Source organism: Candidatus Methylacidiphilales bacterium (assembly GCA_033875315.1).
Lineage (GTDB): Bacteria > Verrucomicrobiota > Verrucomicrobiia > Methylacidiphilales > CAZTYG01 > JANRJG01.
The window spans coordinates 57,672-172,161 of the sequence record JANRJG010000026.1; the positions used below are offsets into that span (position 1 = coordinate 57,672).

General features: G+C 59.5%; 114 protein-coding genes (2 of these 114 only partly in view). 43 read left to right on the plus strand and 71 right to left on the minus strand.

Features of this window, described 5'->3' with window-relative positions; all coding sequences use genetic code 11:
* On the plus strand, positions 1-82 hold the 3' portion of the coding sequence (locus tag SFU85_08080) for a GatB/YqeY domain-containing protein (GenBank protein ID MDX6766734.1). Its footprint begins 374 nt before the window's first position; 82 of the gene's 456 nt are visible here — the last part of the coding sequence; its start codon lies beyond the left edge, outside the window; its stop codon occupies positions 80-82.
* A 19-nt stretch (positions 83-101) separates the two neighbouring features.
* Here SFU85_08080 and SFU85_08085 read toward each other — a convergent pair whose 3' ends face one another.
* The 4 genes from SFU85_08085 to SFU85_08100 all read right to left on the minus strand — a co-directional run bounded on the left by SFU85_08085 (position 102) and on the right by SFU85_08100 (position 3,495).
* Positions 102-488, minus strand: a complete 387-nt coding sequence (locus SFU85_08085; GenBank protein MDX6766735.1) for a type II toxin-antitoxin system VapC family toxin — start codon at positions 486-488, stop codon at positions 102-104.
* The gene (locus tag SFU85_08090) at positions 485-715 is read right to left on the minus strand and encodes a type II toxin-antitoxin system prevent-host-death family antitoxin (protein MDX6766736.1); all 231 of its coding nucleotides are present in this window, start codon (positions 713-715) and stop codon (positions 485-487) included. Before SFU85_08090 ends, SFU85_08085 begins: the two co-directional genes overlap by 4 nt.
* A 62-nt stretch (positions 716-777) precedes the next feature.
* Entirely contained in the window at positions 778-1,236 is a 459-nt protein-coding gene (locus tag SFU85_08095) for a YhcH/YjgK/YiaL family protein (protein MDX6766737.1), read from the minus strand.
* Positions 1,237-1,305: 69 nt separating this feature from the next.
* The gene (locus SFU85_08100) at positions 1,306-3,495 is read right to left on the minus strand and encodes a bifunctional rhamnulose-1-phosphate aldolase/short-chain dehydrogenase (protein MDX6766738.1); all 2,190 of its coding nucleotides are present in this window, start codon (positions 3,493-3,495) and stop codon (positions 1,306-1,308) included.
* A gap of 142 nt (positions 3,496-3,637) precedes the next feature.
* Here SFU85_08100 and SFU85_08105 point away from each other — a divergent pair, with 142 nt between their 5' ends.
* On the plus strand, positions 3,638-4,429 hold the full coding sequence (locus SFU85_08105) for a DeoR/GlpR family DNA-binding transcription regulator (GenBank protein MDX6766739.1): 792 nt from the start codon (positions 3,638-3,640) through the stop codon (positions 4,427-4,429).
* Positions 4,426-5,184 (plus strand): class II aldolase/adducin family protein, encoded by a 759-nt coding sequence (locus SFU85_08110; GenBank protein MDX6766740.1) that lies wholly within the window; start codon positions 4,426-4,428, stop codon positions 5,182-5,184. Before SFU85_08105 ends, SFU85_08110 begins: the two co-directional genes overlap by 4 nt.
* Positions 5,185-5,196: 12 nt before the next feature.
* Here SFU85_08110 and SFU85_08115 read toward each other — a convergent pair whose 3' ends face one another.
* Positions 5,197-6,852, minus strand: coding sequence for a putative manganese-dependent inorganic diphosphatase (locus SFU85_08115; protein MDX6766741.1), 1,656 nt, complete (start codon positions 6,850-6,852; stop codon positions 5,197-5,199).
* Between the two features lie 160 nt (positions 6,853-7,012).
* Between SFU85_08115 and SFU85_08120 the strand changes: the two genes are divergently transcribed.
* Together SFU85_08120 and SFU85_08125 are read left to right on the plus strand one after the other, a co-directional pair.
* Complete coding sequence (locus tag SFU85_08120; protein MDX6766742.1) at positions 7,013-7,255, plus strand: hypothetical protein; 243 nt, start codon at positions 7,013-7,015, stop codon at positions 7,253-7,255.
* Positions 7,233-7,664, plus strand: a complete 432-nt coding sequence (locus SFU85_08125; protein ID MDX6766743.1) for a hypothetical protein — start codon at positions 7,233-7,235, stop codon at positions 7,662-7,664. Before SFU85_08120 ends, SFU85_08125 begins: the two co-directional genes overlap by 23 nt.
* 31 nt (positions 7,665-7,695) lie before the next feature.
* On the opposite strand, the gene SFU85_08130 is transcribed toward SFU85_08125, so the two are convergent.
* Positions 7,696-8,220, minus strand: a complete 525-nt coding sequence (locus SFU85_08130) for a rhodanese-like domain-containing protein (GenBank protein MDX6766744.1) — start codon at positions 8,218-8,220, stop codon at positions 7,696-7,698.
* 111 nt (positions 8,221-8,331) lie between these two features.
* Here SFU85_08130 and SFU85_08135 point away from each other — a divergent pair, with 111 nt between their 5' ends.
* Positions 8,332-8,694 carry a hypothetical protein gene (locus tag SFU85_08135; GenBank protein MDX6766745.1) on the plus strand — a complete coding sequence of 121 codons (363 nt, stop codon included), beginning with the start codon at positions 8,332-8,334 and terminating at the stop codon, positions 8,692-8,694.
* A gap of 166 nt (positions 8,695-8,860) precedes the next feature.
* Positions 8,861-9,778 carry an endonuclease/exonuclease/phosphatase family protein gene (locus SFU85_08140; GenBank protein ID MDX6766746.1) on the plus strand — a complete coding sequence of 306 codons (918 nt, stop codon included), beginning with the start codon at positions 8,861-8,863 and terminating at the stop codon, positions 9,776-9,778.
* Positions 9,779-9,793: 15 nt separating this feature from the next.
* Here SFU85_08140 and fmt read toward each other — a convergent pair whose 3' ends face one another.
* A complete protein-coding gene (fmt, locus tag SFU85_08145) occupies positions 9,794-10,735 on the minus strand; it encodes a methionyl-tRNA formyltransferase (GenBank protein MDX6766747.1) in 942 nt (313 codons plus the stop codon).
* Between the two features lie 248 nt (positions 10,736-10,983).
* Between fmt and cimA the strand changes: the two genes are divergently transcribed.
* Positions 10,984-12,555 carry a citramalate synthase gene (gene cimA, locus SFU85_08150; protein ID MDX6766748.1) on the plus strand — a complete coding sequence of 524 codons (1,572 nt, stop codon included), beginning with the start codon at positions 10,984-10,986 and terminating at the stop codon, positions 12,553-12,555.
* A gap of 124 nt (positions 12,556-12,679) precedes the next feature.
* Here cimA and SFU85_08155 read toward each other — a convergent pair whose 3' ends face one another.
* From SFU85_08155 to SFU85_08195, 9 genes are all read right to left on the minus strand, one after another.
* Positions 12,680-12,961: a hypothetical protein gene (locus SFU85_08155; protein MDX6766749.1), complete on the minus strand. Its 282-nt coding sequence runs from the start codon at positions 12,959-12,961 to the stop codon at positions 12,680-12,682.
* 57 nt (positions 12,962-13,018) lie between these two features.
* Positions 13,019-13,906 carry a 2-C-methyl-D-erythritol 4-phosphate cytidylyltransferase gene (gene ispD / locus SFU85_08160; protein MDX6766750.1) on the minus strand — a complete coding sequence of 296 codons (888 nt, stop codon included), beginning with the start codon at positions 13,904-13,906 and terminating at the stop codon, positions 13,019-13,021.
* Positions 13,903-14,667, minus strand: coding sequence for an MlaD family protein (locus SFU85_08165; protein ID MDX6766751.1), 765 nt, complete (start codon positions 14,665-14,667; stop codon positions 13,903-13,905). The genes ispD and SFU85_08165 overlap by 4 nt, the downstream gene beginning before the upstream one ends.
* Before the next feature lie 45 nt (positions 14,668-14,712).
* Positions 14,713-15,459 carry an ATP-binding cassette domain-containing protein gene (locus SFU85_08170; protein ID MDX6766752.1) on the minus strand — a complete coding sequence of 249 codons (747 nt, stop codon included), beginning with the start codon at positions 15,457-15,459 and terminating at the stop codon, positions 14,713-14,715.
* Position 15,460: 1 nt separating this feature from the next.
* Complete coding sequence (locus tag SFU85_08175) at positions 15,461-16,261, minus strand: ABC transporter permease (GenBank protein ID MDX6766753.1); 801 nt, start codon at positions 16,259-16,261, stop codon at positions 15,461-15,463.
* A gap of 31 nt (positions 16,262-16,292) precedes the next feature.
* Positions 16,293-17,225 (minus strand): ROK family protein, encoded by a 933-nt coding sequence (locus tag SFU85_08180; GenBank protein ID MDX6766754.1) that lies wholly within the window; start codon positions 17,223-17,225, stop codon positions 16,293-16,295.
* 74 nt (positions 17,226-17,299) lie between these two features.
* Positions 17,300-18,673 (minus strand): alkaline phosphatase D family protein, encoded by a 1,374-nt coding sequence (locus SFU85_08185; GenBank protein MDX6766755.1) that lies wholly within the window; start codon positions 18,671-18,673, stop codon positions 17,300-17,302.
* Positions 18,674-18,711: 38 nt separating this feature from the next.
* Positions 18,712-20,355, minus strand: coding sequence for a cisplatin damage response ATP-dependent DNA ligase (locus tag SFU85_08190; protein MDX6766756.1), 1,644 nt, complete (start codon positions 20,353-20,355; stop codon positions 18,712-18,714).
* A gap of 3 nt (positions 20,356-20,358) precedes the next feature.
* Positions 20,359-21,363, minus strand: coding sequence for a ligase-associated DNA damage response exonuclease (locus SFU85_08195; GenBank protein ID MDX6766757.1), 1,005 nt, complete (start codon positions 21,361-21,363; stop codon positions 20,359-20,361).
* Between the two features lie 80 nt (positions 21,364-21,443).
* On the opposite strand from SFU85_08195, the gene SFU85_08200 reads away from it, so the two are divergent.
* A complete protein-coding gene (locus SFU85_08200) occupies positions 21,444-21,662 on the plus strand; it encodes a 4-oxalocrotonate tautomerase family protein (GenBank protein ID MDX6766758.1) in 219 nt (72 codons plus the stop codon).
* A gap of 38 nt (positions 21,663-21,700) precedes the next feature.
* Here SFU85_08200 and SFU85_08205 read toward each other — a convergent pair whose 3' ends face one another.
* The 9 genes from SFU85_08205 to SFU85_08245 all read right to left on the minus strand — a co-directional run bounded on the left by SFU85_08205 (position 21,701) and on the right by SFU85_08245 (position 30,371).
* A complete protein-coding gene (locus SFU85_08205) occupies positions 21,701-22,231 on the minus strand; it encodes a hypothetical protein (GenBank protein MDX6766759.1) in 531 nt (176 codons plus the stop codon).
* Between the two features lie 70 nt (positions 22,232-22,301).
* Positions 22,302-23,333, minus strand: a complete 1,032-nt coding sequence (fbaA, locus tag SFU85_08210) for a class II fructose-bisphosphate aldolase (protein MDX6766760.1) — start codon at positions 23,331-23,333, stop codon at positions 22,302-22,304.
* A 101-nt stretch (positions 23,334-23,434) separates the two neighbouring features.
* On the minus strand, positions 23,435-25,150 hold the full coding sequence (locus SFU85_08215; protein MDX6766761.1) for a hypothetical protein: 1,716 nt from the start codon (positions 25,148-25,150) through the stop codon (positions 23,435-23,437).
* Entirely contained in the window at positions 25,147-25,920 is a 774-nt protein-coding gene (locus SFU85_08220; protein ID MDX6766762.1) for a hypothetical protein, read from the minus strand. The genes SFU85_08215 and SFU85_08220 overlap by 4 nt, the downstream gene beginning before the upstream one ends.
* A 122-nt stretch (positions 25,921-26,042) precedes the next feature.
* Positions 26,043-26,852, minus strand: coding sequence for a PEP-CTERM sorting domain-containing protein (locus SFU85_08225; GenBank protein MDX6766763.1), 810 nt, complete (start codon positions 26,850-26,852; stop codon positions 26,043-26,045).
* 160 nt (positions 26,853-27,012) lie between these two features.
* Positions 27,013-28,185, minus strand: a complete 1,173-nt coding sequence (locus SFU85_08230; protein MDX6766764.1) for a S1C family serine protease — start codon at positions 28,183-28,185, stop codon at positions 27,013-27,015.
* Positions 28,186-28,192: 7 nt separating this feature from the next.
* Entirely contained in the window at positions 28,193-28,678 is a 486-nt protein-coding gene (locus SFU85_08235; protein MDX6766765.1) for a hypothetical protein, read from the minus strand.
* Between the two features lie 12 nt (positions 28,679-28,690).
* Positions 28,691-29,293, minus strand: a complete 603-nt coding sequence (locus SFU85_08240) for a sigma-70 family RNA polymerase sigma factor (protein ID MDX6766766.1) — start codon at positions 29,291-29,293, stop codon at positions 28,691-28,693.
* A 58-nt stretch (positions 29,294-29,351) separates the two neighbouring features.
* Positions 29,352-30,371: a polyprenyl synthetase family protein gene (locus tag SFU85_08245; GenBank protein MDX6766767.1), complete on the minus strand. Its 1,020-nt coding sequence runs from the start codon at positions 30,369-30,371 to the stop codon at positions 29,352-29,354.
* A gap of 163 nt (positions 30,372-30,534) precedes the next feature.
* Between SFU85_08245 and SFU85_08250 the strand changes: the two genes are divergently transcribed.
* Entirely contained in the window at positions 30,535-31,557 is a 1,023-nt protein-coding gene (locus SFU85_08250) for a HEAT repeat domain-containing protein (protein MDX6766768.1), read from the plus strand.
* 44 nt (positions 31,558-31,601) lie between these two features.
* On the opposite strand, the gene SFU85_08255 is transcribed toward SFU85_08250, so the two are convergent.
* The 5 genes from SFU85_08255 to ispE form a co-directional block, all read right to left on the minus strand.
* Positions 31,602-31,829, minus strand: a complete 228-nt coding sequence (locus tag SFU85_08255) for a PUR family DNA/RNA-binding protein (protein MDX6766769.1) — start codon at positions 31,827-31,829, stop codon at positions 31,602-31,604.
* A 69-nt stretch (positions 31,830-31,898) separates the two neighbouring features.
* Entirely contained in the window at positions 31,899-32,525 is a 627-nt protein-coding gene (locus SFU85_08260; GenBank protein ID MDX6766770.1) for a hypothetical protein, read from the minus strand.
* A 43-nt stretch (positions 32,526-32,568) separates the two neighbouring features.
* Positions 32,569-33,279: a hypothetical protein gene (locus SFU85_08265; protein ID MDX6766771.1), complete on the minus strand. Its 711-nt coding sequence runs from the start codon at positions 33,277-33,279 to the stop codon at positions 32,569-32,571.
* Complete coding sequence (locus tag SFU85_08270) at positions 33,276-33,974, minus strand: hypothetical protein (protein MDX6766772.1); 699 nt, start codon at positions 33,972-33,974, stop codon at positions 33,276-33,278. The genes SFU85_08265 and SFU85_08270 overlap by 4 nt, the downstream gene beginning before the upstream one ends.
* A gap of 14 nt (positions 33,975-33,988) precedes the next feature.
* Positions 33,989-34,843 carry a 4-(cytidine 5'-diphospho)-2-C-methyl-D-erythritol kinase gene (gene ispE, locus SFU85_08275; GenBank protein ID MDX6766773.1) on the minus strand — a complete coding sequence of 285 codons (855 nt, stop codon included), beginning with the start codon at positions 34,841-34,843 and terminating at the stop codon, positions 33,989-33,991.
* A 61-nt stretch (positions 34,844-34,904) separates the two neighbouring features.
* Between ispE and pyrF the strand changes: the two genes are divergently transcribed.
* The 5 genes from pyrF (at position 34,905) to SFU85_08300 (ending at position 37,983) form a co-directional block, all read left to right on the plus strand.
* A complete protein-coding gene (gene pyrF, locus SFU85_08280) occupies positions 34,905-35,594 on the plus strand; it encodes an orotidine-5'-phosphate decarboxylase (protein ID MDX6766774.1) in 690 nt (229 codons plus the stop codon).
* A 60-nt stretch (positions 35,595-35,654) separates the two neighbouring features.
* Positions 35,655-35,999, plus strand: a complete 345-nt coding sequence (locus SFU85_08285; protein MDX6766775.1) for a DMT family protein — start codon at positions 35,655-35,657, stop codon at positions 35,997-35,999.
* 110 nt (positions 36,000-36,109) lie between these two features.
* Positions 36,110-36,553 (plus strand): CopG family ribbon-helix-helix protein, encoded by a 444-nt coding sequence (locus SFU85_08290; protein ID MDX6766776.1) that lies wholly within the window; start codon positions 36,110-36,112, stop codon positions 36,551-36,553.
* The gene (locus SFU85_08295; GenBank protein ID MDX6766777.1) at positions 36,550-37,296 is read left to right on the plus strand and encodes an urea carboxylase-associated family protein; all 747 of its coding nucleotides are present in this window, start codon (positions 36,550-36,552) and stop codon (positions 37,294-37,296) included. The genes SFU85_08290 and SFU85_08295 overlap by 4 nt, the downstream gene beginning before the upstream one ends.
* A gap of 36 nt (positions 37,297-37,332) precedes the next feature.
* The gene (locus tag SFU85_08300) at positions 37,333-37,983 is read left to right on the plus strand and encodes an urea carboxylase-associated family protein (GenBank protein ID MDX6766778.1); all 651 of its coding nucleotides are present in this window, start codon (positions 37,333-37,335) and stop codon (positions 37,981-37,983) included.
* A gap of 7 nt (positions 37,984-37,990) precedes the next feature.
* On the opposite strand, the gene SFU85_08305 is transcribed toward SFU85_08300, so the two are convergent.
* The gene (locus tag SFU85_08305; GenBank protein MDX6766779.1) at positions 37,991-38,374 is read right to left on the minus strand and encodes a four helix bundle protein; all 384 of its coding nucleotides are present in this window, start codon (positions 38,372-38,374) and stop codon (positions 37,991-37,993) included.
* A 17-nt stretch (positions 38,375-38,391) separates the two neighbouring features.
* On the opposite strand from SFU85_08305, the gene uca reads away from it, so the two are divergent.
* From uca to SFU85_08360, 11 genes are all read left to right on the plus strand, one after another.
* Positions 38,392-42,045 carry an urea carboxylase gene (gene uca / locus SFU85_08310; GenBank protein MDX6766780.1) on the plus strand — a complete coding sequence of 1,218 codons (3,654 nt, stop codon included), beginning with the start codon at positions 38,392-38,394 and terminating at the stop codon, positions 42,043-42,045.
* A gap of 83 nt (positions 42,046-42,128) precedes the next feature.
* Positions 42,129-43,046: an amidase family protein gene (locus tag SFU85_08315; GenBank protein MDX6766781.1), complete on the plus strand. Its 918-nt coding sequence runs from the start codon at positions 42,129-42,131 to the stop codon at positions 43,044-43,046.
* Positions 42,971-43,840, plus strand: a complete 870-nt coding sequence (locus SFU85_08320) for an amidase family protein (GenBank protein MDX6766782.1) — start codon at positions 42,971-42,973, stop codon at positions 43,838-43,840. Before SFU85_08315 ends, SFU85_08320 begins: the two co-directional genes overlap by 76 nt.
* Positions 43,841-43,979: 139 nt before the next feature.
* On the plus strand, positions 43,980-44,768 hold the full coding sequence (locus tag SFU85_08325; protein MDX6766783.1) for a creatininase family protein: 789 nt from the start codon (positions 43,980-43,982) through the stop codon (positions 44,766-44,768).
* Between the two features lie 2 nt (positions 44,769-44,770).
* Positions 44,771-46,120 carry a type III glutamate--ammonia ligase gene (glnT, locus tag SFU85_08330; protein ID MDX6766784.1) on the plus strand — a complete coding sequence of 450 codons (1,350 nt, stop codon included), beginning with the start codon at positions 44,771-44,773 and terminating at the stop codon, positions 46,118-46,120.
* An 18-nt stretch (positions 46,121-46,138) separates the two neighbouring features.
* A complete protein-coding gene (locus SFU85_08335) occupies positions 46,139-46,504 on the plus strand; it encodes a nuclear transport factor 2 family protein (GenBank protein ID MDX6766785.1) in 366 nt (121 codons plus the stop codon).
* Between the two features lie 52 nt (positions 46,505-46,556).
* Positions 46,557-47,543, plus strand: a complete 987-nt coding sequence (locus SFU85_08340) for an ABC transporter substrate-binding protein (GenBank protein ID MDX6766786.1) — start codon at positions 46,557-46,559, stop codon at positions 47,541-47,543.
* Positions 47,544-47,677: 134 nt separating this feature from the next.
* On the plus strand, positions 47,678-48,697 hold the full coding sequence (locus SFU85_08345; GenBank protein ID MDX6766787.1) for an ABC transporter permease subunit: 1,020 nt from the start codon (positions 47,678-47,680) through the stop codon (positions 48,695-48,697).
* A 111-nt stretch (positions 48,698-48,808) separates the two neighbouring features.
* Positions 48,809-49,708 carry an ABC transporter ATP-binding protein gene (locus SFU85_08350; protein MDX6766788.1) on the plus strand — a complete coding sequence of 300 codons (900 nt, stop codon included), beginning with the start codon at positions 48,809-48,811 and terminating at the stop codon, positions 49,706-49,708.
* A 66-nt stretch (positions 49,709-49,774) separates the two neighbouring features.
* Positions 49,775-50,719: a sodium-dependent bicarbonate transport family permease gene (locus tag SFU85_08355; GenBank protein ID MDX6766789.1), complete on the plus strand. Its 945-nt coding sequence runs from the start codon at positions 49,775-49,777 to the stop codon at positions 50,717-50,719.
* 111 nt (positions 50,720-50,830) lie between these two features.
* Entirely contained in the window at positions 50,831-51,973 is a 1,143-nt protein-coding gene (locus SFU85_08360; GenBank protein MDX6766790.1) for a permease, read from the plus strand.
* A 59-nt stretch (positions 51,974-52,032) separates the two neighbouring features.
* On the opposite strand, the gene chrA is transcribed toward SFU85_08360, so the two are convergent.
* Complete coding sequence (chrA, locus tag SFU85_08365; GenBank protein ID MDX6766791.1) at positions 52,033-53,337, minus strand: chromate efflux transporter; 1,305 nt, start codon at positions 53,335-53,337, stop codon at positions 52,033-52,035.
* Between the two features lie 161 nt (positions 53,338-53,498).
* Between chrA and SFU85_08370 the strand changes: the two genes are divergently transcribed.
* From SFU85_08370 to SFU85_08380, 3 genes are all read left to right on the plus strand, one after another.
* Positions 53,499-54,392: an ABC transporter ATP-binding protein gene (locus SFU85_08370; protein MDX6766792.1), complete on the plus strand. Its 894-nt coding sequence runs from the start codon at positions 53,499-53,501 to the stop codon at positions 54,390-54,392.
* On the plus strand, positions 54,389-55,210 hold the full coding sequence (locus SFU85_08375) for a hypothetical protein (protein ID MDX6766793.1): 822 nt from the start codon (positions 54,389-54,391) through the stop codon (positions 55,208-55,210). The genes SFU85_08370 and SFU85_08375 overlap by 4 nt, the downstream gene beginning before the upstream one ends.
* Before the next feature lie 67 nt (positions 55,211-55,277).
* Positions 55,278-55,424, plus strand: coding sequence for a hypothetical protein (locus tag SFU85_08380; GenBank protein ID MDX6766794.1), 147 nt, complete (start codon positions 55,278-55,280; stop codon positions 55,422-55,424).
* 78 nt (positions 55,425-55,502) lie between these two features.
* On the opposite strand, the gene tsaD is transcribed toward SFU85_08380, so the two are convergent.
* From tsaD to tal, 7 genes are all read right to left on the minus strand, one after another.
* Positions 55,503-56,510: a tRNA (adenosine(37)-N6)-threonylcarbamoyltransferase complex transferase subunit TsaD gene (tsaD, locus tag SFU85_08385; protein MDX6766795.1), complete on the minus strand. Its 1,008-nt coding sequence runs from the start codon at positions 56,508-56,510 to the stop codon at positions 55,503-55,505.
* An 83-nt stretch (positions 56,511-56,593) separates the two neighbouring features.
* Entirely contained in the window at positions 56,594-57,934 is a 1,341-nt protein-coding gene (locus tag SFU85_08390) for a S41 family peptidase (GenBank protein MDX6766796.1), read from the minus strand.
* Complete coding sequence (locus SFU85_08395) at positions 57,934-58,872, minus strand: UDP-glucuronic acid decarboxylase family protein (protein MDX6766797.1); 939 nt, start codon at positions 58,870-58,872, stop codon at positions 57,934-57,936. The genes SFU85_08390 and SFU85_08395 overlap by 1 nt, the downstream gene beginning before the upstream one ends.
* Before the next feature lie 87 nt (positions 58,873-58,959).
* Positions 58,960-59,979 carry an alpha-E domain-containing protein gene (locus SFU85_08400; protein MDX6766798.1) on the minus strand — a complete coding sequence of 340 codons (1,020 nt, stop codon included), beginning with the start codon at positions 59,977-59,979 and terminating at the stop codon, positions 58,960-58,962.
* Between the two features lies 1 nt (position 59,980).
* Entirely contained in the window at positions 59,981-61,420 is a 1,440-nt protein-coding gene (locus SFU85_08405; GenBank protein ID MDX6766799.1) for a circularly permuted type 2 ATP-grasp protein, read from the minus strand.
* 92 nt (positions 61,421-61,512) lie between these two features.
* Complete coding sequence (locus SFU85_08410) at positions 61,513-62,289, minus strand: TIM barrel protein (protein ID MDX6766800.1); 777 nt, start codon at positions 62,287-62,289, stop codon at positions 61,513-61,515.
* 3 nt (positions 62,290-62,292) lie between these two features.
* A complete protein-coding gene (gene tal / locus SFU85_08415; GenBank protein MDX6766801.1) occupies positions 62,293-63,231 on the minus strand; it encodes a transaldolase in 939 nt (312 codons plus the stop codon).
* A 161-nt stretch (positions 63,232-63,392) separates the two neighbouring features.
* On the opposite strand from tal, the gene SFU85_08420 reads away from it, so the two are divergent.
* The 6 genes from SFU85_08420 to SFU85_08445 all read left to right on the plus strand — a co-directional run bounded on the left by SFU85_08420 (position 63,393) and on the right by SFU85_08445 (position 68,337).
* Positions 63,393-63,632 carry a hypothetical protein gene (locus SFU85_08420; protein MDX6766802.1) on the plus strand — a complete coding sequence of 80 codons (240 nt, stop codon included), beginning with the start codon at positions 63,393-63,395 and terminating at the stop codon, positions 63,630-63,632.
* 1,294 nt (positions 63,633-64,926) lie between these two features.
* On the plus strand, positions 64,927-65,580 hold the full coding sequence (locus SFU85_08425; protein MDX6766803.1) for a MotA/TolQ/ExbB proton channel family protein: 654 nt from the start codon (positions 64,927-64,929) through the stop codon (positions 65,578-65,580).
* Between the two features lie 4 nt (positions 65,581-65,584).
* The gene (locus tag SFU85_08430) at positions 65,585-66,004 is read left to right on the plus strand and encodes a biopolymer transporter ExbD (protein ID MDX6766804.1); all 420 of its coding nucleotides are present in this window, start codon (positions 65,585-65,587) and stop codon (positions 66,002-66,004) included.
* 37 nt (positions 66,005-66,041) lie between these two features.
* Entirely contained in the window at positions 66,042-66,446 is a 405-nt protein-coding gene (locus SFU85_08435; protein ID MDX6766805.1) for a GxxExxY protein, read from the plus strand.
* A 35-nt stretch (positions 66,447-66,481) separates the two neighbouring features.
* Positions 66,482-67,036 carry a peptide deformylase gene (gene def / locus SFU85_08440; protein ID MDX6766806.1) on the plus strand — a complete coding sequence of 185 codons (555 nt, stop codon included), beginning with the start codon at positions 66,482-66,484 and terminating at the stop codon, positions 67,034-67,036.
* Between the two features lie 95 nt (positions 67,037-67,131).
* Positions 67,132-68,337, plus strand: a complete 1,206-nt coding sequence (locus SFU85_08445; protein MDX6766807.1) for an amidohydrolase family protein — start codon at positions 67,132-67,134, stop codon at positions 68,335-68,337.
* A 32-nt stretch (positions 68,338-68,369) separates the two neighbouring features.
* Here SFU85_08445 and SFU85_08450 read toward each other — a convergent pair whose 3' ends face one another.
* Positions 68,370-70,127 carry an ABC transporter ATP-binding protein gene (locus tag SFU85_08450; GenBank protein ID MDX6766808.1) on the minus strand — a complete coding sequence of 586 codons (1,758 nt, stop codon included), beginning with the start codon at positions 70,125-70,127 and terminating at the stop codon, positions 68,370-68,372.
* Complete coding sequence (locus SFU85_08455) at positions 70,124-72,643, minus strand: glycosyltransferase (protein ID MDX6766809.1); 2,520 nt, start codon at positions 72,641-72,643, stop codon at positions 70,124-70,126. Before SFU85_08455 ends, SFU85_08450 begins: the two co-directional genes overlap by 4 nt.
* Before the next feature lie 265 nt (positions 72,644-72,908).
* Between SFU85_08455 and SFU85_08460 the strand changes: the two genes are divergently transcribed.
* Positions 72,909-73,634 (plus strand): hypothetical protein, encoded by a 726-nt coding sequence (locus tag SFU85_08460; GenBank protein ID MDX6766810.1) that lies wholly within the window; start codon positions 72,909-72,911, stop codon positions 73,632-73,634.
* A gap of 160 nt (positions 73,635-73,794) precedes the next feature.
* A complete protein-coding gene (locus tag SFU85_08465) occupies positions 73,795-74,160 on the plus strand; it encodes a hypothetical protein (protein MDX6766811.1) in 366 nt (121 codons plus the stop codon).
* A gap of 41 nt (positions 74,161-74,201) precedes the next feature.
* Here SFU85_08465 and SFU85_08470 read toward each other — a convergent pair whose 3' ends face one another.
* From SFU85_08470 to SFU85_08515, 10 genes are all read right to left on the minus strand, one after another.
* Complete coding sequence (locus SFU85_08470) at positions 74,202-74,993, minus strand: TonB family protein (protein ID MDX6766812.1); 792 nt, start codon at positions 74,991-74,993, stop codon at positions 74,202-74,204.
* Between the two features lie 128 nt (positions 74,994-75,121).
* Positions 75,122-76,483: a tetratricopeptide repeat protein gene (locus tag SFU85_08475; GenBank protein MDX6766813.1), complete on the minus strand. Its 1,362-nt coding sequence runs from the start codon at positions 76,481-76,483 to the stop codon at positions 75,122-75,124.
* Positions 76,480-77,169, minus strand: a complete 690-nt coding sequence (locus tag SFU85_08480) for an energy transducer TonB (protein MDX6766814.1) — start codon at positions 77,167-77,169, stop codon at positions 76,480-76,482. The genes SFU85_08475 and SFU85_08480 overlap by 4 nt, the downstream gene beginning before the upstream one ends.
* Positions 77,166-77,591 (minus strand): biopolymer transporter ExbD, encoded by a 426-nt coding sequence (locus tag SFU85_08485; GenBank protein ID MDX6766815.1) that lies wholly within the window; start codon positions 77,589-77,591, stop codon positions 77,166-77,168. Before SFU85_08485 ends, SFU85_08480 begins: the two co-directional genes overlap by 4 nt.
* 8 nt (positions 77,592-77,599) lie before the next feature.
* Positions 77,600-79,090 carry a MotA/TolQ/ExbB proton channel family protein gene (locus SFU85_08490; protein ID MDX6766816.1) on the minus strand — a complete coding sequence of 497 codons (1,491 nt, stop codon included), beginning with the start codon at positions 79,088-79,090 and terminating at the stop codon, positions 77,600-77,602.
* Positions 79,087-79,953, minus strand: coding sequence for a DUF3450 family protein (locus SFU85_08495; protein MDX6766817.1), 867 nt, complete (start codon positions 79,951-79,953; stop codon positions 79,087-79,089). The genes SFU85_08490 and SFU85_08495 overlap by 4 nt, the downstream gene beginning before the upstream one ends.
* A 338-nt stretch (positions 79,954-80,291) precedes the next feature.
* Positions 80,292-82,046: a tetratricopeptide repeat protein gene (locus SFU85_08500; protein MDX6766818.1), complete on the minus strand. Its 1,755-nt coding sequence runs from the start codon at positions 82,044-82,046 to the stop codon at positions 80,292-80,294.
* Between the two features lie 25 nt (positions 82,047-82,071).
* Complete coding sequence (locus tag SFU85_08505) at positions 82,072-84,132, minus strand: tetratricopeptide repeat protein (GenBank protein MDX6766819.1); 2,061 nt, start codon at positions 84,130-84,132, stop codon at positions 82,072-82,074.
* A 107-nt stretch (positions 84,133-84,239) separates the two neighbouring features.
* Positions 84,240-86,543 carry a YfhO family protein gene (locus SFU85_08510; protein ID MDX6766820.1) on the minus strand — a complete coding sequence of 768 codons (2,304 nt, stop codon included), beginning with the start codon at positions 86,541-86,543 and terminating at the stop codon, positions 84,240-84,242.
* A gap of 91 nt (positions 86,544-86,634) precedes the next feature.
* Positions 86,635-87,885, minus strand: coding sequence for a glycosyltransferase family 9 protein (locus SFU85_08515; protein ID MDX6766821.1), 1,251 nt, complete (start codon positions 87,883-87,885; stop codon positions 86,635-86,637).
* A 340-nt stretch (positions 87,886-88,225) separates the two neighbouring features.
* On the opposite strand from SFU85_08515, the gene SFU85_08520 reads away from it, so the two are divergent.
* Positions 88,226-88,969, plus strand: a complete 744-nt coding sequence (locus SFU85_08520; protein MDX6766822.1) for an outer membrane beta-barrel protein — start codon at positions 88,226-88,228, stop codon at positions 88,967-88,969.
* A gap of 115 nt (positions 88,970-89,084) precedes the next feature.
* Here SFU85_08520 and SFU85_08525 read toward each other — a convergent pair whose 3' ends face one another.
* From SFU85_08525 to SFU85_08550, 6 genes are all read right to left on the minus strand, one after another.
* Positions 89,085-91,079 (minus strand): hypothetical protein, encoded by a 1,995-nt coding sequence (locus tag SFU85_08525; GenBank protein ID MDX6766823.1) that lies wholly within the window; start codon positions 91,077-91,079, stop codon positions 89,085-89,087.
* Positions 91,080-91,181: 102 nt separating this feature from the next.
* Complete coding sequence (locus SFU85_08530; GenBank protein ID MDX6766824.1) at positions 91,182-94,169, minus strand: TonB-dependent receptor; 2,988 nt, start codon at positions 94,167-94,169, stop codon at positions 91,182-91,184.
* Between the two features lie 132 nt (positions 94,170-94,301).
* On the minus strand, positions 94,302-95,561 hold the full coding sequence (locus SFU85_08535) for a hypothetical protein (GenBank protein ID MDX6766825.1): 1,260 nt from the start codon (positions 95,559-95,561) through the stop codon (positions 94,302-94,304).
* Between the two features lie 533 nt (positions 95,562-96,094).
* Positions 96,095-98,002, minus strand: coding sequence for a hypothetical protein (locus SFU85_08540; GenBank protein ID MDX6766826.1), 1,908 nt, complete (start codon positions 98,000-98,002; stop codon positions 96,095-96,097).
* A 123-nt stretch (positions 98,003-98,125) separates the two neighbouring features.
* Positions 98,126-98,695, minus strand: a complete 570-nt coding sequence (locus SFU85_08545; protein MDX6766827.1) for a PEP-CTERM sorting domain-containing protein — start codon at positions 98,693-98,695, stop codon at positions 98,126-98,128.
* A gap of 42 nt (positions 98,696-98,737) precedes the next feature.
* Positions 98,738-99,739: a hypothetical protein gene (locus SFU85_08550; GenBank protein ID MDX6766828.1), complete on the minus strand. Its 1,002-nt coding sequence runs from the start codon at positions 99,737-99,739 to the stop codon at positions 98,738-98,740.
* 621 nt (positions 99,740-100,360) lie between these two features.
* On the opposite strand from SFU85_08550, the gene SFU85_08555 reads away from it, so the two are divergent.
* Positions 100,361-100,597 carry a hypothetical protein gene (locus tag SFU85_08555; protein MDX6766829.1) on the plus strand — a complete coding sequence of 79 codons (237 nt, stop codon included), beginning with the start codon at positions 100,361-100,363 and terminating at the stop codon, positions 100,595-100,597.
* A complete protein-coding gene (locus SFU85_08560; GenBank protein MDX6766830.1) occupies positions 100,597-101,043 on the plus strand; it encodes a TA system VapC family ribonuclease toxin in 447 nt (148 codons plus the stop codon). The genes SFU85_08555 and SFU85_08560 overlap by 1 nt, the downstream gene beginning before the upstream one ends.
* A 274-nt stretch (positions 101,044-101,317) precedes the next feature.
* Here SFU85_08560 and SFU85_08565 read toward each other — a convergent pair whose 3' ends face one another.
* On the minus strand, positions 101,318-102,196 hold the full coding sequence (locus SFU85_08565; protein ID MDX6766831.1) for a tetratricopeptide repeat protein: 879 nt from the start codon (positions 102,194-102,196) through the stop codon (positions 101,318-101,320).
* 402 nt (positions 102,197-102,598) lie between these two features.
* Between SFU85_08565 and SFU85_08570 the strand changes: the two genes are divergently transcribed.
* The 3 genes from SFU85_08570 to SFU85_08580 all read left to right on the plus strand — a co-directional run bounded on the left by SFU85_08570 (position 102,599) and on the right by SFU85_08580 (position 104,622).
* Positions 102,599-103,234, plus strand: coding sequence for a DUF2490 domain-containing protein (locus SFU85_08570; protein MDX6766832.1), 636 nt, complete (start codon positions 102,599-102,601; stop codon positions 103,232-103,234).
* A 399-nt stretch (positions 103,235-103,633) separates the two neighbouring features.
* Positions 103,634-104,116, plus strand: coding sequence for a hypothetical protein (locus SFU85_08575; protein MDX6766833.1), 483 nt, complete (start codon positions 103,634-103,636; stop codon positions 104,114-104,116).
* Positions 104,117-104,403: 287 nt separating this feature from the next.
* Positions 104,404-104,622, plus strand: a complete 219-nt coding sequence (locus tag SFU85_08580; GenBank protein MDX6766834.1) for a DUF4339 domain-containing protein — start codon at positions 104,404-104,406, stop codon at positions 104,620-104,622.
* Positions 104,623-104,859: 237 nt separating this feature from the next.
* Here the strand turns inward: SFU85_08580 and SFU85_08585 are convergent, their stop codons facing one another.
* The 13 genes from SFU85_08585 to SFU85_08645 all read right to left on the minus strand — a co-directional run.
* On the minus strand, positions 104,860-105,990 hold the full coding sequence (locus tag SFU85_08585; protein ID MDX6766835.1) for a COX15/CtaA family protein: 1,131 nt from the start codon (positions 105,988-105,990) through the stop codon (positions 104,860-104,862).
* Between the two features lie 309 nt (positions 105,991-106,299).
* A complete protein-coding gene (locus SFU85_08590; protein MDX6766836.1) occupies positions 106,300-107,106 on the minus strand; it encodes a cytochrome c oxidase subunit II in 807 nt (268 codons plus the stop codon).
* Between the two features lie 23 nt (positions 107,107-107,129).
* Positions 107,130-107,384 carry a hypothetical protein gene (locus SFU85_08595; GenBank protein ID MDX6766837.1) on the minus strand — a complete coding sequence of 85 codons (255 nt, stop codon included), beginning with the start codon at positions 107,382-107,384 and terminating at the stop codon, positions 107,130-107,132.
* Positions 107,381-107,572, minus strand: coding sequence for a hypothetical protein (locus SFU85_08600; GenBank protein ID MDX6766838.1), 192 nt, complete (start codon positions 107,570-107,572; stop codon positions 107,381-107,383). Before SFU85_08600 ends, SFU85_08595 begins: the two co-directional genes overlap by 4 nt.
* Before the next feature lie 49 nt (positions 107,573-107,621).
* Positions 107,622-107,972 (minus strand): cytochrome C oxidase subunit IV family protein, encoded by a 351-nt coding sequence (locus SFU85_08605; GenBank protein ID MDX6766839.1) that lies wholly within the window; start codon positions 107,970-107,972, stop codon positions 107,622-107,624.
* Between the two features lie 9 nt (positions 107,973-107,981).
* Positions 107,982-108,857, minus strand: a complete 876-nt coding sequence (locus tag SFU85_08610) for a cytochrome c oxidase subunit 3 (protein ID MDX6766840.1) — start codon at positions 108,855-108,857, stop codon at positions 107,982-107,984.
* Between the two features lie 68 nt (positions 108,858-108,925).
* Entirely contained in the window at positions 108,926-110,815 is a 1,890-nt protein-coding gene (locus SFU85_08615; GenBank protein MDX6766841.1) for a cbb3-type cytochrome c oxidase subunit I, read from the minus strand.
* A 68-nt stretch (positions 110,816-110,883) separates the two neighbouring features.
* A complete protein-coding gene (locus SFU85_08620; GenBank protein ID MDX6766842.1) occupies positions 110,884-111,612 on the minus strand; it encodes a cytochrome c in 729 nt (242 codons plus the stop codon).
* Entirely contained in the window at positions 111,612-112,229 is a 618-nt protein-coding gene (locus SFU85_08625; protein ID MDX6766843.1) for a cbb3-type cytochrome c oxidase subunit II, read from the minus strand. Before SFU85_08625 ends, SFU85_08620 begins: the two co-directional genes overlap by 1 nt.
* Before the next feature lie 16 nt (positions 112,230-112,245).
* Positions 112,246-113,754 carry a cbb3-type cytochrome c oxidase subunit I gene (locus SFU85_08630; protein ID MDX6766844.1) on the minus strand — a complete coding sequence of 503 codons (1,509 nt, stop codon included), beginning with the start codon at positions 113,752-113,754 and terminating at the stop codon, positions 112,246-112,248.
* Positions 113,751-113,996 (minus strand): cbb3-type cytochrome oxidase assembly protein, encoded by a 246-nt coding sequence (locus tag SFU85_08635; protein MDX6766845.1) that lies wholly within the window; start codon positions 113,994-113,996, stop codon positions 113,751-113,753. The genes SFU85_08630 and SFU85_08635 overlap by 4 nt, the downstream gene beginning before the upstream one ends.
* 1 nt (position 113,997) lies before the next feature.
* Positions 113,998-114,435 (minus strand): hypothetical protein, encoded by a 438-nt coding sequence (locus tag SFU85_08640; protein ID MDX6766846.1) that lies wholly within the window; start codon positions 114,433-114,435, stop codon positions 113,998-114,000.
* A gap of 10 nt (positions 114,436-114,445) precedes the next feature.
* Positions 114,446-114,490 carry the 3' end of a hypothetical protein gene (locus SFU85_08645; GenBank protein ID MDX6766847.1) on the minus strand. Its footprint extends 1,179 nt past the window's final position, so only the last 45 of its 1,224 coding nucleotides appear in the window; its start codon lies off the right edge, out of view; the stop codon is at positions 114,446-114,448.

A 114,490-nucleotide genomic window follows, 5' to 3' on the forward strand; every position in this document is an offset into this window, starting at 1 on the left:
CATGAAAGCCGCGTCCGCCAAGGCCGCCGGCCGGGCCGACGGAAAAACGCTGAGCGGAATCGTCCAGCGCCTGCTAGCCTGAGCCTTGTTCTCTCTACATCTCACCAGACCCGCGACAGCCCGTAGCGATCAAAGACCGGGTCACGGCTGATGACATCCCAACCACGACGACGCGCCTGCACCACCTGGATGCGATCGAAGGGATCCCCATGCAAAGGCTCCAACTGCCGCACCGCCGTCGCATCCTCGATGTCGATCCCAACCACGACGAATCCATTTTCTTCCAAGATGCGGGGCAGATCGGACTTCAAGTCATAGGGTAGCTTCAACTTCCCCAAGCCTACTTTGATCGCGGCCTCCCAAATGCTGGCGATGCTGATGAAACAAGATTGAGATGATCCCAACATCACCTGCTTGGCCCGGGCACCAAAATCATCACGCCCATCCAAAAAGCCAATCCATCCATTGGTGTCGACGAGATGGCTCACATGTAATCCTTGAATTCCTCCAAGGGAGCGTCGAAATCCGGGGCCATGTAAAATCCCGGTCCCTTGGCGCAACCGAACTTGGCCTTCTTCTTCGGCGCCACCGGCGACAACTCCGCAATCCGTTTCCCATGGCGGGTGATGTAGATCCTTCCCCCTTGCTCCACCTCATCCAAAAGCTGGGACAGATGGGTCTTGGCCTCAAAGGCCCCGACTTCTTTGACCGTCATCCATTTAAACTAGTTCAACCAGTTGGAATGTCAAGGGAGCTACCAGCTATCGGCACCAAGCGTCAGGGAGAAGCAACGGCAATCTTGAACACCACTTTTCTGACTTCTTGAGTGGTCCGGAAGGTGCAACCCGGCTTGTGGCCGTCGTGGGGGTAGAGGATGGAAAAATCCCCCGGGCGCATGACCAGGGCCTGGTCATCATCGCCCTCATATTTGGCCACGTCTTTTTCCTCGATGTAGGGGATGACCTCCCGCAACAAGGCCAGGGGCCGGTGGTAAATGACCTCTTCTCCGCTGATCAGGTATTGCAAGTCAATGTACTTGAGATGGGCCTCGTATTTCTTGTCCGTTGCCGGCTGGGTCTCATAGGTCTGGATCAAGGCAAAGCAACGGTCCCCATCCAGATCCACCCGTCCGTCCAGCGTCGCCGGTTCAAAACCCAGGAGATAATCAAACGCGGCGGCAAAGCCGGGGTGGAGATGCCGGTAAAGGCCCTGCCGGGGGAGTTGGTCATAGATCATGCGTGGTGCCAATTTGTTGGGTCATCCGCACTTTGTCCACTCGACTTTCACCCCACGGCAGAGGCATGACTAACGCAGGAAGGCCTCGTGCAGCCCGCCATCCACCGTGATGACCTGGCCGGTGGTTTTGCTCAGACGCTTGGTCACGAGCAAAAAGTAGGCCTCGGCCTGGTCAGCGGGGGTGATCGGCGACTTGGTCAACGTCCGGTCGGCGTAGAACTGCGCCAGTTTGGTCACCAAGGAATCCGTGGCCTCGTCTTCGGTGTAGGGAATGTTGTATTTCGCCAGCGACCCAATGACGCGGTCCCGGGGGAACATCGCGCTCCCTTGGACCACGGTGGCGGGAGCAACCCCGTTGACGCGGACCAGCGGGCTCAACTCGATGGCGAGTTCGCGCACCAAGTGGTTGGCCGCCGCTTTGCTGGTGTCGTAAGCCACGGAACCCTTCTTGGCCACCGCCGCGTTCGCGCTGGTGGTGAGGACCAGATTGCCGGTCAGGCCCTGCTCCTTCCACGTCTTGTAGGCTTCATCGGCCACGAAGTAGCTGCCGGATACATTGATGCCGAATGTGAGCGCCCACTTGTCATCGGGAATGTGGCCTGTCGTGTCACTGGGAACAAAGATCCCGGCGGTGACACAGATGGAATCAAATCCGCCGTAGGCCAGGGCCACCTGGTCCAGCATGGCGCGGATGGAAGCGCGGTCGGTGATGTTGGCCGCGAGGCCCACCGCCGGACCACAACCGCTGATGCCGGTGCCTGCGACGCCGATGCCCAAACCGTATTTGTCGGTGATTTCTTTGGCCGTGGCCTGGGCGGCTTCGGCATTCAGGTCCACGCAGACGAGGTGTGCCCCTTCCTTGACCAAACGGTGGGCGGTTTCCTTGCCGATGCCCGATCCGGCGCCGACCACGATCACCACTTGGCGGGCCAGTTCTTTTTCTGCCGGCATGCGTTGAAGCTTCGCCTCTTCCAACAGCCAGTATTCGATGTCGAAGGCTTCCTGCTGCGGCAGGGCGATGTATTCGTCGATGGCCTCGGCCCCGCGCATGACTTCCACCGCGCAGTTGTAGAATTCGGCCGTGACGCGCGACTCCGACTTGTCCTTGCCCCAGGCGATCATGCCGAGACCGGGAATGAGGACGACGGTCGGATTCGGATCCCGCATGGCCGGGGAGTTGGCGTGCTTGCAGGCGTTGTAGTAAGCGGCGTAATCCTTGCGGTATTGTTCCAAGCCGGACTGGAGCAGGGCCTTGAGTTTGGCCACATCGTCCTTCTGGGGGTTCCAAGCCACATAGAGCGGCTTGATTTTGGTGCGGAGGAAGTGGTCGGGGCAGGATGTGCCCAGCTCCGCCAGGCGGGGGGCGTCGGCGGAATTGACGAAGCGCAGGATCTTTTCATCGTCCTGCACCGTGCCAATGAAACGCTTCTGCTGGCTGACCTGTCCGCGCAGCCAGGGGAGGATGGCCGCCAGGGTGCGGTTCCGCTCCTCCTGTGGGAGGGACTGGTATTTGGCGCCACCAAAGGCCTTGGCGTCCCCGCCTTTTTCGGCGTATTTCTTCTCGATGTAGGCCGCGGCTTTCTCAATGAAGCCGAGGGTCAGTTCGTAGCAGGCCTTGTCGTCGTTGTCCCAAGAGATGAAGCCGTGCTGCCCCATCATGATGGCTTGGGTCTTCGGATTCTTGCGGGCGATTTCCTGCATCGCCAGCCCGAGTTCGAAGCCGGGACGCATCCAGGGAACGTATTCCATTTCCCCACCGAAGATCTCCTTGGTCAGCTTGATGCAGTTCTTGCTCGCCGCGATGGCGATGATGGCGTTCGGGTGCATGTGGTCGACGTGCTTCCCCGGAAGGAAACTGTGCAGCGGCGTGTCAATCGACGAGGCCCGCGGGTTCAGGTTGAAGGTCGCGTGGGTATACATGCCAACCATGTCATCCTCGGCCGCCGACTTGAGCCCTTTGTCGCTGCGGGAGGCATACAGCTTCTGCAACGCCACCAGCTTGTCCTGATACAACGAGGAAAAATTTTCTTTCTTGGAGGTCCGCAGATCGCCGCCGGAACCCTTCACCCAGAGCACCTCGACCTTTTCGCCGGTCAGGGGATCGGTTTCCATGATCTTCGAGGAGGTGTTCCCCCCGCCGGTGTTGGTGATCCGTTGATCCGACCCCAACGCATTCGAGCGGTAAACCAGTCGCTCCGCAGGAGAGAGCTTCGCGGCCGCTTGATCGTTCCAAACATGATTCACATACTGATATTTCATAGGAGTGGGGTTCTTTGTTTTTCTTTTATATTCTGCGTTTGTGTTTGGATAATCGCTTGACCTCGCCCAAAAAGCAAGTAAAACAAAACATATCAAAGGTTTTTTGAGCTAAATCCCTCACTTCCCTCCCCTTATTCATTCCATGCTGGCCCTCGAACGACATCGCCGAATCCTCGACTGGGTCAATACCCAGGGAAGCGCACGCACTGCGGAAATCGCCCAAACTCTGGCCGTGACCGAAGAGACCGTCCGCCGGGATTTCGAGAAACTGGAGCGCGACGGCCAGTTGCTCCGCTACCACGGAGGGGCCGTCCGGCTCGAAGCCGCCCGCCGCGACCCCAGCCACAGCAGCCGGGAATCCGCCCATGTGGCCGCCAAGCAAGCCATGGCCGCGGTGGCCCTGCAACAGATTGAAACCGGCGACACCCTTCTCTTCGACGCCAGTTCCTCCGCCCTCCAACTGGCCCGCCTCCTCCCCGACATGAACCTCACCGTGCTGACCAGCGCCATCAAGGTTGCCGCGGAACTTTCCGAGCGACCGTCCATCCGCGTGGTCATGACCGGCGGCGTGCTGCGTCCGCATTCCATGTCCTGTACCGGCCCCTTGGTCGAGCAATCGCTGGAGTGTTACCACATCCAGAAAGCCTTCCTCTCCTGCCTTGGGGTGGATGCGACCCGGGGCTTGAGCGAAGCCAACGACGAACAGGCCGCCCTCAAACGGAAGATGATCGACCTCTCCGACCGGACCTACCTCCTGGCCGACCACAGCAAGCTCGGCCTCCAGTCCTCTTTCTTCTTCGCCAAGCTCGGCGACATCCACACGCTCATCACGGATCGCGAACCCGATGCCGCCTTCCGCGACCACCTCGGCCAGTCCGGGGCCCAACTCCTTCTGGCCAACGAAGCCGTTCCCAAAACCCCCGCCTCCCCATGAATGACATCCTAGAAAAACTAACCCAACTCTCCCACGAACTCGGTCGCGAAGAGCGCCATCTGGCCATCCTCGGCGAAGGCAACACCAGCGCCGATCTCGGCGACGGCACCTTCCTCGTCAAGGGCTCGGGCAGTTCCCTCGCCACCATGCGCCCGGAACAGTTTTCGCGGGTGAAGAAAAAGGAAGTCCTCGATTTCATCGACCAGCCGGCCACCGAACAGGAAGTGCAGGACTTCCTCCAATCGTGCCGCGTCGACGCCTCCGCTCCCCATCCTTCGGTTGAAACTTTCCTCCACGCCCTCTGTCAAGAAATCGGCGGCGCCAAATGGGTGGGCCACACCCACACCGAATCGATGATCTCCATCCTGGCCAGCCAGGCCGGGGCGCAGCCTTTCCTCCGCCACATCTATCCCGACGTCATTGTGGTCTGTGGCCGTCACATCGCCGTCGTTCCCTACGTCGACCCCGGCCTGGAACTGGCCCGGGTGGTGCGGGAGGAGTTGGTGCGTTTCAAAGCAAAGCACGGCAAGGGCCCCAAACTCGTCCTCATGGTCAACCACGGGCCGGTCGCCCTCGGCCAGACGGAAAAGGAAGTCTTCAACATCCTCCTCATGGCCGACAAGTGGGCCCGCGCCCTCAACGGCATGGCCGCCTGGGGCGGACCCAAGTATCTGGAGGAATCCGACTCCGACCGGATCGACAACCGCCTCGACGAGCACTTCCGCCGGAAACAAATCCTCCAGCAGAAGTCCTGATCACCCGACTACCTATCGCGTCATTCCCTGCAACAACCCGATCAGGTGCGGCAGGAGCTGTTTCTTGCGCGACACCACGCCCTGCAATTCGAAGACGCCACCCTCCAGCTTGGGATAGTCGATCGCCTCGATGACGCGGGGCTCGCCCGCGGCCAGCATCACGCTCACGTGCTGGCTGATGTCGGTGATGAACAGGCAGGCGAAATCGAGTTTTCTTTCACCCACCAATGCCTCCAGGGCCTGTTGCAGCTCGGCCTTCCGCGCCCAGAAACGCTCCAGCCCCAGTTCTTCCACCTGGGCCACGGCAAATTTCCATCCACCCTCGCTGAAATCCTTGCAGTCGCCGCGCACCACTTCGGCCGCCGTCTTCACCTGCAGGACGGAACCCTCGGCAAAAAACCGCTCAGCATAGGCCTTGAGATCCCGTCCCGCTACCTCACCCAGCCAGGCCAGCAATTCCCGGTCCTCTTGGGTCGTGGTGGGCGAGGTCAGGTAGAGCGTGTCGGAGATCACCCCCGTGGCGAGGCAGAGCGCGATGTCAGGCCCGGGGGTCAGCCCGCGTTGGCGGAACTGCTTGGCCACCAGCGACGAGGTCGATCCGAGGGGCTCGTTGATGAAGCGGATCGGCTCACGCGTGACGAGGTTTCCGCCCAGCCGGTGGTGGTCCAACACCTCAAGAATTTCCGCCTGCTCCACCCCGTTGACTGCCTGGCCGAATTCGTTGTGGTCGACCAGGATCAACTTGGTCAGCGGCGGATTGACCAGATCGGACTTGGAAAAGACACCCACCAGTTGGTCGGATTCATCAACCACGGGGAAGAGGGTCACCGCGGTGGTGGCGGCCAGCGCCCGGATCTTCTCGATCGGGTCCCCCGGAGCGAAACGCACAAAATCCTTCTGCAACGCATGCGTGACCCGCTTGGAACATTTGATCAGGATCGTTGTTGTCGCGGTGTCGTGAGGGGAAATCAGCACGGCCACTCCCTTGGCTTTGGCATGCGCGAGAATGTTCGGCTCAATCTCATACCCACTGGTGACGATCAAGGCCCGAACGCCGAAGTCGATCGCCGGCTTCTGGATGGTGGGGCGGTTCCCGGTCACGAGGATGGTGCGCTCGAGGGGGAATTCGCCGAGGCGTTCCCCGAAGGCCGCGGCCCGCTGGGCCCCCACCACCAGGATGAAGGGGATCTCGTCATCGAGACCCACCTCGTTCTGGAACCGGCCCCCCAGAGCCTTGGCGATGCGTCGCAGGCTGGTATCGACCACCCGGGCATCGGTCGGGGCCTTGGAACTGTTGGGCAGGAGGAGGTCGACCATCTTCTGGAGGGAAAGCATCCCAAGCACGTGTCCCTCCGCATCGAGCACGGGCAGCGTGCGGAGCCCGGGGCCCCGCATGCGGTCGAAGGCTTCACCAAAGGATTCATCCACCCCCGCACTGATGACTTCGCGCCGGGCAATCTGACCGGCGGTCGGGCGGACATCCATGACCAGCCTCGGTGCGTGAACCCCGGCCTGCTCGAGGGCAAAGGCGGTCCGGGCGTTGATCTCCCCACAGCGGGCGGCCTCCACGCCCGGCATCCCGGTGCGGCGGAGCAGGTCGGCGTAACCGATCGCCGAACAGATGGCGTCGGTGTCGGGGTTCTTGTGTCCGATGACGTAGGTGGGCATGAGCGGGTTCCGCAGGGCGGAACCCGGAGTTTTAAGTGTTAAGTCTTAAGTTTCAAGTGGTAACCCTGAAATCCAGCGAATAGTAACCGGCCTCACCTACAGTAGTCAATTTTCCCGCTTGTTTCTTGACTAATTACTCTTTTCCTTAAATACTTCTCTTATGAAGACCAGTTTGGAAATTCCGGATGAATTGGTCCGCGAGATCAAGATGTTGGCCGCCCGTGAAGGACGCAAGCTCAAGGATGTCGTGGCTGATTCCCTGCGCCAAACCCTCGCCCAGCGCCCTTCTGACCCGCGTCCGAGCTTGCGCGACTTGAAGCCCTTTTCGGTCGGACAAGTCCACCCTATCCTCATCGACGACCGGATGGATGACCTGCTCCATGAACGTGGCCATCGATACTGATTTTTTGGTCCGCCTGAACATTGCCGAACACCCCGGGCGTCCCGGGGCCGTGCTGATTCGTGACCAAAATCTGGATGCGGGAAACCGCTTCGGTCTCACCCCCCAAGTGCTGGCCGAATTCATTCACATCGTGACTGATCCCCGTCGCTTTGAACGTCCCCTGGCCATGGATACCGCCCTGAACCGGGCCGAAAAATGGTGGAACGCGGCGGAAGTCGTTCACCTTCTCCCGACCTCGGAAGCGGTCAGTCGGTTTCTGGCGCAAATGCGCACCAGCCAACTCGGGCGCAAGCGCATCTTGGACACTTTGCTGGCCTCCACCTGCCTGGCCTCGGGAGTCACACACCTGATCACGGGCAATGCCGCCGACTACCAGATTTTCCCGGGTCTGACGTTGATCGAGATTTGATCCGCTATCGAATCCATCAATCACCCTGCAATCACCGGTTCCAAGGCATCCGGGCCAGCAGCAGGCCCATGCCACACCAATCGGTGAGGCCGGCAAAGACCAAGCCGCCCCCGACAAAAGCCGAGATACCGATCCAGCCCGGATGGACAAAATAACCCAGCACCGCCCCCGTGAACACGAGGGCTCCGGCCACAATCCGCACCTGCCGCTCCAAAGAAATCGTTTTCTTCCCATGGACCAGGGGCAACCCGGCTTTTTCCCAGGCGGACACCCCCCCTTGCAACACCCGGACCTTGGTGATTCCGGCCGTGGCCAGCTTTCCCGCCGCCTGTCCGGCCCTCCCGCCCGATTGGCAGACCACCACGATCCCCTCCTTATCACGGGCCAGTTGCGACACCGCACCGGGATCGAGATCGGAAAGCGGGTGGAGCACCGATCCCTCGATGTGGGCACCGGCAAATTCCGCAGGTGTCCGGACATCCAACAAAAGCGCACGGGATGTGATCGTAGAAAGATCCGTGGAGGAAATCTGGTCGATGATCGTGGCCGATGACATATCATAACAAATTGGAGGATTTCTCCCATGCAGGCAAATGAAATGCTTGAAGAAAACCGGCTCCATGCGGTCCGTTTGACCGGAATCACCTCCCATGCTTTAATGGCGAACATGCTTCGCGATGCACCCATCCGCCCCGTGGCGAACGACCTGCCACGCAAGTGGCTGATGGATGATTATCTCGAATTGGTGGTTTGGTATGCCCCGGAAGGGAATGCAGCGGGGTTTGAGTTGATCTACGACCGCATGAACCGACCGCGCAGCATCCGGTGGCTTCCGGGACAGGAGGCCAGACATTACGCCGTGGACGGTGGCGAGGACAACCCGGGGAAAAACCGTTCCCCCATGCTCCTGGCCGATGGAGCTCCGGACCTGCCCCGGATTCGCGAGGAGTTCAGCCTCCGCTCCCGGGACCTGCCCCAATACCTGCAGGAATTCGTCTCCCTGCGCCTGGCTTCGCTGTCATTTCCCTGAACGGGCGGACCGTTCAACCACAACCACTTCCCCCTTCCCGGAAAACAAACCACCGCTAAACAAAAGAATGCGTTGTAACCGATGGGTTGTGCTGTTCGTCCTGCTTGCCCCCCCTTGGGCTGGAGCCGAACCATGGACGGAAAAACCCGCCAACGAAGTAGTCCCCTTGCCCGGAACCACCATCCGGGAGCGATCGTTTTTTCGTGTGGCATCCTGGAACATCGAATGGTATCCGGCCGGACAGCGCGGGGGGCAAGAACAGGCCACAAACTGGCAAACCGCCGCGGTGGCCCACTTGATCAACCAGATCAAACCGGATGTCCTGGCCACCCAGGAAATCCGCAACATCGGGGCCCTCCAGCGCCTCAACCGCAACATCGGCCTGTGGCCCTTCTCCCATCTGGCGGCATCCATTTTTTACCAAAAAAACGACACCGCCCGCGACCTCGACCGCATCCAGCAACAGTGCGGCTTCATGGCCCGCCACCCGTGGGATGATCTCTGGGAAGTGGACTTCACCCCGATCGCAGGAGCCGACCGTCCCGTGCGCGGATGGCTGGCCGCACGTTGGAAAGTCGGACCGCTCACCTTCACCATCTACAACGGCCACCTCAAAAGTGATTCCGGGGCCGGACGCCCCGAGGAACGCGCCGCCAATTACCGGAATCGACGGGCCGCCATTGCCGAGCTGAAGGCCGACCTCGACCGTCATGACCTCGACCCCTACCGGGACAAAATCCTCGTTCTGGGCAATTTCAATACCGACTATTTCCTCGCCGATGCCGAGGGGGCGAAGATATTCACCGATCTCGACCGCCTGGGTTTCCATATGGCCCAGCCCCCGGTGAAACGTGAAGAAGCCATCACCCTGCCCGCGCGCAAGGGCGTGGAGGAGATCCCCGACCAGGTGGTTGACTACATCTTCCTGTCCTCGGGCTGGCGCGGCATCGAGCCGGAATTGAAAATCCTCGCCCAGGGGGCCTCGAAGAAAAAAGACGTCTTCGGCGGCGATGCGCCCGGACTGGCCAGCGACCATTACCCGGTTTACATCGATATTCCGCTGGGCCCGGAAAATCCGCGGTGACCAGATCCTAACATTCTAATCGAAAATCATCCCCGGCATGAGTTTTTGTCCGCGGGCAAAATCGGCGGCGGGCATCCGGGCCCGGCCCTCCATTTGCACCTCGCGCAACAAAATGCCTCCATCGCCGGCTCCGACCCATACACCCTCTTTTCCGACCCGGAGGATTTCCCCCGGCCTGCCCCGCACTTTGCGGCAAAGGATGATGCGGAAAACTTTCAACAAACGCCGCTGCCCGTGGTCCTCGAAATAGGTATAGGCCGAGGGCCATGGGCTCATGGCCCGGACCCGGCGGTCGATCTCGCACAGTGGGCGGCTCCAATCCAGGCGGCCGTCCGCCTTGCTCAGCTTGGGGGCGTAAGTCGCCAGGCCTGCGTCCTGGGGAAGGCGCGGCGCCCGGCCTTCCCTAACCAGAGAGAGGGCGCGCAACAACAACCCGGGGGCCTGGGCGGCCAAACGGTCGTGCAATGCCCCGGCCGTGGCCCGGCGCCCCATCGGGAAAGCTTCCTGCAAGAGGATGTCGCCCGTGTCCAAGCCCGCATCCATCCACATCACGGTCATGCCGGTGCGGGCGTCGCCGGCCAGGATCGCCGCCTGGATGCAACTGGCGCCCCGGTGGCGGGGAAGGAGGGAGGCATGGAGATTGAGGCAGCCCATTCGCGGCAATTCAAGGACCGCGGGCTTGAGGATCTGGCCGTAGGCACACACCACCAGGACATCGGGCACCAGGGCCCGCAGTTCTTCGATCACCTCGGGACGGTTGATTTTTTCCGGCTGCAGCAGGACCACCCCGGAGCCGGCGACGGCCCGTTTGACCGGGGAAGGCGTCGGTTCCAGCTTCCTTCCCGCTGGCCGGTCCGGCTGGGTCACCACCCCCACCAGATGGATTCCGGGGGCGGAAACCAACGCCCGGTAGGAGGGCACTCCGATTTCGCCCGTTCCCACAAAGACGACACGCATGGCCATGGGATAGCCCACCGACCGGGGACAATCCAGCAAATCTCCTTGCCCGGCCACCCATGGCGCGCTAGCTCATAGGAATGCTTTGTTCCGCAGCCACCGCCCTTGCTGCCCGGCCCCGCTTCTGTGTCGGCCTTTCGATTATCATTACCGCCTGACCTCCTGCAACCGGCAGTGAAGGTCCCCACCTCCCCCCGCCAGCCGGGAAACCACCCTTTGATCCAACCCCCACCTCCATTCCCACTTCCATGAAAATCCCCACCGTCCTCTACGACACCACCCTGCGCGACGGAGCCCAGGCCGAAGGCATCAACCTGTCTGCCTCCGACAAGCTCCGCATCGCCGAACGTTTGGCCGCCTTCGGGGTGCATTACATCGAGGGCGGATTCCCGGGCTCCAACGAGAAGGACATCGCCTTTTTCCGCGAGGCCGCCAAACGAAACTGGGGATCCACCCGCATCGCCGCCTTCGGCAGCACCCGCAAACCGGAAATGAAGGTCACTGACGACCCGCAAATGGACCTGCTCCTGCGCGCGGAGACGCCAGTGGTCACTTTCGTGGGCAAATCTTCCCGTTTCCAGGTCACTGAAGTCCTCCGGACCACGACCGATGAAAACCTCCGCATGTTGGCCGACACCACCGCGCACCTGCAGCGTCATGGTCGCGAGGTCATGTATGATGCCGAACATTTCTTCGACGGCTACTTGCTCGACCCTGATTACGCCCTGGCCTGCCTGCGCGCCGCTTCCGATGCCGGGGCTTCGTATGTCGTCCTCTGCGACACCAACGGCGGCCGACTCCCACATGAGATCGCCGCAGCCACTGCCGCGGCCTGCGCGGCCGTTTCCTGCCGCGTGGCCATCCACACCCACAACGATTGCGGGCTGGGAGTGGCGAATGCCGTCGCCGCCCTCCAAGCCGGAGCCTCCCAGGTGCAGGGGACGATCAACGGCTATGGTGAACGCACCGGCAATTGCAACCTCACCACGGTCATCCCGATCCTCGAACTGAAGCTCGCCCGTCCGGTGCTGCCCCCGGGCATGCTGGCCCGACTGACCGAGATCTCCCAATTCGTCGACGAGGTGGCCAACCAAAACCACGACATCCGCGCCCCGTTCGTCGGCCAGGCCTCGTTCGCCCACAAGGGCGGCATGCACGCCAATGCCGTGACCAAATCCGGCTCCAGTTACGAACACATCGACCCGGCCCAAGTCGGCAACCAGCGCAGAATCCTCGTCGGCGAATTGTCCAGCCGCAGCAACATCATGCTCAAGGCCCGGGAATTTGGCGTCGATCTTCCGGACAAATCAACCGAGGCCCGCCTCGTTCTGGACCGGGTCAAGCAGATGGAAAATGAGGGCTATGAATTCGAAGCGGCCGATGCCTCCTTCGAGTTGTTGGTGCGCCGCGCCCTCGACCCCGGCCTGTCTTTTTTCAAAGCGCGCGAATACCACGTTTCCATGCGCAAGGACGCCGCCAGCGATTCCTCCGACTGCGAAGCCACAGTGAGGCTCGAAATCGCGGGTGAGGAGTTCCACACCGTGGCCAAAGGTGACGGTCCGGTCAACGCCCTCGACAACAGCCTCCGCCGGGCCCTGGCGCAAAAGTATCCGGAAATCGCCGGCCTGCACCTGATCGATTACAAGGTCCGGATCGTCAATTCTTCCGCCGGCACCGCCGCCCGCATCCGCGTGCTGGTGGAATCCAGCCACGAAGGCCGGGAATGGGGTACCGTCGGGGTTTCAGACAATGTGATTGAGGCCAGTTGGCTGGCCTTGACCGACAGCTTCGAGTACCTGCTCCTGCGGCGGGGCAAGTAGAATCAAGCTATTGGAGCGGAAAACCCTTCTCCTGATCCTGCCCTGAGAACCTGACGGAACATGAACCTTGTCGCGCGGATAGACGCGAGGCGCGGCATGGACAAGGGCCGTTAGGATTATTGGATTATTCTTCGGATTCGTCGATCTCTTTGAGCGCGCGCTTGGCCGCCATCAGACGGGAGAGTCCCATCGCAAAAGAAACCAGACCGACAGGGAGAAGACAGACGCAGATGACAAAGGCCCAGCCCAGCGAAGCGAGGGCTTGCAGGATGGCGCCATCATCGGTGATGAGGATATTGACGATGGCCAAACCAAGGGGGACCACGGTCAGGAGCACCCCGATGCCCATGATCATATTGGCGCGGCGGAGGGATTCTTGGGGGGACAATTTGGCTGGTTCGCTCATGGCGATCATGATGCCGTTGCCTAGCATCCTGTCAATTCGCTTTGTCGGATGGATTGGCTAATTGCCCTTACCCGATTCGAACGACCGGATCATCTCTTGCAGGACTCTCAGTTGCTCCTCGATTTGCTCGGAGGCTTTCAGGCATTTTTCCCAATAATCGATGAACTTGGGTTCGGTGCTGCCATACTTTTGCAAGAGGGGCAGATAACCGAGCAGGGGGCTGGCTTGATTGGCCAGCGCGTGTACGGCGGCGCGCAACGAGGAACCGGTGCGGATGGAGAGCCAAAGTTCCAACATCTGCCAATCGGCCGGCCGGGTGATCTTCAGGTTGAAGGCCCCGGCGGTCACAATCCGCACCGGCAGCCCGAGCCGCTCCACGGCGGAAGCATCGTCGGTCACATTCACCTTCTGCTCCTGAACTTCCCGGTAGGCCCGCTCGATCCAATCCCGGCGGAAAACCTGCGGCGTCTCGACTTGCCAGTATTTGGAACGGTCCACCGTCGATTCGATCCAACCCGAAGAGTCGGCCAATTTCAGTGTATCGGTGGCCGGACGCCCGCAGATCACCGCTCCGGACTCCCGCGTCGCCGCCACCAAGTCCGCCACCATCCCGGGGGTCAACAATGGCCGGGCGGCATCATGGATGAGGACCATCGCCGTCGCGGAGGTCGCCTGAATGCCGTTCCAGACGGAATCCTGGCGTTCCACGCCGCCGGTCACCACCCGCCAGGGTTTGGCCAGACCAGCCCCCCCGGCCAGTCGGGTGATGGCCTCCCGAGTGTCCTCCCTCGCCACCAGGACGATCTCGGATACCGAGGGCGAATGGTCGAGGGCCTCCAGCGAGTAGGCCAACACCGGTTTCCCGGCCAAGGGACTCAGAATCTTGTCAAATCCCAGCCGGCGGCTCGCCCCTCCCGCCAGCAGAACGGCGCTGCAATCATTCACTTTTTCTTTTCCTTGGCCCGCGCCTCTTCCTCGGCTTTCTTGGTGGAGACATCGCTGTAGAAAAGCACCCCTTTGACGCGCAGATTGTAGGAAAGCAGGCGCAATTCCTTGAGGGTTTCCTTCAGGTCCGCGGCCGCGGACGGGTCCTTCATGACCGTATAGAGGATGCCCTTTCCACCCTGGGCATCGGCCAGAAGGGAATCGACCCGCTGCATGGTGCTGTTGGCATTCTTGATCGTGGCGTTGAGATTGCTGGCGAACGCTGGGGTGAAGATTTCCGTTTCCAGCTTGCTGGCAATGGCGTCCAACCGCTGGATGACCGGTTCGGCCTTGGCGGCCAGGTCGTTGATCCCGGTCGAGGGCATGCCGACCACCTCCGCCCCGGGAGACAGGAACTCCCCCGACTCCTGCGTTGGCGGGAGGATGTTGACGAAACGGTCGCCAAGCAAACCGTAGGAACCGACCTGGAAACTGGCGTTGGCCGGGATCTTGACCGCACTGTGGATTTCCAGGGGCAGGGCCACGTATTTGCCCCCGGCCTGGATGCGTGGCTTGTCCGATACCGTTCCCACCTTGGCCCCCCGGTAAAGAACCTGGGAATTTTTGATCACCCCGCTGGCGTTGTCGAACTGCACCACGATGGGGTAGGTGGGATTGAGCCAGCTGCCCACCCGTCCGAAAGCCACCACCAGGATGCCCAGCACCAGGAGGCCGACGAGCACGAAGGCCCCGACCTGTGTTTCCATCTTTTTTTCGTCCATAGTATTTTCCAATGAGTTAGCTATTGTGACCGGTCAGATTGAAAATCACAGCACCGCATCCTCATCCTTGGAGATGCCGTTGACGAACCGTTGCAATTCGTCGTCCGCAGAAGCCTTGACCTGCTCCACGGTGCCCTGGAACCGGATGGCTCCCTCGTAGAGGAAACAGACCCGGTCGGCGATCATGAAGGCGCTGGTCATGTCGTGGGTCACCACGATGGAGGCCATCTTGAGCTGTTGCCCGAGGCGGAGGATGAGCTTGTTGATGCTGTTGGCCACGATGGGGTCCAGTCCGGTGGTGGGTTCGTCGTAGAGCATCAGTTCCGGCCGGCCGATGACGGCGCGGGCCAGGGCCACCCGCTTGCGCATGCCACCGCTCAGTTCGGCGGGAAGCTTTTTGTTCTGACGGGGAAGGTCGACAATCTCCAGGGCCTCGTCCACCCTCCGCCGTACCTCGCCCGGGGTGAATCCACCCCGCTCCCGCAGGGGGAAAGAAAGGTTTTCCTCCACCGAAAGCGAATCAAACAGGGCTCCGTTCTGGAAAAGCATCCCGATCTCCCGCCGGTGCGGGTTCAGATCTTCCTCCGACAAGGTGGAAAGGTTGACCCCCTTGTAACACACCTCCCCGGAATCCGGCTGAAGCAGGCCGATTAGGTGGCGGAGGAGGACGCTTTTGCCCCCGCCACTGCGACCGATGATGACGACCTGTTCCCCGGGGGCCACATCCAGGTCGACCCCTTTGAGGACGGGCACACGATTGAGTGCTTTCTTGAGTTGTCGCACCGAGAGCATGTCAGTTGCCGAGAAAGAGGTTGTTGAGGATGAAGGTGAAAAAGAAATTGGAGACCAGGAGTGAGAGCGAGGACATGACCACAGCCTCGGTGGTCGTCTGGCCGACCCCGGCGGTACCCAGGCGAGGATTGAGCCCCTTGTAACAGGAAACGATGGCGATGATCATCCCGAAGAGAAAACCCTTGGAAACACCGATGGCCACATCGGTGAACTCGGTGAACTTGACCGTATTGTCCCAGTAGTAGGCCCCGTCAACTCCGAGGATGGGCACGGCCACGATGTAGGCGCAGCCGATACCAACCGCGATGGCCACTGCGGTCAGGATCGGGGTGGAAATCATCATGGCCAGGAATCGTGGCACCACGAGGTACTCCGTGGGATAGACCCCCATGGAGCGCAGGGCATCCAACTGTTCGGTGATTTTCATCGAGGCGATCTCGGCCGCCATGGAGGCGCCGACCCGGCCCGCCAGCAAAAGACAACAAAGAACCGAACCCAATTCCCGGCACATGGCCACTGAGACCGTGGGCCCGACCGCCGACTCCATCCCCAGCCGGACGAATTGGAAGTGGACCTGTGCGGCGAAGACCGCGCCGGTGAAAGCTCCGGTGGTCAGGATGACAAAGGTAGAACGGACGCCGACGAAATAGATCTGTTCGACCAGCAGATTCCAGCGCAGGCGGTAGCGGAAGAGGCATCGGAATATGTCCAATGTCAAAAGAGCCATAGCCCCGGCGATGCGGGTGCCGCGGATCAACCACGCGCCAAGTCTGGCCGGGATGACTAAAAGCGCGTTGCTCACGCAATGGGTCTAAGTGCCCCTCTGTCAGGGCTCAAGACCGAATTTTCCCCATCTGGGCAAGGTCGCCGTGCAAAGCTTCCCAGGCCGCACCGTAAGTTCCGGCCCAATCCCCCAGTTTTGCCCGCAAGATCCGCACCCGCTGTCCCCGGGGTCTCCACTCCACCCGGTCGAGCACCGCCTCCAGGGGAACCCAAAGCGCCTCGCGGGCCTCGGCGATTCCACCCCCAAGGATCACGGCTTCGGGATCGACCGCGTTGATGAGTGAAGCAATGCCGCAACCGAGGGCCTCGATGGAATCCAACCAGATCCGGCTGGCCTCGGCATCGCCCGCGAGGTGGGCCTGGACCAGAGCCTTGGTGCTGGCAAAGCGGTCGCCCGAGCGACGACGCAGGGTGGCATTACCGATAAAGCTTTCCAAGTCCCCCCGCATGCCGGCATTGCCGGGCTCACCCCGGTAATCCACCGTGGTGTGCCCAAACTCCCCCGCGCGGCCCAGATGGCCCCGGACCAGTCTTCCTCCGGAAAGAATCGCCCCACCGACACCCGTGCCCAGGGTCAACATGACCACGTCCTCCATGCCGCTGGCCGCACCCTGCCAAGCCTCCCCCAGCAAGGCCGCGTGGGCATCATTGAGAACGGGCACCGGGGTTTTGCGCCCGAGCCATTCCGTCCAGTCAAAGCCTTCGAGGCCGTGGAGGCGGTTGGGCAGGGAAACGATGTGCCGCTTGTCCCTGGCGGCCATGCCCGGACAGGTCATCCCGATGCCGGAGGCGGGACCTCCCGCATGGGTTTCCATTTCAGCGACCAATTTTTTCACCCGCACCGCCCAGGCCGGGTGATCCCCCATCCGCTCCCCGTCCCCGGTCGGGGTGGAAAGCTGGGCCAGCATGCGGCCCGCGGGATCGAAGGAGGCCACCTTGATCATTGTGCCCCCCATGTCGACACCTACGACGTATGATTCCATGGATTGAACCTAGCAGGACCCTTTTGTCTTGGCATCTCCCGAAATTGGAAAAAGCCGGACGGACAAAAGGACGATCAGGGATGCCGCAAGGCCCGGGCCGGGATGTCTTTTTTCCAGCGCTCGGTGCCGTTCTTGTCCATGCAACTGAGGGTGAGCGTGCGTTCTTCCCGCCCCTCTCCCCGAACGTCGATGCGGCAGAAATTCTGCAAATCCACCAAAGTCCCCTCCACCCGCATCGGGTTGACCGCTTCCAGCTTGAGCGCATTGGCCGCGACGCCCGAGCCGATGGGCGAGCTGGTTAGGTCATACAAAGGATAGGCCCCCTTGATCTCCATCCGGTTCAGTTCGCTGAAATGACGGTCACCGCTCAGAAACATCACCCCGTCGATTTTTTCCTTTCGGATGAAGTCCAGAATCCTCCGACGGTCGGCGGGAAAATCAGCATAGGACTCAAAGGTGTGGTCCTTGAGGAACTGCCCGCCCTGGACGACAAACTTGAAAGTGGCCTCACGGTTTTGCAGCAGGGTCTGCTCCAGCCATTCGATTTGCCGGGCGCCCAGCATCGTCTTGCCGGGATGATCCGCCAGTTCCAACTCGTTGGCATCCCGGTTGGAACGGTCATCCAGCATGACAAATAGACAGTCGCTCCAAACAAAGCTGAACATGATCCCCTCCGGCTCCGGCAGGCCGGACGGCGGATTGGCCCAGAAATCCCGGAAGGTCTTCCGGGAAACATCGCGTAGCGGAAAGGTCTTGGAGGAATCGTTGGGCCCGAAATCGTGGTCGTCCCAGATGGCAAAGTGGTGCATCGACCTCAATAAATCCTGCAAGGAAGGGTCGCTGCGGTCGTGGGTGTAGCGATAGCGGATACCGGCGGGCGAAGTCCAGTCGGCTGGACGCAGGTAGAGATTGTCCCCGAGCCAGAGCATGAAATCCGCCCGGCTGCGGGCCATCAACCCGAGGATCCCCTCCCCCTGCCCGTAGGGTTTTCCCGGGCGGTCGTAGGGGGCGTCATTCATGTAAAGGCACGAGCCGAAGACGAAGGAAAAATCCGGTGCGGGTTTTTTGTAAGCCCAATCGGCCTGGGTTTGGAACTCCGTCCCGTTTGGATAACCGGGCAAATCCAGGGTGTAAACGTAACGGGTTCCGGGATCAAGGAGTGAGGGATGGTAACGCAGGATGGTCTTGCCGTCATCGCCGGCCTGAACTTCGGGAAGTGCGATTTTCACGGCCGAATCCGGGGCATCCGCGCGACGGTAACTCATGGCTGGTCGTCCGTTGCCCTCCACCATGGCCCAGATTTCCACCTCCCGGTGGCCACTCCATCCCGGCATCGGCCCCGCCAGCAGACGGACACCCGGTTCGGCAGCGCGCGGCGAACAGGAGACAAGGGCCAGGATCGGAACAATCCATACATTCAAGAACAGGACGGAAGGAATGGGCTTCATGGGCGTGGAGAAATGGCTTACACCGACTCCGTGGCAAATCAGAGACTTTTTTCGTTGGGTCTAGGGATCATGGCCAGCAGGGTTTCCAGCCGGTCCGCCTCCTCCGCCGCTTTGTCCCAGCGGATGCGTTGGATGCGGGGAAAGCGCATCGCCACCCCGGATTTGTGGCGGGTCGACCGCTGCACGGCATCGAATTCCACCTCGAAGACCAACCCCGGGGCGACCGCCCTGACCGAACCATAACGTTCCAAGGTGTGCTCCCGCACCCATTTGTCCAGGCGTGCCAATTCTTCATCCGTGAACCCGGAATAGGCCTTGCCGACCGGAACCAACTCCCGCTTCCCTCCCTCCCCCATGCGCCAAAGGCCGAAGGTGTAATCGGAGTAGAACGAGGAACGCCGGCCGTGGCCGCGCTGGGCGTACATGAGGACGGCATCGACATTGAGGGTATTCCGTTTCCACTTGAACCAGACACCCTTGGGCCTTCCCGGCAGATAGGCACTGTTCTTCCGTTTCAGCATCAGGCCCTCCATGTCATATTCACGGGTGCGTTCGCGCAGGGACCGCAATTCCGCCCAGGTATGGAAGGGCAAGGTCGTGGATAGACGAAAAGCCCGTGCATCCCAACCCGAGCGGGCGGCCAGTGACTCCAACGCGCTCCGCCGTTCGACCCAGGGGAGGTCGCGCATATCCCGTCCCTGCAAAAAAAGGAGATCATACAGACAAAGCACGACGGGAAACTCCGCCTGCAGTCGTGCAGTGACGCGCTTCCGGTTGAGGCGTTGTTGCAGCCTCGAAAACGGGGCCAGGTCCCCGAAAGCCCCCGGCAATTCGACCGAACGCGGCACATCGGCCAGCACCAACAATTCGCCGTCCAGCACGGCATCAAAATCCGCCCGCTCCAATACTTCCGGGAAGGCGGCGGAAATCTCATCGCCCGAGCGCGAAAAGAGGCGGCGCCGATCTTTGCCGTTGGAGGCCAGTTGGACGCGGATGCCGTCCCATTTCCATTCCGCTACATAATCCGCCGGGTCCATGGCCGCCAAGTCCGCCTCATCGAGTGGATGGGCCAACAAAGGGGGGTGGAAGTAGACTTGATGGTCCAAAACAGGGGCACCGCCGCCCTCCAGCCAGGCAAACAATCCCGCATAGGGGGGCTGGAAAGCGCTCCAGATTTTTTCCAGGTCGTCGGGTTCCCGGCCCCATGCACGGGCCAGGGCGGTCTTGGCCAGACGCGCCGAGACCCCGATGCGTAGATTCGCACCGGTGACCAGTTTGAGAAGGGCCCAACGCCCGACCGGGTCGAGGACGTCCAGAAAGGCCGCCACCCGCTCCGAGGCCACGGCCTGATCGCTCCCCTGCTGCAATGCGTCCACCATTTCGGAAAGCTTTCCACCACCATCCCCTCCGGATCCCGGCCAGAGCAGGGCAATGGTCTCGGCCTGGTCGCCAACGAAATCATAGGAAAGGTCGAACAAAACAGGGTCCACCCGGGAGCGGACGAGGTCACGCATTGTGCTTGGTTTGACGGCCGGAATTTCCAAGGTCCCCGTGAGCAGAGCCAAAGCCAGCCCAGCCTCGTCCGGCGGCGTCTCGCGGAAATAGCGCTCCAGCAGCGACAACTTGGCGTTGCGCGAAGGCGTGAAGGCGAGGCGGTCGAGCAGGCGGGCAAAGGTATTCACAGATCAATCCTCCCCGTCTGCTTCCCGCACCAAAGTCAGGGGACGGGCGGTGAGGCCCCCGAGGCGGCACTGATGCACCAACGCATCCTCCTGCCCATGGGTGACCCAGATTTCACGCGCCCCCGTTTCACGAATGGTGCGCAACAAATCAGGCCAGTCGGCGTGGTCGGAGATGACCAACGGAAGTTCGGCATTTTGTTGCCGGGCCCGCTGGCGGATGCCCATCCACCCGGAGGCAAAGCCCACCACAGGGTCGTGGAGCCGGCGGGCCCAGGGTTCCCGCACCGCCGAGGGCGGGGCCAGGACCAGTGCCTGACGGAGTTCCTCCCGCGCCGCCACCGTGGCCGGACGGAGTTCGCCCAGTGCAATCCCCTCGCCGGCGTAATAATCGCAGAGGGCTTGCAGGGCCCCATGAATGTATACCGGGCGGTCCTCCCCCGCCTCCCTCAACAAGCACAGGAGACGCTGCGCTTTTCCGAGGGAATACACCCCGATGACATGGGATCTTTCCGGAAAAAGTGCCATGGAACGGCGAAGTTTTTCCACTTCTCCCCCGATCAATGGATGCCGGAAGACCGGCAGGCCGAAGGTGGCTTCGGTGATGAAGACATCACACGGAACCACCGTGAAAGGGGCACAGGTCGGATCCGGAACCCGCTTGTAATCACCGGAATAAACGACGCGTGTGCCACGGTATTCCAGGACGACCTGGGCACTGCCGAGAACATGTCCGGCCGGGGCCAGCGAGATCCGCACCCCACCCCATTCCCAAGCCTCTCCATAACCAACCGGTTGCGGCATTTGGGGTGCGGCCCCGCGGTAGCGAACCCGCATGATGCCAAGCGTCGCCGCCGTTGCCCGCACCTCCATCAGCCCCGGTCGGGCGTGGTCGCTGTGGGCATGGCTGACCACGGCGCGCGGGACCGGCCGGGACGGATCGATGAAAAAATCCCCCGGAGCGACGTAGAGTCCCTCGGGTCGGGGGTAGATCCAGGAGGCAGTGTCCACCCGGTCATTCTACCCCAGTGTTTCCCGGCGCAAGTCCGCCCTGCTTGCCCCCTTGGGGGGCGGATGTTAAGCTCAACCCCATGCCCTACGTCAATGTCAAGATCACCCGCGATGGTGTCACCGTCGGACAAAAGAAGCAACTGGTCGAGGACATCACGGGATCCCTGGTGCGCGTGCTGGGGAAAAGACCCGAACACATCCACATCGTCATCGACGAAGTTGATCCAGAGAACTGGGGTTACGCCGGGATGCTGACCACCGATTATCGGCAATCGCCATCAGGGAAGACCAAAGATTAAGCCTTGATGCAGGAGGGGTGCGACGATCCGGTCGGTGGTCAGCGATCCTTTTTGGATTCCGCCTTCAAGTGGGCCTGCACCGCTTTCTTGACCGCACTGCCGCCCTTCGATTCGGTGAAGAGCACCTTGCCGTCCAGGCTGAATTCCGCGAGGTACCCGGTCAAAAGATATCCGGAACGCCAGAGCGTGTTGCCTTTGGCTGAATGGGTGCTGGTCAGGACAACGTTGCCAACGTCCGCCTTGATCGTGCTTTGGGCGGGAACCGCGATTTGCGAGGCCTCCAGAACCTTGAAGACTTTCAACTCGGAATTCCTGTCCCAATCATTCGGCTCCGCCACGACATATACTTTGGCTTGGAAACCGCTGTAGGCCTCGTTCTGGAGATTCTCCAGAGAAAAACTGAAATCATAGCGGGCCTCCAATTTGTCCCCTTGGCCCATCTTGTCATCAGCCATCTCGTTCTTGTCGCGGTCTTTCTCCATCGAAAAAGAGACTTTGACCGATTCCGGCCCGGCCGACAAAGGCAGACATCCCACGCCCATGAGGACAGCAACCAGAAACGGCTTCATGGGACGATGTTTTCTCATCTTTCGCTGGATTGAAGTCCTTAACAAGCCAAGGCGAGAAAAACAAGGATCCTCAAACCGACCCGAAGAGCGTCTTGCCATCGGAACGCAGGTCCCGGATGGCCTGGATCATGCGGGCCGTGACACCCTCTTCGGCTTTTTTGAGATAGTTGCGCGGATCGTAGGCTTTTTTGTCCCCGACCTCCCCGTCGATCTTGAGAACTCCATCGTAATTTTTCATCACATGGTCGACAATCGGGCGGGTGAAGGCGTACTGGGTGTCGGTGTCGATGTTCATCTTGATGACCCCGTAATTGAGCGTCTCGCGGATTTCTTCCAGCGGAGTGCCCGAACCCCCGTGGAAAACGAGGTCAAATTCGGCGCCTTTCCCGTGTTTGCCCATGACCGCATCCTGGCCCTTCTTGAGGATATCGGGGCGGAGCTTGACCGCTCCGGGCTTGTATGTGCCGTGGACGTTGCCGAAAGTAGCGGCAAACATGTAGCGACCGACGCCTTTGAGGTGCTCGTAGACCGCCACCATGTCTTCCGGGGTGGTGTAGAGCTTGTCATTGGGCAGGCCGGAATTGTCATGGCCGTCCTCCTCGCCGCCAACCACACCGGCCTCGATTTCAAGGACGATCTCGTGTTTGGCGCATTCGGCGAGCAATTCTTTGGAGAGTTTCAGGTTTTCTTCCAAGGGAAGCTCGGAGGCATCGAGCATGTGTGAGTTGAAAAGGTTGCCCAGGCCGGCGGCCCGGCGCTTGGCCGTTTCCGCAATGAGCGGCTTGAGGAATTTGTCCACCTTCTTGGGCTGGCAGTGGTCGGTGTGGAGCCCCACCAGGATGTTGTACTTTTCAGCCAAACGATGGGTGGCTTCGGCCAGCACGATGGCTCCGTAGGCCATGTCCTTGACCGCAATCCCGGAAGCAAACTCCCCCCCGCCGGTCGAGACCTGGATGATGCCGTCTGATTTGGCATCGGCAAAAGCCTTCAGCGAAGCGCTGACAGTGCTGAGAGAGGTGACATTGATGGCCGCATAGGCGTAATCGCCCTTCTGGGCGGCATCGAGCATGGCGGCGAACTGTTTGGGGGTGGCGACGGGCATGCGGGCAAAATAAGCGGCCAGAAGGCCTTGAAAAGAGCAAAAGACTCCCCGGGCGAAGTATTAGGATATTTACGCCGCTTAGTCCTGGCCGACCATCCGCTTTAATGGGACGGATCCGGCGACCCACCTGCTTCCTTCAAGGCCCTTTGCAGCAGCACGGTTTCCTCGGGGAGCGCCTCACGGTGTTGCCGGGCCAAATCGAAGTAACGGAGAGCCTCGGAGGATTTCCCGGCTTTTTGCAGGATCAACCCCGCGTAGAGCGCGCTGGACGGACGGGAAAGATCTTCTTGGGAAAGGGTCCGGACCAAGGCCAGGGCTTCATCCGTCCGACCCGCACAGAAGCGACTGTAGGCCAGGGTCATCCGCGCCTCCTTCAAATCCGGGAGGTCGCGGACCAGCGCCTCGGCCAGCGCGGTGGAACGCCCAACCTCACGCTCGAGCAACAACCCGTAAAAAGCGACATTGTTGCGGGCTACGGGGTTGTCCGGTTCCAGGGCCAGGATACGCCCGCCCAGGTGGAACAGGGCCAGTGTGTCGCGCCGCTGTTGCGCTTCCTTGATCAGGGCCATCAGCATCGGTCTGTCATCCGGGAACTGCGAGGCAAATCCGGCAAGGATTTCCTCTCGGCGTGTGGCGGACCAATTCCAATGCCGCAGAAGATCGTCCAGGCGGAAAAAATCGGTGGGGCGGCGGAGAAGCGAAGAGACGATCAAACGTTCTGCCGGCGATCTTTCTTCACGGACCAGGGTCTCGCGTCCCAGACTCCGGGCCTGGACCAGAAAGGCAAAACGGAAGTGCTCCAATGGCTGCCAATTCTGGCCTTCCAACTCGTCCGCCAGCCGGTCCCATTGGCCCAAGTCGGTCAAAACCTCCGCCCGTCCGACCAGAACCAAGGGAAGATCACGAGAGGCGGGCGGCAATCCACCCCACCAATCCAAGGCGACGGTCTGGCGCCCCGTCTTTCGGAACCAATCCAGGGCGCGGTAGATGTCGAGGTCACTGCGGCATTTCCGGGTCAGGTTTTGGAACCACTCCGGGGGTATGCCACCGGGGGTCCGGCCCAGGGCCTCTCCGGCCAGAAGCAAATCGGACCATTGGGCAGCAGGATCCTTTTGCAAACAGTCCAACCAAGGGCCGGTCTGGTCGACGACCTTGTCCCTCAGGGCCATGGCCACCAGACTGCGACTGACCTCCAACGGCATTTTCTTCTCCAACCACAACTGGCGCAGGAGACTTTCCCCCTCGGCCCGTTCCTTCTCCAGCGGGGAAATCGAAAGGATATTGGCCAGATTGTAAGTCATCAACGCCTGACCGGGTCGCGTGGCCAGCAGATTCCGGTAGATACGGACCGCAGCCGGGAAATCGTGCAGGGCGATGGCCCGGTTGGCCCGCAGCTGCTCCAGACGTTCTTTGTCCACCCCTGGCCTGCCTGCCGCAAGGTCTAGTACCTTCCCAGCCGGCCCGGGCTGGCCGGCCGCAAGGAGCGACTGGGCAAAATCCAACAACACGGCCGGCTGGCCGGGGTGGAATTCCGCGCGGCGTCCATACCATTCCACAGCCTGGACCGGGTAGCCGTTCCGTTGGGCCAGTTCTCCCATCAGCCGAAGAGCTTCGTCATCCTTGGGCGAGGCTTGCAGCACGAGACGGGCGAAGAAGGCGGCTTGGGTGTAATCTCCTTTTCGGGTGTGATCGACGGCAATTTGACGATGGTGCCAGAGACGTATCGCCTGGTAGGTTTGTTTACCCCCCCAGATAAGAATGCCCGACACGGCCGCCAGGATGACGAGCCGGATAGTCCAACGGCGGACGAACATCATCCGCAAGTCGTGGGTTTGATGCCTGGACGGAGGCGCCCTTTGACCGCCCGGAAGGCGACAAAGGCCGTCAACAACCCTCCCGCCACCCAAGTGGAGGGTTCGGGCACCGGGGTGTACGTGATGTTGTGAATGGCAATCCACTGATAACCGCGTGCCGCATCCTGGTTGGTCCAGCGGAAGCTGATGCTGTTCATGGTGGCATCGTTGAACACCACCGCGACATTGGCGTTGCCGCTGGTCGGACCAACATCCGCCGTCCCGTTCACCGAAGCCGAGGCCGTTCCACTGTTGGCGACGTTGTTGCCCACAGAACCCGTCAGGTCGGCAAATGAGGTGGTGGTGTTGGCAGAGTTGTAGCCACGAAAGGTGTCCAGCCGGTCCTCCCATTCACCTGCTCGGTCATCCACGTCAAAAACGGTGAAAGTCACGTTCTGAACACCGAAGGTGTAGAGAAAATCAATCGTGACCGTGATCTGGTCATTGGCTGCCCCGTTGTTGTTGTCCGCATAACGTATCTGGATGTAGAGCGATTCGCCATCGGCAGCCGGGGTGATGCCACCGGTGGAGAATGTCGTGTCGTCGGGGGATGGCCCGGTGGTCGATCCAGCGAACACGTCGTCGTTGTTGGAGGCCGTGTCGCCGGAAAACGTGATGCGGATGTCGTTGCCGGGGTTGGAGGCATCGATGTCAAAGGCTTGGGTAAATGCATTGGTCGTCCAGTCGACATTCCCCCAGTCGAGCGTGACGGCTCGCAGCCCGGAAGTGCCCAAAAGACACAACAGCAGAGCCGCGCAAAGGCAGGGGAATCTCGTCTGTGTTGTAAGATTGACCAGAGAGGGCACGACTCATCGTAGAATGCCGTGTCGGGCCGTCAAGCCCGGGAAGAACGGCCCTAGGACCGGACGGTGGAAGCACCGCGGAAGCCCATGCGACGTCGGATCTCATACCCGAGCACCAGGACGATCAGCAACACCAAGCCCACCCAGGTCGAAGGCTCCGGAACGACGGTGTAATCCAAATTGGAAATGGCAATCCACTGCTGGAAGGGATTGGTGGGAGCCCCCGGGCCCGAACCCCAAGTGAACGAGGCACTGGTGATGCCTTGGCTGCCGAAGGAAATCCCGCCGTTACCATCACCACCTGCCGAGCCATCGACATTGGTGGCAATACCGGTGATGGTGGCATTGGCCAGGCCCGAGTTGGCCGCCTGATTGGCGGTGCTGGCTGTTACCGTGGCGTTATAAGTTGAGGTTCCAAACGATGCACTGATGTTGCGGATCTGATCCTGGAACGGGCTTCCTGATGCACTGTAATCCACATCGTAAATGGTGAATGCCAGGTTGGCAATTTGACGGCTGAAGGTGAAGGTCACGGTGAGGCTTTGGGTCGTGTTGGTGTAGTCCGCCGCCAAATGAAGTGAAGGCGAACCTGTCCCGGGAGTGAGGTTATTTGCTTCCCGGGGTGTGGGGCCGCCGAATTGATTGATGATCTGTCCGGTGTTTCCAGAAACCGTGATGGTGATGGTGGTGCCGTTGACCGTGAAACTCTGGGTAAGATTTCCTGCGGTCCAAGCGATTCCGGCTGCCCCCCAGTTCAAGGTGTCGGCCTTGCAAGGAATCAGATACATCAGGCATGCCGCCGTCATCCCGACTCGAAGGACACGGGCAAGCATGGATACCCGGCCCAAGGCTTTGGGGATCATCGTTTTCGGAAATTGTCGTGCCGTTGTCGTCATCAGATAAGCCGATTTTAAGCTATTTTACCTGCCCACAAAATAGGCAGGAGGTCCAGAAAGGCAAAATAATCTTCTTCAAGCGCCCAAGGAGCAGCCACTGACCAGTCCTGGACCCGAGCGAAGAATCTCAGGGCTGGGTGCTGTGGACGCGTTGGGGGCCCCGACCTTGGGGTGTTACAAAGGGGGCAATGAAATTGTCCTGCGGCTCCATGACCAAACCGGCGGAAACGGGGGAACGGCGTTCAGCCACGGTGATGGTGAAGGTTTTTTGTTCGTTGTTGCGCAGGACCAACACCGGCAACTTCTGGCCCACACTGGAAAAGAAGGAAGCATCCAGCACATCCCGCGGTGTCAGGATGTTTCGGTTGCCGATCTTCAGGACCACATCGCCGGGCATGATCCCGCTGGTGGCGGCCGGTGTTTCAGGGAAGAGATTGGAAACCACCACGGGTTTGGTGCCTTCGGTCAGAGGTTGTCCTTCCACCACGGCCACCCCGACCCAGCCATGGCGGACTTTGCCGTTTTTGTGCATGTCGGCGGCGATACGAACCACCGAATTGACCGGAAGGATGTAGCACTCCTTGCCTTCCTGGATGGCCATGGCGAGAAGACCCACGACCTGGCCCCGGCTGTTGAGGATCGGGCCGCCGATCTGGCCCGGGCTGATCGGGATGTTGGCCCGGATGTGGGTGGTGGAGAAGAAGCGGTTGAGGTAACGGACATCAAAACCAGTGACAAAGCCAAAGGACGGGGCGATGGGAAGGTTCAGGGGGTAGGCCACACTGATCAGGCCACTGGCCATGCGAAGATCGTCCGAGTTGCCAAAAGGGAGATAAGGGGTGTTTTTCCGGTCCACCCGGAGAAGGGCCACCCCACTGCGGGCATCGCGTCCGAGGACGGAGGCTTCCAGTTTTTGGCCGTTGAATTCAATCCATACACGGTCGGACTCGCGGACCACAGCATAAGCCGTCAGCAACGTGCCATCCTTGTCGATGAAGAATCCGGTTCCGGCAAGAGGCGTGGCCCCGCTGAGTGACCGGATCTTCACCACCGCAGGGACAGAACGGTCAAAAACCAGCTGCACTTCCTCGGTGATCGCATCGAAGACATTCGAACCGGTCCTCCCCTTGCGGGAAGAGTCGGCGGGCAACTGGAGATAGGCCGGCTGGTCGTCACCTGTGGAGGACCAGAGGTTGGTGATTTCTTCCTGCACCCGGCGTTGGTTGGAAAAATGCAGCGTGGCCCACAGGCCCAAGCCAAGCAACAGGACCGCCGCGAGAGCGGCGCCCGAAATCCACAAAGGTTTATTAGAAGGCCAGGGCCGAATCATACTCACCGACTGCCTGCCCGGTCACATAACGGGCGCTGCCGAAATCCTTGTCAAAGGAAGATACGCTGGCCAAATCGAATTCCTCAGGCTGGGCAATGAGACGGGCCGGAGCAGCCGGGGCCGTGACAAAACCTTGAGAATAACCACCACCCACGGTGGTCTCTGCCACGGACGTGGGGGAGTGCGAGAGGCCAGAGAAAACGACGACGCAGGCTGCGGCCAAAACAGCGCATGCAGCCCCGTAAGGCGCCAAGACAGCAGCCGGGCGGGCCACCAGTCCTTGAACCAAATTGTCCACCCAACCGCTGAAGGCTTCAAACCAGGATGCTTGGCTCGCGGGTTGGAGGGGCTGGAGGGCTTGGTAGCGATGGAATTCCGGGAGGAATGCCTCAAAATAGGCCTCCCCGGGAGATTCATGCCTCTTCAACTGGAGCAGCTGCCGTAGTTTCTGGTCTTGGTTCATCTGGTTCATTGATTACCTTAAGTAGCTTTCCAACATTTTTTGGAGCTTCTGGTGCGCGTAGTGGAGTCTAGAGCGCACCGTGCCCTCCGAGCAACCCATGATTTTGGCGATATCCGCATGACTTTGGCCATCGATATCGAACAGCACCACGACTGCCCTGTGTTCATCAGACAGTCGCTGAAGGGATTCGTTCAATTTTTTTTGCAATTCGGATAGTTCCGCAGACCGATCCCCACCCACTACTTTGACATCCGCAAATTGCTTTTCGAGCTGATCGTCCATTTCTATATCGTTCAAGGAAAAGGTATTTCGGGTTTTTTTGCGCTTATTGAGGTGGTTCAATGCCCTGTTGACGCCGATGCGATAGATCCACGTGTAGAAGGAAGCGTTCTTTTGGTAGGTCGAGAGACTTCGGAAAGCCTTGTCAAAGGTCTCCATGAGGAGGTCGTTGGTGTCCTCATGATTGGAGGTCATGTTATAAAGGACCCCATAAAGCCGCTCCTTGTAACGCAGGACCAGCCAATCGTAGGAAGATACAGAACCGGAAAGGACCTGGTCGACCAATTGCTCGTCGGTCAGGTCGGGCTCACCAGGTCGCCGGGCATCCTCCCCCATGAGGGCGGAGCCTAGGGCACAAAACCCGGATAAGGGAAGATCATTCCCGCCCGGATCATCATTTCAAGCCGTCCAATTCCTTGTGGAAAGCCCGGGCAAAGGTGCGCATCCGCGCGGAATAGTCGTTGATCGGCAGTACTTCGAGCGATTTCTCGGCCTTTTCCAGCAATTCCTGGGCCTTGCGGACGCTGTAGCGGTGCCCTCCCATTTCCACCACCCGGCGTTGGAGGGCTGCCCGGTCGGCTTCGTTCCCGTGAAGCAGGGCCTCGGAAACCCGGTCACGTTCCGCACCACCGATCTGTTGCAGGGTGTGCAGGACGGGAAGCGTCAATTTGCCCTTCTTCAGATCCGTCCCCAGGGTCTTGCCGGAGCCGGATTCGGTCCCAAAAAGGTCCAGGCAATCATCATAAATTTGATAGGCCGTGCCCATCGACTCCCCGTAAATCCGCAGGGCGTCGACCATGCTTTCCGGCGCTCGGTTGAGCCTTCCGGCCAGTTCGGTGGATATGCGGAAGAGCGCCGCCGTCTTCATGCCGATGATGCGCAGGTAATCCGAAACGGACAGATTGAGGTCGTAACGCCGCTGTGTCTGGAGGATTTCGCCGGTGCAAACCTCGTTCGCCGCATCGGCCACCGCACGGGAAATGGCCGCGTCTTCGAAACGTGTACAAAGCTTGAGCGCGTGGGCAAAGAGGCAGTCGCCCAACAAGACGGAGAGTTCCACCCCCCACTTGGCATTCATCGTCGGACGCGCACGGCGGATCTCGGCATTGTCCAACACATCATCGTGGATCAAACTGGCCAGATGGATCAATTCAATGACCACAGCCAGGTCGATCTGTTCTTCCCCCGCCCGGCCGGTGGCGTGGGCCGCCATCAGAACAAGGGCCGGACGCAGCCGCTTGCCACTGCTTTCGGCGGCATACTCGACGTAACCGGAGATCCCCGGGTCAAAGGCATCGGACTGGGCGCGGATCCGTGCATCGACTCGTTCCAGGTCGGGACGCACCAGTTCTAGGTAGGATTTGATGGCCAGTTGCTTCTGCAATTGGGGCATCATTAGGGGGGCTTTGCTCATGAAATTCGCACGCGTGTGATACGCCACGTTAAAAGTCCTCACCGCAATGTCAAACGGGCTGTCCCTAATCCACGTAAAAGTCCGCCTAATGCCGCACCCCCGCATCCACCGTCCGGCGGGAATATGCTTGCCTGCGCAACACCCCTAAAGCATAAGCATAGAAATGGAACGCGCAGTTTTGGTCATCACGGCATTATTGGCCCTGGCATTGGCCGGATGCGGCGGCAAAGATGGCGCCGCTGTCAAAGAGGTCGAAAAGCTCATCACCGAGAAAAAATACGACGACGCCATGGGCGTCCTCCAAAAAGCCCTCCGCGACAACCCGAAAAGCAAGGTCCTTCTCCGCGAGCAGGTCAACCTCTTCCTCAAAACCGAACAGGTCAGCTACGCCATCGCCGCCTACCGCAAACTGATCGAAAACAGCCCGGATGATCGTATCCTTTACCAAGCCTTCAAAAATCCCGACCCGGTCGTCCGGGTCACCGCGGCCAAAGCCCTCGGTCTGATGAAGGATGCCCGCTCGGTCGACCTTCTCATCGAGCACGCCAAAGACAAGGAACGCTCAGTCCGACAGGCCATTGTGCTGGCCTTGGGTGACCTCAAAGACAAAAAAGCCCTTTCCGTGCTGGTGGCCGCACTCAAGGACGAGGACTGGTTCGTCCGCGCCGAAGCCGCCCTTGCACTGGGCAAGGTGGGCGATGCCCAGGCCGCCGCCAAACTCTTTGAATTGCTCAACGACTCCGACACGTACGTCAAACAAAACACCCGCAAGGCCCTGCAAGAACTCGCCACGGAGGAAAACAAACCCGCCTACGTCGCCGCCCTCAAGAATGCCGATCCGGCCATCCGTTCCATGGCCGCGATCGCCTTGGCCACCGTCGGTGACTCCCAAGGCATCGATGTTCTGATTGAACAGCTCGGACGTGGCGATTCCAAGGACACCGCCGACCTGATCCGGGCCGGGGTGAAATTGCGCGATCCCAAGATCATTCCCGCCCTGCGCCAGGCAGTCGGCCATCCGGTGCCGAACATCAAAGCCCTGGCCATCCTGGCCTTGGGTGAACTCGGGGACCAGGATTCACTCGGACAGATCAAAGCCATCTCCACCGATAAAAATCAACCCGGCAACGTGCGCACAGCCGCCATGCTGGCGTTGAACCGGTTGAACCTCAAAGCCCCGCGCTGATCCCCCTTCCGACCGCTGAACCTGGGGGAAACCTTCCCAGGTTTTCAGTAATTCCCCGAGCCCTGGGGGGGACCCTGTTCGCAATCCTCAGCCAACGACTGCAAAACCTCGATGAATTCCGCCACGCCGGGGGCTGGCAGGATGATGGTGTCACGGCGTCCATTGACGTCCTCGGTGATGCGGAGGAAGCGTCCGCGCTGGTTCTCTTTCAGGTCAAAGAAAAAGATTTTGCGTTCGACTTGGATCTGTTCGCTGCGGATCGTTTCTTCCATATTTTCCCCTTGTGAATTGAAAAGTTAATCCGACCGCGCCCGCTGTCAAATACCCGGATGGAGTAGAAATCAACGGTCCTTGGGGTATTCCACGTTGTTCTGGAGCCGTTTCTGATCCTCGGCGGGCAGCCACACCTCCCGGTAGGGCTTTTTCTGGTTGTAGAGCTCAAGCCGGCTGCGCGCCTCGGCCAATCGCGGCGATTCCGGGAATTTTTTCATCCCCGCCATCAGCACTTGGCGGGCCTGTTGGAAGTTCGACATCTCCGCGTAGGCCGCTGCCAGGATATCGTAGTTCTCCAGCGATTCGGCCTCCTTCAACGCCTTTTGTCCGTAGGCCACCGCGCGGGTCCCGTCACGCACGTGCTTGACCGGGGACGTCGCCAGCAACCAGGCCAGCGTGGTGTAATCCGTCAGGCTGACCGGCTGCAACAGGCAGGCTTCCCTCAAATCATAAGCCGAGCGCTCCAGTTGCCCCGTCTTGGCGGCACAGTAGGCCCGGCGCACATAAGCCGTGGGCGAATCTTCGCGCAGCTTGATCGCCGCCGAATAATCCTCGAAAGCCTCCTGGTAGTGGCCTTTCTTTTCATGCTCGAAACCGCTCAGTATCAAGGAGGAAAAGTCCGCCGCCTGTTCCGCGCCCCGCAGCCCGGAAAGCATCATCCCAGTAACCAACAAGATCAGGCCCGTTTGTTTCATCGTATCCTCATGCTATCCAATACGCCTGCCGCCATGCGGGCATTCACCGTCCCTGCCCCGCCGCAGGCGCCGGCATCTGCCGTTCCACCCGGTCCACCAAGTCGCCCGCCGCTTCCAGAAAAAACTTGCGCCGTTCCACGCTGGAGATCCGCGACCCCGCCATATCGGCCAAACGCAGCATCTCTGCCCGGCTGTCGAAAGTCACTCCGATCTCCACCTCGCGCAACACCGTCCCCACCACCTCGTGTGCACTGGGGCCTACGAAAAGTTCCATCAGTGTGCCCAATTGCTCGATGTAAGCCTGGTCATGCGAACCACGGTCCTGCCGGACCAGTTCCATTTCCGCCCGGTGCGCCATCGCGGCGAGCGACTCGGCCGACTCTGGTTGCTTTTTGTCCGAACCTCCGAGGAGGGCGCGCTCCAAATTGACCACGGTCAGGTTGATCGGCTGTCGGAGGTTGGCCACCGAAGCCTTGGGCTGGATGAAAACCACCAGAGTGTGCTCCTGGCCGAACACTTTGACCCACAGGGTGAACCCCTGGAACTGGAACCGGAGTTCACGCAGGCGGATTTTCGCCCGGTCCACCAGATCGGTGATGCGGCGCAGGTGGCCGATCAACTGCTCGAGGATCTGCACCGTGTAGTTTTTGGGAACCGCGGCCGCCAAAACACGCCCATCCCGGCTGTAAACAAACGCGGCCGCCACTTCTTCCAATGCCTGCAACCGATCCAATGCGGGAATGTTCGGGATCATCCGTCCACCCCCACCACCTGCCAGAAGGCTTCCTCAAATTCGTCCGGCAGCACCTCCAGGCTGGCAAAAACGATGATGTAACGCTCGTGGATATGGAAGCGCCAGACCCGGCAAAGCTCGGTCTCCAGATACCACTCCTCGGCCTCGCCCGCCCCGAGCGACTGGCCCAATACGGCCACCTTTTCGGAAAATTGACGGAACCAGTCGGGGGAAAGAACCTGGTCGGGGACTTTGCCAATCAGCGGGATGATGTTCTCCCCGTCGTCCTTCATCGCACAAATGAATCCCGACAGCGTCTCCAGTTTGTCGACAAACCAAAGAAAGGGGTCCTGCATGGCCAGGGGCAGCACCGGCATAGGCCCCGAAGACGGCCCCCCGGTGGCGAAATCCCCGATCGCGTCCTTGAGACCATGGGCCGCTTCGGCCCCCACCAAATCTTCGATCACCCGGTCCAACGGCTCCCAGATCGTCCGCTTGATCCCGCGCGGCAGCTCTCCCAAAGTGTAGCTACTCAATTGCCATCCCAACATCAGCTTGAGTGCATCGTTGGCCCACAACTTGCCGGAATTGACCTCGATCAATTGCGCATCCTTGAAGTAAAGGAATCCGCTCTCCCCGGCATCCTCGAAAACCGAAAGCATGCAGTTCCTTCGGGGCAGGCACTCGGTCTTGATGATTTCAATGAGGTTGATCATGCGGTCGTCTCACCTCAGGGTAACAGGCAAGGGGTTTGAATCCAGCAATTTGGTCCGAAATGATCCCGGGCCGCCTCCGCCACCCGCGAGGCCGCCTCCGCATCCGGCAAAAGGGCAAACACGGTCGCCCCACTCCCGCTCATCATCGCATCCACCACCCCCGGTTGTCCCAACAGCCACGCCTTGGCCTCGGCTATCCAGAAATACTTCGTAAAAACCGCCGGCTCGAGATCGTTCCGCAACCGCACCCGCTCCCGCCCCGGAATCCCCCGGACAGCCAGTTCCAGGCGACCAAGTTCCCCCGCCTGCGGTTCGGCGGCGTAGGTGCGGTAGGCCCAAGGGGTCGGCACCCCAAAACCCGGATTCAACAACAACACATGCCCCCGCCAGTCCAATTCCACCGGCCGGGTGATCTCCCCCCGCCCCGTGCACCACGATGCCCCGCCATCCAGGAAAAACGCGATGTCACTGCCCAACCGCCCCGCCAGATCCTTGAGTTGCGCGCGGCTCAAACCACATCCCCAAAGATCATTCACCGCATGCAAGACCGCCGCCGCGTTTCCACTACCCCCGGCCAAACCGCCGCCCATCGGAATCACCTTGCGCAACACCATCCGCACCCCCTTGCGACAACCTGTCACCTCTTGCACCAGCGCCGCCGCCCTCCATACCAAATTCGTCGGATCCGCGGGCAGGTCAGCCCCCTCCACCCGAAGCGTGATCCCCTCCCCGGATTCCTCAATCTCCAATTCGTCATACAAACCGACCGGGCACATCAGGGTCTCCAATTCATGGAAACCATCCGGCCGCTTACCGGTGATTTCCAGGGTCAGGTTGATCTTGGCCGGGCTCCGTACTTTCAACAACATCGGGCCATTGAAAAGGGATACCCGGACTTGAAAAGCAATTTCCACCCCCGATGATCCCTCCATGGCCATTTCCCCCAACCAGATCATCCTCGCCCTTGACCTCGACTCCCCCGACGAGGCAATCCGCTGGGCCGAACGCTTCGGCCCCCGCATCGGTTGCTACAAAGTCGGCCTCCAGCTCTTCTCCCGCTCCGGACCCGATCTCGTGCGCGAACTCCGCCGCCGCCAGGCCGAGGTCTTCCTCGACCTCAAGCTCCACGACATACCCAACACAGTCGCCAAGGCCGTCGAAGCCCTCCTTCCCCTCGACCTCAAGTTCCTCACCCTTCACACCCTGGGTGGGCCGACCATGATCGAGGCCGCTGTGAAAGCCGCCGCCACCGCCCCTCAAACCACCCTCCTCGGCGTCACCATCCTGACCAGCCTCGGCGACGACGAAATCAACCAGCTTGGCTTCGACCACACCGCCTCCGGCCAGGCCGTCCACCTCGCCCGACTCGCCGTCAACGCCGGCCTCCGCGGCCTCGTATGCTCCCCCTTGGAAGCCCCCCTTCTCCGCGGCCAGCTCGGCCCGGACATCACCCTCGTCACCCCCGGCGTCCGGCCTCTCGGGTCCGGGGTCGACGATCAGTCCCGCATCGCCACCCCGCGCCAAGCCCTCGAGGACGGTGCCTCCTACATCGTCATCGGCCGCCCCATACTCGCCGCCTCGGACCCCGAGGCCGCCCTCTCCGCCATCCTCGCCGAATAAGCAATCCTCGTTCCCAATTCCCCATTTCGCATTTCACATTTCACATTTCAAAGGCAGCCCGTGCCTCCGCTCATTTCCACCATAGCCTTGCTAATCCTGTCGAATGTCTTCATGACCTTTGCCTGGTATGGCCATCTCAAACACCTCAACTCCAAACCTTGGGTCATCGCCGCCCTCATCAGCTGGGGCATCGCGCTCTTCGAATACCTCCTCCAGGTCCCGGCCAACCGCATCGGCTTCCAGTCCGGAATCTCCCTCGCCCAGCTGAAAATCCTCCAGGAAGTCATCACCCTTTCGGTCTTCGTCCCGTTTGCCGTCCTCTACATGGGCCAACCCCTCAAATTGGATTATCTCTGGGCCACCCTCTGCCTCGTCGGTGCCGTCTACTTCATCTTCCGCAGCTGAAAAATCCCTTCATCTCCCGGTCCGGTCTACGCGGCCCGTGATCATCCATCCGCGTTTCTGGCACGCTTCCCGCTTGCAATAGTATGAAGAATTTATAATTTCTTCATACCATGTCCACTGCCCTCGTCCGCTTCACCGTCAGCATGCCCGCCCCGACCGTCCGCGGTCTCGACCGCGTGGCCAAGGGCCGCGGCTTCCCCAACCGCTCGCAGGCCCTGGCGGCCCTCATCCGAGAAGGTGTTGCGGACTACGATGCCCGCCTCGACACCACCGTCATGATGGGCGTGCTCACTTTCACCTACGAACACCGCCGCCGGAACCTCCAGAACCGCATCACCGACCTCCAACACCGCCACCTCAAGGAAATCGTCACCATCCAGCTCGTTCACCTGGAAAAACACCAAAGCTTGCAAATCCTCGTCGTCCAAGGACCGGCACAAATCCTGCGTCAACTCAAGGATGTCTTCGCTTCGCTCAAGGGCGTTCAACACGCCTCCCTCCAACTCAACAGCACCGTCCTCCCCCCCCTCCACGACAAACCCGCCCGCCGATGAAAACCGCTGACATCACCCTTCCCGGCATCCCCGAATCCAAGATCCGTTTCCGCGAAATCGTCCCCGGCGGCGGCAACTGGTCCCATGTCCTCAAGCGCGGCACCACCCTCCGCCTCATGAACCCCCGCGGCGGCCTCAATGCCGCGGCGATCTTTTTCAACTTCGAACTCCCCTCCGAACGCTTCAATCTGCCGGACACACTCAAGGCCCAACACACGGCCAAACTCACCACCGGCCACTGCCTCTATTCCGACATGGGCCGCATCCTCGTCTCCATACCCCGCGACACCGCCGGATGGCACGATCCCCTCACTGGCCCCTCCACCCCGGAAACCATCCACGCCGCATTCGGCCCCAAATCTTTCCAGGAAGCGCGCAACCATTTCCACCGCAATGCCCGCGACAACTTTCTGGTCGAGCTTGGCAAATACAACCTCGGCCGCCGTGACCTCGTCATGAATGTCAATTTCTTCAGCAAGGTCGCGGTCGACAACGAAGGCCAGCTCAACTTCCACCCGGGGCACGCCCAACCCGGTTCGTTCATCGACCTCCGCGCTGAGATGAACACCCTCGTCATCCTCAACACCTGCCCCCACCCCCTCTCCCCCGCCGGTCCCTACGACCCCGCCCCCCTCCACCTCGCTGTTTTCACCTCTGATCCCGTGGCCGATGACGACCCTTGCCGCATCTCCTGCCCCGAAAACCAACGCGGCTTCGAACTCACCGAACGGTATTTCCTGTGATTGCTTAAAACTTAATACTTAAAACATAAAACTAGCATGCTCACCGAATCCCCCCTCAAACCCACCGCGGCCGTATTGGATCAGATTATCCCCGCCGGAGACGGCTGGATGCACGAAATCAAGGCAGGCCAAACCTTCCGCATCGTCGACCTGGAAGGCAACCAGGCCGTCGACACGATTTTTTACAACGCCCTCGACCCCGCCGACCGCTACAGCGCCCAGGAAACGATCCGCGCCCAGGGCAAAATCTACCTCACCACAGGCAGCCGCCTTCTCTCACTCGAAGGCCACACACTGCTCACCATCACCGCCGATACCTGCGGCCGCCATGACACCCTCGGCGGGGCCTGTGCCGCCGAAAGCAACATGGTCCGCTACGCCCTCGAAAAGCGCTCCATGCACAACTGCCGCGACACCTTCCTGCTCCAGATTGCGGAATACGGACGCGGCTACTCCAAGGGCGATGTCGGCGCCAACATCAACTTCTTCATGAATGTTCCCGTCACCCCCGAAGGCGGCCTCACCTTCGAGGACGGCGTCTCCGCCCCCGGTAAATATGTCGAAATGCGGGCCGAAATGGACGTCGTCTGCCTCATCTCCAACTGCCCCCAGCTCAACAATCCGTGCAATGCCTACAATCCCACACCCGTGAGGGTGCTGATTTGGGACGTGGACGGCCGTCCTTAGTCCTTGGTCATTCGTCCTTGGAGGAATCTTGAACCCGACCGACCGACTTCAGATAGGCATTCAAGGTCTTGGGAAGCGCATCAACCAGGACTTTAAGCCGTTTGATCTGACCAGTGGTCAGCAGCTTGCGCTTGTGGGCACGCCTCAGAAAATGACGGGTCTCATTGAGCGATCCACGTGCGATTTTAATGAACCGCTTGTTGTCCAGAAAGCTTCCCCTGCCTGCACCCTCGGCGATGTTCGCTCCCACCGAGTCCACCGCACGCACAAGCTGTTTGCCCACGGTGTCTTTAGCAAACACATCCCAACAGACGACAATATCCCAAACCGCATCCGCCAATTCTTCTGCCATCCGATACACCCTCAAATTCTCAAAAGATTCATGCGCCACAGCAAAACCCTATCGCCTTGCCCCATGAAACCAAGGACAAAGGACCAATGACCAAGGACTTCAAGGTTCTGATCGCCAACCGAGCCACCATCGCCTGCCGCATCATCCGGACGCTGCGCAAATTGGACCTCCCCTCCGTCGCCGTCTATTCCGACGCCGACCACGGGTCGCTCCACGTCGGCCAGGCCGACGAATCCGTCTGCCTCGGCGCCGCCCCGGCCAAGGAAAGCTACCTCGACGTCGATAAAATCATCGCCGCCTGCAAATCGACTGGCGCCAACGCGGTCCATCCCGGCTACGGTTTCCTCAGCGAGAATGCCGCCTTTGCGGAACGACTCGAGCGCGAAGGCATCACCTTCATCGGTCCCACTCCGGAACAACTCCGCTCCTTCGGCCTCAAACACCGCTCCAAGGAACTCGCCGCCGCCGCCGGGGTCCCCCTCCTCCCCGGCTCCGGCCTGTTGCGCGATGCCGTCCACGCCGCCGCCGAGGCCGATCGCATCGGCTATCCGGTCATGCTCAAAAGCACCGGCGGGGGCGGCGGCATCGGCATCCGCGTCTGCCACGACCCCGTCGAACTCCACGCCCAATTCGAGGCCGTCAGCCGCATGGCCGCTGACAACTTCAACGACCCCGGTGTCTTCCTTGAGAAATTTGTCGCCCGCGCCCGCCATATCGAGGTCCAACTCTTCGGCGACGGCCAGGGGAACGTCATCGCCCTCGGCGAACGCGATTGTTCCGTCCAACGCCGCAACCAAAAGGTCATCGAGGAAACCCCCGCCCCCGGCCTCACTGATTCGGTGCGCAGCGAACTCCACGCTTCCGCCATCCGCCTCGGCCAATCCGTCCACTACCGCTCCGCCGGCACGGTCGAGTATGTCTTCGATGCCGACACCGGCGCCTTCTACTTCCTCGAGGTCAACACCCGCCTCCAGGTCGAACACGGCGTCACTGAGGAAGTCTTCGGCCTCGACCTCGTCGAATGGATGGTCCGCCTCGCCATGGGCGATAACCCGATCCATGAATACTTGTCTTCCACCAAGAACCTAGAACTAGGAACCAAGAACCGCTTGCACTCCGTCCAAGCCCGCCTCTACGCCGAGGACCCCCACAAAAACTTCCAACCCAGTTCCGGCCTGCTCATTGAGGCTGCATTTCCCCCCAATGTCCGCGTCGAAACCTGGGTCGAGCGCGGCACCGTCGTCCCCCCATACTACGACCCCATGATCGCCAAGATCATCGCCACGGGCCCCGACCGCGCCTCCGCCATCGCCCGGCTCCAAGAAGCCCTCTCTCACACCACCCTGTCCGGGATCGAAACCAACACCGCCTACCTTGGCGAAATCCTCCAACACCCGGACTTCGTCGCCGGTCGCCCCACCACACGCATGCTGGCCGACTTTTCCTACCACGCCCACTCCATCGATGTCCTCGATGGCGGAGCCATGACCACCGTGCAGGACTACCCTGGACGACTCGGCTACTGGGCCGTCGGTGTTCCCCCTTCCGGACCGATGGACGATGCCTCGTTCCGCCTGGCCAACCGACTCGTCGGCAACCCCGAGGGTGCACCCGCCCTCGAAATCACCCTCACCGGCCCCACCCTCAAGTTCAACTCCGACACCGTCATTGCCCTGACAGGAGCCCGCATCGAAAGCGACCTCCCGATGGACCAAGCCGTCCACGTGAAGGCAGGAACCGTCGTCAAACTCAAGCGCATCGCCGGCACCGGATGCCGTACCACCCTGGCCATTTCCGGCGGCATCCGTTCCTCGGAATACCTCGGCAGCCAATCCACCTTCACTCTGGGCGGCTTCGGCGGCCCCGCCGGGCGCGCCCTCCGTGCCGGCGACGTCCTGCATCTTTCCCCCAACCAGAAACAAGAAACCGGAAACTGGAAACTGCTTGATACTCCTGACTGGTCGCATCATTGGCCCATCCGCGTGATGGCTGGTCCGCATGGCGCCCCCGACTTCTTCACGGACGAGGACATCCGGATGTTTTTCACCACCGATTGGAAAGTCCATTACAACTCCAACCCCACCGGCATCCGCCTCATCGGCCCCAAACCGCAGTGGGCCCGTCCCGACGGCGGCGAAGCCGGCCTCCACCCCTCCAACATCCACGACAACGCCTACGCCATTGGAACCGTCGATTTCACCGGCGACATGCCCATCATCCTCGGCCCCGACGGCCCCAGCCTTGGCGGCTTCGTCTGTCCGGCGACCATCATCCGTGCGGACCGCTGGATCATGGGCCAACTCCGCCCCGGCGACACCCTCCGCTTCCTCCCCGTCACCCTCGAAGAAGCCGAATCCGCCGAACAAGAAATGGAATCCTCCATCGCTTCAGGTCACTACCCCGCTTTGTCTTCATTCAAGGACCATCGACCAAGGACCAAGGACGAATCCTGCATCATCCACCACATTCCCGCCCGCGGGCCCATACCCGCGGTCAATTACCGCCCCAGTGGCGACAAGTATCTCCTGATCGAATACGGTCCCATCGTCCTCGACTTCGATCTCCGCCTCCGCGCCCACGCCCTCATGCAATGGGTGGAGAAACATCAACTCCCCGGGGTCATCGACCTCACCCCCGGCATCCGCTCCCTCCAGATCCATTACGACAATCGCGTTCTCCCACGCCACAAACTCCTGGCCCTCCTGGAAAAAGCCGAAGACGAACTCGGCGACCCCAATGACTTCGAAGTCACCTCGCGCATCGTCCACCTGCCACTCTCCTGGGACGACCCCGCCACCCGGCTGGCCATCGAGAAATACACCCAATCCGTCCGCCCCGACGCCCCCTGGTGCCCGAGTAACATCGAATTCATCCGCCGTATCAACGGCCTGGAATCCATCGATGAAGTGAAGCAAATCGTCTTCAACGCCAGTTACCTCGTCCTCGGCCTGGGTGACGTCTACCTCGGGGCCCCCGTGGCCACCCCGCTCGACCCCCGCCACCGCCTCGTCACCACCAAATACAATCCCGCCCGCACCTGGACGGCGGAAAACTCCGTCGGCATAGGCGGCGCCTACCTGTGCATCTACGGCATGGAAGGGCCCGGGGGTTACCAGTTTGTCGGCAGAACCCTGCAAGTCTGGAACACCTTCCGCCAGACCGCCGACTTCAAGGACGGCAAACCCTGGCTCCTACGCTTCTTCGACCAGATCCGCTTCTACCCCGTCGAGGCCGACGAACTCCTGGAAATGCGGAAAAACTTCCTCCTTGGCCGCCACAAACTGAAGATTGAAGAAGAACCCTTCCGTCTCCGTGACTACCACCGATTCCTCGAATCCAACGCCGCATCCATCGCCACTTTCCGCGCCACACAAAGAAAAGCCTTCGCTGAAGAGCGCGAGCGTTGGAAAAGCCTCCCCCCCATCCCGGACGCGGAAGACACCGCCTTCGGCACCACCGACGAGGCCGCCATTCCCGAGGGCTGCGAAGCCGTTCCTTCGCCCCTCAGTGGCAACCTGTGGAAGATGCTCGTCCAACCCGGCCAGAAAGTGGCCGAAGGCGAAACCCTCGCCATCGTCGAAGCCATGAAAATGGAAACTGTCGTTCATGCACCCTGCAGTGGCCAGGTTGTGGAAACACGGGCTACCGAGGGCAAACCGGTCACCGCAGGACAAACCCTCGCCGTCGTCAAAGCGACGGCGAATGGATGATTGCTGATTTCTGATTGCGGATTGTTCGAACAGAATTCAGATAAACCCATAACCAATCAGCATTCATCAATCAAAAATCAGAAATGACCTCCAAGTCCAAACTCCAGGCGCATTACGAAAAGATCGCCGCCGATGGTCGGTTCAACGCCTGGATCACCCTCGTGCCTTTGGAGGAAAACTTGCGCCGCCTGGAATCCCTCTCCCCTTCCCTACCCCTCTACGGTAAGACTTTCGCCGTGAAGGACAACATCGATGTCGCCGGCCTGCCGACGACTGCCGCCTGCCCTGGCTACGCCTATACGCCGAACACCTCGAATCCCGTGGTCCAAGCCCTCCTTAATGCCGGGGCCCTCTGCCTGGGAAAGACGAACATGGACCAGTTCGCCACCGGCCTCGTCGGCACCCGCTCCCCGCACGGTGCCGTGAAGAATGCCTTGGCGGAGGAATTCATCTCCGGAGGCTCGAGTTCCGGTTCGGCCGTCGCGGTCGCCCGTGGTCACGTCGACTTCGCCCTTGGCACCGACACCGCAGGTTCGGGCCGCGTCCCGGCCGCCTTCAACGGACTGGTCGGCACCAAGCCCACGCGCGGCCTCCTCAGCACCCGCGGCGTCGTGCCCGCCTGCCGCTCCCTCGACTGCGTCACTTTTTTCACCAAGGACATCGCCCAGGCCCGCACCCTCCTCGGACTCACCGCCGCGTTTGATCCCCTCGATCCCTGGTCCCGCCAAGCAAAACCCACACCTGCCGCCGACGCTCCCTGGCGCATCGGCGTTCCGCGTGAGGATCAATGGTTCTTCGACAACGACGAGACGGCCCGCTCCGCCTACATCTCCGCCATCGCTCAATGGAAAGCCCTCGGTCACACCGTGGTGGAGATCGACCTGGCCCCCTTCCTCGAAACCGCCCGCCTTCTCTACGGCGGCCCTTGGGTCGCCGAGCGATACACGGCGGTTGGCGAATTCCTTCATCAAATCAGAAATCAGAAATCAGAAATTCCCTAGACCCCACAGTCACAAAAATTATTTTAAATGGTCAAAACCCCACCGCCGCCGACTGCTTCCACGCCCTCCATCGGCTCCAAGAACTGAAACGGGCCACCGAACCCGTCTGGGAATCCATCGACTTCCTCCTCCTCCCCACCACCCCGACCTGCTACCGCATCGACGAAGTCCAAGCCAACCCGGTCGAGCTGAACAGCCGCCTCGGCACCTACACCAACTTTGTCAACCTGCTCGACCTCTGCGCCGTGACCGTGCCCCACGGGTCACAAGTCGGCGGCGTCCCCACCGGCCCCACCCTACTCGCCCCCGCCTTCCATGACGATTTTCTATTGCAGGCAGCAGCGGTATTTCTTGGCGATAAGCTGCATTCCCTAAAATCAGAAATCAAAGATCAGAAATCAGAAATTGAATTGGCCGTCGTCGGCGCCCACTTGAAGGGCCTGCCATTACACCATCAATTGGTCAAACTCGGGGCGCGTTTTCTAAAGCTCACCCGCACCGCTCCCACCTACAAACTTTACGTCCTGCCCGACAGCACCCCGCCCAAACCCGGCATGGTTCGGGTCAATGCCGGTGGTGCCTCCATCGAAGTGGAAACCTATGCCCTGTCTCCCGAAGCCTTCGGCCAGTTCGTCGCCCAAATCCCTTCCCCCCTCGGCATCGGCACGATCACCTTGGAAGAGGGCGAAACCGTCAAAGGATTCCTCTGCGAGCCCGCCGCCCTGGAATCCGCCCCCGAAATCACCGCATACGGGGGATGGCGGGGTTACCTGACCTACCGGGAATCCAACTGACTGTTTTCAGGGTTTTTCCCCAAGACTTGGCCCGTTGCCTGCTTCATGAAATGAAATCTGTTTTTTCCATGCCTTTTTGCCCACCCGACTGCACACGAATTTTGACTTTCTTCATACTTTTTTAACCCCACTTCTCCCCATGTCCCTCCCCGCCCCCCTCTTCTGGTCCGAACGCACCTGGCCGGAGATCGCCAGCCTCCGCGATTCCGGCATGCACCTGGCCGTACTTCCGGTGGGGGCCACGGAACAACACGGCCCCCACCTCGCCTGCGGCATGGACACGATTTCGGCCCAATGGGTGGCGGAGCAGGTCTCGGCCCGCACCGGGGTTCCTGTCCTTCCCGCCCTCCCCTACGGTTGCTCGCTCGGTCACAGCCACCGCTGGCCCGGGACCCTCTCCCTGACCCCGCACATCCTCACGGATACCGTCGTCTCCCTCTACGAATGGCTGCACCGAGCGGGATTTCAGCGTCTTCTCATTCTGAACGGCCACGTCACCAACCATGCCCCGCTGCGGTGCTCCCTCGAAATCATCCGCTCCCGCTGGGACGACGCCTGCATCGGCCTCCATTCCATCGCCACCCTCAGCCCCCGCATCCAAACCCGCTTTGCCGCGGATGCCGCCGACTGGCACGCCAATGAGGCCGAAACCTCGCTCATGCTCCACCTCGCCCCGGAAAAAGTTCGCTCTGAACTCCTCGACACTTCGGACGACCCCGACCGCACAGAAGGCCTGCCCTTTGCCTTCCCGGTCAACCGGACAAGCAGCAATGGCGTGACCGGCTACCCCAGCCGGGCCACCCCCGCCGCCGGAGCAGAACTGGCCCGCATGTTGCTGGAAGACTGGGAAGCCCTCGTCCGCACTGCCCTCACCGCCCAACCCCCATTGAACCACTCCTACGGAACGCCGATCACACAGGACCAATAACCATGGACTTATCCGCCTTCAAAGAAACCCTCATCGCCCAGGGGGTCAAATACTGCATCGGTGCCTACGTCGACATCCACGGCGTGCCCAAGGGCAAAGTCGTCCCCATTTCCCACTTCGAGGACTTCGCCCAAGGCTCGGAACTTTACACCGGTTACGCGCTCGACGGCCTGGGCCAGGGACCGAACGACGACGAGATCGCGTCGGTGCCCGACCTCGACCGAATGGTCATTCTCCCTTGGAATACGGAAGTGGCCTGGTTCCCGGCCGACAACACCTTCCACGGCCAGCCCTACCCCATCAACACACGGGTCGCCTTCAAAAAAGTCCTCCAACAGGCCGCCGACCTGGGCTTCCAGTTCAACCTCGGCATCGAGTGCGAAGTCTACTTCGTCGGCCAGGACGAGAACGGCGCCCTCTTCGTCCCCAACGGCGACGACAACCTCATCAAGTCCTGCTACGACGTCAAACGCTTCCTCGACCAGTATCCCCTGCTCGACCAGATGGCCTCGACCCTCAACGCCCTCGGTTGGGACGTCTACTCCTTCGACCACGAGGACGGCAACTCGCAGTTTGAATTCGACTTCAAACACAGCGACGGCCTGACCATGGCCGACCGCTACATCTTCTTCCGGTATCTGGCCAAGAAGATCGCCGCCGACCACGGCCTGCTGGCCACCTTCATGCCCAAACCCTTTGCCGACAAAACCGGCAACGGGGCCCACTTCAACATGTCCCTCTCCGACCCGGCCACGGGCAGGAACCTCTTTGCCTGTCCAAAGGAGGAGGACCCGCGGGGCCTAGGCCTCACTCCGCTCGGTTACCAATTCATCGCCGGCATCCTCCGCCACGGCCGGGCCATCTGCGCGGCCTTCGCCCCCACGGTCAATTCCTACAAGCGCCTGATCCGCCGCGGCGCCATGAGCTATTACACCTGGGCCCCGGTCTTCAATTCCTTCGGTACCAACAACCGCACCAATTCCATCCGCGTGCCCATGTCCGGAGGCCGCTGCGAATCCCGCAACGCCGATTCTTCCTGCAACCCCTATCTCGCCGGTGCCCTGGTTCTCGCCGCCGGGCTCGAAGGCATCCGGGAAAACCTCGACCCCGGCAATCCCCAAACGGAAAACCTCTACGAATTCACCGACGCCCAGCTGAAAGAACGGGGCGTCCAACCCCTGCCCAAGACTCTCGGCGAAGCCGTGGAGGCCTTCGCATCCGACCCCTGGATCGAAAGTGTCCTCGGCCCGGAACTGCGGCAGGAATTCATCACCTACAAGCAGGCCGAGTGGGAGGAATACCACCAGACCGTCAGCGATTGGGAAATCAAGCGCTACGCCCGGCTTTTCTGAACGACCCCCAACCACGCCATGACCGCCACCCTCCAAGACACCACCGCCATCGCCGAAACCATCGGGCGCTACACCGAAGGCGCACGCACGGGTGACCTCGCCAAAATGAAGGCCGCCTTCCACCGCGATGCCCAGATCTTCGGCTACATCCAGGGTGAACCGTTCTTTGGACCGATCCAGATCCTCTTCGATTGGGACGAAAAAAACGGCCCCGCCGCGGACATCCAAACCCAGATCACCTCGATCGACGTGGCCGGGACCGTGGCCAGCGTCCGCCTGGAAATCGACAACTGGACCGGCATCCGCTTCACCGACTTTTTCACCCTCTGCAAAGTGGACGGCCGCTGGCTCGTCATGAACAAAGTCTTCCACCGGCACAATTGATGCTTTTGCCTCCCCCAACCGAACCCAAAGTGAACCCCAATCAGGAAAAAACATGAACATCCCCAAATCCCTGACCCTCGCCGCCGCGTTGGTCATCGCCACCACTGCGGGCGCATTCGCCCAGGCCAAGAAAGAACCCCTCAAGATCGCCTACAGCGACTGGCCGGGCTGGATCGCCTTTGAAGTCGGCATCCAGAAAGGCTGGTTCAAGGAAGCCGGCGTCGACGTCAAATTCGAATGGATGGATTACCTCCCCTCCATGGACGCTTTTGCCGGCGGCAAGGTCGACGCGGTCACCATGACCAACGGCGATGCCCTCGTCACCGGTGCCAATGGCGGCAAGAGCAAGTTCATCCTCCTCACCGACTACAGCAACGGCAACGACATGATCGTGGCCAAGCCCGGCATCAAATCGCTCAAGGACCTCAAAGGCAAAAAAGTCGGCTTGGAAGTCACCCTCGTCGAACACCTCCTCCTGCTCAAAGGCCTGGAAAAAAATGGATTGAAGCAGTCGGACATCACCCTGGTCCCCACACCCACCAATGAAACCCCGCAAACCCTCGCCTCGGGTCAGGTCGAAGCGATCGGTGCCTGGTATCCGGTTTCGCAGCAGGCCCTCAAGGCCGTCCCCGGCTCCAAACCCATCTGGACCAGCGCCGACGCCCCCGGCCTGATCTACGATGTCCTCGCCGTCAGCCCCCAGAGCCTCTCCGCCCGCAAGGAAGACTGGGCCAAGGTGGCCAAGGTCTATTACAAGATCGTCGACTACCTGAAAGATCCCAAAACCAAGGACGATGCTGTGAAAATCATGGCCGCCAAGGTCAAGGTTTCCCCGGAAGAATTCGCCACCTTCCTCCCCGGAACGTACTTCCTCACCCTCGCCGAAACCAAGGCCCGCTTCAAGAAAACCGACGGCCTCGATTCGCTCTACGGCTCCACCGCCATTGCCAACAAGTTCAATGTCGACAATGCCGTCTACAAAGAATCGCAGAAACCGGAAGACTACATCGACGCCTCCATCATTGAATCTCTGAAGTAAATCACCCCCATGGCCGTCCACGGATCGTCCAACCCGTTCCGTGGATTCCAGCAGATGAACCATTCCCAAACTTCGCGTCCTTCGCGAGCTCCCGGCCTCCATGCTTCCGCAAAGCGGGACGATGGAGGTTTGTGGTGAAACCCTCCCCTCCCCGCGACCCACTCGGCCTGCGCAGCGAACTCTCCCCACGGAGCCAGTTGCTGCTCCTGGTCCTATCCTTCATCCTCCCGCTCGCCCTTTGGAGCGCCATCAGCTACCTGCCCTTTCTCTGGCACCCCATGGTCCGCATCACGGAACCCGGCGGAGTGGATTACTTCCAAAAGGGCCAGCTTGTTGACCGCCAGGTGTTTTCCGAGGAATCCGCCAAGGCGGTTTCGGCCGGACTGGCCAAACCGGACGGCCACCGCGCCAACCCGGTGTACCTGCCCGCCCCCCACGAGGTCGCACGGGCCCTGGTCACCGCCTTCCAGACCCCTCCCCGCCTGCCCACCGAACCCTGGCTGCACCAGAGCCTCTGGCATTCCGTCACCATCATCTTCTGGGGCTTCACCCTTTCCTCCCTCGTCGGCCTTCCCCTGGGCATCCTCTGCGGCAGCTTCCGCGCCGTCTCCCGCACCACCGAACCCTTCATCGAATTCTTCCGCTATCTTCCCGCTCCCGCTTTTGGCGCCCTCTGCGTGGCCGTCCTCGGCATCTACGACGCCCCCAAGATCGCCATCATCTTCATCGGCACCTTTTTCCAACAAGTCCTGGTCATCGCCAACACCGTGCGCAAGGTCGATCCCGCCCTCCTCGAAGCGGCCCAAACCATGGGGGCCAGCCCCAAGCAACTCGTCACCCGCGTCATCATCCCCGCCTCCATCACCGATGTGTACACCGACATGCGCATCCTCCTCGGCTGGGCCTGGACCTACCTCATCGTGGCCGAATTCATCGGCACCTCCTCCGGTATCACCTACTTCATCAACCAGCAGGGCCGCTACCGCAACTTCGACAACGTCTTCGCCGCCATCATGATGATCGGCATCATCGGCCTGGCCTCCGACCTCTTCCTCGCCTGGTTGGGCAAACAAATCTTTCCCTGGAAAGGCAATGGCCGCCCTTCCATCCTGCGCCTTTTCTTCAAAGCCCTCGCCCCGGACTACGTGAAATGATGATTGAACAGGAGGTAATGGAGAAAACAGAGCAATGCGGCGTTTTATTTTTAACTATAAACCCTCATCGGCCTTGCTCAGTTAACTCTGTTTCCTCCTGTTAAAATTCCCATGTCCTCCACCCTCCAACTACCCAGTTACCGCGACCAGTCCCCGGAGGTGGCGGCGCGTTTCGCCAAGCTCCACCAGCGCCCGGTCATCCTCGATGTCAAAAACCTCGGCAAACGCTTCGCCGCCGCCGAAGGCGAGCGCGACGCCCTCAAGGACGTCTCTTTCCAAGTCCACCGCCGGGAATTCGTCACCGTCATCGGCCCGTCCGGCTGCGGCAAGTCCACCCTCATCCGCATGATCGCCGGGCTCGACCACCCCACCTCGGGGGAAATCCTCCTCGACGGCAAACCCGTCACCGCTCCCGGCCCGGACCGCGGCATGGTCTTCCAGGGTTACACCCTCTTCCCCTGGCTGACCGTGAAGAAAAACGTCATGTTCGGCCTGGAAATCGCCGGCCATGGCGGATTCGAAGCGGAAAACGATGCCCTCCAATGGATTGATATGGTCGGCCTCTCCGCCCACGCCGAAAGCTACCCGCACCAGCTTTCCGGCGGCATGAAGCAGCGCGTGGCCATCGCCCGCGCCCTGGCCAACAACCCCCGCATCCTCATCATGGACGAGCCCTTCGGCGCCCTCGATGCCCAGACCCGCTGCCAGATGCAAAGCTATCTCCTGCAGATCTGGCGCCAGGTCGATGTCACCATCCTTTTCATCACCCACGACTTGGACGAAGCTGTCTACCTCTCGGACCGCATCCTGGTCCTCGGAACCCAGCCGGGACACGTCGAGGAATTCATCGAGAATCCCGTGCCCCGCCCCCGCAGCGCCGACCAGTTCATCACCCCGCCCTTCCTCTCCGTCCGCCACCGTCTCGACACCCTCATCCACCCCCCCGGGCAGGAACACGAGGACAAACTCCCCACCATCCGGCTGACCCAGGTGGGTGATGACGTCGAGTAACCATCCCCACGCAACCGACGGTTCCTTTGCACTTGCCAAGGACCGATGACCAAGGACGATGGACCCATGTCCGCTCTTGATCCTGTCATCTGCTTCTTCCTGCTTGGTTTGGTCGGCGGGCTGGCCAAATCCGACCTCGACATTCCCGACCAGATCAACAACGCCATCAGCATTTACCTCCTCCTGGCCATCGGGATCAAAGGCGGGATTGCCCTCCATGGTGCCACCCTCGCCCCCATCGCCCTCCCTGCCCTCGGGACCCTCGGCCTCGGTCTTCTCATCCCCGTGCTGGCCTACACCATCCTGAGGAAACTCGGCAAGTTTTCCGGCATCGACTCCGCCGCCATTGCCGCCCACTACGGTTCGACCAGTGTCATCACTTTCGCCGTTGCCCTCAACATCCTCTCGCGCCAAGGCATCACCCACGAGCCCTTCATGGTCGTCCTCCTGGTCATCCTGGAAATCCCCGCCATCATCGTCGGCCTGATGCTGGCCCGGCTGACCCATGCCTCCACCAATGTCCACTGGAGCGAAACCCTCCGCGAGGTCGTGCTGGGCAAGAGCGTCCTCCTCCTTGTCGGCGGGCTCCTGGTCGCCTGGTTCAACGGTCCCGAACGCATGACCGACATCAACAAGCTCTTCATCGAACCCTTCAAGGGCGTGCTGGCGCTCTTCATGGTCGGCATGGGGGTGGCCGCAGCCAAACGCCTGGGCGACCTGCGCACGGCTGGTCCCTTCTTGGTGGCATTTGCCCTGGTCATGCCCCCTCTGGCTTCGTTACTCGGCATCGGCACCGGCATGGCCTGCGGACTTTCCTACGGCGGGTGTGTTCTGCTGGGCGTACTCGCCGCCAGCGCCAGCTACATCGCCGCCACCGCCGCCGTCCGCGTAGCCCTCCCCGAAGCCAACCCCGGCTACTACCTCGTCGCCTCCCTCGGCATCACTTTCCCCTTCAACGTCATCATCGGCATCCCCCTCTACCTCCGCTTCGCCTCCTGGATGGGGGCCTGATGGAAAGTCTGAAGTTGAAGGTTCGGGGTTTCTTGTTCCTGTGAAGGTGGAAGGTGTTCCTGAGAATACCTTATCACGGGACAACCGTATTTTATCACCTAAGTTGGTGGGGTGAGCGATTGCTGTTCTTCCCAACCCAAACTTAACCCCACCCCATCGCCCACTCCGTCCTGCTGTGGTGGAGACCACGGAACACCACCCCCCAGTCCAAATCATGATGGGGGTGACTGTTGCGGCTCTACCAAGAGAACCTTCGACTGGCTCCTGTGGGGATCGTTCGCCCTGGCTGCTCTGGCTTACTCCACCCACCTGGCCTTTCCCCACCTGCACGATACCCATGCCCGCCTGGGCACTTTCACGCATGGGGTCTTCGACCTCCTGAATCAAATGTGGTGGGGCCTGGCCTTGGGCATCGTTGCCGTCGGCCTGCTCGGGAAGGTCCCCCGCGAAACGGTCATGGGCCTTCTGGGACCGGGCGGCAGAATCAATGGCATCCTGCGCGCGGTCGGCGCGGGATTGCTCCTCGACCTCTGCAACCACGGCATCCTACTCGTGGCCATGAAACTCTATGAACGCGGAGCCAGTGTCGGACAGGTGATGGCCTTCCTGATTGCCAGCCCTTGGAACTCTTTTTCCCTCACGATCATTCTCTTCTCTCTCATCGGTTGGAAATGGACCGTGCTCTTCATCGCGGGCTCGGCTGTCATCGCCCTACTCTCCGGGCTGATCTTCGACCGCCTGGTCGCGAGCGGCATCCTACCCGCCAACCCGCATACGCGGGATCTGCCGGAAAACTACTCCCTTGTCGGAGATGCGAAAGCCCGCCTGCGCACCTTCCGACCGGGTTCGCATTGGATCCGTTCCGTGCTGGTGGATGGCATCCGGGATTCCCGCATGATCGTGCGCTGGATCCTTTTCGGCTCGGTGCTGGCGGCTTTGCTTCGCGCGGTGCTTCCGATGGAATTCTACCAAACCTGGTTTGGCCCGACCATCGGTGGCCTGCTGCTCACCCTGCTGGCGGCCACCATCATCGAAGTCTGCTCGGAGGGATCGACCCCCATCGCTGCCGACCTGGTGACCCGTGCCGGGGCGCCGGGGGGCGGGTTCACCTTTCTGATGGCCGGGGCGGCCACCGACTACACCGAGATCATGGCGTTGAAGCAAACCACCGGTTCCTGGAAGATCGCCCTTTTCCTGCCCCTGGTCACCGTCCCCCAAGTTCTCCTCCTCGGCTGGATCATGAACCGATTCTGACTTAGGGTAAGCGTCCTTGGTCCTTGGTCCTTGGTCCACCGTCATCCGTCATCCACCCCTCACCCCGCCCAACCGAGGACGTGGACCAGCCACCCGGCGGCACCCCCGGCCACAATCACCGACAGCACCCCTCCGGGCACATGCTTGTTGAGGGCGATCCAAGCAAGGAGGGCCAGGATGGCCGCCGTGCCATCGAAACGTCCGCCGAAGGGAAGAAGTAAGTGGGAACCGAACCAAAGGGCGAGGTTGAGGATCACCCCCACCACGGCGGCAGTCACCGCGGTCAGGGCGGCGTCACAACGCGCCCACCCCCGCAAGCGTTCGACATAAGGGGCCCCCACCAGAATGAAGAGAAAACTGGGCAGAAACGTGCACCAAGTGGTCAGAACGGCACAAAGTGTGGCGGCCACGAGCGGCGGAATGCCCTCCATGGGATTCTGCCAACCGCCGAGGAAACCGACGAATTGTAGAACCATGATCAAGGGCCCCGGAGTGGATTCCGCCAAGGCAAGCCCGGCCATCATCTGTTCCGGTCCGACCCAACCGGCGGAGACCGCATGATCGGCCACGTAAGGCAGCACCGCATAGGCCCCTCCGAAAGTCACCAAGGCCGCCTGGCTGAAAAAAATCCCCTGCCGGAACAGGATGCTTTCCCCGCCGAACACCCAGAACGCCGCTCCCAGGGGAGCCCACCATAACAACAGACAAATCACGGCAACACGCACGGTAGAAATTGGAGAAACTCTCCCGTTGTCGCGCACGGGTGTCTCCCGCCCGGATTCCGGTCGCAACAACCCGGGACCCTTTGGAAAAACAAAACTGCCCGCCCAACCGATCAAAGCCGCACCCACCACCAAAAAGGGAAAAGGAACCTGCCACTCAAAGATCGCAAAAAAAGCCAGTACCGCCACTGCCGCCGGCAGGGGACCCCTCAGTGCCCTTTTCGACAGCCTTAAAACCGCCTCAATCACCAGGGCCAGAACGACGCACTTCAAGCCGTAGAAGATCGCCGAAAGGACCGGCAAGTTGCCATAGGCGGCATAAACGTAACTCAAGCCCCACAGGAGGAGTGCCGACGGCAAGACAAACAGGGCTCCGGCCACCACCCCGCCACGGACGCCGTGCATCCGCCAACCCAGATAGGTCGCCAGTTGCTGGGCCTCCGGTCCCGGCAGCAACATACAATAATTGAGCGCGTGGAGGAATTGGGGTTCCGTAACCCATTTTTTCTCCTCCACCAATTCCCGGTGCATGATCGCGATCTGACCGGCCGGTCCCCCGAACGAAATCAAACCCAACCGACCCCAAAAACGCACCGCTTCCCTCCATGTGGGCGTATGATTTTCAGGCAATCGGGGAGTCATGGGGACTGACTTCAGCAAACCCCTGCTCCCGCCGCAAGTGCGCACCTTTGCACCCCGGGGTTGATCTTTACGAACACCGCCCTGTTCCCTCAAACGACACCCCGATCCCCCTTAGATTCCCAGCTTCCCAGCGGCCCGGCGCCTGCGTATCCTTTCGGACCATGCCCGTCCTTTCCACCCAGGCCCTGACCAAACACTATGGCCGCGTCGCCGCCCTCAACGGCCTCGATCTATCCATTGATGCCGGCCAGGTTTTCGGCCTCCTCGGCCCCAATGGCAGCGGCAAAACCACCTTTCTCGCCACCATCCTTGATGTACTCCGCCCGACCTCAGGCACTTTCACTTGGTTCGACGGCTCCGAAGGCCCGCGCGTCCGCCGCCGGATCGGCGCCCTCCTCGAAACCCCGAACTTCTACCCCTACCTCGACGCCGATCAAAATCTGGCCCTCGTCGCCGCGATCAAGGGCTTGTCCCACTTCGACCCTGATCCGCTCCTGGAACTCGTCCAATTGAAAGAACGACGTGCTTCCCCTTTCAAGACCTACTCCCTGGGGATGAAACAACGCCTGGCCATCGCCTCCTGCCTGGTCGGCGATCCAGATGTGCTCATCCTTGACGAACCGACCAACGGCCTCGACCCCGAGGGGATGATCGAAGTCCGTCGCATTCTTCTAAAAATCGCCTCCCAGGGCAAAACCATCGTGCTGGCCAGCCACATCCTCGATGAAGTGGAGAAAATCTGCAGTCACGTGGCCATCCTCAAACAGGGCCGGTGCCTGGCCTCGGGAGCGGTGGGCTCCATCTTGGGCGGACGCCCGGTTGTCGAAGCCGTCACCTCCGAGGAGGACGCGGAAAAGCTTCACCAGTTGCTGGCGTCACTGCCCTACGTGCTGAACCTCAAGCGCGAGGGCGTGCGCCTGATCTTCGAACTGGAAGACGGGCATGTGCCCGGCGAGATCAACCGCCAAGCCTTCGATAAAGGAATCACGCTCAACCACATCACCTCGAAATCGCGCAGCCTCGAGGCGGAATTCCTGGAAATCACCCGCTCATGAAAGTCTCCTCTCTGCTTTCCATCGAAGCACGCCGCTTCCTGCCCAATGGAACCTTCCGCACGCTGGTGGTGCTCTATCTGCTCCTGTTTGCCGGGGGCTTCCGAATGACCCATCTGATCGGGGAGAATTTCCAGATGACCGTCAATGGGGACACGGTCAAACCCTTGCAGGATATGTTGGTTCATCCCAAGAACTGGCAACTCCTGGCCTGGGTCGGCAGTTGGGCCAACGTCCTCCTCATGGGATTTCTGGGCGTATTCATGATCACCTCGGAATTCCAACACAAAACCCTCCGGCAGAGCGTGATTTTCGGTCTGACCCGTGGTGAAGTGGCAGCGTCCAAAGGAATCTTCGCCGTCGCCCTGTCGCTCGCGGGGACCGGGGTTTACTTGGCCCTGGGTTCACTGGTGGGGATTTTCACTGGAACATTATCCTTACCACCCTGGTTTTCCCTCTTGGGCTTTTTTCTCCAGGCCCTGGGTTATCTGGCCATCGGTACGCTGGTCGGCCTCTTCATCCGCCAGACCGCTTTGGCCATCATCCTATATTTGGCTTACGTGTTGTTCCTCGAAACAGTGGCACGCTGGATGTTCGCCTGGGTTGTTGGCCCCACCCGGGCTTGGCTGTTCCTGCCGGACAAGGTTCTTGAAGCACTGGCATCCTTTCCTGTTCCGCAAGCAGCAAGACAGGCAGTGCGATCCGTCACAGCCTCGCTGCCAGCGGAATTGAACCCCTTCGAATCGGGACTGGCCGCGACCGCCTATCTGGCCCTCTTTGCCATCCTCTTCACCCGCCACCTGCAAAAAGCGGATCTATAATCCCCCCGATCTATTCGGTATTGATTGGGTATTGGAAGTTCCCTTCTTCTCCTTACATTGGGGGGCCATGAAAAATATCGGCCTTCTTCTTGCTGGAATCTGGCTCACCGCCACCGGTGTCATCCAACTCATTGACCTGCACTTCAAGGGACTGCCCGTCGTCATGGCGGTGCTCGCCTTGGTCGCCGGCATCTTCCTCATTGTCCGGCGCTGATCCGGCTCTATGCAGTTGCTTACCACGAAGAGCAGGAAGTTCACGGAGACATTCAGGTTTTGATAGGCTAAACCCCATTCACGGAACGCTGAGCCTGAGGTTGGGATCGACATCCAGATCCCATGGGGAAATCTGGCCGGCGCGGAATCGGAGCAAACCGGCGGCGGCTATCATGGCGGCATTGTCGGTGCTGAGCGTCCGGTCCGGACCAATGAAACGGGATCCTTCCCCTTCCGCCATTTTTTTCAAGGCCCCACTCAGGGCCGAATTGCAACTCACCCCACCGCTCAGCGCCAACAGGCGACCACCAGTCTGTTGCAGGGCCCGCCGGGCTTTGGCCACGAGTACGTCGACCACCGCCTGTTGGAACGACGCACATACATCATCCACCGGGAAATCCGGGTTTTTGTCGCGAAAAATCCGAACCGCGGTTTTGAGTCCGCTGAAGCTGAAATTCAGGTCACCCGAGTCGAGCATGCTGCGGGGAAAGTCCACCGCTGCCGGATTGCCACCGCGCGCACGTTTCTCAATCTCCGGGCCACCGGGATAAGCCAGCCCGAGCAGCTTGGCCACTTTGTCGAAAGCTTCCCCGGCAGCGTCATCGCGCGTCGTGCCCAACACCCGGTAATCCCCCGGACCGCGAACTTCCACCAACAGGGTGTGGCCGCCGCTGACGATCAAGGCCACGTGGGGGAACGCCGGCGGGTTGCCAGTGGTCAGAAACGGGGACACCAGATGCCCCTCCATGTGGTTGATGCCGATCCAGGGTTTGCCCGAGGCCAGGGCCAGTCCCTTGGCGTAGGAAAGCCCGATGAGCAGGGACGAGGCCAGCCCGGGGCCGCGGGTCACGGCAATGCCAGCCAAGTCGGACAAAGCGGTGCCTGATTCCTCCAGCAGACGGGCCACCATCGGGTCCAAGCGCAGCAGATGCTGGCGCGTGGCCAGTTCCGGCACGACTCCGCCATACGGGCGATGGGCCTCGATCTGCGACGCGATCAGGTGGCCGCAAATCTCCAGCCGCCCGCCCGCCTCGCGCACCAGCGCGACCGACGTCTCATCACAGGAAGATTCAATACCAAGGATCACGCAAAAAACCGGTGGTAGTAAAAAGGCGCCAGCTTCCCCACTTAAAACTTCATTATTTAAAACTTAAAACTTTTCCCCGCCCCTCACCTCACCCAGGCGATCTGCTTGGATTGCTTGCGTTCGCCGTAGAGCTGGATGGCTTGGAGGGCGTTGACGGCGCGGCCGAGCTGGGTGTCGGGGAGGTTCTGGACTTCGGTCTGCTGCTCGGGCGAGAGGAGGTGCCAGTTCTGGCGGCGGAGGACATTCTGCTCCTCTTTCAAACTGATCGGCACGAGAATGTGCGGCGTGATGCCGACCCCATGAATGGGGGCATGGCTGGGGGTGTAATACTTGGCCGTGGTCAAACGGACGCCGACCAGCGGCTTGGCATTGGGGTCGACGGGCTGGACGGTCTGGACCGAGCCCTTGCCGTAGGTGACATCGCCGACCAGCACGGCCCGGCCGAGATCTTTCAAGGCGCCAGAGACAATTTCCGCCGCACTGGCGCTGTGGCGGTTGACCAGCACGACCAGGGGCAGGTCGGGGAAATGGGTCCGGCCCTTGGCCTGGAAAAAATTGCGTTCGGAGACCCCCTTGCGGCCCTCGGTCGAGACAATGACCGTGCCCGCCGGGACGAAGCGACCGGCGATCTGGGCCGAGACATCGAGCAGGCCGCCCGGGTTGTTGCGCAGGTCGAGGACCAGCCCGTTGGCCCCCTCGTTCTGCAACTGCTGGAGGGCGGCATCGAACTCGGCCACGGTCTTTTCGCCGAACTGCACCAGGCGGATGTAACCCACGCGGCTGTTGCCGCGGGTGTACTCCTGGAGGATGCGGACCCCGCGCACGGTGGGCACGTTGATGAGTTCGCGCTCCACCGCGACTTCCAAAGTTTCGTTGGTGGAGGGCCGGAAGATGAGGAGCTGGACCGATTCACCCGGTTTGCCGCGCATGGCCTGGACGGAATCACGCACGCTCATGCCTTTGGTCGATGTCCCATTGATCTTGACCACCCAATCCCCGGGCAGCAACCCGGCCTTGGCCGCGGGACCGCCCTCGACCGGCATATTGACGACCAAGGTGCGGTTGGGGAGCATGCCGACGTAGATCCCCAGCCCGCCGAATTCGCCCTCGGTTTCACTGCGCATGGCCGAATAGCCCTCGGGGTCGAGGAATTCACTGTAGGGATCAAGCGATGCCAGCATGCCGTCGAGCGCGGCGTAGGTCAGTTTTTCATAATCCACGCTGCCCGCATCGACGTATTCTTCCCGGATCAATTCGAGCACGCTGGAGAAGACCACCGCACTACGGTAGCGGGCCTCATCGTTGGCCCCAGCCGGGGCCGGGGGCACGGTGGTGGGCAGGGTTTGCCCCCGAACCGGGGCGACGAGGGCGGAAGCGGAGACGGCCAGGGCCAGGAACAACGGGGCGGCGCGGCCGGCTTTCATCAGCTTTCGAGCCGGGCCTGGAACCAGGGAATGGTCTTGGCCAGTCCTTCACTCAAGCCCACCTTCGGCTCCCATCCCAAGAGGGTCTTGGCCCGGGTGATGTCGGGACGGCGCTGCTTGGGGTCATCGACCGGAAGCGGCTTGGAAATGATGGTGCTCTTGCTGCCGGTGACCTTGATGATCTCCTCGGCGAACTGGCGCACGGTCATTTCATTCGGATTGCCGATGTTGACCGGTTCATGGAAATTACTTTGGGAAAGACGGAAGATGCCATCGATCAGATCGGAGACGTAACAGAAGCTGCGGGTCTGGGAACCGTCGCCGAAGACCGTGAGCGGCTCGCCGCGCAGGGCCTGACCGACAAAGGCCGGGACGACGCGTCCATCGCGCAGGCGCATACGGGGGCCGTAGGTGTTGAAGATGCGGACGATGTGGGCATTGACCCCGTGGTGGCGGTGGTAGGCCATGGTCATGGCCTCGGCGAAGCGCTTGGCCTCGTCGTAGACGCCGCGCGGCCCGATGGGATTGACGTTGCCCCAGTAATCTTCCTTCTGCGGGTGGACCAGGGGGTCGCCGTAGCATTCCGAGGTTGAAGCGATGAGGTAGCCCGCCCCTTTGGCGTGGGCCAGACCGAGGGTCTTGTGCGTGCCGAGGGAACCGACCTTGAGGGTCTGGATGGGAAGTTCGAGGTAGTCGATCGGGCTGGCCGGGGAGGCGAAATGGAAGACGAAATCGACCTTGCCCGGGATGTAGAGGTATTCCGTGACGTCCTGCTTGATGAACTTGAATTTGCTGTTGCCGGCCAGGTGCTCGATGTTGGCAGTGTTGCCGGTGAGGAGATTGTCGATGCCGATGACTTCATGGCCTTCGGCCAGCAGGCGGTCGGAGAGATGGGAACCCAGAAACCCGGAAGCACCGGTGACAACAGATACAGGCATAAATTGGGATTAGCCGCTTCCCCGCCGTTGGCAAGCACCCACCGACCGCCGAACCCGCCTGGCCATGGAACCCTTGCCTGGTTTCAATTACTGCTGTTGTTGCTGCTGCTGTTTCTGGATCTGGATTTCCTCCTCGAGGGAGGTGGTGGCGTGGGAAATGTAGCTGGTGTAGATGGCCGAACCGATGGCGTTGAGCTTCTGCTGCAGTTCATCCAGATAATCGTGCAACCCCAGCCGGAGGACGTCGTCCAGGGTGCTGTAATTGAGTTCGGAAAGGAGACGCCCGGAAATGCGCTCGGCCTCCCGGGTGAAAGTGCCGGGAGTGCTGCCGGAAATGCTGCGCAGGGACTGGTCCAGGGTATTGGCGCAGTAACGGATGGAACGCGGGAAGCTGTCGTTGAAGATCAGCAGCTCCGCCACTTTCCAGGGGAGGATGTCGGTGCTGTAGGTCTGCTGGTAGGTTTCATAGGCGCTGCAGGAACGGAGCACCGCGGCCCATTGCACGGAATCGACGCTGGCCGCGGCTTCTCCGGCCACTTCCGCCTGGAGATTGTGGTATTTGACATCCAGCAGCCGGGTGGTCTTGTCGGCACGCTCCAAGAAGAGGCCGGCGGTGAAAAACTGGCGGCGTTCATCCCGGGGCATGGTCGCGTTGGCCAGGCCTTGGACCAAATAGGAGCTTTGTTTGACCTCGCGGTAAAACGCGGTCGGGCTTTGTTTCCAGATTTTTTTGGCATCCCGGGCCCGGACAAAAAGGTAAAGCCGGTTGATCTCCTCCCACATTTCCTGGGAAATCTGGTCGCGCACACTACGGGCGTTTTCCCGCGCCGCCGTCACCGACATGAGGATGGAGTTGGGGTTCTTGGGATTGAAGGTCAGGAAGTCGGTCACGTTCGCGCTGTCGGCCTTCTTGTGCAGCTTGGCGAACAATTCCTCATCCCCCAGACTGACCACCAGCGGCTCCCAATGCTGCTTCAACGCCTTGTCATCCAGCTTCTGGTAATCGAGCAATAGCTGGAGGTTGACATCGACGATGCGGGCGATGTTCTCCGCCCGCTCGGTCTGGCGGGCCATCCAAAACAGGGAATCGGCTACACGCGACAGCATATCATTCGTCTCCGAAAAGCACCCAGGTGTCCTTGCTGCCCCCGCCCTGGGAAGAATTGACCACCAGCGAACCCTTGCGCAGGGCCACCCGGGTCAGACCACCGGGCATGATACGCACTTTATCGCCATAAAGGATATAGGGACGGAGGTCGATGTGGCGGCCCTCGAAGACGCCGTCGGTGTAGGTGGGGTGGCGGGAAAGGGAGATCGTCGGCTGGGCGACGAAGTTGCGCGGTTCCTTGATGATCTTGTCGCGGAATTCTTTGAGTTCGGCCTTGGTCGCCTTGGGACCGATGATCATGCCGTAGCCCCCGGCCTCGTTGGCCGACTTGACCACGAGTTCGGGCAGGTGCTCGAGGACATACTTCATGTCCTGCTTTTCGTTGGGCAGGTAGGTGTCGACGTTCGGCAGGAGGGGCTCCTCTCCGAGGTAGAATTTGATCATGCGGGGGACAAAATAATACATCACCTTGTCGTCGGCCACGCCGGTGCCGATGGAGTTGGCCAGGCTGACGTTGCCCGCGCGATAGGCACTGACCAGGCCGGGCACGCCGAGGGCCGAATCCTTGCGGAAGACCATCGGGTCGAGGAAGTCGTCGTCGATGCGGCGGTAAATGACGTCGACCTGTTCGAGCCCCTTGGTGGTGCGCATGTAGACCTTGGCATCGCGGACCAGGAGGTCTCGCCCCTCGACGATCTCCACGCCCATCTGGCGGGCCAGGAAGCAATGCTCGAAGTAGGCGCTGTTATAGATCCCCGGGGTCAGAACCACCACGGTCGGGTCGTCTTTGCCCCGAGGCGCGATGTGGCGGAGGGTGTGCAGAAGGTCGGCGGCGTAGGTATCCACCGGGCGGACGCCCATGCGGTCGAACAAATGCGGGAAGGCCCGTTTCATGGCCTGTCGGTTTTCCAGCACGTAGGATACCCCGGAAGGACAGCGGCCATTGTCCTCCAGGACAAGGTAACGCCCGTCATTGTCGCGGATCAGGTCGGTGCCACAGATGTGGATGTAGATGTCGCGGGGAACATTGCAGCCCATGAACTCGGGCCGGTAGTGCTTGGCGGAAAGCACGTATTCCGCCGGGATGATCCCCTCCTTGATGATGCGCTGCTCGTGGTAGATGTCCTTGAGGAAAAGGTTGAGGGCGGTGATGCGCTGGGTCAGACCCTTTTCCAGGAATTCCCATTCTTTGTTGGGAATGATGCGGGGAATGAGGTCGAAGGGAAAAATTCGCTCGGTCCCCTCCTCGTCCCCGTAGACCGTGAAGGTGATGCCCATGCGCAAGAAGGAAAGGTCCACCTCCTGTTGCTTGCGCTCGAAATCACGGCGGTTCAATTCCTTGAACCGTTCGAGAAGGGCACGGTAGTGGGGGCGCGGTTGCCCGGACTTGACGAACATCTCGTCGAAAAAACCTTCGGTGGCGTATTTGGAGAACAGCATAGCTGGCGTCGCCGTATCCCCGGCAACGCTAGGAAACAAGCAGGAGGCGTTCCTGACAAGGGGAAAAGGTGGTTCTTTTGCCAACCCACATGCTACAGCCAGGATTGGAGCGCCTGCGCTTCCCTTTCCAAAATCGCCGGCTCGTCCCCTGGAACAAATTCCAAGAGCACGGGCACATCCCTTCCGCCCCCCCGCAAGGCCTCGAAACAGGGCTGCCATAAAGCCGCCCCCTCCGCCAGGGGAAGGCGCTGCTTCCCATCGGGCCAGTGGAAGACATGCACATGCTCCAAGAACGGCGCCAGATGTCGCAGGTCATTCAAACGGTCGGAAAGGCCCGTCCCATGCCGGGGCTGCCAAAGTGTCCGCAACGCAGGCTGGTCGGCCTCGGCCAGCAGTTTCAAAGTCGAGTCCAGATCATCCGTAAGCGTCCCGGCATGGAACTCCAATGCCACCCGCAAACCCTCGCCTCCGGCCCGTTCCGCCACCCGGCGGCATTCCCGCGCCACCCAGTCCCGGTAAGCCGCATCCGCCTGCGAAGAAGCCCGGGTGCCGGCCCAGATGCGGATCACCGGGGCCCCCAGGGCCCGGGCAGAAGCCAGCACCGAATCGAAGGAAAGCCCCTCCTGTTCACTGTGTCCGGCGCGGAAGTAGGAACCGTAGCACACCACGCCCAAACCCGCTTCCCGGGTGGCCTCCCCCACCGCCTTGGCGGTTTCGGTGTCCCCGTGCGGCACATGGATGTCCCCGCCCCATTCAATGCCGCGCAGACCGCAGCGTACCGCAGCCGACAGCACCTCCACCGCGTTCAAGGCACGGAAGGTCACCGACACCAAACCGGGGACCAGGGTCGCGGATGCTTCCACAGCCACGGATCAGCGGGCTTCCTGGATCATTTTCTCCAGTTTGACCGAGTCGACCGCGAATCCCCGGATGCCTTCGGAAAGCTTCTCTGTCGCCATCGCATCCTCGTTCATCATCCAACGGAAGGCTTTTTCATCGAGGCTGATTTTCTCGGCAGCGCTGGCCTTGGCCGCGTCCGCCGAAAGCTTGCGCGCCAGGGGTTCTTGGCTGTCCTTGAGTTCTTGGAGGAGGTTCGGACTGATGGTCAGCAGGTCGCAGCCGGCCAGTTCCTGGATCTCACCGATGTTGCGAAAGCTCGCACCCATGACCTCGGTCGGGTAGCCGAATTTTTTGTAGTAGTCGTAGATTTTGCGCACCGAGAGCACGCCGGGGTCTTCGGCGGGGGAGAAATCGCGCCCGGCGTTTTTCTTGTGCCAGTCCAGGATCCGACCGACGAACGGGGAAATGAGCTTGATCCCACCCTCGGCGCAGGCGATGGCCTGGGGCAGGGCGAAAAGCAGGGTCAGGTTGCAGTTGATGCCCTCTTTCTGGAGAACTTCCGCCGCTTTGATCCCCTCCCAAGTGGAAGCAATCTTGATCAGGACGCGCTTACGGTCGATGCCCGCTTTTTCATAAAGCGAAATCAATTGTCGGGCCTTGGCCACGTTGGCGGCGGAGTCAAAGGAAAGTCGCGCATCCACTTCGGTCGATACACGGCCCGGAACAATCTTGAGGATCTCCAACCCAAAGAGGATGAGCAAATGGTCGGTGATTGTTTCGATCGAGGCACCCGGGTTATCTTTGACGGCCTTGAGCAAGAGGGCTTTGTATTCCTCTTTCTGCACGGCCTTCAGAATGAGGGAAGGATTGGTCGTCGCATCCTGGGGCGCATAGGCCTTCATGGATTCGAAATCGCCGGTGTCGGCGACCACAGTGGTGAATGCTTTGAGTTGGTCGAGTTGATTGCTCATAGAATGGGTTGTGGGATGGTGAAAGCGGGATCGTATTCCCGGGGGGAGTGAGCGGCAAACCCTTTTTTGGCCAAGTTCCCCCCAACCGTCGTCATCAAACGGTCGCGGCGATCCAGCCGCAAGGGGATTGCAAGCCTTCGGAAGCCCGGCATCTTGACACCATGAGCGCATTGCAAAACGTGCAGCGGGACTTGGCGGATTATCTGAATGCCGTGGCCTCGGTGAAAAACCAGGGGAAAGACGAACTCGCCCGCGCGGTGATCGCCCTCGAGGCCCACAGCCGGAATCCCGACCCTTCCCTGCCGGGGCCGCTGAGGCATTACCTCGAATCACGCAGCTATCGCAAGGCCTGGGAATGGCTCCAGGGCCAGACCCCGGCCAAGGGTTCCTGCGGGAACTAGGACGGGGGATTCCACCGCAGAGAGCGCGAGGGGCGAGAAGATCGAGGGGGTTGGTGACCTCCCAGTGATTCTCCATAGGGTTCATAGGTTCCTTAGGGCAAATACGGCGATTCACTGCAGCAGAAAGTCCGTTCAATCAGAAATCGATCCAAACCAAGCCCGGTTCGGGCCCTCGCAGTAAAAATCTTCCACGGTGAACAACCGGTGTACAACTGGGAAATAGTTCCCCTAACCTGCTTGCCCTGTTTGATTTATAACCACAGGGCATTGAAGTAACTTATTCACAAGTGCTTGCCATTAAACTACTTAGACAAAGTTTTTCTTGCCAAATCCATTGGTATTGCTACACATGAACTTAGTTCTTTGAAAGAAAAGTCTGCCGGGAAACCGGCGGATGGGATAATCCCGGGTGACCGGGGAACGATCGGTGCCAGCTGGTGGCCCGGTCCCTCTGCACGGCCGAAAGGCACGGCGGCAGGCAACTTTCACCAGCCCCTCTGGAGGTGGTCGCACACCTCCAGCTCCTGCGAAATCAGGGGCTAGGCGGAAAGCCGTGGAACCGGCGAAGGCTGGTCCAAGAAACAACGGCGATCCGAGTGAGAACCCTGGCGTGTTTCGACGCCGGGGGGAACACAGTGACCCGGAGGGTCACGGTTGCTACTGTGCACCAGCACGGGGCGGTCGTCCCGGAGTTGAACCAAACTCCACAAGATTCCAGCCACGGGCTGGAAAACGCAAGGGGACGGACGTGTCGGGGAGTGGGTCCGCCGGGCAAGGCGGACAAAACCTCCTGATTCCGGCAGCGCTACAAACGGCGCCGCCGGATGACGAATCGAAAAGCAACCTGAGAGTTAAGAGGTCAGACCCGTCATTCAGGGCCAACGTGCCGCCAAAAGCGGCAGCCGTCCCTGAAGAAACCGGTCCAGACGCGGAATCCGATCATTCGTCGGCGTGTCTGGACCCAGTTGGGCGAGCGAGCCGCCGGCAGGCGGCCACCGAACCCAGCCGAGAGGCCTCACTCAATAATCCCGCATGGGTGACCATCGGGACGGCCCTGCTACGAGGCCGGAGACTCCGCTTGCCGTGGAGAATAGCGTCGGGAAGCTGGCAGCCCACCGCAAGGTGGAGCGCCGAATGCCAGCCATCGGGAAAGAGCGCGTGGCGAACGCCCACCCCCACTTTTCAAACCCCCGGGACCCACCATCCCGGGGGTTTCTTTTTGCCCGGGTCGGCCGAAGATTCCCGCTGGCATCGCCCGCCGGCTGCCGCTATCTTCCGGTTTCTTCACACCACCATGATCGAAAAAATCATCCATTTCTTCAGCGTCGGCGGCGTCTTCATGATCCCCCTGATCGTGGCCTCCATCGTCTCCCTTTCCTTCATCCTCGAACGCGGCTTCGCCCTCCGCCGCTCCCTCATCCTCCCCGAGCCCCTCCTCAACGCCATCACCCGCCTCCGCATCGGTGCCTCCACCGACGAACTCGAACAATACGTGGCCTCAGGGGATTCGACCCTCTCCCGGCTGGTCCGCATTGCTTTGGAACACCTGCCCTGGAGCAAATCCGAAAACATGGAAGCCATCCAAACCCAGGCCCGCACTGAAATCACCCGCATGGACCGAGGCCTCGTTGTATTGGAAATCGTCACCGGCATCGGCCCCCTCCTCGGCCTCCTCGGCACAGTCTCCGGCCTCATCTACGTCTTCGCCGGCATCGGCTCCGACAAAATCGCCACCCAGGGCATCCTCATCGCCAAGGGGATCTCCGAGGCCCTCAACTGCACCGTTTTCGGCCTGGTCATCGCCATCCCCTCCCTCATCGCCCACAGCTACTACACGAAGAAAATCGAAGCCATGTCGGCGGAGATGGAGAGCGCCTGCATGGACCTCTTGACCAAGCTATACCTCAAGCCCGAGGCCCCGGTCCCCGGCAAAAACCCGGAGCCATGATCCCATGCGGTTCTACACCCGCCAGCGCCGCCCCCTCGTCATCAACCTCGTCTCGTTGATGGACATCCTCACCATCCTCCTCCTCTTCTTCATCGTCACCACCACCTTCCGCAAGAACGAACCCGAGGTTCGGATCAACCTGCCGGAGTCGACCCAGGGCACCGAGGAAACGAAACCCACCGAGCCGGTCATCCTCTACGCCACCAAGGACCAGAAAATTTTCGTGGGCACCCGCGAGGTCCAGCTCGCCACCCTGACCACGGAGTTGAAACAGACCCAGAAAGAACTGGGCGCCCCGGTCTTCGCCCTCAAGGCCGACGAGGAAGTGCCCTTGGGCTTCTTCGTCAAAGTCATGGACGCCGCCAAGGAGGCCGGCCTATCCGATCTCTCCCTCTTCACCGAAAAACCGGGATCTAAGCCTTGAACTTGAACAGGAGTTAACAGAGACAACGGAGCAAGGCATGCATCCACTTTATCCCAAGGCCGCGGCCCTCACCGAGTCCGTCATTGGTGCTGCCATTGAGGTCCATCGGGAAACTGGCCCTGGCTTGATGGAATCCTATTACGAGCGTTGTTTGATCCATGAACTGCAGCTTCGCCATCTCACTTGCACCTCCCAAAAACGTGTGCAATTCACCTACAAGGGGTTGGTTATCGACGAACCTCTCCGTTTTGACATCCTCATCGAGGATTGCCTGCTGGTCGAAGCCAAAGCCGTTGAAACCGTTTTACCCATCCACAAAGCCCAACTCATCACCTACATGAAACTTCTCAACATTCCCTTGGGCCTCCTGATCAACTTCCACGAAACCACCCTCAAGAAGGGCATTCACAGAATGATCCTCCCCGGAGCCAACCAACCCTGATTTGCCTTGCTCTGTTACCTCCTGTTCAACTCCCCATGATCCTCCCCATCATCCCCTACGGCCATGCGGTGCTCCGGAAAAAGGGCCGCACCGTCCCCGCCATCACCCCGGAAATCCGCCAATTGGTCGCTGACATGATCGAAACCATGCGCGCCGCCCACGGCGTAGGCCTGGCCGCCCAGCAGATCGGCCAGGACCTCCAGCTCTGCGTCATCGAAATCACCCCAGAAGTCAGCAAGGAGCGTCCTTCGCGCAAATGGGTCGATGGCAAGGAAACCGACCCCCACGAGCACATGCCCCTGGTTCTGGTCAACCCGGTCATCGAAATGACCAAGAAAAAAGAAACCGGACCCGAAGGCTGCCTCAGCTTCCCCGGACTCACCGCCGATATTGTCCGCGGTTACCGCGTGAAAGTGACCCACCAGGATCTGGAGGGAAAGACCCACACCTTCGAGGCTGCCGGCCTCCTCGGCCGCGCCGTACAGCACGAATACGACCACCTCCAGGGCGTCCTCTTCATCGACCGCATGGACCCCGCCGACCGTGCGGAGTTGAAGGACGAAATCGAGGCTTTGCGGCGAAACGATTGAGAGGGGGTGACAGGCGGGTGAAGACCACCCTCCCGGGCTTGCCTCTTTCGTTCCTCTGTTGATCCGGAACACGCCCTGCTCCACCATCCTGCAAGATGTTGATCCAAGCCGATGCCGTCCTGACCATGGACGCCCCTGACCCCTTCCCGGGCGGGGTGCGGGTGGAGAACGGCCTGATCGTGGATGTCGGGCCCGGGCTGCAGCCCCGCCCCGGCGAGGAAGTGCGGAAACTCGGCCGCTGCGTCCTGATGCCGGGTCTGGTCAACGCCCACTGCCACCTCGACTACACCGCCTTCAAGGGCGCCCTTTTCCAGGGCAGCAGCTTCACCGAATGGATCAAGCGGATCAACGCCCTCAAGAAAAACTTCAGTTCGGACGACTTCCTCCATTCCATCCAACTGGGCTTCCAGTTGTTGCAAAAATCCGGCTGCACCACGGTACTCAATATTGAGGCCTTCCCGGAACTCATGCTCCGCATGGACCGCCCCCCCCTGCGCACCTGGTGGTTCCTCGAACTGATCGACCTGCGCACCCACCTGGCCCACGAGGAAATGTTGCTCGGCGCCCTGCAGTTCTTCGACAGCCACCCGGACTGGCTCGGTGGCTTCGGCCTCAGTCCCCACGCCCCCTACACCGCCTCGATCGAGCTCTACCGTCTGGCCAAGCACTGCAGCGAGCAGTCGGGCATGCCCATCACCACCCACATCGCCGAATCGATCGAGGAACAGGAAATGTTTCTTTACGGGGAGGGTCCGCTGCATGAATTCCTGGCCGGATTAGGGCGCAATATGGAAGATTGCGGCCACGGATCCGCGCTCTCACACCTCTTGGAACACGGCCTGCTCCATGAACGCTGCCTGGCCGTGCACTTGAATTACCTCCAGGAATACGATTGGCCGCTCCTGCGACGTCACCCCCTGCATGTCGTTCACTGCCCCAAGTGCCACGCCTACTTCGGCCACACCCGCTTTCCCATGGAGCGGCTGCGTGAATCGGGCTGCACCATCAGCCTCGGCACCGACAGCCTGGCCAGCAACGACACCCTCGACCTGCGCGCCGAAATCCGCCAAGCCCGCTGGACTTTTGGCGACATCCCGCAAATGGAATGGCTGCGCATGGTCACCGTGAATCCAGCCCGGGCACTCGGGCTGGAAGGCAAACTGGGGGTGATCAAACCGGGCGCCTTCGCCGACTTGGTGGCCTTCCCCTGGCCGGAAAACAGCGACCCCGCGGAATCCGTCATCCAGTCACGCGAGGAGCCCGAGCTCCTGATGGTCGGCGGCTCAGTCATTTCCCCATAATGGTGTCAGACACCATTATCGGGGCAGCCAAGTCAACCTTTGGCCGCGTTCCATAGTTGGTGGTAAAGACCCCGTTTGCCCAACAATTCGGGGCCGGTGCCGGATTCGACAATCCTGCCATGCTCGAGGACGAAGATCCTGTCCACCTCGTGCACGGTACCCAGCCGGTGGGTCACGATGAGCGTCGTGGGATCGGCCATGAGGGCTTTGAGCGCCCCCATCAATTCGGCCTCGGTTTTCAAATCCAGCGCACTCGTCGGTTCATCGAGCAACAGAATGGGGGCACGACGGAGAAAGGCCCGCGCGATGCCGATGCGCTGGCGCTGGCCTCCGCTCAGTCGAACCCCACGTTCGCCCACCTCGGTATCGTATCCCTGGGGAAGTGTGGCGATGAAACCATCAGCCTGAGCGGCACGGGCTGCTGCTTCCACCTCCCCCTGGGTGGCCCCGGGCCGGCTGTAGGTGATGTTGTCCCTGATGGAGCCGTTCAGTAGCAATGTATCCTGCAGCACGAGGGACATGTGTTCCCGCAGGGATTTCTTGGTCACGGTCTTGAGGTCCTGGCCGTCCACTCTCACCACCCCGCTGTCGGGATCGTAAAAGCGGGGAATCATGGAGAGGATGGTTGTTTTGCCGGCCCCGGTCCCGCCCACCAAAGCCACGGTCTGGCCGGGCTCCACGGTCAAGGTGATGCCGCCCAGAACAGGCCGTTCTTTCTCATAGGCAAAGGTCACCCCCTGCAACTCAATACGTCCTTTGCCCGGACGAAAGACGCCCGCATCCGGCGCATCGGGCACCTCGTCGCGGGTATCCAGCACCTCGAACACGCGTGAAGCCCCGGCCGCCGCACCTTCCATGGCCCAGACAGTGTAGCTGAGTTGCTCGAGTGGCTGGTAAAACATGGCCAGATAGGATATGAAAACGAAGAGCCGCCCGACATCCAGCCGGCCCTGCTGGACTTCCTGGGCTCCGAAGTAAATCAGGGCGGCCGTGCCCGCGGTGGTGATCAGTCCGACCACGAGCGAACTGACGACCTGGGTCAGGGTCAGGCGGCGGTTGGCGCTGAGTGATCCCTCGGCCTCTCCCTCGAAACGGCGGATTTCGTTTTCCTCCCGCCCGAAGGCATGGACAACGCGGATGGCGCTCAGGGCCTCGGTGACACGGGACAGCACCGCGCTTTCGCGCACCTGGACATCGGTGCTGTCGCGGCGGACGCGGTGGGCGAAGTAGTAGATGGCGGCGAGAAGAAACGGGATGACGGAAACCGAGACCAGGGTCAGGAAGACACTTTCCCTCAACATGACGGCCAGGAAACCGGCCAGGGTCAGGCCACTGCTGACGATGGTCACGAACCCGCGGTTGAAAAAAGTCTGGATCGACTGGGTGTCGTAGGCGACGCGGAAGGAGGAATCCCCGCTGCGACGGTAGTCGTGGAATTTGAGCGGGAGGTATTGCAGGCGGGCGAAGACCTCGGTGCGCAAACGGAGAAGGGCGCGCAGGCCGATTTCGATCAGCCAGTAGTTGTTGAACAGGTTGAAGACGCCCCAGACCAGTTGGATCGCGATGAGGGAGAAGACCGCCCAGAGCAAGGCCTCGCCCATGCCTACGGTGCGGCCGATGAGGGGCAGTTCGGCCGAGGTGGTGCCTTCCTTGAGCAGGTTGAAGACCCAACCGACCGGCCAGGGGGAAAGGAGCTTGAGACCGATGCTGGCCAACAGGAACACCAGGGCCAGGAGGATGGTCGGCACGAAGGGCCGGTAGAAGTAGGCGATCCGCCGGTAAAGGTTCACGGCTTTGCCCCGCCCCGCACGGGGAGGATCTCGATGCTGATCGCGGCGGCCTCGATCAACTCAGCCACCCGGCGGCGGATGAGGAGTGCCCGCCCGAGCCAGTAGGTGACCTGGAGCAGGCCGGCAGCAAAGAGGTATGGACGTGCCTCCTCGAAGGCCAGGCCGAACACCGTGATGGCGCCGGCAATAAGGACGGCCATGAGAACCGTGAAGCTGTTCAGGACGGCCGTATTGGAAACCCGGACCATGATTTTGCCTTTGGGATAATATTCGGTCAGTGTCCGCAGGCGGATATGCCACCAGCGGCCGGCGAAGATTTCCACATCCCAGTCGGACCAGCCGTTGTCGGGAACGTATTTCCAGCCCTCTTTGTCGAGCAGGCGGAGGATGGCGGCCAGCAGTTGGGTGCGGTCCTTGTGGTTTTCGCTCCAGTAATTCAACTTGCCGCAGGAAAACAAATCGGGGGTGTCGTGGGGTTCTTCCTCGCGGGATTCCAACACCGCGGCGGGGGTGCGCTTGCCGGCCAGCCAGGTGATGTAACGCGCCCAGGCCCGGGCGATGGGCTGGGCCCAGGCCAGGTAAAGCAGGAGCAGGCGTGAGAGGATGGTGTCGTGTTTGGGTTCCATGCGCGCGCTGGCCATGTAGGAGAGCGCCCCGACGAGGGTCATGCCGAACATGAGCAACGGCACCACGCGGATCTGAACGACTTGGGAGGAAAGGAAGAGGATGAAAAGGGTCAGGAGGTTCCACTGCAGGCTGCCGACCACCCAGGTCCAATCCATCGGTGGACGACGGTAGATCGATTGGAAGAAACCCATGCCGAACTCCCCGTGGTAGATGACCGGCTTGCCGAAAATTTCATCCATCACCGGCACGCCATAAATCACGCCTCGCCAACGGGCCGAACCGGAGGAATCAAAATAGTTGAGGTGTTTGTAACGCAGCAGGGCCTCGGCTTCGCCGTAACCCTTTTGTTGGTTGAAGTAGGCTTTGACGGTGAAGCGGCGATGATGCCAGACCACCGCCGCCGGGGAAAAGCCGATGATCTGGCCGAGTTGGATCAGACGCCAGAAGACATCGACGTCGTCCCCCGCCTTGCGGTAGATGGCGTCGAAGCCCCCGATCATGTCCAGAGCCCAGCGATGGAAGGCCATGTTGCAACCGGGCACGTGCTCGGCGGTTTTGTCGTTCAGGAGCACATGGCTCGGGGATCCAGGGGCGGCGGCCACGGAAGCCTGCACCCAGTTGACCGCAGGCGGGGAAATGTTCGGTCCGCCCACTGCGGCGAAGGGCTCGGCCAGCAGGGTTTGGATGAGGAAGTACAGCCAGTCGGGATCGGGCATGCAGTCGGAGTCGGTGTAGGCGATGATCTCACCGGTGGCCGCGGCGGCCCCGACGTTGCGGGCCACACTCAGGCCCTTGTTCTCCTGACGGAGGTTCCGGACCTTGGGAAAATCGGCCAGGATTTCCTGGGTGTCGTCCTTCGACCCGTCGTCCACCACGATGATCTCGAAGTCCGGGTATTCCAATTTTTCCAGGGCTTCCAGGCAACCGCGGAGGGTGGGCGCACCGTTGTAGCTGCACACCACCACACTGGCCTTGGGCCAGGGCTTGGCGGCGGGGAACTTCTTCCACAGGGGTTCACCGGACTTGAGCGTGGTCGCAGCAATGCGGTGATAGGCCTCCTTGGGCCGTCGGTCGGCCTTGACCAGGCCGAAGGCCCAGTCGGTGATCAACTGCCCGCCGGTGTACCATTCGTCCGTCCAGGCAAAAACGATCGTTCCGGCGGCCCCACCGGAAAAGACCTCGTGGTAGTGGCTGCCGATGAGGTCGGCCTGCTCGGACTCCGGATGGCGGATGGTGTCCATTCCGAACTCGCCGATGAGGAGGGGTTTTTCCCCGGCCAGATTCTGCAGGCGGGCCAGGTAGCCCCGGAAATCCTTCATGTCGTGGAGATAGACATTGTAGGAAAAGAAATCGACGTGGCGGGGGCTGAGGTATTCGGTGGGGGGGAAGTTGGCGTAGGAAACCAGGGCTCCGGGGTCTTCCTGCTTGATGATGTCGATGAGGGTATCGAGGAAATTCTCCACCCGGCGGGGTCCGTACCAGCGGACCAGATCGGTCTGCATCTCATTGTCGACGTAGAAGCCGAAGAGGGCGGGATGCCCGGCCTGCTCGCGGGCGATCTCACGGACCGTGCGGCGGATGCGGATGCGCATGGGCCGGTCGTCGAGGAAGAGCCAGCGCAGCGGCCATGGAATGGTGGTGAGGACGCGGAGGCCATGCTCCTGGGCCAGGTCAAAGAACCAGCGCGGGGGGTGGTGGTAGACGCGGACGAGATTGATCCCGGCGGCCGTCATGAGGGCGAAATCGCGCCCGACTTGGTCCGGGAAGGGAAGATACCATTCCTTGCCGTTTTCCTCGCGCACGGGGAAGGGTCCGTAAGTCACACCTTGGACCCGGAATTTGGTGTCTCCGTCGAAGAAAAACTTCGCCCTCGCTTCGATCCGTCTCATCTTTGGGATGGCGCATCGTAGGGCATGCCCCGCCGGACGCAAGAGGGGAAGAGGCCGGAAGGCAGGCTTGTCGATTCTCCCTGTTTCGCCTAGGGTAGGATGGTGATCGGCCCCAACCAACGAACCTATTCCGCCGACCGGCCAGACCCATTCTGGCGGGCCTCCCGTATTTGCGCCCGGTTGCACCTGAAGGCCTGCTGGAATGACCGGGATCGCCGCATCGCCCGGCTTCTCAGCCGTGATCCGGGGGTTGAAAACCGGCTGATTGACCAAGCGCTTGCGACTTTGGAGGCACGACGTCGTCATGCGCGAGGATAATCCCGCTTGGCCCTGGAAACCGCGCCTCAACTGGGACACTCCTGCCGGCGTCTTGCTCCAGCAACTTGGACGACTTCTTGAAGGCCGCGGCGAATTCGAGATCGTTGTCTTCGGCTCCGCCCCCCTGCAATTAACCTTGGATGCCTCATTCCTCAGTGCAGACGTGGACCTCATTTCCGCTGATGATTTGACCGGCTTGATTCATGAAGCGGGGTTGGGCAAAGGCCAGAGACCCTTTTATCTGGAGCAAACACCGGCGAATGTTTTTCGCTCCAGTCCTGCCTGGAGGCTGCGGGCACACACCGAAAGCCAAGGTTCGGTTCGTTGGATCTTCCCGCACCCCGTGGACATTCTGGTTGCCAAAATACCGCGCTGCGCCCCCAAAGATCTGAATGCTTTCGCCCTGGTGATGAGAGAAACCGGCCATCCCAGCGAAGGAGAGTTGAAAGCGGCTTTGGCGGAAGCGGTGGACATCTTCCGTCCGGGCTTTGATGAAGAAAACCCTGCGGGTGATCCCGTCAACAACGTGCGGCAGATTTGGAACGCGCTCTACGGGAAAGAAATAGATGTGCGGGCGGAAATCATCCGGCCTGCGTTGGAGGCACGCCGCCAGGCTTTTGGGGAGGACGTGCAAGACATCAAATCCGAGCTCAATCGACGCGCTGATTCCTGAAGCAAACTACCTGCGCGATATCAAAAGCCGATTGGGAGCAACTTCGACGTGCCCCGCCGGACGCAAGAGGGGAGACAAGGGGTGCAACGCAGGCAGAAAGTCTTCATTTTGTAGCCTTTTCAACCTTGTTTTGACTCAAAGAAATCAGAATGATCTACCTATGAACATTTTTAACTCCTGCTTGAATCCCATAAGAGTCTGCCTCCTTCTATCCGCGATCTTGATGCTGGTGGGTATCTCCGCCTGTGCCAAAAAAGGCCCCGACATGATGGGCGAGTGGGTTCCTGTGCCTGAAGCCAATCATTTCCGGGTCAAGGCCATCCGCTTCGAATCCGATGGGTCTTTTTACTTCGACCAGACTGCCGGCAAATGGGAAATCAAAGAGGGCAACAAGATCACCTTAATCTTTCCCAATGTTTTACCCAACACCTACGAGTTTGAATTCTCCAAGGAAGGCAAACTCATCCTCAAGGACCAGGCCGGAATCGCCGGGGAATTCACGCGGCCGGGCAGGGTCGGGATTTGATACCAGATCCCATCGATTCAGAGCCTGCCCGGATAACCCAGTTATTGGACGCGCCTCAGATCAAAGGGCGGTCTGTTGCTGGACTCTGGATGGAATAGCAGGGTCAACTTGACCTGGTAGCTCCCATAGTTGGGAGTGAGGAAAACCGGTTTGGTACCCGTTTCCTGCTCATAACGGAGCGAGGGATCGAAGGGGCGGAATTCCCATTGTCCGGCCGCATCCAAGGCAGGCTGCCCAAAATCCTTGTGGGTGAAATCCCCCAGACGACTCTGTGTCACCTTGCCCAGAGGATTCACGGTCAATATCACATCGGCGTATCCTCTGAGGTTTTTACCGCGCAGCGTCGCGGGATAAAGGGGACGGGGTCCGACAATGGGGAGGACCGGGATGGGACGCTTGGCCAAGTCGTAGAACTCGGCGGAGAAATAGGAATCGACTGAAGGCTTGAAGGTGAATTTCTGCCGCACCTTGACCGGAGAAACAGTCCCGAAACGCTTGGCGGGCAGGTATTCCCAGTAAGGAATGACCGACATGACTGCTTTCCCGAACAAAGGGTGGGAGGCTTCCTCCAGATGCGGAGAAACCACGCGCCCGGCGCTGTTGATGGTGAACACCACCGAAGCAGAGCCCGGCTTACCGGCCAACAGATGCTCGCGCGGATAAATGGGCTGGTAGGCCAGAAGCAATTGAGGCTTGGTGTCCTGTGCCTGTTTATCAACCTGCAGAGGGGCCGTCACCTTGGATTCGGGGGTGCTGGTGCCGCCGGAAGACGCGACCGCGGCGGCAGGAAACGCCAGAATGATCCCAAGAACAATCCGAGCAAAAACTTTCACAGAAAAGAGACTACCACAAGACGTGGGCTGCTGTCAGCCGTCAGCATACCTGCTGTCCGGGAATGCCCCCAATCTGACGGGTAAACCAGTCAACCAGTCGAGAGCATCCAGGAACTTTTTCGGGGGGATCAAATTCCCCCGCCCTTGGAGCGGGCCAAAGCGCGGATTTGTTCCAGATAACGGGCCACGGAATCTTTGGGTGCGATTTTTTGCGCGTCTTCCAGAAGAGAAACCGCCTTGCTGTAATCCTTCTTGCCCGCGTAGATCTGCCCCATGCGTATTTTCGCGTCTGCTGCCGTCGCCTCAATGGAGGCGGCACGCTCATAAGCAAACAAAGCTTTGTCCGTCTCACCGGTTTCTTGGTGGTTTTTACCCAGAAGCATCCAACCCTGTCCATCCAAAGGGTCTTCCTCAACCACTTGGCGAAGAATCACTGCGGCTTCCGCGTTGGCTCCCGACTGGAGTGCCAGTCTGGCGCGCACACGGAGCATACGGGCCTTCAACGGGCCGGAAGCGATTTTGGTTTGCAGCAAGTCAAGCAACTGCCCTGCCTCTACCGGATTGTTGTAGGCCACAAGCACTTCCACAGCGCGGAGCGCCTTTTCACCCAGGGCGGAATCGGACGCGATGGCCCGTTTGTAAGCACTGGCCGCAGAGAGGGGGAGCTTGGCGGAAACGTAGATATCCCCCAATTGATACAGATCGCCCGTTTTGGCCGCGCCCCTTCTGGCCACCATTTCCAAGGTTTCGGCCGCTTTGGTCAAATTCCCCGATGCCATGAAAATTTGTGATTGCTGTTGGAGAAGGGCGGCGTTCTCAGGGTCGCGAACCACCATTTCGTCAATGGCTGCAGCAGCATCGGCCAATTTTTTCTGCCTGACCAAAGAAACCAGCAACCCCTGCCGCCATTCTTTGCTGTTGGGCTGTAGCAAAACCGCCTGACGGAAAGCACTCTCTGCGGCCACAACATCGCCCGCACCCAAATGACACCTTGCCAGCATGCCATAAACGGAGGGATCAGCTTCACCGAACTCCAACGTTTTGACCAGATAGCGGGCAGCATCTTGAAAGCGCTGTTGTTGGGCCATGATCAGCGCAAGGTTGCGGTAGGCTGCGCGGAAATTCGGAAACTTACGGATCGCTTTGAGATAAAACTCTTCGGCCTTGGGCAGGTTGCTGGTTTCTAGGTAAAGATTCGCCAGGATGAGATCAAACCGCGCATTGGTCTTGTCATCCACGTAGCCTTCCAACTCGGTCATGCCGCTGGCGCGATCGTCGCGAAGCATTTGCTGGAGGGTGGTCAGGGTGAGGCGGTCTTCCTCGGTCAAAGAAGGCTCCTTGCCTGGATCGACGCCGAAGCTGCCGATGAAGGATTTGACGAATGTCGGATCCTCCCACATCTGCTTTTCGGGGGTCTGTGTCTGCGCTTGGGTGTCGGCCAGCAAGAGCCCCAGGATCAATGAAGTAAGGTTGAGAATGCTCGGTTTCATGCGGAAGGGGGGATGCGGATGGACTGGGCGACTTTCGTCGCACTCTTCTTGCCATCCCGTTTTGCCGGTTCAAAAACCCATTTCATCAGGGCATCCTTGACGGGCCCTTCCAGGAGTGAGTCGCTGGCTTTTTCGATCACGACCTTATCGACCCGGCCACGATCGTTGATGAACAAGAGTGCTTTTACACTGCCGCCGGTTTTGCGGATACTTGGAGGGACCACGGGTTCGACCGTGGAAACCACCTGAGGCGGCTCAACAGAATCGGAGGAGCCCAGCATTTCTTCCATATCCGACCTTCCGCCCGGGCCCCCAGTGCCCCCAATGACACCCCCGGATGCAAAAGATGTGCCGCTGCCGAAAGAATCCATCCCACCTGATCCGCCGAGGGCGCTTTCGAGATCGGAAAGACTGATGGCAGCCAGTGCTGGAGCGGGGTTGTTGAGCTGCTCGATTTCTTGGTTGATCGAGTTATCCGGAGGCGCTTCTTCTTTTTCCTCCGGTGGAGGTTCTTCTTTTTTGATTTCCTTTTTTTCCGGCTTTTTCTCTTTATCTTCCTCTTGGGCGACGATTTCCACTTCCTTAACATCCTTCTTTTTTTCGTCGGATTTATTGAAAAGCAGGCCGCCAAAAAGCAGCACGGCCAGATGGAGCGCAACGGCTGCAATGACAGCGATCGTTCTCATTTCTTTTCTGTGGAAATGCCCACTTTGCTGATGCCAATTTTCTTCACCTCATCAAGGACGGAAACCACCACTTTGAAATCGGCGTTGCCGTCACCGTTGATGATGATGTTGGCCTCTTTGTCGGTGGCCTTGAGGGTCTGAAGCCGATAGGGAAGCTGGGCAATGGTGATCTTGTCCTTGTTATAAAAAACTTCGCCTTTTTCTGTGACGGACAAGGTAACGGTGGTGTTCTTTTTGTCATCCTGCTTCGAAGCGGAGGAGGCCGCTGGAACCGCCACTGTAACCCCCTGGTTTTTGGTCATGGTCAGGTTCACCAAAATGAAGGTGGCGCAAAGGAAGAACATGATGTCGATCAGCGGCACAATTTCGATGCGCGCTTTTTTCCGGCCACCTTTTGTTTTTCCTCCTCCGCCTCCAGCCATAACACTCCTTAAGAGGCCAGCGTAACAGGGGCGCGGACAGGCACCGAGGCGTGTCCGGGAACTTCATGTCCACCGTTGGAATGGCGAGCCCCTGCACTGGCTATGGCCAGTTCCAATTCCCGGCCGGCATGCTCCAGTTCGTGCTGGGCCTCTTCAATGCGATCATTGAGGAAGTTGAGAGGGATCAGGGCAAAAATAGCGATGCAAAGACCGAAGGCCGTGGCGATGAGCGCTTCGGCGATCCCCCCGGTGATGGCCGTGGTTCCGGAGGCCGCATCCGTGCCACCCATCCCCTCGAAGGAACCCATCATACCGACGACGGTTCCAAGCAGACCGAGCAAGGGAGCCATGGTGATCACGGTATCCAGCATCCAAAGGCGCGCGGTCCAGCGCTTCATTTCTTTGGCCGTGGCGGCAGTGATCGCTGTTTGCAAAGTGTGGTCTTGGTGTGAAAGGGCATAAGCCATCACTTTGGCCACATAATCCTTCGATTGATTCCCGGCATTGATGGCCTCCTGAATGCTTCCTCTATGGATGGCCTGGAAAATGGCATCGATGGATTTTTTGTTGCGCTGCGAATTCTTGAAAAAGAAATAAACCATGCGTTCGATCGAGACAGCAACCCCGATAATCGAACAAATCAGAATCGGCCACATGATCGGGCCCCCGTGGATGAATTTTTCCACCAAGCTGGCCTTTTTGAGAAACGCGCTCAAAGCGCCGCCCTTGGTCGGGTCGTAGGGGATGATGCCCTGGCCGGATTCGACCAACTGCTTGATGCCCGAACCCAAAGCGGGATCCAGGATGCGCAGGATCGGACGCCCGGCCCCGGGCTGGCCGATGAGCAACCCCGGCACACCGGCCTGGGAATAAAAAACCGCCACCGGACCAATCAGCGCGGCCGTGCCATCCACCACCGTTCCACTGGCATCCAAGGCGGAAGCCGGAAACTTCATCAGTTTGTGGATGTTGATCAATCGATTGAACGCGAGATCCACCACCTGGGCGCGGACGGCAAACTTTTCCTTTGTCGAGAGATTGTTGTTTTCCGGGGCCAACTTGGCCTCGGTGATTTTCGCGATGTGTTGGGGGAGCTCTGCCGGGTGGATGCGGGTTTCCAAACCGAGGATGAATTCGTCAACCAAGTTGCCCAGGTAAGTGTTTTCTTCGGTGCGGGCCTTGATTTCCAATTCGGCCTTGCGCCGGTCCAATCCGGCAGTGTCATAGGCGCGTTGCTTTTCTTCAAAGACTTTGCGAAGTTCGGAGAGCTTGGTTTCCAAAGCGGCCAGATTATCCGTCAGTGGAATGCGCTCCAGTTCGATGGATTTGCGAAGAGCCGTCAGGCTTTTCTCAGCTGAAGCCAGATCCTCCATGGCGGAACGCATGACCGCCACATGACCGGGAGATTCCGCCCCCACGAGGGAGGACAGGGAAAACAAAAAAAGTCCGAGGGAGCACCCGATGGAGGACGCGTGATACGTGAAGGAATGGATTTTCATTGGATGACGGCCGGCAAAGCGACAAATTTCGCTTTCATTTTGTTGGTGAGAATCGCTTGGATTTCGCGGAGTTCAAAAGCCAGTTCTGGTTTGGAGGTCCACTGCCAGCCCGTGTCGGTCAAATGACCGTAACCGACGTATTCACCCGTTGGGGAGGTGTAGTACCCGTGGGTCAATCCAAGGTAAAGCGTCTGAACCTCGACTTCTTTCCCCCCGTCAACTTTTCGGACTTCGTTCACAACGGAGGATTCGTTTTGCAACTTGCTGACTTCATTCAGAATGCCGATGACGTTCTGGAAGCGTTCGGCCAGGGTGATCTTGGTCGTTTTGGCGTCGGTGGGCATGCGTTGGAAGAGGGGGGTGATCTTCGTTTGAAGGGGAGAGGGCAGGCGGTTGAAAAGGACACGGACGTTATCTTCGAACTTCAACACATTGTCGCGTAAGGCAGCCGTGGCTGCTTCCTCCGATTTGCGTTGTTCGTTCAAGTTGGAAATTTCAGTCTGGATTTTGGCCAAATTGTCCTCGGTTTCCTTGACCTGCTTCTCCAGGTCAGCGATCTGCCGCTCCAACAAAGCGGTGCGCTCGTTGAGGATCTCTTTACCCGTCTGCCAGTCCTGCCGCTCTGCGGAGATGATGCGGTTGATTTCGACCCACTTGGCAATGATCTCACGCTCCTTATCGAACTGGGCACGGATCTGGGCGGCATCATTCGCGGAGGGCGCGTTGGCCGCGGGAGCGGCTTCAGCAGCCTGCAGAGGGCCGGTATTTTGGGAGAGAAAAACGCCCACCAAGGCGTAAAGGAGTACGGCCCACGGACGGAGTCCAAAGACCTGGGTTACCGACAAATACTTCGATGATTCCATGCGCTCGGTTTCTTATAAAAAGCAGCCCGTTCAGAGTCCGGAAATGCTTTGATTCAAGTGATTTAAAGGTGGCCATATATTATGGCTTTTATGTTACATAAAGGTCTCAAATGGACGACAATCCCAATTTCTTACGGAATTTGCCGTAATAATTCAGCAGTCGTTGAATAAACACATATGAGAAGGAGCATGGTTTGGCGGAATCCGCTCTGAGAACATCGAAGTCGAGAAACAACCTAGTATTTGGTCATCCCACCAGGCTCCTGCTTAGCCGTGCACGTTTCTTGGCAGAGCATCCCTCCTGCTCCCAATTTTTGAATTTGTCGAATGACTGACGACTATTCGACCGGAATCCGACTTTTGATTCCTTTCATAAGACGTGCATCCACTGTGTGGCCCAAGCGTTCAGCTTCGAGGAGTTGAGCGTATGCCTCTCTGTGTTGGCCCATCCGATCCAAGGCAATGGCATGCTGAACGCGCAAAACGGGATCAGGCCCGAGTTCTTTCAGGGCCATTCTCTGATCGGCAACGGCTTTTTCGGGTTCTCCGGTCGTCAGGTAAACCAATGCCCGGTTTGCCCGCGCTTTGGCAAAATGGGGAGAAATCTCCAACGCCTGCCCATAACTCTGAAGGGCTGACGCATAATCCTTCATGTCGAAATAGGCATTGGCCAAGTTGTAGAGGGCGGCAACTCTGAGATGCGGCGCGCTGTTCAAATCAATGGCCCGCAGGGCCATTTCGACCGCTTCAGGAGCACGCCCACGATCCACAAGATAGGCGGAATAATTGACGTGAGCCAGCCAACTCGAAGGGTTGGCCGCTAGAGTGGCATCGAAAAGTGTGCGCGAATCCCTCCAGTTGGCGGCAACCCGCAGGGTCAGAGCCGACAAAACCAAAGCCAAAAGGCCGCCACCAGCAAGTGCCCAGCGCGGGGGAACCCACGAAATGGAACCCACCAGAGCCAGCGCAATCCCCGCCAGTGCGACGTATTGATAACGGTCGGCCACATTGGAAATGTTCTGGAAGTAAAATGGAACCCAACCCATGGAAGGTGCCAAAGCCAAAGCCCAAAAAACCAAACCCATCATCAAACCGGGGCATTTCCGGAAAAACAAAACCAGCATTCCCAGGACGAGAAGAACCCCCACCGGAATCCAAACAAGCGAACTTTCGAGAACCACCGCAGTCGTCCGTCCATAATCGATGGTCATCGGCCAGGGATAGAACGTCTTGGTCAAATAAAACAGCGAGGCATCCGAGGCCACCCATAGTTTTTCCAGCCAGGACGAAAGACCGCCAGTCTGGGCCGTATCTTGAGCACGCGTGGCAAAGAAAACCGTGCCCAAAGCAGGCACGACAAAAGCGCCGATCCGCGCCCAAACCCGAAAATCCCGCAGTGAATGACAATGCCACTCCCACCAAACCACGCATGCGACCAAGAACACCTGGGAAGGCTTGGAAAGGATCGCCAATAAGAAGCAAATCCAGGCACCCATCCACCACCGCCATCCCATCTCTTCTTTGCGAGAAGCCTGGAAAAGGAGAGCGAGACTGCAAAAAACCCAGAAAGCACTGAACACATCCTTGAAACCTGTCACCCAGGCCACTGGTTCGACCTGCATCGGATGCAGAAGGAACAACACGGCACCCGCTAGGCAGGATTCCGGGGAGGCCTGAGGCAGAAATTTTCGGATCAAGTGAAAAACACACAGCGAGTTCAACAGGTGAAAAAGCAGGTTCACTGCGTGGAATGGCCAAGGATCCAGGCGGCCCCACAATGCCAACGACCATTGGGCAACGCCGGCCCAGGCCGTGTACGTGACCGGGATGTACATCCGGATGAAAGCGCCTTCCCAGTAGGTGTGCAAATGGCTCAGCGGCCGGGCAGCCATCAAAGGGTTTTGATAAATATTGGCTTCATCGTCCAACAACACGAAGTCGTGGCCCAGCAAACGGCCGAACACAACCAAACCGAGAAAAACCAGCGTCAGCGCAGGCCAGAAACGAATCATCCATGTCCACAACAGAGCCAAGCTACCGACAGATGGAGCGCGATTTGTGCCTGCGCGAACTTTGGACGATTTTTTCTTCACGGCATTATGACAATCGAACCACGCTTCAAGGGATCAAATATGGGGATCGGGCATTGAACAGCTTTTTCTTGCTCTCAAATTCACGACGCCGGTCCGCGCTTGCCGGATCATCCGGCAATGCAACCATTGCCCGTGAGATCGCCTCGAGTGCTTCTTCGTACCTTCCTCCGGCGGCCAGGGAAACGGCCAGCGTTTCGAGAAAATCCGGATCACTCGCGCGCGAACCAATGGCAGCCCGCCGGGCCAAACTGATGGCCTCGCTATTGTCCGAACCTGCCGTCCTTTTCTTCACAGAAAGGTACCAGGCCAAATTGTTCAGCACCTCCGGGGCTTCGGGGTGAAATGACAAGGCCGTGCGCAGCATGTTCACGGCACCCTCCTGATCACCCCTTCGGAACATGATCGAGGCCAACCGCACCCGGGGAGAAAGAAGACGGGAATTTGAGGCCAATGCTTTGTGGCTCCAATCCCAAGCCCCTTGAACATCCGCACGGTCCCAATACAACTGGGCCAGACGGTCACTGGCCTCGGCATCACCGGGTTTGATTCGCAGCGCCTGCTGGAAGGCATGCTCCGCGCCTGGGAAATTTTTCTGCAGCACCAGAAGTTGTCCCATATTGAGCCAACATTCGTAATAGTCAGGCTGCAGCTCCAAGGCTTTCCGGAATTCAGCGCGTGCCAGTTCAGGCTTTTCCATACGCACCCAGGCTATGGCCAAATTCATACGTACCACCGCATTGAGCGGGTCCATGACAGCCGCGGCCTGCAACTGGGCCAGTCCTTCCTCTTTTCGATCCAACCTGAGAAGCTGTTGGCCGAGAGCCATGCGGATGCCAAAAAAGTGCGGGTTGATGCGTAGTGCCTCCTGATAGTGGTGCAGCGCCCCTTCCTCCTGGTGCTTTTCCGCCAGATAACTTCCGTAATTGACGTGTCCCAACCAGCTTTCGGGATTGTGTTGAAGTGTGTGCAAAAAGAGCGCACCGGAATCCTTCCACCTCGGCAGGGCCGCGCAGGCAAGAATGCCCAGGGCCACCGCGACAGCCACACCCGCCAAACGCGCCACCCGGTGCCTGGTCCGGTCCAACAACTCACCCCAAACCAGGCAAAGTCCGGCCAGGGCGGCATATTGGTAGCGGTCGGCCACCGTGGAAATATTCTGAAAATAGAACGGCATGAGCCCGAGGGATGGGAGCATGGCAAGCATCCAAAAAACAAGGCCAGACACGGGCAGGCGCCACGCTCCACGGAAACGAACGATGACCCACGTCAGGACAAGCGGCAATGCGACCAAAATCGGTGTCCACATATCCGTGAGAACGCGAACCGGGCTCCGGCCGTAATCAATTGCAATCGGGTTTGGATAGACTGTTTTCCAAAAGTAGAGCGTCGCAGCATCCAAGGCCACCACCGGGCGGAGATGCCACGGGGCTGCGCGCATTCCTTCCGCGACTTGCTGCGCGTTTCTTGTCCAGAGGACCGCCAGAAGAGCCATCAGGCCAAAACAGCAGATACGCAGGGCACGGCGCCCATCCCATTTCCACCCGGCCTTTTGGCCCTCGACCAGGAACACCACCCCCGCGAGGAAGACATGCGAGGGCTTCGCCAAAAGAGCGGCCATGAAAAAAACCAACGATGCCGCAAACCAGGGACGGGACGGACTGTCCGCACTTTTTAAGTAGCACGCCAGGGCAAGCAAACACCAAAACGTGCTGAACACGTCCTTGAAACCGGTGATCCATGCCACCGGCTCCACTTGCATCGGGTGCAAAAGAAAAACCAACGATGCCAGACAGGAACACGTGCGGGAAAGGCCCGGCCGCCATTGGCGGATCAAGGCGTAAACCAGAAGCGCGTTGGCCACATGGAAGCCCACATTCAGGACATGAAACACCGAAGGGTGCAGCCGTCCTGTTAGGAACAGGGAAACCCAGGAAACCAATCCCCACATGGAGTAGGTCAGGGGTATATACAGCTTGTGATAAGCCTGCTTCCAGAAGAACGCCAGGTTTGCCAGCGGCTCCGAGAGAAAAAACGGGTTTTCGTAAATATTGATCCCGTCATCCCAGACAACGAAGCCATAGTTCAAGACCTGGCTGTACACAAGAAGCCCACAGGCAACGATAACGAACGCCGGGAGGCATGAAACCCAACGATTCCCATACAGAAACAGGCCCCTGAACTGCACCCAACCGCTCATGCAGCCACCCGGGGTTCAAGTTCCAGACCACCCGACCGGCCCCGCAGGCACAACCACAGCCAACCCAATAGGGAAATAGCGGAAACCAAGGCGCCCAACCCCAGGCCCCGCTGGGTGTATTCCAAGACGATGTCATGCCTGCCGGGCCCGATCGGGATCCCCATCTGGGTGGCGTTGGCCGCATAGACCGGGTAGGCCTTGCCGCTTGTTCGCGAACGTGCCTGCCATCCACTCGCGTAATTTTCCGTCAGCAAGAGAACCGTATCTCTGGAAGTCGTCACATTTAGCCGGAACGTGTCACTATCCAGTCGCTTGGCTTCGACAACCTGCGCGGTTCCGGCATCGGGGCTTCCGGGTATGTAAAGCGGGCGGTTTTCCAACACCACTTGCTCCCGGTAATTCCAACGTGGAGACGTGACCAGATTCAAGGCCTCCCGCAGTCCACCCGCCATTACCACCCCATCGATCAGATCAGCCACGGGCAGCCGGTTCCCCAGTTCCGTGGATTCCAATTTGCCTGTTTCGCGGTTCAAATGGCAGACATACCTCAGGCGGAGCATCGGATAGGAGGCGTGGATACCACGGAATGCGATGGCCTGGCCCGCCTGTTCGAAGGGGTAACCCTGGGTCACCGCGATGAATGCGGCGTAGCGCGCGGGGAGGGCCGGATCACTGCCCCAGATATCCGACCATCCGTGGAACATGGGGATGTTGTTCCCCATTTCAAAGAAGACGCGGTCATCCTTGTTTTTATCCTCGAAGTAGGCCAGTGGAAAAGATTCGTTGAAGTCGGCCACGCAAAAGTACCTGTTTTGGCTGTGGGCAAAATAGCCCATTTCCACAGAGGCCAGTGCAATGATCCAGCAGGCCAACACCCTTGGACGACTGGCCAGGAACACGATGCCGGCCCAAGCCGCCAACCAAAAGCCCCCCGCCGAGGCGAATGCCCAGGAAACCGCACTGGCACGGGCCTGCCATTGGGAGCTTTCGGGAACTTTGGCATATAGCACCTCGCCAGTGGATCGAATGGATAGAACCATGTCCCGGACCCATTCAGTTCCCTGGGCCGAAGCAGCAATAGCGGAGAAACCGAAAAGGAACAGACCTGGCAACAAAAAGACGACAGCGGTCCAGACGCCCCATTTTTTCGGACTGGTGGACAACAGGGTATGGAGTCCGAGGGACGCCAGAGCGATGAGCGCCAAGGCGAGGTGAAGAATGAATTTTGACTGGCCCCGGAACAAGGCAAAGCCCGGCACATGGGCGTGTAAAAGACCAAACAATGGCGTATAGGCCCCCAATGCGAGAATGGCCGCCACGAAAGTCACCGCGAGAATTCGAAAGGCTTTTTCACGTTGATTGTTCAGGGCCACCCAACCCAGCACCACCGCTCCGACGGAAACGTAGGGGATCATTTCCCAAAATAGCCATCGTCCGACATAGTGATTTTGCCCCAGGTCACCAAAGAGTGCCGGAACCAGCAAGGTGGCAAAATTTTCCATGGGAAAAGAAAAGATTCTGGCCTGGTCGAAGGTCATGCCCGAACCCCGGCTACCTTCGAAGTTGGCGAGGATTCCGGGCAGAAGCTGCACGGCCGACAGGCCCGCCCCCCCCACATACATCGCGGCCAGTCCCAACAGGCCGAGGCCCGACTTCCTGACAGACGGGAAGGCCATGACCAACGTGTAAATGCCCGACATGATTCCGGCAAAAAACACATACTGGGGATGGCCGGCCAGAACCTGGAACGCCACGACGGCACATCCCAGAAGGACCGGCTTCAAGCTTTCGAATTTCAACCATCGATCAACGGCCAGAAAAATGAGCGGGACCCAGGCCATGACACATAGGTTGGTCAAATGTCCGGCGGGCACATGTAGGAAATGGGGACCACAAAAAAGGTAGAGCACTCCCCCAAGAAGAGCGGCCAGAGGGTGAAGCGACCGCCCCCAGAGCAGCCAGGCATAGGCAGACAGCCCCCCGGCCCAAAGATGAAACACGATTGCGGCATTGACCGCCACGGGCAACGGCAGGAACAAATGGATCCAGTTGGGGGGATAAAGCAGGGCGGACTGAAAACCGGAAAAATACGGGATGCCGCAGTACACATATGGATTCCACAGGGGGAGATTTCCCTTTTTGAGTTCGGAGAATCCGAACTCCCTCCAGGACATGAACTGACCCCAAAGATCAGTTCCCGCCAGGGATAGGATCCGCGATTCTGAAGAAAAAATCACGGGACCGAGAACGATCAGGAGGAGGGCAAGATAAAGGCTGGCCGCAAAGCCTGGATGCTCCACCCAAGACCAAGCATCCCCTATCCCGGCAACCCTCCCTTTTCCTCCTGATGGGAGTCGGGATTGGGATTGGTCCTGAAACCGGGGCTTGGACTCAGGCTTGTTCTTGGGCGCTTTGCGTCCTTTTTTCATATACCGCCATGACCTTTTGATAAACCTGCTCGACACTGATTTGCTGGAGACATTGGTTGTCCCGGCAGGATGTCATCCGACCGTTGTAGGCGGAGACACAGGGGCTGCATGGCAATCCCACCCAAATGGGATGTGACCGTTCCGACTGCACACCGAAGAGTGCGGGGGTCTCCGGCCCGAACAAGACCACGCTGTCGATCGGGGTCAGACTGGAAAAATGCGCCGGCCCGCTGTCGTTGGTCACCAATACTTCCGCCAAATGATACAAGGCCATCAACTCTTCCAGTGTGGTGCATCCGGCCAGGCAAAAACATCGGGGATGACCGACCTTGCTGACCAGTGCCTCCGCCCCTTCCCGCTCGGACGGCCCACCGGTGAAGGCGATGTGCAACTCGGGTCGTTGGGCCAGAAGACGCCGGGCCAGTTCCACGTAACGGTCATCCGGCCAGCGGCGCAGGGGCAGGAGGTCACTGCAATTGCTGTTCAACAGAATCAAGGGAAGACCTCCCGAACCTTCCGGCCCAACCACACGGGCCAGCATCTGCCGGACGCGCTCCAAGACCCCGGGATCGCACGGCAACGGGCGCACCTCCCCCGCCGTGCCCACGGCTTTATCGCGATAAGTGGGAAATTCTTCCGGCGACAGGTCCAGGGCATTGATCAGACTGTGGAAGCTGATCGAAGTGTGCACATGGGAGTTGAAATGAACCCGGTGCGTCAGGAGATTCCCCCGCCAAGCCCCCGCCCCATGGTAGGCATGGAATCCGACCCGGGTGCGGGCTCCCGTCAGGAACGAAAGCACCGCGGTGGCACGGGCGAAAAATTCCAAGTCCACCGCCACGGCCACCCGCAGTTTCCACAGTCGGAATACCTGGCGAAACGTGCTTGTTACCAATGCCGTCAGGCTGTCGTGGTCGATTTCCAGCACATTTTCCGGGGGAATGATCCGGAGGTAGTCGAGAATGAACCGATTTTCCGCAAAAAGGAGGAAGTAGACATTCTCCCTGCCGAACCGGGACACGGCGTCCTCCAAGGTGCTCTGGGCCAGGACGGTTGAGCCCTGCTCGGCCAGTTTGAGGAAAACCATCTTGTCCCCGGTCTGATGTGCGTAGCGCCCCGTCTTCATCCCCTGGATGCGGGAAACGGCCGTGAGCAGGGTGCACAGGGGAATCCCCACCAGCGCATCGATGATCCGCATGGATGAAACCTTCATATTTTGACAATGTCCAAGATGCGAATCTTGCGAGCCAGCCGCTCCTGCGGGAAGTAAAAATCACCCACCCAGTCAAAGGAAATCTGTGACGTTTGGATGCCAGTGACACGCATTTGTCTTATTTATGAGTCTGGCCCTAAATTCTTGACCAATAAGTTGTCATTCCAGTAACTTACACATCATGACCACTCGGCCTTTTTTCGTGCTTTCGCTGTCAATTGGAATAGCGTTGATTCCCCTTTTCCAGAGCCAAGCGCAGGAAACTTCGAACAGTTCCCCAGCACCTGCCCCCGCCACCTCTACCGAGACAGCTCCGGCCAGCGCTCCCTTGGAGTCCAGCGTGCCCGCCGAAACCACGACAAATGAAGAGCCTAAGAAACCCGCCAAAAAAGAGAGCAAACTTACTTTGAAAGGGGGCGGAGCCAAACCCCGCGATGAAATCAAGGGTCTCTATGTAGCCGTTCAGGGTGGAGCCAGTCTGGATCAAGACGCGAGCGGCAATTTGGACCTCCAAGGCTCCGGAATCGTAGGCACAGGAGTCAATTCCATCAGTCCGAATTCCGATATCGCCGGGGCCTTTGGCTTCAAACTTGGCTATGTTCCTTACCGTGATCTGGAAGAAAAACCCCTGACGGCCACTTTTGGAGCGGAAATTGAATTCAACTACATTGGTCATGAGGTAGACGGAACGGATGCTTCCGGCGTGTCCTACAAATCATCGCTCGACACTTATCAGGTCATGGCCAATCTTTTCCTCCGGGCTGAGAACAAATACGTCGTTCCCTACGTCGGCGCCGGTTTTGGCCTGGCCCTTTTCGCCCCGGAAAACACCTCGATCATCCGCACGGGAACAGAACTAGCGCAGGAAAGTGATATGGAGGGGGCGTTCGCCTACCAATTCATGGGCGGCCTCGAATACCAGATGTTCAAGCAGTGGTCGGTCTTTATGGAATACCGCTACCTGATCTACGACAGCTTCACCGTCTCCACTGGTGCGGTCGGAACCACCAACGGCAAGCTCAAACTTGCTGTTGATGATTTCACCCAGCAGGTCATTCAAACCGGGATCAAATACCGGTTCTGAAGAAGGCCCCCGAATTCCAATTCTAACCCAAATTTAGGACGCGGATGGCAAAACAATGCCGGGCCTCCTCGTTTCTAGGAAATTCATAGGGCAACTCAAATAACTTGCTCTGGGGCTAGGGCCTGATGGCACGGATTAGAAGCGCCGGATGAAGTGACCGTCCATCCAAACCATACCTTCGGTTTTCCATATCCACCATCCAAGGCTCTTCTATCAAAAATGCCGGACGTTTTCCTTCGACCAAGCGGCCCAAAAACAAATCGTCTCTGGACCGTCGCGCGGCTGCTGCTTGCCACCCGTTGGCCAGCGCATCGTAAGTGAAAATGTCGCGGTCCTGCAGCCAGACGGCCACATGGGTAATCCCCCGTTCTTCGAGAAGTGCCTTGGCCCTTTCATCCTTCGCAGCGGATAAGACGGCAGCCGTAAACCGCATGCCCTCCGTGTTCTCCCAATAGAGGGAGGCGACGACCGGAAAATCTGCGTAGTAGCGCAGAGCAGGTGCCAAACCGAAGTGACAGAGGATGCGTGCAGAATCCGGCTTCAAATGCCCGGCCAACTCCAATGCCATGTGTTTCTCCACGGTGAATTTTTTCAAAATGACCGAGTAGCCGCGACCCATGAGCGAACGCTGATTGTATTCGTGCACATACACCATCTCTGAAATGATCCAGAACAAAGCCAGCGTGAGCATAGCCCAACCGCAACCGTTCCGTATTGAGATACGCGGCTTCCACCAAATGGCGACAGAGAGCACCACCATAAGCCATGAGACCATGGAAAACTGGGACATCCAGCGCACCTGCACAAGGCTCGCGACCAGGTAACCGCCAGTCAGAAATGCTGGCCCCAGCAAAGCCCGGACACCCAGATGTGATACAGGTTTGACCCATACGGCCACCAGCCAGACAGCAAGAGCGGCCACAGCCGGGCCGAAATTCTTTACCGCCAGCTCCCATGGATTCCGCGAGTAGGCAACGGCCCATGAATCCAGTTCAGATGTGAATCTCAACCATGTCACGTGCACCGGTTCCTTGATCTTCCAGAGGGACTCACCCCCGAAAGCCAGGAGGACCAACGGCAGGGAGGCCAAAGAAAGCCAAATGACGGATTGCCAGATCAGGACCCGTTCGTTCGATTCCCTGAAGCGTGCTAGTGTGCGAAGTGCTTCCCCCGAAGCCCAGGCCATCAAGGCGTAGAGTGGATGGTTGGCTTCCAGTGGGACAACCAAATGATTTGGAAAATACTCCATGAAGTAACAGGCCAGAGAAGCGAGCGCGGCCGATGTGCCAAACCATCGCGCAAGATCCGGCCCGACCTGTGAATCATCTGTTTCTTTCCTCCGTCCAGTAATGGCCGTATGTTGCGAGACGGCAAAGGCAGCACAGAGAGCCAGCCAGGTCGGGAGTGCCGAGAGCGCATTGATCCAAAAAAGCAGGCCACAGCACAGTCCGGCAGCACCCATCCAGTATTGGGCTTCCCTCAGACCCGGGGGGCTGAACGCAACCATCGGTTGGCTGGCACTACGAGCCGACCGCGAACTGGCCGCACAAATCCATCCTCCCCCGGCTCGTGCCCAGAACAAAGCGGCGCAGGCAATGCCGATGGCTTGCAGCGCGTGATGATCAGGGCGCAAAGGATGGAAGGTTTGCAGAATATTCGAGGGGACAACCAGACTAGTGAGAAAAAGAATGGAAGGAACCAAACCGAGCCAACGGAAAACGATCCATCCGATACCGCAAGAACCCATCAACAAGGCAAGAGGCTGATAGATGACCGCCCCCTTTTCCAGTGCATGGACGGGATTGGCCTCACCCAAGGCCATCATCACCCAGGCCAACGCGGCCAATATCCAGGAAACAGACTGGCTCCAATGGACTTCTCTTCCCATGGGAGAATTATCCGCCGTGCTCTGGCGAATGCGCCAGTCGCCCTCACGCAACATCTGCCGAGCATAACAAAGCCAGTAGTAGGAGTCCGCCTCGAGAAATGTCCTGTGTGATTGGGCCGCATCCCTGGCCGCGGCAGGTGCACCGGAAAGATGCTGATCAATCCCCTCCACAGCGCGCACGCGGTCCTGGAACACCCCCGCTCCCCAGATGGCGAAGAGCATAAGAGCTACTAGCCATAACACCGTCCTCCCTGCCCCGCTCAAAAACCACTTCATAGAGGAGATGCCGCCCAGCCCATCCCGCAAACGACACAACACCTTACTTCACCAATCATACTTCACACCCAGGGACATGGTGATGCCCTTGCTGCTGGTGCGCCGTGTCACATCGCCTTCTTCACCCAAATCCTGCAGACGGTAAACCTGCTCCTGCACCGGGTCGGTCAGATTCTTGGCCCGCGCAGTCAACGTCCAGTGCTCCCAGAACTTCTGGGAAAAAGAAACGTTCAATTCTTCAGTGGGGAGAAGATAGCGACTGGGTGTGATGGTGTTGGGATCGATCGATCCACCGGCCACCAACTGCTCGCCAATCCAATTGTAAAATAGGCCAAATTTTGTGCCGGTATCGGGATTGTCGTAGGTCAGGTTGGCATTGATGATGTATTCGGGCTGGGCTTCCAGGGGACGGGTCACCTCACCCGGGAATCCTTGGGCCAGATAAGCGGCACGCAACGCGGGTGTGACTTCGACTTCCGAACGGATGTAGGCCGCGTTGGTGCCAATCGAGAAGAACTTCAACACTTCGTGGATGAACCCCAGATTTTTCGATGCTTCAGCTTCCGCACCTATCAGTTCGCCATCACCCAGATTCTCCTTTGTTTCAAAGTATCCTCCAGATCCACCATTGATGCTTTTGATGACGCTTTCGATAGGGGCTTTGATTTGTTTGTAAAAGCCGCCGAAGGCCAGAACATCACCCGGACGGGGGAACCACTCCACCCGGAAGTCGTAATTGTCGATTTCAGATATCTTTAACGAAGGGTTACCGGAAAAAACGTCGCCTTCAACCGGATCGGTTTGCACCGCAGGAACCAGTTCACGGAACGTGGGCCGGGCGATGGTCCTGCCCCAGTTGAGTCGCACGTTGACGTCCTTGAAGGCCGTATAGGTTGCCCCCACTGAGGGCAGAATGTGGAACGATTCCAAATCGGTCTGCAGGTTCTCCGGAAAGAGCAGGGCAATGGTGGTATCAAGAGGGTCCCCTGGATTCGAGGTCGGCACGCTGACGGTGCCATTGGGATTGTGCGGGATGACTTCAGAGGAAATCTGGGTCAACTCAATTCGCGCCCCCCCGCTTATTTTGAAGTTTTCCGTGAAGGGCAGTTCCACCATGCCGTAAGAGGCAAAGATGTTTTCATTGGCGTTGTAGTCGATGTCGCTTTGGTTTAACCCAAAAATGGTGACCAGTTGCCCGCGGGGGTTCGTCGGATCCAAACCAATGTTGTCCGGGTCAAGATACTCTTCCGCAAATGAGTCTCCTTCGGATCCATTTGACCCCAGAGCTCCCCGGGCCGTTCCATAGGCAAAGCTGTTCTGGTTGTAATCGCGGCGGGTGATGGAGGCATAGGGCCCGAATTTGACAAAGCCTTCCTGCTCGGACCATTGTTCGAAGGGCAGGGTAAAATCAATCTTGAGTTGCTGGTTTTTATCTTCGACCAGTGTATAAATTCGACGGCCCGTGCCTTCGCCGGAATTGGCAAAGGGGAGCACTTCACTCCGGATGACCCCTCCGCCCAAATCGCGGAACTGTGTGACGAAAAAGTTTTTGTCCGGCTCGTTCAGACGGGAGAAATTGGTCGAACTGAGCCACTCCACTTTTGCATCATTTAATTCCGTGAGTTTGTGTTCTCCTCGCAACTGCGCCGAGGCAATCAGACGCTCCTGATAAGTGCTTTTTTCCTCCAAACGGAAGCGAGTGCCCGGGCTGAAGTCGATATCAACATCTTCCAACTCGCGGATGTTGGTGGAGTCGGTGTTGCTGTTGCCCACCAAAGTGAGACTGACTTGGTTATCCTCGTTCCATTGGTAGGCGGTGGTGAGCAGGCTCCCGATGACCACCTCTTCCTTGGAATTGATGACTGAGCGTGTGGAATCGATGGAGATTCCATCCGCGAGAACGGCACCGAACTCGGTGCTATTGAGTTCGTTGATGGTTCCTTCCCCATCGTGTTCGAATTTGCGCTTGTAGCTTAGCGCAGCTTGGATCCCGATGAGCCCTGCTTCCTTCAAATCAAGGCGCGTGCCATAGCTGATGTCGTAGCTGTAACCCGGACCCGCCTCCCCTTCCCGAGTGCCAATGCCATTACCGAAGGCCCGGGTCAATGCATTGTTGGACTGGCGCAGCGCCAGTCCTGCAGGATTATTGGGGACCAAGTTGGTTGGAAGCGTGTTCGGCACCCCTCCGGAGGTGATGCCTTCGGGCAGATTCCGGCTTTCATCGTAACCGAAGAAATTGGGGCCCCCGCGGTGGTCGGTCAGAAAATCACTGGCACCGGTTGCCTGGGTGTTGTATTCCACGCCCCCTCCGATGGAAAATTGGGTGCCTTCCGGGATGCCTTTGGTGACAATGTTGACCCCACCCCCGGTGAATTCGCCGGGCTGATCGGGGCTGGGCGACTTTTGCACGGTGATGGACTCGATGGTGGCGGTGGGGAAAAGGTCGAGTTGGACCGCCCGTCGCTTGGGATCGGAACTGGGCACGCGGGCCCCGTTGAGCAATACACTGCTGTAACGGTCGCCCAGTCCACGGATGACCACATATTTGCCATCCTGAACCGAGGTTCCGGTGACGAGTTTGAGGGCATCGCCGGCATCACTGGCCCCCGCCTTGCTGATGAAGGCCGATCCGATGGAATCCACCAGGGCGGAGGTGTCCTGCCGGAGTTCCAGCAAGGCCACTTCCGTTCCGGAGACCAATTCCTCCGCTTGAACGACGACTTCCTCCATTTCAAATATTTCGGAGGCCAAATCCTGGTTGGCTTCCGTCAGTTGCCCGGGACGGACCAAGACTTCCGGACGCGTTCCTCGATTGTATCCACTCTTGGTGATGATGAGCGTGTAAACACCGGCAGGCACATCTTGGAAGACGTAGGTTCCCCCCGGGCCAGTGACGGCTGAGACGTTCAGTTCCTGGATCGTCACACGGGCGTTTTCCAATGGATCGGCAAAGTCCGCGTCCTTGATGGAGCCACGAATACCTCCCGCCTGCTGGGCCATCGCACCTGACGACAGCAAACCCCATAAGATCAGCAAAACGAACCTAAAAGTCGAAGATCGGCCACGGCGGACAAGTACTTGCCATGCTTCAGCGCATGGCTCAGCCATCTGGTTTTCCTGATGTTGCCCGGTTTGCATAGGGAGATGGTGCAGGCGGGTGCTTAGCGATCAATGGGCGTCCGGGTCGAGGACAGTCCAAGGGCGTGAAAGATCGACTTTCAGTCTGTTTTCATCTTCGGGGCGCATCGGAAAGGAAGTCTCACCCACGCGCATCAAAAGTTCGGCATACGCCATGGCGCGGGGGCGGGGGTTTTTTTCCCGGTAAGCCGTGGTGATCCCTTTCTCATAAACTTTTCGCGCACCATCCAGGTCATCTGCCGCCATGTGGGCCTGGATCATGATACCCATGAGCGCACAGCGCTCGAAACCCAGGCCGGCCGAGGCATCGATGTGGGGATAAAGACCGGCAAGGATTTCCAGCGCTTTTTCTTTCTGACCCCCCATGGCACGGAATCGGGCTTGGAAGGCTTTCAGATCGTAGAGTCGATCAGGTTTGGACCAAGCTTCGGGGGGAAGAAATCGGGCTTCCACGGCATCGCTCAGCTGTTGGACTTCCTCCGTCCATCCTTTTTTATGACAGACGTTGATCAATTCCTCGAACAAGGCGTGCGCGTGGGAAGATGGTGCTTTTTCCATGGCCTTGAGTCCGAGCGAGAACACTTGCTTGCGTTGTTCAGGAGTGAGATTGCGGTCATTTTCAGCCAATATCCGGATCAGTGACGCTGGGTGCCCAAATGCATGATCGAACATTTTGACTTCGCGGTAATTCTCTTCGGCCAGTTTCAGCGCACTGTCCAAGCCCTGGGTGCGCACCATGGCATCCAGATAGGCCACAAAGGTCATCCATTGTTCCTCCCCGCTTTCCATCCTGATGCCGATCTGTCGGATCTTCTCCAAGTCCCCCGATTTGGCATAGGCTTTTGCGATACTGGATGCGATTCGTGTCTTCTGCCACTCCTCGGCCAGCGTTCGCTCTTTTTCCGCCTTGTCCAGATAGGGAGCGGCTTTTGCCTTGTCATTATTCGAGAGATAATGGGCGGCAATGTCCGCATAGACCACTCCTTTGCGCCAGTCACCTAGAAGCCCGGCGAAGTCCTCTGAAGCTTTCATGTCCCCGGTTGCAATCGCACGTTTGATCACTTGCTCCTGATAATATGCCGCATCCTTTTCGTCGGTGATGGCAGATGCGAAAGCAAAGGCGGCTTGTAGATAGGGGGAACTATGCTGTATCCACGGCTTTGGGCCACATCCCGCCATACAGATGAGCACGACTGCCGAAAACTTTGCTGGAATTTGTCCAAACACGAAGTTTTTCAATCCAGTGAGAGGCGATTTCCTGTTTATGTCGATTTGCGCTATGTGCTTCATATTCAATGATCAAACGAAAGTTATTAAACTATATCCGGTATTAACTTTATTTGGCAATGGCAGAGTCTACGGGGCTCTAGAGGCAGATTAAGGCGGCAGCAGATAGCCGCCCTAAACTTCTACTCGCTTTGGTTGTTTGAGGGGTTAAATCGGTCCTTTCGCCTCAGGCCAAAGGAGCCGTATCGACCTTGGTGAAATAGTAGAGGGCCGCCGTCCCGGGCCAAGTTACGTTTTGGAGGCAGTGGACTTTATCCGGCGAAGCCGGATGTTGAAGTAGAAAGTTTAAGTCTAAGGGATGGTTTGAGGAAAGGGAGTTTTTCGTTATTGGTTTCTCGTTTACAGGCCCCGGCCACCGTCGTCCGCCATCCGCTATCGGCTACCCTCTGCCTCTCCGCACGAGGTTTCAGGTATCAGGCTTCAGATTTCATGTTTATGGCCCAATCCGTCTTAGGCGTATGCGGGGTGTCTTGTGGGCAAAAAAATAAGGCCGGTTCCTTGCGGAACCGGCCTTATGATTTAAGCGATACGTCCGATTATTGGGCGGTGACGCTGTAGAACTGACGGGTGGTCACCGTGCGGGTGTCCACGTAAGTGGTGGTGGAACCATCACCCACAACCGAACCAATCGGGCTGAAAGGACCGGCCGGGCTCGTGCTGGCGCCGATTTCGTAGGTCACACCGTTGACGGTGGCGAAATCGAAGCTGAACAAGAAGGCGGGCGAGGAGGCGGTTTGGTTGCTGGGGTTGCTACCGGCCGGGAAAAGGCCGACGGAATCCATCAAGCTCCAACCACGCAGCCAGTTTTTGCTCGGGCTGAAGGCGCCTTTGTAGCTCACCGGGCTGTAGAATCCGTCCACCGGGGCAGTGATGCTGCTGGAGGTGGCGTTGCCACTGGCGCGGGGGTCGATCTGGGAGATCTGGTAGGTGGTGGCGCTGTCCGCTGTCGACGTGGTGCCATATTGACGGCGAACCAGACTGACAATCGGGCTGGTTCCGTTTCCATTGACCCGGGACAGATTCACACCATTGGTGTAGGCCAAATCGCCGTAGGAGGGACGGCTTCCACCGCCGTCATAAGCAGCTGCACCCTCTGTGCTGGAATCCGGGGCAAACTCGGAGCTGGCGGAGTTGACGCCGTTGCTGCCGTCTGCGGCCCACCAGATGCACTCGCGGAACTCAAGTTCTTTGCCGCCGAGGCCGTCATCCGGAACGGTGGCGTTACCGCCGAAGACGCTCGGATTGAAGTTGGTGGTGATTTTGGCTGCCGAGTCACGCTCGCCGGCACCGGGGGCATTCACACCCGTGCTGTCGAGGGTGCCCTTTTCATCTTCAATGGCCAATCCATAGTAGAAGTCCAAGAAGAGTGAGTTACGAACGCGTCCGCCAGAAGCATCACGGAAGTGGAACGCTGTGTTGCGAGGAGCCGCACCACCGGCACCGGAGTAATTTTTACCCATGCCGACAAAGGTCGCGTTGTAGACCGTAGGGAGGGAATAGGGCCAGGCTTCATCCGAGTTGGAGTTGGAGCCATCCAGCTCGCCACCTTTGTCCGGCACGCCCGAGCCAACGGTTCCACCCGCTTTGCACTGGGTCTGCACAGCAAAGATGAACTGGTTCTTCCCACGGAATCCTTCGTCCCAGTCGAAGCAGTCATCGCCGATACCATACATGGCGATGTACTTGGTGTTGACCGTGCCGCCGAAGAATTCGATCCCGTCATCGAGGTTGTTGACGATTTCGATGTTCTGGAGGGTCGTGCTGCGTCCGACCGCACCCAGGGTCAAGCCGTTGACCTCGGAGTTGGTGGTCAGACCCACTCCGCCGTAGCGGATGGACACATATTGGAGGGAACCCGAGTTGTCATCATCACGGGCCAGGGCGGTGGTTTGTCCACCGTAACCGGCACGGGCAACGAAGTCGGTGCGCCCGGTCGGGACGTTGTCGTTGGCAACACCTTCGATGATGTTCGAATCACTTCCGTCGTTGTCGAGGAGGTCGGTTCCCGCTCCGTTGCGGGAAACGTGGGTCCGGCCGAGGAGAACGATACCACCCCATTGGGCGCAACGGTTATCGAGGTCCACCAAGGTGTCGGTGTTGGTGGAGTTGTTCGAAGCACTGCCATTCGGAACGCGGTCATCGTCGTCCGAGGTGAAGATGATGGGGCTGGTGGCATTGCCATTGGCCACGAGCTGGGCGCCGCGGGCGACGATCAGGGTGGCCGGGTTACCGAAGGTGGGACCACGACCAATGACGGTCGTGCCGGGTTGGATCGTCAGCGTCGAACCGGAAGTGACGTAGGTGATTTCCGTCAGGACGTAGGTGGTGGCAGCCACCCAGGTGGTGTTCGTTTCAATGAACTTGCCGATCGAAACTTCGGCGGCCTGGGCGGAGGTAGCGCCGATGAGGGCGGCCGCCAGGAGGGATTTGAATAGGTTTTTCATGTGTGTCTTTCGTGTGTCAAATGTGACTTTTTTGTTACGATAGCGTTTTGTTAGGTTTAAGTGTAAAAATAGCAGCCTGTTCTTGATGAAATAAGCAGGCTGCGCTTGGGTGAAGGGTTTGGATTAGGCCTTGACCGCGCTTTTGTTGCGACGGAGGGCGACGAGGGCCACACCGCCGACCAAGAGGAGGGCGTAGGTGGAGGGCTCGGGAACGAGCGCCACGTTGTCAAAGCTGACGCGTGTGTTGCTTAGCGGGCTACCATCTGCAGCGATTTGCCAGCCATTGGCGGCATTAATCGGTGAGATGATGTTAAGCGTCTTTAACACGTCCACACCTGTGAGTTCGGCTGCTGTAAACGTGGCTGATGCCAACACATTAAGGCCAGAGTCAATGATGTTGAACGTGTAGACGGAGGATGTGTTGCCAGACAAGATCAGACCATCTAGTGACACCTGACTATATGCACTGTAATCTTGAGGGGTCGAGAAGAACCAGACGTAGTTACCTAGGCCTGTTCCAGTCGTCAGTTCCATTTGGCCTGTAATTTGGGTTGGGGTTTCCCATCCGTTCTGGCCAAAAGGCACTTCTGCATCAGCAGTAAAATTGCTGAAGTTGCTCAAGACAAGCTGAGCGTGGAGGCTGCTAGATAGCGCGACTAACGCGAATATCCCGCTGATTATGGTTTTTTTCATTTTGTGTTTTTCCTTGTGAGTAGATGTTCTAACGAAATGAACTTAGTAACCGAGCGCTTTTGTGTATGTGCTTGATCCTGCGCTTGGTGTAGCTTTCGAAATAATGATCGGCGATCCTCCCACAATGGTAGGATTTTGAGCGGTTGGAATAGCTCCAAGGCGCCATACGTTCAAAGTGCTGTGTCTCCAATATGAATTCCATGACGATCCATTCCAGATTAGAACTTTATCAGTTCCTGTAGCACTAGTTCCACTGACCCAACCAGGTGTCGTATGGATGTTCGTATTATTCAAGGTAGTATCTACGGGATAAAGGCTACCAAGGAAGGTGGTCGCACCATTGCTGATCTCGGTCGGAATAGATGTCGACGGAACAACTCCCGATGAAAGGATCGACATCGATGTCGCGCCACGGCGCAAATAAATTAAGCCTGTTTCTGGCGAAACTACAGTTGTTCCTTGGTTGGTAGGAATTGCACCTAAGCGCCACTGACTCACCGATGAATTGAACCAGTAAGAATTCCAAGTAGTGCCATTGAATAACAAAACGTTGTCTGATGTCGCACTAGTGGTGTTTCCCGAAACTGCAAGTGTGGAGAAGATTGTATCCAAGGTTTCAGCTGGGAACAGCTGGTAAGTATTACCTGCAGTAACGCCTAAAGTGGTCAAATTTAGACTTCCCACTGTAAGGGTCAAAGTTGTTGATGTTGCTGAAGTTACGCGAAATACCCGACCTACAGCACTACCACTGGTCAGCTTGACAAAATAAGGGGTGCTTGCAGTAACGAACCCGGATGTCCAAGCGGCTGAGCTGTTGGTTATGGTATTAGAAGTAACACCCGTCAGGGTACCTGTTCCTTGCCCAACGAAGCCTGATGGTAACTCATCATTGAAAGTAATTGAAAAAACCGTTGTTGAGGGAGTAGCTATGCTGCCAGCAGTAACGTTAGCAGTTAAGTAACCCACCGTCTGAGCGGTGAGACCGTTGGCTGAGGCCAGGGCGACGATTGCCGCGAGGGTCAGCGATTTGAATTGGATGTTCATTATGATGTTTTCTCCTGAGGGTTGATTAAGTCTTGGTCGAAAGATTTGTTCTTTGAACGCAACTTTTCTACAAGCTTTCCTCCCCACAAGCAACGGACTTTAGGCAACGTTACTGTGACGATAGTATGGCGTGGGACAAGGAAATCGAGTACTTTTTACTGTTTTTTGTTTATCCAGCGGAGCTGGATGTGGAAGTTGGTGGTTTAAGTGTGGGTAGCCCGGAGGCCGGGCTGTTTAAGTTGAAAGTTTAAGTTTAGGGGGGAAGGCTGTTGGCTGTTGTTGGAAATTGGGGCTGGGCGCAGGGGCGGATGGAACGTGGGGGTTGCTGTCGTCACTCTTTAAGCCTATCGCACTGGGACGCTGAATTCAAGTACATTGGTTTTTTTGTTTGGGTTTTGTCTGTATTTATCCAGCGGAGCTGGATGTTGAAGTTGGAAGTTTAGGTTTAGGGGGCAGAGTTTTAAGTCTTATCCAGCAGAGGCGGACAGGGTATTAAGTCCGCCACGTGGGATCTTCGAATCTAAGCTGATTCTGTCGTCCGCCATCCGCCATCCGCTATCAGACGTCCTGGTCTTTGGTCGATGATTGACTATAAGCGTCTGATGTTTTAGCATCTGATGAATGAGAACCACGCTTGATATTGCAGCCGACATCCTCCAGGCGGCCAAAGAAATTGCCGCGCGTGAAAAAACCACGGCCGGGTCGGTGGTTTCTGAGTTGGCACGCCGGGGATTGGCCGCACGAGGTTCGGGTTCGGGCCAGGAAGTGGAGCGAAACGGCATACGCATGCTCCCACGCCGGGGAGAGGTGGTCACCCTGGCCCATGTCAAAAAACTCCTCGATGAGGAGGATGTCTGATGCGCGCCCTGTTGGATGTGAATGTGTTGGTGGCGCTCTTTGACCAAGAACACACCTTCAACGATCTTGCGCATCAATGGTTTGAATCAAACCGGGACCAGGGTTGGGCCACCTGCCCGCTGACGGAAAATGGCCTGGTCCGTGTGCTGTCGCACCCGCGCTACAGTTCCCGCATTGTGCGCTCCCCCGGCTGGGTGATTGAGTCCCTGCGCGCATTCATCCGGGCGGGCCAGCACCTGTTCTGGCCGGACGATGTCAGTCTGCTGGACTCCTCACAGGTTGATTGCAGTCACATTCTGAGTTCACGCCAGATCACGCATGTGTATCTATTGAGTCTGGCAGTCAAACACCAGGGCCGGCTGGTCACCTTTGACGAAGGTATCCGCACAAGCTCCGTGCCCGGTGCCCAGCCCGGTCATTTGTGTGTGCTGGGGGGCGGTAGCTAGAATCTAGAAGACAGTGGACGGAGGACGGTAGACGACGGACGACGGATTTCAGCTGCAATCTTAAGATTTACCCGTTCCTCCTCTGCGGCCCAGCGTCTCTGCGCGAGTTCTGCCTTGGGGGGGGTGTTCTGGCAGTTGGCGCTTGGCTTTTAGCTTTTAGCTGTTGGCGTATTCCAAATTTCTCTGCGCCTCTGCGTCTCCGCGCGCGTTTTCAGGTTTCAGGTTTCCAGTTTCAGGTTTTCACCTGATGGCATCCGCGAGGAAGAACCGGGGGCTAATCGGTTGAGGCGGTCTGAGAAGAAGACTTGGGCCGGGGAGCGAGGCCGGGGAGTTCCGCAATCGCGGCAGAATTTTTCCCCGCTTCAGCCGACCCGGCGGAGTTTTGGACCGCGGCCTGGAGGGGGACCCGGGAGGCGTAGTTCATGAGGGACTGGACATCGATGTCGAGGTCAGGCAGGGGGAGGCTGGTTTCCATGGCCATGGTGGGGCGCGGCACATCCGATGCCAAGGGCAGGTCGGCAGCCGGGATGAGGCCGAGGCTGACAAGGGATTCCCCGTAAAACCGGCAAACGGCGTAAGGGTAGATCGTGCCGGCCGCGCGCAGGAGGGCGAGGGCTTCGGTGGGATGAGCGGGATCACGATTCTGAATGAGCAGACGGGCGGCATGAAGGAAGTAGGGGGCGGGATCGCGGGGAGTGGGGCGGTAGGCGTCGGACCCCCATGAGGCAGAAGGGGCGACATCGGCAGTGGAGTCCGCATGTTCGTCCTCATCGTTTTTATTCCCCATCATCAACTGGCAGAGGGCGATCTTGTAACTGACGAGGGCAGGCTGGGGGAAGTCAGACCCGATGGATTGGAAGAGTTCAAGGGCGCGGGGGAATTCGTGGGCGATGAAGTGCCATTCGGCGCGGTTGTAGGCATGGACGGTCAAACCCGGATGGAGGGATTCCACACGGTCGAGGACGGTGCGGGCCGAGGCGAGGTCCTTTTTCTTGAGGAGCAGGGAAGCGCGGAGGATGAGGGCGTCACAGTGGCCGGGATGGGCGGCCTCGATCTGGTCGAGGATATCAAGGGCGCGGTCGAGCTCCCCCATGGCGATGATTTGCTGGGCCAAGCGGACTTGATCCTGAAGACTGGAGTCCTTCTGCGCCAAGGTCCCGGCCTGAGCTTGGGCGTGAGAAGGCAGGGAACCGGCACCGATGACGATTGCGAAAGCGAAAGCAATAGGGAATGCGGGGCAAATTGGTGCATTTTTCACGGAACCCAAAATTTGGACCGCGTGTGCGTACTCCTCGCTACCACGGAGTGACAAAGGGGGAGCATTTCTTTGTCATTGGCGTGACATTCTCGATTCAGGGGCGGTAATGAGTTGAGTATTGCGGCGGGGAATCTACCGTGATCGGTCTTGAGCGCAGGAAGCAGAGGAAAGCACCGACCCAGAGGCCAAGCCTGCGAGCGCAGCTCTGCCGCAGTTAGACATGCGGGTGCAGTCGAGGGGGGTGCGCTGCGCAGAGGGACGCTGTTGGGTCGGTTGGTTTTGGCGGCAGTGCCCCACATGGCCGTGGCGGCTCTGATGATGACTTCCGCTGGAGCGGAGGAACTTCGCGGGGTACAGGTATGGCTGGGCCAGAATGTATCGGTCGGCCTGCGTCCGGACTGGGAATTCCAGATGAAATCGGAGGAACGGTTATCGAGCGAGAAACAGCTTTTGCGCCATGTGGAGAATCACCCCCGGGTGGTATGGAATCCGGAGGGACCGCACGAGGTTTTTCTTGGCTACAAGCGGATTGATTCCTGGAGCCAGCAGGGAGATGACTCGAGCGAGAACCTGGCCGTGATCGGGCACGAAATGACTTTTCCTTTTGCGGAACATTGGAAAGTGGGATCCCGGCAGATGTTTGAGGCAGGGGTAGCGGAGGAGGAAAGCACGGGGCAATTCCGGCACCGGGTGCGTATTTCTTACGAAAATTCCCGGGCGCTATGGGGCTTTACGGTCGCGCTGGGTAATGAATGGTTTTACGATTTTGACACAAATCGGCTTAGCCAGAATCGTCTGCAACTTGGATTTTCCCGGGAAATCAACAAAACCCTGCGCTGGGAGGTCTTCGCCATGCGGCGGGATGACTGGCTACCTGGTGATGTGCATCTCTTGACCCCGATAACCGGGGTATCCTGTCATTTGAGTTTTTAGAGGATCCAGCAGAGTTTGAATTTTAAGTTTAAGGGACTTTGGGTCCTTGGTCCTTTTACACAAGTTTCAGGTTTTGGGTTTCTACCCCTCTCCCCTCTGCGTCCCAGCGCCTCTGCGCGAAGTGTGCCTTGGGGGTGGAAGTTCTCCACGACGGATCTTCGATTTTAAGCAGCCATCCGCCATCGGCTGTTCTCTGCGCGAGGTCTGGTCTTGGCGGGAGTTCCAAAGAAGGCGGGCAGGGCTTGCTTTGGGGCCTGAGTTGGCGCAGTTTGAATCCATGCCACGCATGGCCGCAGCCCCGGTTCGCCAGATTTTCCAAGCCCTGCAAGGCAGCAGGGGATTGGAAACGGACGAGCTATGGCAACATGCGGTCTTTTTTTCCAAATCCCCCGAAGAACGATGCCTTCTCAGCCTCCATTCCGCGCGCTTGGCGAATTCATTCAAGCCCTCGAGCAGGAAAAAATCCCGCTCATCCTGATCGGCATGATGGCCGCCGTGGAACAGGGGGCACCTCTGTCCACCATCGATTACGATTTCTGGGTGGATTTACCCAAAAGGCAGGTGGTGCGCCTCTACCAAGTGGTCCAACGTTTAGGCGGCACCTTGGTGGCCCCCACTTACTACGAATTACGAGATGGCACCCAGGTGAATGTGGTCTTCGAGCCGACGGGCTTGAGGTCATTTGCAGCCGAATATGCAAACTGTCGCCTCAGCCGCTTGGGAGCCTGTCGCATTCGGGTTCTGCCTCTGTCGCGCGTCATCGCCAGTAAGGAGGCGGCCGGACGCGAAAAAGATCTCAGCACGCTCCCGGTCCTGAAGCGGACCCTGCGTCTGCAAAAGAAGCTGGCACAGGGCCCAAAGCGTCGACCCCTTCAGGAGTGAACCGAGCCCGGGGTAGCCGGACTGTTCAACGATTTCTGATGGCGAATGGATGATGGCTGATGGGGCACCGGGGAAGGGATTCCCCGGCTACAGGGGGTGGCAGAGTTTTAAGTTTTAATTATTCAGTCCGCCATGTCGGATCTTCGATTTTAAGCCGCCATCCGCCATCCGCCGACAGCCCAGAGCCGAGAGCTGCCCCTGGCTGACTTTTTACGAAATGGGGCGTCCTCCAACTTGCCACTTGGGTGCCATGGGCTTGTGACGAGGGCGGGTCAAGGTTTTCCGCGATGAAACAACACCCTGCGCTATCCGATCCGCGGGTCATCTTTTTGGTCCGCGGCAATGAACACACTGGTCCCTACACCCGGGCCGAACTCCGACGATACTGGGCCCTCGGCCGCATGCACGCGCATGACATGGTCTGGGTCGATGGCATGTCGCAGGCGGTCCGACTGACAGATTTCCTCTCGATGCGCCCCCTGGCCGGAGCCAAGGTGGCGGTGTAGGCGGGGGAGTAAGTCTTAAGTCTTAAGAATTAAGTCCGCCGCAGCGGATCTTCGATTTTAAGCTGATTACCGTCATCCGTCTTCAGCTTCCCCCCTACCCTCTGCGTCTCAGCGCCTCTGCGCGAGATTTGCCTTGGGGGGTGCACCGGGGAAAGGATTCCCCGGCTACAAAGAGGTGTTCTGTTCTGCTTAAAACTTAATACTCTTACAAAGGCACGAAACGTGTTCCACGTTCCGCTACAGCGAGTGGGACTGCCGGTAGCTGTGGAACAGGTAGAGCCCGAGGGCGAGGATCAGGAGAGCGTTGAGCTGGTGGAGGGATCCCCACAGGACGGGGATGTGGCCCTGGGCCAGGAGAGTGGTGCCGATGCCCAAGGCCACCTGGAGCAACAAGAGCAAACCCAAGGTTCCGGCCGGCCGACGGAGACGGGACGGCCCCCGGGCGATGACCCGAACGGCCTGCCACGCACCCACGAGGAAAACCAGGATGCCGAGCCAGCGGTGGGTGAAGGCGATGACGGCCGTGTTCTCAAAAAAATTCCGCCAGCCGGGTTGGGTCCAAGTCGCTGCAGGCGGAAAGCCACTTCCAGAAAGATCCGGGAAGGTGGGATGGGCCATGGCGGCCTTGGTCCCGGCCATGAAGCCCCCATAGATGATCTGGACGAGCAGCAGCAGGAGGAAGAACAAGGCCGGCGTGCCCGGCAGTGTGAGCCGCATTGCGGCAACGTGCCACTCACGCGGTGCTCCCGCCCCCCTTTCCCGCGTGGTCGCCTCCTGCCGACAAAGGATGACGAGAGCCAGCCAGAGGACCCAGGCGAATAGGATGACGGCCAGGCCAAGGTGGGCGGCCAGACGGTAGGGGCTGACACTGGGACGGTCGACCAGACCGCTGGCCACCATGAACCATCCGAGGGCCCCTTGCAGGCCGCCGAGGAGAAAGATGAGAAGCAGGCGTCCGCGCCAGGTGGGCGGGATCATCCCCCTGACCCAGAAAACCAGCAGGGGCAGGGCGAAGACGACCCCGATCATCCGGCCCCAAAAACGGTGGATCCATTCCCACCAGTAAATCCCCTTGAATTCTTCCACCGTCATGTCAGGGAAGACCAGACGGTGCTGGGGCGAGCCCATGTATTTGGCAAACTCAGACTGCCAATCGGCGTCGCTCAGCGGGGGAATGGCGCCGGTGAGGGGTCGCCAGTCGGTGATGGAAAGACCGGAACCGGTGAGGCGTGTGACGCCGCCAATGCCGACCATGATCCAGATGGCGACAGCGACGGCGAGGAGCCAGTAACCGACCGCAGACGGAGGCTGCGGGAAGACAGAGGCCGGAGGACAGAGGCCGGAGGGCGGCGTGGATGGCGAAGTCATGATCTAATACCAAATTGAATTGAGTGGGCGTAAAAGTGCCTTATGGGAGGGAGAAGCTCCTGCTGAGCCGCCCTTGGAATAGAGACATCAAACCGGCTCGGCAGGAGCCTCGCCCTCCCGTTTATTCTGTCGCTCTGTCATTTTATTTTGGTACAAGATACAACCTAAGCACTCTTTACAAGATCGCGAAGTGGATGCGGAGGACAGCTATCCATCGTTCTCTTACTCGTGCTCGTGCTCGTTCTCTCTCGAATCGGGAGAGCACGAGAATGCTGGTAAGAAAAAGTAAGAGCGGGTGATTGCCGGGTATCAACCCTTGGGGGCGACTGGAGAAGATAAAGAGGCCTGGGCGGCGGGGGCGGGAGCCACGGTGGGGGCCTTGGATTTGAGCCAGGATTGGTAGTCAGCCGCGGGCTGAACCTCGACGATGCCGACCATGTTGGCATGCCCGGAGCCGCAGAGCTGGGCGCATACGATTTCGTAGGACCCTTCCTTGATCGGGGTGAACCAGACGGGGACCTGCATGCCGGGGATGGCGTCCTGGCCGATGCGGAAGTTCTTCACGTTGTAATTGTGGATGACGTCCTTGGAACTGATGTAGACGATGGCGGGTTGGTTGACCGGCAGGGCCATGGAATTTTTGGCGACGAAGTCGTCCTGCCCGGCGGGATCGGCGGGATCCAGGCCGACGGGGTTGGCCGCACTGACCAGGGAGAGGGCGCGGCGGCCGAATTGGTTGTCGGGGCCGGGGTAGTGGAAGTTCCAACCAAACTGCTCGGCCACGGCTTGGACCCGGACGGCGGTTTTCACATCGGGGAATTGATCGCGCGCGACACGCTGGGCCCAGATGGGGAAGGCAAAGCCCATGAGCAACATGGCCTCGATGGCGACGACGCCGATTTCTACGTGGGTGGAAAACTTCGACTTGTTGCCGGCGTAGGAGGCCTTGGGATTGTTGGAGGCATGGAAACGCCAGAGGCAGTAGACGAGGAAGATGGACCAGCCGATGAAGAGGGCGAGCATGAACCAATGCACAACCTCGAGCATGTGGTCGATGAACAGACCGTGGGCGGAAGCGTTTTCGGTGATACCGAGGAGTTTGCAGATGAAGTTCATGGCGAGGGTTGGGGCAGGTGGAATCAAGCGGTCCCGGTGGGGGGATCTTCGACAGGGTGGCGGGCGGCATGGATGAGGAAGGAAGCGAAGAATCCGACAATGGCCAGGAGAACGAAGGCAATGACACCGATCATGAAGAAGATGGACATGCCGATGGCTTCATTGACAGGGTCGCCCTTGGCGCCGAAGCACATGGCACAGGCGTGGGCAGGGGTGGCGGCCAAGGAGAGCAGCAAAAAGAGGCCGAGGGAAAGAGCCAAGCGGAGGGAAGGTTTCATTTGAGCTGGCCGAACTGGCGGCGGACGAACCAGACCCCGTAAACGAGGGTGGCGAGGGCCACGACGAGGGAAACGATGGCGAAAGGCAACTTCTCCCCTCCCCCCTGGGAGAGCGCCCAATAACCTGTCCCGACGGAGAGCAGCAGCCCGGCGGCGATGAGGAAGACGTGGATGATACGAAGGGACATTTTTGAGAAGGGTCGGTAGTTATAAAAATAAAGTTTTAAGCGGACCGCATCAGAAAAAAGGAATGTGGGTGTGGTCCCACCAGGCGAGGAGGGAGAGGCCGAGGAGGAAGATGGCGAAGACGGCGGTGAAGACGAGGAACTGGTGGACGAACTTCCGGGCGCCGATGAGGTGCATGAAGAAGAAAGCGGCCACGACGGACTTCAGGGCGGTGATGCCAAGGACGAGCGCGCCGGTGGCGGCGGCGGGCATGGGGATGAAGTAGAGGCCGAACATGACCACGGTCATGCCGGTGAGGACGTAGAAGGTGCGCCAGAAGTTGCGGACTTCGGCGTGAATCTGTTCGGTTTCCTGCGGGGTGAGCGCGTCGCCTTGGGAGTCCTGGGGGTGGTCGTGGGACATACGATCTCCTTACATCAAGTACATGACCGGGAACAGGAAAAACCAGATCAGGTCGACGAAGTGCCAGAAGAGTCCGGTGACTTCGATGCGGTTGGCGAACTGGGCCCGGTTGGTATGGAACATCTTGCTGCCGAAGGTCCAGAAGTAGAAGAAGATGACCAGGCCGCCGATCATGTGCAGGGCGTGGAGGCCGCTCATGGTGAAGTATATGGCGAAAAAGCTGTTGTATTTGGGAACAAAAGTGGAGGAACGGAAAATCTGGTCCTTGGCGATCTTGAGGACTGGTTCGCCGTGGTGTTCCTCTCCGGTGATCTCGATGCCGGGGTGGGCGAATCGGAGGGCGGGGTTTTCTTTGATTTCGTGGTAATTGTCCGGTTTGGGGGCCGAAGCCCAATCGGAGGGCTGATAGGCATCGGCAGCGAGGAGGAGGTGCTGGGTGTCCTCTTTGTCAGGGTTTTCCAGCAAATGGCCGGTGACCTGGAGGGACCAGCCGACGGGGCTGGCGGGGTCTTTCATGAAGGCGCCGAAGTGATGGAACTTCTCGTTGTATTCGTAGCCCTTGATTCCGAGGAAGAGGGTCGAAAGGAGCATGGTGATGGCAAGGTTGCGCTTGAATCCGGAGAAGTCGTTGAGTTTGACCGAGGCCCAGGTCTTGGTGACGAAGACCGAGGAGAGGAGCAGGATGATGCTGTTGCCAAAGCCGGCCCAGATGTTCATCAGCCCGTTGGGCCAAGTGCCCTCGGGGGCGCCGAGTCGGAGGAAGACATAGGCGGCGAAGAGGCCGCCGAAGAGCATGACCTCGGAGGCGAGGAAGAGCCAGATGCCCAGCTTGCCATTATAGACGCCGGTGTCCGGACGGTTTTTGACGGTGTAGGGAATTTCCATGGTGAGAATGGGAAAAGAGGATTCGGGATTCGGGATTCAGGATGCGATAGAAGGGGGAGGAATCAGGCTCAGGATTTTGGGGGTTCGTCCTGCGGTGTGAAATCCTTGTCGGCGCCGGGGACGCTGTATTCGTAGGGTCCGCGGTAAACAACGGGTTCCTTGAGGAAGTTGCCGTGGGGGGGCGGGGTCGGGGTGGCCCATTCCAGGGTGGTGCAGCCCCAGGGATTGTCGCCAGCCTTGCGGCCGAAAATCCAGGCGCCGAGCACATTGATGATGAAGGGAACCTGGGCCAGGGCCAGAAGCCAGGCGCCCCAGCTCATGACGAGGTTGAGATCGATGGCGCGGATGCCTTCGATGGGATTCTTCCCAAAAGCCTCGAGGAAGGCATTGAAGACGGGAATGAGGGGCTGGAAGAGCGGGATGAAGGCCTGGGAGAGTTCGTAAGATGCACCGCCGTCGTACCAACGGCGATGCATGCCAGCCATGCCCTGGATGAACATGGGGAGGAAGATGAGGTTCATGCAGACGAAGGAGGGCCAGAAGTGGAGCTTGCCGAGGAACTCACTCATCATGCGCCCGCTGAATTTGGGATACCAGTGGTAGATGCCGGCGAAGAGGGCGAAGATGGTGCCCGGGGCGACGACGTAATGGAAGTGGCCGATGACGTAGTAGGTGTCGTGGAGATAGAGGTCGAGGGCGTTGAAGGCGAGCGGGATGCCGGTGAGACCGCCCAGTCCGAACATGGGGAGGAAGGCGGTGGCGAAGAGCATGGCGGAGTTGAAGCGGATGGAGCCACCCCAGAGCGAGATCATGAGCGCGGTCAGGATGATGACCGAGGGAATCGAGATGATGACGGTGGTGAGCTGGAAGAAGGTGGAGACCTTGGTGCCCATCCCGGTGAGGTACATGTGGTGGGCCCAGACCGAGAAAGAAATGAAACCCAGGAAGAGGGCGGCGAAGACGAGGGACTTGTAGCCCCAAAGCGGCTTGCGGGTGTTGCAGGCGATGATTTCGGCCACGATGCCGACGGCGGGAAGGATGAGGACGTAAACCTCGGGATGGGCCAGGAACCAGAAAAGGTGCTGCCACAACAACGGGCTGCCGCCTCCGCTGACTTCGAGGGCCTGGCCGCCGACGTAAAGGCCGCTGGGAAGGAAGAAGCTGGTGCCGGCGAGGCGGTCCATCAACTGCATGATCCCGGCCGATTCGAGCGGCGGGAAGGCGAGGAGGAGCAGGAAGGCGGTGATGAACTGGGCCCAGGTGAAAAAGGGCAGGCGGAACCAGGTGAGGCCTTTGACGCGGAGCTGGACGATGGTGACGATGAGGTTGACCGAGCCGAAGAGGGAGGAGGTGATGAGCATGACCATCCCGAGGAGCCAGAGGGTCTGTCCGTTGAAGATGTGCCAGATCCCCTGCCCGTGATCGGCGATGGACGCGAGCGGGGAATAGGAGGTCCAACCGGATTTGGCGGCGCCACCGGGGACGAAGAAGCTGATGAGCATGATGAGTCCGCCGGGCCAGTAGGTGTGGTAGCTGACCATGTTGAGGCGGGGGAAGGCCATGTCCGGGGCACCGACTTGGAGGGGGGTGACGTAGTTGCCATAGGCACCGAAGGCCAGCGGCACAACGGCCAAGAAGACCATGATGGTTCCGTGCATCGCGCCGAAGCTGTTGTAGAGCGTGCCGGTCATGATGTTGTTGGCGAACTGGGCCGAGGCATTGTCGCTGCCAAGAAGGAGCTTGATGAGGAAGCCGAAGACGGGAATGGGCTCACCGGGATGGGCGATGGACCAGCGCATGGCCATCATGAGGCTGAAGCCGAAGAAGAGGAATACGAGGGCGGTGATGCCGTATTGGATGCCGATGACTTTGTGGTCGGTGGAAAAGATGTACTTCTGCCAGAAACCGAGCTCGTGGTGACCATGGTCATCAGCGTGTTTGTCGTGATTGTTGCTCATTTGATGCAATTGATTCTAATGGTTCTGGTGCGGATTTCCAAGGGAGGGTGAAGGGCAAGGCCGGATGGTCAGGGAACGGCGGGCAAATCGCCCGGAATGGTTTCCAGTTCGGGGGCGGTCCAAGGGGTGGTGCGGGAGGCCCATTCCTTGCGAACGGCGGCGACCTGTTCAGGTTTGATCGGGTCGGCCTTGTTGCCCCATTCGTTGCGGATGTAGGTCAGGACGGCGGCCATTTGTTTGTCGTTGAGTTGCTTCTCCCAAGCGGGCATGGCGTTGTTGTATTTGTTGCCCAGGACGACGATTTCACCCTGCAGACCATGGAGGACGAGGGAAACGAGGCGGTGGGGTTTTTCCAGGACGTAGGGTGAGGCGACAAGCGGGGGGTATTGACCGGCGACGCCCATGCCGGTGGGGGTGTGGCAGGAGGCGCAATTGGTGGTGAAGACGCGCTTGCCCAATTTGGCCAGGGCTTCGGGGGAGTTTTCATCGACTTTGGCGGCACCGGCTGCTCCACCCGTGGTGGCTCCGGCGACTGCGGTTCCTGCATTTTCATCAAAGCCGGTGGCGCTGAAGCCCCCGTTGTATTGGCCGAGGTAATAGCCGCCAAAGAGCACGACGACGAGGATCAGGGCGATGAGCCAGAGGGGCATGGGTTCCATGCCCTCGGCGGGATCAACTTTCTCCCTCAGGATGGATTCATGGATGCGCTGGACGTTGGTGGTTTCGTCGTAGTCGATCCCGGGCAGCCGGGGATCGACCGGTTCCTGTTCGCCGTGGGGGTGTTCGTTCGCGCTCATTATTCGACAGGCGCTTCAGGAAGCGCGTAGTTGCGGTTGAGAGAGAGGAGGTAGGCGACGAGGGCCTCGGCATCGGGAGTGGGCACGACCTCGTAACCTTCGGCGGGCGCATAGGGGGGCTGGAGCTTGAGGGCCTTGGGCGAGGGCTGGCCTTCGATTTTGCGCACGGTGTAAAGGTACTTGTAGGGCGCCATGATGGACCAAGCGGCCTTGCTCTGGGGGGCGTAGAGGTGTTCGTGGTGCCAGGCGGCGTCGTTGAGGCGGACGCCGACGTTGGTCAGGTCGGGACCGGTGCGCATGGTGCCGAGTTGGGGGGGCTTTTCGTAGAGGTAGTCGCGGGGAACGGTGCGGCGGGCGCCCCAGCCGCGGTTGTGTCCGTCCTGGAGGTCGGCGGGTCGGATCTGTTGGCTGTGGCAGTAGATACAGCCACTGGCGCGATAGACTTGGGCCCCGCGGAGGGCCAAGCCGGTGGGCGCGGGGGGAAATTGGTCGCCGGTGTCGGGGTCGACCTGGGGTTCAAGCTGGCCGAATTGGAAATAGGGAATGATGACCAGCCCGAGCCAAGCGGTGAGGAAGGTGGCGAAGAATCCGATGAAGAGGGTGGGGAGACGGTTCATGGCGCGGGGATCGGCATCAGGGTTTGGCGGGGTGGCGGAAGAGGGTCGGTCCCCCGACAGCACGGCCCATCCCCAGGATCATGAGGAGGAAGTGGAAGGCGAAGACCACATGGCCGACGGTGAGGAGGACGCCGGTGACGCTGCGGAAGACCTTGTAGACGGCGATGTTCTCGACGATTTTGTCGAAGCCGATGCTGGCATCGCGCATCATCAGGCCCTGCATGAGACCGCCCACGGTCAGGACCAAAACCATGAGGACGATGCCGTAGGCACAGCTCCAGAAATGGATCTTGATGAGGGTGGCGGAGCGCCATTCGGAACCGACCAAACGGGGGACGATGTAATAGATCGACCCGAACATGATCATGGTGAAGAAGGCGTAGAGGCCGAGGTGCGAGTGGCCGATGGTGTAATCGGTGAAGTGGGTCACGGTGTTGAGTGATCGGATGGCCATGGAACTTCCCTGCAGGCTGGCGAGGGTGTAGCTCATGGCCCCGAAAACGACGAAGCGCAGGGTCGGACTGTATTCGAGGACGTGGAAGTTGCCCCGCATGGTCATGTGGTGGTTGATGGCGGTGACGACCACCGGGATGATCATCATGACACTGGCCACGATGGAGGCGGTGATGACCCAGGCGGGCAGTGGTCCACCGATGAGGTGATGACCGCCGTTCCAGCTGTAAAAGAGGGCGAGGGACCAGAAGCCGAAGGCGGAAAGATAGTAGCTGTGGACCGGCCGGCCGATGACCTTGGGGATGAAGTAGTAGGCGGCGGCAAGGCCGATGGGGGTGAACCAGAGACCGAGGGCATTGTGACCGTACCACCAGTTGATGATCGCGGAGGCCGAGCCCTGAACTTCCTGATGGTGGATGAGGATGTTGGCGGTGGCGTACAGCCAGGGGAACCAGAAGAGCGCAGCCATGATGTACCACTGTGAAACGTAGACATGGCCCGGGCGGCGGTGGACAAACATGTCGACGGCCCAAACCGAGATCATGGCATAGGCGATGAAGAGCAGGAAAGTGGCGTAGGGCGGATATTCCAGCCATTCCACCCCGGTGCTTTCACCGAAGAGGATGGCACCGGTACCCAGAAGGACCCCAAGGTTCCAAATCACACCGGCGGCGGTGACGAACCCGGGATGGCGCAGTTGAACCCGGCAGAGACGGGCCATGAGCCAGATACCGACACCGATGGCGGCGGTGGAGGCCCAACCGTAGGCCACAGTGTTGAGGTGGGCCGGACGGACGCGTCCAAAGGTGAGTGACCCGTTGAGGGCATCCACGATGTTGGCCGGAACAGCGGGGTAGAGTTGGTTGAGGACCCAGGTCACACCGGGGGGCAGTTCGGTGACGAATTGTGGATTGTGCAGTTTGACCGAGGCGAGCAGGGCGAAGATCGTTCCGATGAGAAGCCAAAGGATCGCAGTGGCAAAGAAGGTCAGGACTGGCAGACGACAACTGGCGTCGATCGCGGAGCGGTCGGCGGCGTCATTCAAGTCTGGCAAGGGTGAGGAGGTGCTCATGATTTCGTGGTCCCCGTTAAATGGGTTGCGGGGACATGGTTGTGGGCGCGGAGGCGTGCGGGGTCCAAACCGGGAAAAACGTCGGTGATTTCTCCTTCCGGCTCGCCTTGGTCGAAAATGACCTTGGAGCTGGCTTCCATGTCCTGGAACTGGCCGTCCTCGGCCGCCCAGAAGAGCGCGTAAACGGCACTGCCGCCGAGCAGAACCATGGAAGCGATGAGGAGTCCGTAGAAAAACGCCATGTCAGTTGGGTTTGGCCGGGGGTACGGCGGGTGGAGTGGTGGCCGGTGCGGCCGCGGCAGGAGCAGAGACCGGGGTCGCGGCCACGGGGGATAGGTTGCTGCGTTTGACCGTCTTGGCCTGGAGTTCGGGCAGGACGAGATCCATGGCCTTGGCGACCGGGAGGTGGACCGACCCGGCGTTCTTGTCGATCCAACCATAGGTACCGACCGCTTTGTCCTCCGCTTCGTGTTTGGCCTTGAGCTTGGCCAAGCGGTCGGCGACGACCTTGGAGGCGGTGATCCGGGGTTTGTTGAAAGTGCGGACAAGCAGAACAGCCACGCCGCTCACCAGCAGCATGGCGAGAAGGATGATCGCAACCTGCCGGACCTTGCCCAAGGCGGACAATGCGGCAGGGCGGGTGGAGGTTTGAGCGGTGGAATTGAGGGGATTCGGATTCACAGCGGGCATCCTAGTTGACCAAAGTGACGGATTCGTAGAGTCGCGGGTCGCGGAG

Excerpts from the sequence above, each read along its gene's own strand:
- SFU85_08200 (MDX6766758.1), top strand. The coding sequence starts at position 21,444 with ATGCCCTACGTCAATGTCAAGATCACCCGCGATGGTGTCACCGTCGGA.
- SFU85_08255 (MDX6766769.1), bottom strand. The coding sequence starts at position 31,829 with ATGGAAGAAACGATCCGCAGCGAACAGATCCAAGTCGAACGCAAAATC.
- SFU85_08270 (MDX6766772.1), bottom strand. The coding sequence starts at position 33,974 with ATGATCAACCTCATTGAAATCATCAAGACCGAGTGCCTGCCCCGAAGG.
- SFU85_08425 (MDX6766803.1), top strand. The coding sequence starts at position 64,927 with ATGATCGAAAAAATCATCCATTTCTTCAGCGTCGGCGGCGTCTTCATG.
- SFU85_08185 (MDX6766755.1), bottom strand. The coding sequence starts at position 18,673 with ATGAAGCCCATTCCTTCCGTCCTGTTCTTGAATGTATGGATTGTTCCG.
- SFU85_08105 (MDX6766739.1), top strand. The coding sequence starts at position 3,638 with ATGCTGGCCCTCGAACGACATCGCCGAATCCTCGACTGGGTCAATACC.
- pyrF (MDX6766774.1), top strand. The coding sequence starts at position 34,905 with ATGGCCATTTCCCCCAACCAGATCATCCTCGCCCTTGACCTCGACTCC.
- SFU85_08430 (MDX6766804.1), top strand. The coding sequence starts at position 65,585 with ATGCGGTTCTACACCCGCCAGCGCCGCCCCCTCGTCATCAACCTCGTC.
- fmt (MDX6766747.1), bottom strand. The coding sequence starts at position 10,735 with ATGCGTGTCGTCTTTGTGGGAACGGGCGAAATCGGAGTGCCCTCCTAC.
- SFU85_08390 (MDX6766796.1), bottom strand. The coding sequence starts at position 57,934 with ATGAAAGCCGGCCGCGCCGCCCCGTTGTTCCTGGCCCTGGCCGTCTCC.
- SFU85_08485 (MDX6766815.1), bottom strand. The coding sequence starts at position 77,591 with ATGGCTGGAGGCGGAGGAGGAAAAACAAAAGGTGGCCGGAAAAAAGCG.
- tal (MDX6766801.1), bottom strand. The coding sequence starts at position 63,231 with ATGAGCAATCAACTCGACCAACTCAAAGCATTCACCACTGTGGTCGCC.
- SFU85_08380 (MDX6766794.1), top strand. The coding sequence starts at position 55,278 with ATGAAAAATATCGGCCTTCTTCTTGCTGGAATCTGGCTCACCGCCACC.
- SFU85_08515 (MDX6766821.1), bottom strand. The coding sequence starts at position 87,885 with ATGAAGGTTTCATCCATGCGGATCATCGATGCGCTGGTGGGGATTCCC.
- SFU85_08090 (MDX6766736.1), bottom strand. The coding sequence starts at position 715 with ATGACGGTCAAAGAAGTCGGGGCCTTTGAGGCCAAGACCCATCTGTCC.
- SFU85_08115 (MDX6766741.1), bottom strand. The coding sequence starts at position 6,852 with ATGCCCACCTACGTCATCGGACACAAGAACCCCGACACCGACGCCATC.
- SFU85_08180 (MDX6766754.1), bottom strand. The coding sequence starts at position 17,225 with ATGGAATCATACGTCGTAGGTGTCGACATGGGGGGCACAATGATCAAG.
- SFU85_08595 (MDX6766837.1), bottom strand. The coding sequence starts at position 107,384 with ATGAAACCTTCCCTCCGCTTGGCTCTTTCCCTCGGCCTCTTTTTGCTG.
- SFU85_08235 (MDX6766765.1), bottom strand. The coding sequence starts at position 28,678 with ATGAACCAAGACCAGAAACTACGGCAGCTGCTCCAGTTGAAGAGGCAT.
- fbaA (MDX6766760.1), bottom strand. The coding sequence starts at position 23,333 with ATGCCCGTCGCCACCCCCAAACAGTTCGCCGCCATGCTCGATGCCGCC.
- SFU85_08125 (MDX6766743.1), top strand. The coding sequence starts at position 7,233 with ATGAACGTGGCCATCGATACTGATTTTTTGGTCCGCCTGAACATTGCC.
- SFU85_08560 (MDX6766830.1), top strand. The coding sequence starts at position 100,597 with ATGCGCGCCCTGTTGGATGTGAATGTGTTGGTGGCGCTCTTTGACCAA.
- SFU85_08395 (MDX6766797.1), bottom strand. The coding sequence starts at position 58,872 with ATGCCTGTATCTGTTGTCACCGGTGCTTCCGGGTTTCTGGGTTCCCAT.
- SFU85_08435 (MDX6766805.1), top strand. The coding sequence starts at position 66,042 with ATGCATCCACTTTATCCCAAGGCCGCGGCCCTCACCGAGTCCGTCATT.
- SFU85_08490 (MDX6766816.1), bottom strand. The coding sequence starts at position 79,090 with ATGAAAATCCATTCCTTCACGTATCACGCGTCCTCCATCGGGTGCTCC.
- SFU85_08095 (MDX6766737.1), bottom strand. The coding sequence starts at position 1,236 with ATGATCTATGACCAACTCCCCCGGCAGGGCCTTTACCGGCATCTCCAC.
- SFU85_08635 (MDX6766845.1), bottom strand. The coding sequence starts at position 113,996 with ATGGCGTTTTTCTACGGACTCCTCATCGCTTCCATGGTTCTGCTCGGC.
- SFU85_08610 (MDX6766840.1), bottom strand. The coding sequence starts at position 108,857 with ATGGAAATTCCCTACACCGTCAAAAACCGTCCGGACACCGGCGTCTAT.
- SFU85_08135 (MDX6766745.1), top strand. The coding sequence starts at position 8,332 with ATGCTTCGCGATGCACCCATCCGCCCCGTGGCGAACGACCTGCCACGC.
- SFU85_08625 (MDX6766843.1), bottom strand. The coding sequence starts at position 112,229 with ATGAACCGTCTCCCCACCCTCTTCATCGGATTCTTCGCCACCTTCCTC.
- SFU85_08580 (MDX6766834.1), top strand. The coding sequence starts at position 104,404 with ATGAAACAACACCCTGCGCTATCCGATCCGCGGGTCATCTTTTTGGTC.
- SFU85_08265 (MDX6766771.1), bottom strand. The coding sequence starts at position 33,279 with ATGATCCCGAACATTCCCGCATTGGATCGGTTGCAGGCATTGGAAGAA.
- SFU85_08495 (MDX6766817.1), bottom strand. The coding sequence starts at position 79,953 with ATGGAATCATCGAAGTATTTGTCGGTAACCCAGGTCTTTGGACTCCGT.
- SFU85_08250 (MDX6766768.1), top strand. The coding sequence starts at position 30,535 with ATGGAACGCGCAGTTTTGGTCATCACGGCATTATTGGCCCTGGCATTG.
- SFU85_08165 (MDX6766751.1), bottom strand. The coding sequence starts at position 14,667 with ATGGACGAAAAAAAGATGGAAACACAGGTCGGGGCCTTCGTGCTCGTC.
- SFU85_08405 (MDX6766799.1), bottom strand. The coding sequence starts at position 61,420 with ATGCTGTTCTCCAAATACGCCACCGAAGGTTTTTTCGACGAGATGTTC.
- SFU85_08110 (MDX6766740.1), top strand. The coding sequence starts at position 4,426 with ATGAATGACATCCTAGAAAAACTAACCCAACTCTCCCACGAACTCGGT.
- SFU85_08205 (MDX6766759.1), bottom strand. The coding sequence starts at position 22,231 with ATGAAGCCGTTTCTGGTTGCTGTCCTCATGGGCGTGGGATGTCTGCCT.
- SFU85_08315 (MDX6766781.1), top strand. The coding sequence starts at position 42,129 with ATGACCTCCAAGTCCAAACTCCAGGCGCATTACGAAAAGATCGCCGCC.
- SFU85_08475 (MDX6766813.1), bottom strand. The coding sequence starts at position 76,483 with ATGAAACCGAGCATTCTCAACCTTACTTCATTGATCCTGGGGCTCTTG.
- SFU85_08535 (MDX6766825.1), bottom strand. The coding sequence starts at position 95,561 with ATGAAGCACATAGCGCAAATCGACATAAACAGGAAATCGCCTCTCACT.
- SFU85_08245 (MDX6766767.1), bottom strand. The coding sequence starts at position 30,371 with ATGAGCAAAGCCCCCCTAATGATGCCCCAATTGCAGAAGCAACTGGCC.
- SFU85_08355 (MDX6766789.1), top strand. The coding sequence starts at position 49,775 with ATGTCCGCTCTTGATCCTGTCATCTGCTTCTTCCTGCTTGGTTTGGTC.
- SFU85_08170 (MDX6766752.1), bottom strand. The coding sequence starts at position 15,459 with ATGCTCTCGGTGCGACAACTCAAGAAAGCACTCAATCGTGTGCCCGTC.
- SFU85_08100 (MDX6766738.1), bottom strand. The coding sequence starts at position 3,495 with ATGAAATATCAGTATGTGAATCATGTTTGGAACGATCAAGCGGCCGCG.
- SFU85_08465 (MDX6766811.1), top strand. The coding sequence starts at position 73,795 with ATGAACATTTTTAACTCCTGCTTGAATCCCATAAGAGTCTGCCTCCTT.
- SFU85_08400 (MDX6766798.1), bottom strand. The coding sequence starts at position 59,979 with ATGCTGTCGCGTGTAGCCGATTCCCTGTTTTGGATGGCCCGCCAGACC.
- SFU85_08585 (MDX6766835.1), bottom strand. The coding sequence starts at position 105,990 with ATGACTTCGCCATCCACGCCGCCCTCCGGCCTCTGTCCTCCGGCCTCT.
- SFU85_08225 (MDX6766763.1), bottom strand. The coding sequence starts at position 26,852 with ATGATCCCCAAAGCCTTGGGCCGGGTATCCATGCTTGCCCGTGTCCTT.
- SFU85_08130 (MDX6766744.1), bottom strand. The coding sequence starts at position 8,220 with ATGTCATCGGCCACGATCATCGACCAGATTTCCTCCACGGATCTTTCT.
- SFU85_08120 (MDX6766742.1), top strand. The coding sequence starts at position 7,013 with ATGAAGACCAGTTTGGAAATTCCGGATGAATTGGTCCGCGAGATCAAG.
- SFU85_08550 (MDX6766828.1), bottom strand. The coding sequence starts at position 99,739 with ATGAACATCCAATTCAAATCGCTGACCCTCGCGGCAATCGTCGCCCTG.
- SFU85_08295 (MDX6766777.1), top strand. The coding sequence starts at position 36,550 with ATGAAAACCGCTGACATCACCCTTCCCGGCATCCCCGAATCCAAGATC.
- def (MDX6766806.1), top strand. The coding sequence starts at position 66,482 with ATGATCCTCCCCATCATCCCCTACGGCCATGCGGTGCTCCGGAAAAAG.
- SFU85_08615 (MDX6766841.1), bottom strand. The coding sequence starts at position 110,815 with ATGAGCAACAATCACGACAAACACGCTGATGACCATGGTCACCACGAG.
- SFU85_08525 (MDX6766823.1), bottom strand. The coding sequence starts at position 91,079 with ATGCTCTTCGCCATCTGGGGAGCGGGGGTGTTCCAGGACCGCGTGCGC.
- SFU85_08545 (MDX6766827.1), bottom strand. The coding sequence starts at position 98,695 with ATGAAAAAAACCATAATCAGCGGGATATTCGCGTTAGTCGCGCTATCT.
- ispE (MDX6766773.1), bottom strand. The coding sequence starts at position 34,843 with ATGTTGTTGAAAGTACGGAGCCCGGCCAAGATCAACCTGACCCTGGAA.
- SFU85_08370 (MDX6766792.1), top strand. The coding sequence starts at position 53,499 with ATGCCCGTCCTTTCCACCCAGGCCCTGACCAAACACTATGGCCGCGTC.
- SFU85_08540 (MDX6766826.1), bottom strand. The coding sequence starts at position 98,002 with ATGAAAAACCTATTCAAATCCCTCCTGGCGGCCGCCCTCATCGGCGCT.
- SFU85_08350 (MDX6766788.1), top strand. The coding sequence starts at position 48,809 with ATGTCCTCCACCCTCCAACTACCCAGTTACCGCGACCAGTCCCCGGAG.
- SFU85_08480 (MDX6766814.1), bottom strand. The coding sequence starts at position 77,169 with ATGAGAACGATCGCTGTCATTGCAGCCGTTGCGCTCCATCTGGCCGTG.
- SFU85_08590 (MDX6766836.1), bottom strand. The coding sequence starts at position 107,106 with ATGAACTTCATCTGCAAACTCCTCGGTATCACCGAAAACGCTTCCGCC.
- SFU85_08570 (MDX6766832.1), top strand. The coding sequence starts at position 102,599 with ATGGCCGTGGCGGCTCTGATGATGACTTCCGCTGGAGCGGAGGAACTT.
- SFU85_08325 (MDX6766783.1), top strand. The coding sequence starts at position 43,980 with ATGTCCCTCCCCGCCCCCCTCTTCTGGTCCGAACGCACCTGGCCGGAG.
- chrA (MDX6766791.1), bottom strand. The coding sequence starts at position 53,337 with ATGACTCCCCGATTGCCTGAAAATCATACGCCCACATGGAGGGAAGCG.
- SFU85_08455 (MDX6766809.1), bottom strand. The coding sequence starts at position 72,643 with ATGAGACGGATCGAAGCGAGGGCGAAGTTTTTCTTCGACGGAGACACC.
- SFU85_08630 (MDX6766844.1), bottom strand. The coding sequence starts at position 113,754 with ATGAGCACCTCCTCACCCTTGCCAGACTTGAATGACGCCGCCGACCGC.
- SFU85_08240 (MDX6766766.1), bottom strand. The coding sequence starts at position 29,293 with ATGGGGGAGGATGCCCGGCGACCTGGTGAGCCCGACCTGACCGACGAG.
- SFU85_08300 (MDX6766778.1), top strand. The coding sequence starts at position 37,333 with ATGCTCACCGAATCCCCCCTCAAACCCACCGCGGCCGTATTGGATCAG.
- SFU85_08600 (MDX6766838.1), bottom strand. The coding sequence starts at position 107,572 with ATGTCCCTTCGTATCATCCACGTCTTCCTCATCGCCGCCGGGCTGCTG.
- SFU85_08575 (MDX6766833.1), top strand. The coding sequence starts at position 103,634 with ATGCCTTCTCAGCCTCCATTCCGCGCGCTTGGCGAATTCATTCAAGCC.
- SFU85_08340 (MDX6766786.1), top strand. The coding sequence starts at position 46,557 with ATGAACATCCCCAAATCCCTGACCCTCGCCGCCGCGTTGGTCATCGCC.
- SFU85_08620 (MDX6766842.1), bottom strand. The coding sequence starts at position 111,612 with ATGAGCGCGAACGAACACCCCCACGGCGAACAGGAACCGGTCGATCCC.
- SFU85_08155 (MDX6766749.1), bottom strand. The coding sequence starts at position 12,961 with ATGAGCGAACCAGCCAAATTGTCCCCCCAAGAATCCCTCCGCCGCGCC.
- SFU85_08215 (MDX6766761.1), bottom strand. The coding sequence starts at position 25,150 with ATGATGTTCGTCCGCCGTTGGACTATCCGGCTCGTCATCCTGGCGGCC.
- cimA (MDX6766748.1), top strand. The coding sequence starts at position 10,984 with ATGAAAATCCCCACCGTCCTCTACGACACCACCCTGCGCGACGGAGCC.
- SFU85_08335 (MDX6766785.1), top strand. The coding sequence starts at position 46,139 with ATGACCGCCACCCTCCAAGACACCACCGCCATCGCCGAAACCATCGGG.
- SFU85_08420 (MDX6766802.1), top strand. The coding sequence starts at position 63,393 with ATGAGCGCATTGCAAAACGTGCAGCGGGACTTGGCGGATTATCTGAAT.
- SFU85_08260 (MDX6766770.1), bottom strand. The coding sequence starts at position 32,525 with ATGAAACAAACGGGCCTGATCTTGTTGGTTACTGGGATGATGCTTTCC.
- SFU85_08605 (MDX6766839.1), bottom strand. The coding sequence starts at position 107,972 with ATGTCCCACGACCACCCCCAGGACTCCCAAGGCGACGCGCTCACCCCG.
- SFU85_08445 (MDX6766807.1), top strand. The coding sequence starts at position 67,132 with ATGTTGATCCAAGCCGATGCCGTCCTGACCATGGACGCCCCTGACCCC.
- SFU85_08290 (MDX6766776.1), top strand. The coding sequence starts at position 36,110 with ATGTCCACTGCCCTCGTCCGCTTCACCGTCAGCATGCCCGCCCCGACC.
- SFU85_08375 (MDX6766793.1), top strand. The coding sequence starts at position 54,389 with ATGAAAGTCTCCTCTCTGCTTTCCATCGAAGCACGCCGCTTCCTGCCC.
- glnT (MDX6766784.1), top strand. The coding sequence starts at position 44,771 with ATGGACTTATCCGCCTTCAAAGAAACCCTCATCGCCCAGGGGGTCAAA.
- SFU85_08555 (MDX6766829.1), top strand. The coding sequence starts at position 100,361 with ATGAGAACCACGCTTGATATTGCAGCCGACATCCTCCAGGCGGCCAAA.